Below are 113,198 nucleotides of genomic sequence, written 5' to 3' on the forward strand. Positions count from 1 at the left end.
GGCGGGCCGATCAGGCGGGCCGATCAGGCGGGCCGATCAGGCGGGCCGATCAGGCGGGCCGATCAGGCGGGCCGATCAGGCGGGCCGATCAGGCGGGCCGATCAGGCGGGGCGGCTTGAGCCCGACAGCAGCGAGCGGGTGGCCTCCCAGCCTTCGAAGGCCGGGTCCAGCGCGGCGAGGTCGGCCGGGCCACGCTGGCGTCGCCAGCCGGCCGTGACGGCGACGTCCCCTGGCTGGGGGGCGCCGACCCGGGCGTCGGCCGGCATTGCGGTGTCAAAGTCGAGCGGGGGCAACCACTGCGGCACGGGCAGCCGTACGGCCACTCCGAGCAGACCCGGGCCGCCGCCCTCGGCCGGGGCGACGGCGACCGACCGGGTAGTGAGCGGGCGCAACAGCTTGCCGACGGTCAGCGCGGGCAGGTCGGGCACGTCACCCGCGAGCACTGCCGCCTGGTCGTAGCCGTCCAGCGTGGCAAACACCGCGTTCGGCGTCGGCTCGGGTACCTCGTGGACCGCGGTGCCGGGCCAGACCAGCGCGTCCGCCAGCGGACGGTCTGCCGGGGTCACGGCGACGGCCACATCCACCTCGTTGAGGGTCGCGACCAGGTCGATGACATCCTCGGCGAGCGCCGCCCGCCACTCCGCCAGGTCGATCCCCGGCGGCGACCACCGCACCGGCCCGAACATGACCACCACCACCCGCCCCGCCATGACCCGACCCTAACGCCCCGACCCACCGCCTCACTCACCCCACCGACGCCCACCCCGCCGAGCCCAACGCGCGCCGAGCCCGCCTCGCCGAGCCCAACGACTCGGCCCGCCGCACCGCGCCGGCCCAGACGGGCCTAGACGGCCGATGGGCCCGGTGATCGACTCCACACCGGTGAAGTCGGGGCATCCCGACGCCAGGACACCCCAACATCGGCGAACCGGAGTCGATCAAGCCGGGCAGGCACGCAAGCCGGGCAGGCACGCAAGCCGGGCAGGCACGCAAGCCGGGCAGGCACGCAAGCCGGGCAGGCACGCAAGCCGGGCAGGGCCCTAGGCGCGTCAGGCCGGGCAAGGTCACCGGCTGGGCTGAGCCCAGGGGCGGGTCAGGTGGGGACGGGGGCGCAGGATGCGGCGGCGACGCCCTCCAGGTAGCCGCGCGCACGCTCCGACTTGGGGTACCGGCCGACGAGCCCCCAGAAACGGGCGTTGTGGCTGGGCACGATGAGGTGGGTCAACTCGTGCAGCAGCACGTAGTCGATCACCCAGTCGGGCATGTCCTGGACGCGATGCGAGATGCGAATGCTGCGGTCGGCGGGGGTGCAGGAGCCCCAGCGGCCGTTCTGGTTGGTGACCCATCGGACGCTGGCCGGCACGGCCTTCTCGCCGTAACCGCCCAGGTAGAGGTCGATCAGCCGGTTGGCCCGGGCGACGAGTTCGTCGTCGGAGCGGGCCAGTCGACCCTCGCGGGCGGCGAGCCGTGCCAACATGCGGTCGACCCACTCGCTCTCCTCGGCCCGGGAGAACTGGTCCGGGATGAGGACGACCACCCGCTCACCGTCACGGTACGCAGACACCGTGCGTCGCCGACGCTGGCTGCGCCGTACCTCGACGACCGGCTTACGCGTCCCCGCCATCACTGGGCCGCGCAGCCTCGGCTACGTGTCACGAGGGAAAGCTAATGCGTACTGACCAGGGGTCCGCAAGAGTCAACCGCGCGACACGCGCCCAAAAAATGGTGATTGGTCGCCCGGCGTCCCGAAAATTTCTTGACCGGACCACCGCCGAGGTGCCATCACGCCGTCTCGTCACCCACCGTGTACGCCGGCGGCGGCATCGCGCGGTCCGCCCCTCCACCGTAGGTGATCACCGCGCTCGACGCTGCCGCGGGGGCACCCGCAGGGGTGGCTGTGAGGGTTTGGTCGGCGTGTCCCCGCCAAACTGACTTATCCGACCTAATTCGCCATGCACACTCTCGACGTCGACTTGCTCACAGTGACGATGCACAGCTGACATGGAACTGCCCAGACCTGGGTAGGGTCCGCGAACCAGCGGTCACGAAGGTGGCCGTGGAGTAAGCCCCAGCGCCGGCGCCCCGTGAGGTCCGCCGCCGGGCATTCCGCCGGAACCGTATTGACCGGCGGACGAGACGAGGAGGGCACCGTGGCCGACCAGGCCCAGACCTACAACGGTTACTGCGTGAAGTGCAAGGAGAAGCGGGACTTCGAGGGGCACGTGGAGGTCTCGAAGACCGGCATGAACATGGCCAAGGGCAAGTGTCCGGTATGCGGCACAACAGTGAACCGGATTCTCGGCAAGGCGAAGGTCTGACCCGTACGGATCTGCGGGGGCGGGACGGCGGAGTGGCCGTCCCGCCCCCGTTGCCGTTCCGCCCGTAGGTGACTCTGTCGGGTGGCCGACAGCACGCGCAGTGGCCTGTGGATAACCCCGCAGATCCTGTGGACAAGGCTGGATACGGCCTTGGACGCCTGTGGACAACGATCGACCGAGCGCACGGATGCGGTCACGATTCGTCACCATGAGTCGTACGCCGCTGCCTCGCCCCACCCTGCTGCCCGGCCTGAGCCGGCTCTGGCGGGATCGGCACACCCTGCAGATCGGCCTTGGCCCCGGGCTCGCCGTACTGGTGGAGCTGACCAATCCGCGCACCGCTCACCTGCTCGATCTGCTGGACGGCACCCGCAGCGAGCGGGACGTACTGACCGAGGCCGGCGCCGCCCAGGTCGCCGCCGACGACGCTCGTACGCTGCTGGACGCCCTGCGCGCGGCGGGCCTGCTGGTGCCGGCGCACACCCTGCTCCCCCGCGACCTCGCCGGGCCGGTCCGGGCCCGGCTCGCCGCCGAGGCCGGAGCGTTGGCGCTGGCGGCAGCCCGGTTACCCGGCACCCCGGCGCAGGTCCTGCGCCGTCGGCGGGCGGCCCGGGTGCTGCTCACCGGCGGCGGTGCCCTCGGCGGGCCGCTGGCGCTGGCGCTGGCCCAGGCCGGCGTCGGCCAGGTGATCCCGCACCTCAGCGGCCCGGTACGACCGATCGACCTGATCGGGACGGGCATTCCCGCTGCCGAGTTGGGCCGGCCACTGGCCCCGGCGATCCGGGCGGCGGTCGACCGTGTCGCGCCGGGCACCGGCACCCACCCGGTCCGGGCCGCCCGGACGGATCTGGTGATCCAGTTCGGCGCGGACCGTCCGCCCGCGCTGCTCGCCGCCGGTCTCGCCCAGCGCCGCCAGCCGCACCTCATGGTGACCGTCCGCGAGGGCGTACCGGTGATCGGGCCGCTGGTCCGTCCGCCCGCCGGGCCGTGTCTGCGCTGCGTCGAGCTGCACCGGGCCGACCGCGACCCGGCCTGGCCAGGGCTCGCCGCTCAACTGGCCGCGGCGCGGCCGGTGACCGCCGGCGCGACCGGCACACTGTTCGCGGCGATCGGATACGCGGTGGCGGAGGCCCTGGCCCACCTCGACGGCGGGCAGCCCGAGACGCTGGGGGGCGCCGTGGAGATTTCCGGCGCGGGCCGGTTCCGGCGGCGGGGCTGGCCGCCGCACCCGGCGTGCGAGTGTTCGCGGCGCCGGGCGTACGCACCAGCCCGGCCGCACGGCAGCATCGGACCCCTCCGGTCGGTAACAATGGCGAAGTGACCGACATCCCGCGCCGGGCCGTGTCCCGGACCGCCAAGCTCGCCGCTCTGCCGCTCGGCTTCGCCGGTCGGACCGTCCTCGGCATGGGTAAGCGCGTCACCGGGCTCGCCTCCGACGTCATCTCGGCGGAGATCCAGCAGCGCACCGCCGAGCAGTTGTTCAGCGTGTTGGGGCAGCTCAAGGGCGGGGCGATGAAGTTCGGCCAGGCGTTGTCGGTCTTCGAGGCGGCCCTGCCGGAGGAGATCGCCGCCCCCTACCGACAGGCGCTGACCAAGCTTCAGGAGGCCGCGCCGCCGTTGCCCGCCGCGAGCGTGCACAAGGTGCTGGCCGAGCAGCTCGGTCCGGACTGGCGCGACCGGTTCGTCGAGTTCAACGACACCCCGGCCGCCGCGGCGAGCATCGGTCAGGTGCACCGGGCACGGTGGCGGGAGCCGGGGTACGGCCCGTCCGGCGAGCCGAACAGCCGCGACGTGGCGGTCAAGATCCAGTATCCGGGTGCCGGCGACGCGCTGCTCGGCGACCTCAAGCAGCTCTCCCGCCTCGGCGGAATGTTCCGGGCGATTCAGCCCGGCCTCGACGTCAAGCCGCTCCTCGTCGAGCTGCGCGAGCGGATCACCGAGGAGTTGGACTACGAACTGGAGGCCGAGTCGCAGCGGGCCTTCGCCGCCGCGTACGCCGACGACGAGGAGATCTACATCCCGGGCGTCGTCTCCGCGTCGCCCCGGGTGCTGGTCACCGAGTGGGTGACGGGCACACCGCTCGCCGACATCATCCGGGACGGCAGCGAGGAGCAGCGGGACGAGGCCGGCCGACTGATGGCCACGCTGCACCTGTCCGCACCCCAGCGGGCTGGTCTGCTGCACGCCGACCCGCACCCCGGCAACTTCCGGCTCCTGCCCGACGGACGGCTCGGGGTGATCGACTTCGGCGCGGTGGCCCGAATGCCGGAGGGCACACCGGAGCCGATCGGCTTCATCGCCGGTCGGGCGTTGCGCGGGGACGCGGACGGCGTGGTGGCGGGGCTGCGGGACGAGGGGTTCATCGGGGCCACCGACGAGATCGACGCCGAGGGGGTCCTCGACTTCCTCCGCCCGATGCTGGAGCCCATCGCCGCCGACGGGTTCCGGTTCACCCGGGCCTGGCTACGCGCCGAGGCGGCCCGGCTGGCCAGCCCCCGATCCCCCACGTACCAGTTGAGCCGGAAGCTCAACCTGCCACCGTCGTACCTGCTCATTCACCGGGTGACGCTCGGGTCGATCGGGGTGCTCTGCCAGTTGGAGGCCAAGGCCCCGTACCGGAGCATCCTGGAACGCTGGCTGCCCGGCTTCGCGCCGGTCGCCTGAGGACGTAAGGGAAGGGCGGGTGCCGGTCGGCACCCGCCCTTCTGCGTGGGGTGGTACTAGAGAACGCCCAGGTCGCGCGCCGACTGGCGACGGCTGTTCATGGCGACGGTACGGGCGGATCGGGTTGCCTCAGTGCTCGTGGTGGTACGACCGGCCTGAGGCCGGCGCATTCGAGCCCTGGTCAGCGCTTCGTGGAGTAGTTGCATCTCGTAGGCGCCACTCGGAACGTTCAACATCGTCTTCTCACTCACTGCCGGTGTGACACCGGCGTCGTTGGAACGGGTCGGGAACATGTCAGGCTGCCAGCCGGACCGCGCCTCGCACCTCGGACAGCCCACTGGCCGCCAGGCGAGCCTCGGCCTCGACCCGGAGCGCGGCGTCACGAGCGACGTCCTCCTTACGCGGACGGCCACGGGGCCGCTTGCGCGGGACGACCGCGCCACGCTCGAAGATCTCGCCGCCCCAGACGCCCCACGGCTCCGCTCGCTCCACCGCCCCGGCCAGGCACTCGACGCGCAGCGGGCAGTCCCCGCAGAGCGACTTGGCCAGCTCGAGCTCGGCAGGCGAGTCGGAGAACCACAGGTCGGGGTCGAACTTCCGGCAGGGCAGGTTCGCCTCCAACTCGACGCTCACGTCGATGGGGGCCAACGCCAGACTCATCTCCCGGTCACCTCTCTCTCACTTCGATCTCGTGGATCGCATTCCGACGTACTTACGGCGGGGCAAAAAACTGAGGCCGCGGATCCCGGTAATCGGGTTCCGCGGCCTCGAGGTGAGCCGGTGTCTGAGATTCAGACCGGTCTACCTCGAGGTGGAACGCCGCGGACATCCGTACGCTTCTTGGCGCCATCGATGCCCATGCCCGTGAAGCCACTGGTCCCCTGGACTCCGGCATTCGGCGCAACGGTCAGATTCAGCTCGGTCTGAACCTGGTGCACCTGCGAAGCCCACGGTCGGGTAGCCACAAGAGCCACCCGGACAGTCGACAGCGGAGCGCAGACAGACGGCATCGCCGTCAGACGCTCATAGGTGAAGATCTTCACGGGTGCCACCTCCCTCACGTTCCTCGGATCGACTGGACCAACCCCCGTGAGCAGCCGGAATGGCGCCGCTCGCGTGGTGTGTCCTGAGGTTATTCCTCGCCTGGGCGCGAGGGCAAACGAATTTACGACGAGATTTCGAAAGTTTTCTCCGGGCAGACGTCGTCCACCCCCGCGCCCCCCACGAGCGCCAGCACCGACTCACCGTAGAGGCCGAGTTTGCGGGGGCCGATGCCGGCGATCGCGATCAACTCCTCCGGCCGGCCGGGTCGCCGCTCCGCCAACGCGGTCAACGTGGCGTCGGTGAACACCACGTACGCCGGGACCTTCTGCGCGCCGGCCACCCGCTGCCGCCACTCGCGCAGGCGTTCGTGCAGCTCGTCGTCGATGTCGGACGGGCAGGTGGGGCAGCGGCCGAGTTTGCGGTCCGGGCCGGCGAGCAGGGTGGCGCCGCAGATCCGGCAGGAGACGATCTGCGTCCGACGCCGCTCGGGTCGCCGGGCCCCGCCCGTCGAGGCGCCGGCCCGCTCGGTGCCGCCGGAGCGGTCCAACTGGGGCAGGAACCGCGAGGGCCGCCGGGCCCGTCCGCCCGGCGACCGAGCGGCGGCGTACGACAGCCAGAGCCACTGCCGGGCCCGGGTGATCCCGACGTACAGCAGCCGGCGTTCCTCCTCCACCTGCTCGACGGTTTTGGCGTACGTGGTGGGCAGCGTGCCCTCGGCGAGGCCGACCAGGAACACCGCGTCCCACTCCAGCCCCTTGGCCGAGTGCAGGGACGCCAGCGTGACCCCGTCCACCGTCGGCACGTGCTGCTGGGCGGCCCGACGGGCCAACTCCTCGGTGAAGTCGGTGAGGGTGACCGGACGCTCCACCGACGCGGCCTCGCCGATCGGCACCAGCTCGGGCGTGGCCGCGTACTCCTCGGCGAGCTGGACCAGCGCGGCCAGCGCCTCCCAACGTTCCCGGGCGGCGCCGCCGGCCGGGGGCGCGTCCGGCGCCCAGCCCACGGCGGTGAGCGCCTCGACGACGGCGGTCGGCAGCGGGGTCTCCCCCGGGATGGACCGGGTGGCCGAGCGCAGGGCGACCATCGCCTGACGGACCTCGACGCGCTCGAAGAAGCGCTCGGCACCCTGCACCACGTACGGCACGGCGGCCTCGGTCAGCGCCTTCTCGTACGCCTCGGACTGCGCGTTGGTCCGGAACAGGATGGCGATCTCCTTCGCCGGGGTGCCGGAGTCGATCAGCGCCCGACAGCGCGCGGCCACCGCGTTCGCCTCGGCCGGCTCGTCGGTGAAGATCCGCAGGTCGGGTTCCGGGCCCGGAGGGCGCTGTCCGGTCAACTCCAGTCGCAGCCGCGCCTCGGTCCCGCGAGCCTGGGAGATCACGGCGTTGGCGAGCCCGACGACCTGCGGGGTGGAGCGGTAGTCCCGGACCAGCCGGACCACCGTGGCGTTGCGGTGCCGGCGGGGAAAATCGACCAGGTACGCCGAGGTCGCCCCGGTGAACGAGTAGATCGTCTGGCTGGCGTCGCCGACCACGGTCAGGTCGTTGCGGCCGGCCAACCAGGCGTCCAACAACCGCTGCTGGAGTGGGTTGACGTCCTGGTACTCGTCGACCACGAAGTGCCGGTACTGGCTGCGGATCTGCTCGCCGACGTCCGGATGCTCCTCGATGCCCCACACCGCGGCCCGCAGCATGTCCTCGAAGTCGATCACGCCGTTGGAGCGCTTGAGCTGCTCGTACGCGGTGAACACATCGGCGACCTTCGCCGGCTCGTGCGGCGTGTCCCGCAGCGCGCGGGCCGCCGCGACGACGTACTCCCCCGGCTCGACCAGCGACGACTTGGCCCACTCGATCTCGCCGGCCAGGTCCCGCGCAGCGGCCCGGTCGGCACGCAGACCGACCCGCGCGGCGGCGAGGGTGACCAGCCGCACCTTGCTGTCCAGCAGCTCGGGCATGGCGCGGCCGGCCAGCAGGCGGGGCGCGAAATAGCGCACCTGACGCAGCGCGGCCGCGTGGAATGTCCGTGCCTGGACGCCCTGGGCCCCGAGCAGCGTGAGACGGTGACGCATCTCGGCGGCCGCACGGGCGGTGAACGTGACGGCGAGCACGTGCCGGGGGGAGATCTCGCCGGAGAGCGCCCGGTGGGCGATCCGGGAGGTGATCGCACGGGTCTTGCCGGTGCCGGCTCCGGCCAGGATGCACACCGGGCCCGCCGGCGCGGTCACCGCGGAGCGCTGCTCCGGGTCCAGCCCGGCGAGTACGCCTTCCGACGCTGAGTGAACCCCCACAACCAGGAATCATCTCAGCTCCCCCGGGTGTTGTAGCGGACAGCCTCGGCTTGATCGGCAAGCCGGCGGCCAGAGCGGTTGGAGGATCCGATCATGCTGACGATGTATTCCACTCCCTGGTGCGGCTACTGCCACCGGCTGAAGTCGCAGCTCGACCGGGAAGGCATCGGGTATGAGGTGGTCGACATCGAGCAGGACCCGAAGGCCGCGGACTTCGTGATGAGCGTCAACGGCGGCAACCAGACGGTGCCGACGCTGCGTTTCGATGACGGCAGCGCCCTGACCAACCCGTCGATCGCGCAGGTCAAGCAGCACCTGGCGACGTTGGGCGCCTGACTGCAGGCGTAACGACCTCGACGAACGGCCACCCCCGCGGGTGGCCGTTCGTCGTGTCCGGCCTCCCGTCAACGCCGGAACGGCCGCCGGGTGGACACGGTCACCGAGCTGTCGATGCCGGCGTCGAGTGGGCGGCGTGGCCCCGGAAGGGTCGGCGGTGTGGTCTTCGCGCCGCCGGACGGCGCGCTGAGGTGTCGGCCCCGCCACAGGTAGCCGCCGGCAGCCAGCGTCGCCACCCCGACCAGCACGAACAGGGCACGGTAGTCCAGGACGCCGACCAGCAGGGCGCCCGCGCCGATGGAGAGCGCCTGCGGCCCGCTGACCAGCGCCTGGGTGGCCGCTGCCACCCGTCCGACCAGGGCGGGCGGCGTGCGCCGCTGGATCAGCGTTTGCAGACCCACCATCGTCAGCGGCAGCGAGACGCCGGCCAGCAGCACCGCCCCGAACCCGAGCGGCAGGTCGGGGTACGCGAGCGCGAGCGCCGCCGGAGCGAAGAACGCCACCCCGGCGGCCAGGGTGGCGACCTCGCCGAGTCGCCGGACCAGGACCGGTGAGCAGATCCCGCCGCACAGTCCGCCGACGCCCTGCACCATCACCAGCACGCCCACGAACGCGGCGTCCCGGCCCAACCCCTGGTCGACGTACGCGAAGATCAGCGACTCGCTGAAGCCCATCACCAGCGACCCGAGCCCGTAGCCGACGAGGGCCCGGCGCAGCGCCGGCTCACCGGTCAGGTGTCGCAGGCCGGCGCCCAGCTCGGCGGGCCACCGCAGCCGTACGGTGGGCGGCGGCTGTGCCGGGCTCGGCACCGCGGTCACCACCACGGCGGCGGTCATGAAGCCGACCATCCCGATGCCGGCCAGCGCCCACCCGCCGAGCGCCGCGTAGAGCGCCGCGCCGGCCAGGGGGCCGACCAACCGCAACCCCTGGCGTACGGTCTGCAGCACGCCGTTCGCCTCGGCCAGCAGCTCCACGGGCACCAGTTGCCGGATCAGCCCGCTGAGCGCCGCGCCGAGCGTGATGGAGGACAGGCCGTACAGGGCGGCGACCAGGTAGACGCGCCACACGTCGCCCGCGTCGCGGACGGTGAACAGCGGTACGAGCAGCACCGCGGTGACCGCGTTCGCGGCCACGAAGAAGGGTCGGCGTGGGTACCTGTCGACGAACCACCCGACCAGCGGTGCCATCGTCATCGGGGCGACAACGGCGAAGATGATGCCGCCGGCCAGCCCGTCGGAGCCCGTCAGGTCCTTGACCCAGATGGCGAGCGCGAGTAGCAGGATCGACTCGGCGGTCATGCTGGCCAGTAGGCCGCCGAACAGGAGACGGAAGTCGGGTCGGCGCAGGACGGTGCGCATGGGTCCCTCCGGCAAGGTGGCGTGCCCGGCTGGGCGCGGTCGACGAGGCTGGGACCGCGGGTCCGTCATCGTCCGGCGTACCCGTGGTCCATTTTTGGCAAGACACGCCCCCGCCGGAACCTCCGACACCGGTCGCGCCGTCCATACTGACCGTGGGGGGCGAATTTCATACAGTTACCGTCGCGTCTGCGGCGGACGACGGGAAAGAGGACACTGTGCCTCCTGCCGCACCCAGCCCAATCATGCGCCGCCGGCGGTTGGGCATCGAACTGCGCAGTCTGCGTGAGATCGCAGGCCTCACCGGCGACCAGGTCATCGAGCGGATCGGCTGGGCGTCCGCGTCCAAACTGTCCCGCCTGGAGAACGGCCGCAGTAGACCGGACCCGCAGGACGTCAGCGTCCTGCTGGACCTGTACGGCGCCGACGCCGCCGCGCGCGAGGAGTTGCTCGGGATCGCCGGTGAGGCCGGCGACATGCGCGGCTGGTTGAAGAACTTCCCGGTGATGACGCAGCAGCAGCGGAGCTGGGCCGAGTTGGAGGCCGGCTGCGCGGAGATCTCCGAGTACAACCCGGTGCTGGTGCCGGGCCTGCTGCAGACCGCCGGATACGCGCGGGTCCGACTCCAGTCGGCCCGTCGGGTGAGCGAGCGGGCCGGCGAGCCGGAGCCGGCCGACGAGTTGGAGACCGAGGTCAAGGCGCGGCTGGCCCGTCAGACGCTGCTGACGCGCGAGCCGCACGCGCCGACCTACACGGCCGTGCTGGAGGAGGCCGCCCTCGGCCGTCGGTCCGGGCCGCCCGAGGTACTGCAGGAGCAGTTGCACCAACTCTGCGAACTTGCTCTGCTACCGAACGTGACGCTGCACGTGCTTCCGCGGGACACTCAGGTGGGCGATTGGTACCTTCCGCCGACCGCCTTCTCCCTCTATCGGTTCGCCGATCCGCTCGATCCGGAGACATTGGCCATCGAAGGGGGGTTCGTCGACGTCATGTCGACCGAGTCAATCACGCTAAATCGCTATAAAGTAGTGTTCGAGTGGCTATGCACGGCGGCACTAGACGCTTCGGACACCCTCTCCTGGCTGATCGAGGCGACGGGACGGCCGACCGGGGCGGCACCCGTATCCACAGTGGCGTTCGGGCCGGCAACGGCGCCGACCCAACGTCGCCGTGATTCGGGACGACTGACGGACCGGTGATCCACGGGGGACCCTCCGTCGGGGCGTGCGGCACCACTCGTCCCATCGGAGCGGTTCACATCAGGAGCAGAACCATGAACGACATCCACCACACGCCGTCCGTCTCCGCCAGCTCCCTGGCGGACGCCCCGTGGCGTACCAGCACACGTAGCCAGACCTCCAACTGCGTGGAGGTCGCGCCGCTGGGCACCGGCCCGTCGGCGGTCGCGCTGCGCGACAGCAAGGACCGGGGCGGCCCGGTGCTGCTGTTCAACCGGGCCGGTTGGCTCGGCTTCATCGCTGGAGCGAAGACGGGCCAGTTCGATCTGAACTGATCCTCCAATGTGGGGCGGGGCCGTCGGCACAGTGCCGGCGGCCCCGTCGTCGTATCCGCCGACGCCCCCGCTGACCAGGCATCCGCCGATCGGACGAGGCTCAAAACCAATAGGCGCGTTTCACTTGCTGGGATGAACACGGGGCGTAACATGACCCACGAGAAACGTGGAACTTCCACACACCGGCTCATCCGTCGCGGTTCATCCGGAGACCCACATGCGGTTCCTGATCGTTCGCACCGACATCCGCACCGTCGCCGACGGTGACATCGCCGCCGCCTGGGCGGACGGCCACCGCCTCCGTGACGAGACCACCACGCCCGAGCCGCGCCGGCAGACCGTGCACGCCGAGGACCGGGACGCCGCGCTGGTGCTGGCCCGGGCCCTGTCCACCGTCGGCGCGGTACGGGCCGGCAAGCAACGGGTCAAGGTCCTGCCGCTCAACGAGCCGCAGCCCGCCTTCCGGCGCAGACCCGGCCGCACCGGCACCTGACCCACCAGACGTCCACCGTGGTCGGCTCGGCTCCCCCGCCGCGTCATACCGCTCCCACCGACCACGGCGGCCCGTGTTCCCGGCCCGTGACCGTCGCGGCAACGGCGGCCACGGGCCGGGACCGTGCTCACCGGGCGGCGTCCACCCACCCGTCCAACCAGCGGTGGATGAGGAACAACGCGATCGACGACGGCGGCGGCAGGATCAGCTGGGCCCCGTCCCCCACGTCCACGGCCCGCCCCGCGCACGCCGCCCCGATCTCATCCCGGGTGAACCACCGGGCGTACGCGATCTCGGACGGGTCGACCCGCACCGGGTCGGACGGGTCGGCGGTGGCCAGGAAGCCCAACATCAGCGAGCCCGGGAACGGCCAGGCCTGGCTGCCGACGTACCCGATCCGCTCGACCGCGACGCCCACCTCCTCGCGGACCTCGCGCAGTACCGCGGCCTCCGCCGACTCCCCCGGCTCGACGTAACCGGCCAGGCAGGAGTAGCGCCGGCCGCCCGGGGTGCCCGGCCAGCCGGCGTTGTTGCCGAGCAGGCAGCGGCCTTCGGGGCCGTCGACGCCGTCGTGCACCAGCACGATCATCGCCGGATCGGTACGCGGCCAGATCCGCCCGCCGTTGCGATCCACCCGCGACCAACCGGCCTCGTCCATGACGGTGGGCGCGCCGGTCGCCGACGAGTAGCCGTGCCGGGTGTGCCAGTTCAGCAGCGCGAGCGCGGTCGTGAAGAGGCCGGCCTCCCGGTCACCCAGCAGGTGGCCCACCTCCCGCAGGTTGACCGCGCGGGTGCCCGGCAGCGCCGGCAACGGGGCGTCGACCGCGAACACCGGCACCCCGTCCGGTTCGACACCGAGGAACATCGCCGTCGACTCCGCGCCGGCCGGCGCGTCGGCCGCGCCGAACAGCACCAGCGTCGGAGGCGACACGTCGGTACGCGCGAGCGTCCGCCCGTCGTTGGTCGAATCGAGCAGCAGCACCCTGCCGCGCAGCCACGCCTCGGTCAACCACTGCGCGTCACCCCGGCGGTGCGCGGCCCGATCCAGCGTCGAGCGCGCCAGCGGTGGCGCGCCCTCGCCGCTCACGGCTGCACCGGCTCGGTGTGCACGGGCGTCAGCGCGGTCAGCCCCGGGGTGATCCGCTCGGCGTCGCCGAGCACGACGACCACCGCCCGAGCGGGCGCGAGGTAGTGGGCGGCGACCCGGGCGACGTCGTCGACGGTCGCCTTCGCGAGGCGGGACGCGTACTCGGCCAGGAAGTCCAGGCGCAGGCCATTGCCGGCGTACGCGCTGGTCAGCGCCGCCAGACCGGCCTGGGTGGACATTCCGAGCTGGAGCGTGCCCAGGGCGTACTGGCGGGCCTGCTCCAATTCCTCGGGCTTCGGCGGCAGCGAGGCCAGCCGACCCAGCTCGTACGTGGTCTCCAGCAGCGCCGGGCCGGTGACCTCGGTGGCCACCTCAGCGCCCGCGACCAGCACCGATCCGGCCACCGAGTGCTCGATCACCGAGTGCGGGCCGTACGTGTAGCCCTTGTCCTCGCGGATGTTCTCCACCCAGCGGGACGAGAAGTAGCCACCGAAGATCAGGTTGGCCAGTTGCAGCGGGGCGTGGTCAGGGTCGGTACGCGGCACGGCCGGCAGCGCGACACGCAGCGAGGACTGCACCGAGCCGGGCCGGTCGACCAGCAGCAGCGGCCCCGGCGTCAGCGGCGGGGTGGCCGGCAGGGTGGCCGTACGCCCGGCCCCGGCCCAACTGGACAGCGCCCGCTCGGCCGCGTCCAGGGCCTTCTCCGGCTGCACGTCGCCGACCACCACCAGCTGCGCCCCGGCGGGGTGCACCCGCTCGGTGTGCAGGCTGCGCAGCGCCGCCGGTCGTACGGCACGGAGCTGGCCCGGCTCCGGGGTCTGCGTGGCGTACGGATGCCGCCCGTAGATCCGCTTCAGGAGCGCCTCGCGGGCCAGGTGCGACGGCTGGCTCTGCGCGACCTGGATCCGGTCGATGAGCCGGTCCCGCTCGGCGGCCACCTCGTCGTTCGGGTAGCTGGCGCCGGTCAGCACCTCGGCCAGCAACTCCAGCATCCGGTCCAGGCCGGTGACCAGCCCCGCGCCGGAGATCATCAGCCGGTCGGGGTCGACTCCCGCGGATAGGCCGCCGCCCACCTTCTGCAGCTCGGCGGCGAGCTGCACGCTGGTCATCGACTCGGTGCCGGAGAGCATGGTCTGGGAGAGCATCGCCCCGCGCGCGAGGTGGGCGCGGCCGAACGGCACCCAGAGCCGGAGTTCGACCAGGGGCACGGCGGGCCGGCGTACCGCGATGACGGTGAGCCCGTTGCCCAGCGTCCGCTCGGCCGCCTTGGGCACCTTCAGCTTGCGGGTGGGCCCGAGCGGGGGGAGCGTACGCGGCCCGACGGTGGCGGTGGTCGTGGTCGTCATCGGGTGCCTCCGGGGATGACCTCGACCGTCGCGCGGCGTTCCGGGCGCAGGGTGGCCGCGGCGGCCCGGACCTGTTCCTCGGTGACGTCGCCGACCAGTCGGGGCAGGTCGTTGAGCAGGCCCGGCTCGCCGCGTTGCTGCTCCAGGACGGCCATCCGCAGCGCCCGGCCGAGCACCGCGTCGGTGTCGCGCAGCAGGTGGGTGGCCATCCGCGCCTGGGTGCGGGCCAGCTCGCCGTCGGTCAGCCCGTCGGTGGCCAGCCGGTCCAGCTCCTCGTCGATGGTGCGCAGCACCTTGTCCACGTCGCCGCCGGGCGGCAGGTGCGCCTGCAACAGCAGCGCCGTCGGGTCGCGCACGTCGAACGGGTCGCCCATGAAGCCGAGGTAGCCACCCAGGCTGGTCACCGTGCGGTCGCGCTGCACCAGGCGTTCGACCAGGCGGGACGCTTCGCCGTCGGTGAGCACCTCGGCCAGCACCACGTACGGCAGGTAGGCGGCGAAGTCGCCGACCGGGTCGGGCACCCGCCACGCGCCGGCCACCGCCGGCAACGGCGCCAAAGCGTCGGTGTACGAGCTGCGCCGCTCGGCGGTCAGGTCGGGCTCGGTGAAGTCGGGTCGTCGTGGCGCGGGACGGGCCGGCACGTCCCCGAAGTGCCGGGTCACCAGCTCGGTCGCCTCGGCCACGTCGATGTCACCGCTGACGGCCAGGACCGCGTTGCCGCTGGCGTAGTAGCGACGGAAAAAGTCGGCGGCGTCGGCGACGGTGGCCGACTCCAGGTCGTCGAAGGAGCCGTAGCCGTCGTGCGCGTTCGCAAAGGTGTCGAACATGACCGGCGGCAGGGTCAGCCAGGGAAAACCACCGTACGGCCGGCTGAGCACGTTGACCCGGATCTCCTCCTTTACGACGTCGACCTGGTTGCGCAGGTTCTCCTCGGTCAGTCGGGGCGCCCGCATCCGGTCCGCTTCGAGGAACAGGGCGCGTTCCAGGGCGTTGCTGGGCAGCGTCTCGAAGTAGTCGGTGTAGTCCAGGTGGGTGGAGCCGTTGAACGTGCCGCCGGCGCCCTGCACGTGCCGGAAGTGAGCCAGCTTCTCCAGGTTCTCCGAGCCCTGGAACATCAGATGCTCGAAGAGGTGGGCGAAGCCGGTACGCCCCTGGGGCTCGGAGCGGATGCCGACGTCGTAGACCACCGCCACCCCGATCACCGGGGCGCTGCGATCGGGGGTCAGGACCACCCGCAGGCCGTTGTCGAGGGTGAACCGCTCGACCGGATACTTCGTCGCTGGAATTCTGGATCTCCGCGCCGCCACGGGATCGACCCTAGCGCGTCGGCACCCCCGCCACCGGCGACCTTCGCGCAGCCGCTGCCACCGGCTTGAGAGGTCGACCACTTACCACAGCAAGACAGTAGGAAATGCCGACATAACTGAGACGCCCCTTCCCGGCATGTGGATGCCTCTTGACGCTGCTCGCAGCCTGGCCCAGTCTTCCTACCAACTAAGTAGGAATACTGCGGATTGGATGGACGATGAGACGCCTCCCCCTGCGCCGGTTGGTCACCCTGGCCACCCTCACCGCTCTCGGCGCGGCGACCCTGGGCAGCACCGCCGCGTGCGGCGACGACAGCGAGGGCGCGGGGGGCGGCTCCGGCCCGGTGACCCTGCGGCTCGGCTACTTCCCCAACATCACCCACGCGCCGGCCGTCGTCGGCGTGGAGAAGGGCATCTTCGCCGAGAAGCTCGGCGCCGACGTCAAGCTGGAGCCGAAGACCTTCAACGCCGGCCCGGCCGCCATCGAGGCCGTCTTCTCCGGTGCGCTGGACGCGACCTACATCGGCCCGAACCCCACCGTCAACGCGTTCTCCAAGTCCAAGGGTGAGGCGGTTCGGGTCGTCTCGGGCGCGGCCTCCGGAGGCGTGGCGCTGGTGGTCAAGCCCGGCATCAACGGCCCGCAGGACCTCAAGGGCAAGAAGGTCGCCACCCCGCAGCTCGGCAACACCCAGGACGTGGCTGTCCGCTACTGGCTCAAGCAGCAGGGGCTGACCACCACCAAGGAGGGCGGCGGCGACGTGAAGATCGTGCCGCAGGAGAACGCCCAGACGGTGGAGACGTTCACCAGCGGCGCGATCGACGCCGCCTGGGTGCCCGAGCCGTTCGTGTCCCGGCTGGTCAACGCCGGCGGCAAGGTGCTCGTCGACGAGCGGGACCTGTGGCCGGACAAGAAGTTCGTCATCACCAACCTGCTGGTCAGCACGAAGTTCCTCAAGGCGCACCCGGACGTCGTGCAGAAGCTGGTCGACGGCCAGGTCGCCGCTAACGAGTTCGTCAACAGCAAGCCGGACGAGGCCCAGCAGGCCATCTCCGACGCGATCGGCAAGATCACCGGCAAGCCGCTGGACCTCAAGCTGATCAAGCAGGCATGGCCGACGTTGGAGTTCACCAACGACCCGATCGCCACCTCGCTCAAGGCCGGGCTCGACCACGCCGTCGAGGTCAAGCTCACCGAGCCGGTCGACCTCAAGGGCCTGTACGACCTGACGTACCTCAACAAGTCGCTCAAGGCCGCCGGCAAGCCCGAGGTCACCCAGCCATGACGTCGACCACGACGACGCCGCAGAGCGCGACCACCGCGGTCGCGCTCTCCGGGGTAACCAAGGTGTACGGGCGCGGGGCGAACGCCGTACTGGCCCTGGACGGGGTCTCCCTCGACGTCGCGCCGGGCGAGTTCGTCTGCCTGGTCGGCGCGTCCGGCTGCGGCAAGAGCACCCTGCTCAACCTGGTCGCCGGCCTGGACCGGCCGAGCGGCGGCACGATCGGCATCGCCGGAGACGCCAGCCCGGGGCTGATGTTCCAGGAGCCGGCGCTGTTCCCGTGGCTGACCGTCGAGGCCAACGTGGAGGTGCCGCTGAAGCTGCGGGGCCTCTCCCGTGCCGAACGCCGCGACCGGGTCGCCGAGCTGCTGCGCACGGTGCACCTGGCCGAGTTCGGCCGCAAACGCCCGCACGAACTGTCCGGCGGGATGCGCCAGCGGGTCGCGCTGGCCCGCACCCTGGCCCTGGACACGCCGGTGCTGCTGATGGACGAGCCGTTCGGCGCGCTGGACGCCATGACCCGCGACATCCTGCACGACGAGTTGGAACGCATCTGGTCAGAGCGCCGACTCTCGGTCCTGTTCGTCACGCACAACGTGCGCGAGGCCGCCCGGCTGGCCGACCGCATCATCCTGCTCTCCAGCCGCCCCGGCCGGATCATCTACTCCACCGAGGTGGACATCCCACGGCCACGACGGATCGACTCCCCCGAGGTCGCCGCCATCGCCGCCGAGGTCACCGAACGACTCCGTACGGAGGTGGGCCGCCATGGCCAGTGACACCCTCACCAGCTCGGCGCGTAGCGACGCGGAGATCACCGGACTGGACGCGCTGGAGATCGCCGGCCGGGAGAAGGAGGTCTCCCGGGGCACCCGGCTCTGGGCGGCCACCTGGCCCAAGCTCGCCGCGCTGGCGATCGCCATCCTGGCCTGGCAGGTGGTGGTCTGGTCGGGCTGGAAGCCGCCGTACTCCCTGCCCGGCCCGTTGGTCGTGGGCCGTGAGCTGATCACCCAGGCCCAGGGCCCGCAGCTCTGGGAGGGCCTGCTCACGACGCTGCGCCGAGCGGCCGTCGGGTACGTCTTCTCGGTCGCGGTCGGCCTGCTCCTGGGCCTCGCGGTGGCCCGGTCCACGGTGCTGCGCGCCGCCATCGGCTCGATGATCACCGCGTTGCAGACCATGCCGTCGATCGCCTGGTTCCCGCTGGCCATCCTGCTGTTCGAGCTGAGCGAGAAGGCCATCTTCTTCGTGGTGGTACTCGGCGCGGCGCCGTCCATCGCCAACGGCGTGATCTCCGGAGTGGACTACGTCCCACCGCTGCTCCTGCGCGCCGGACGCAACCTGGGGGCCCGTGGGCTCAACCTCTACCGGTACGTGATCGCGCCGGCCGCGCTGCCGGCGATCGTCGCGGGCCTCAAACAGGGCTGGGCGTTCTCCTGGCGGAGTCTGATGGCCGGTGAGCTGATCGTGGTCGGCATCTCGCAGACTTCGCTCGGCGCGCAGCTCACCTACTCCCGGGAGCTGTCCGACGCGCCGTGGCTGCTCTCCACGATGATCGTCATCCTGGTGCTCGGCCTGGTCGTCGACGCCGCGTTCGGCGCGGCGGACAAGGCGATCCGACGTCGCTGGGGCGTGCTCGACCAGGCGGGCAACTGAGCGGTGTACGTCTCCGCGCGCAGCGACTACGCGCTCCGGGCGATGCTCGCCGTCGCCGCCGCCGCGCCGGGCGGCGACGGTGTCGGCGAGCTGGTGAAGGCGGGCAGCCTGGCCGAGGTGCAGGAGATCCCGCTCAGCTTCCTCCAGGGCATCCTGCTCGACCTGCGCCGCGCCGGCCTGCTGCACAGCCATCGCGGCACCGATGGTGGGTACGCGCTGACCAGGCCGGCCACCGCGATCACGGTCGGGGACGTGCTGCGCGCGGTGGGTGGGTCGCTGACCACAGTGCGCGGCCTACCGGCCGAGCGGGCTGGCTACCACGGGGTGGCCGCCGGGCTCACCGACGTCTGGCTGGCGGTGCACGGGGCGATCGCCACCGTCGTCGACAGCACCACCCTGGCCGACCTGCTGCTGGCCCACAACCAAACCCCAACCGCCCCCTGACCCTGCCCTGCGCGCACTGCCCCGCGATCTTGCACTTTCTGCGGCGACAAAGGGGGCGTATCACGGCAGATCGACGACCGAAACTGCAAGATCGACGCGCTGGCGGACCCGTGCACGTAGGCGGTGTGGTCGGGCCGGTGCCCCGCCGGCCCGACCACACCTCGTACCGATCCTGACCGGGCCTGCCCCTCCGCCGGCGCCGGTCGGCCGGTCGCTGCTCAGCCCCGGTGCTCGACCGTCGGGCCGGGGCCCGGGTCGCCGGGACTGCGCAGCTCCACCAGACCGGCGGGAGCGTTGCCCGCCGTGGTGGCATGCCAGGGGCCGAAGGCCGCGACCATGGCGAGGAGCAACCCGGCGAGCCCGACCGCGACCACCAGGATCAGTTCACGCAGCGCTCCCGAGCCGGCTGCACCCACCATTGCCGCTCCTCCCCCGTGCCGGGCCCCCGCCCAGTTCCCCCGCTGGTCAGCTTCGACCACCCGGGAGCAGGGCACAGTCGGCCAGCCGACCCAACGGAGGCTGATTACCGATTCAACCGAACGGTCAGATGGCGGGCAGCGGCACGGAACGAACCGACCCGCCCAGCCGAAGCGGGACGGGTCGGTGTCGTGCGGAAAGGATCAGACCGTACGCGGGCGGCGCGGGCGGCGGGACCGGCCCGACGCGCGGTGCGCGGAGCGGGGCGCGCCGTCCGTGGCTGCCGAGCCACCTGCGGCCCGTCCCCGGTTAGCCGCCACCGGCGGCGCGGCGATGGTGACCGGCACACCGGAGGGCTCACGCGCCCCGGTGACCCGGGCCAGCGCCTCGTCACCCGAGCGCACCTGGACCGACTGCGGCCGGATGCCGGCAGTGGCCATCAGCCGGGACACGTCGCGGCGCTGCTCCGGCAGGACCAGCGTCACCACCGAGCCGGACTCGCCGGCGCGCGCCGTCCGCCCGCCCCGGTGCAGGTAGTCCTTCGCCTCGGTCGGCGGGTCCACGTTGACGACCATGTCGAGGCCGTCCACGTGGATGCCGCGCGCCGCCACATCCGTGGCGACCAGGGCGGTCACCTGGCCGTTGCGGAACTGCTCCAGGATGCGGGTGCGCTGCGGCTGGGACTTGCCGCCGTGCAGCGCGGCGGCGCGTACACCCTTGGAGAGCAACTGGCGCGCGAGCCGGTCGGCGCGGTGCTTGGTGCCCATGAACAGGATGGTGCGGCCCTCACGAGCGGCGATCCGGGTCAACGCGTCGGGCTTGTCGAGCGCGTCGACGTGCAGCACGTGGTGGGTCATCGCGGTGACCGTGGCGGTACCCGGGTCGACCGAGTGGGTGACCGGACTGCTGAGGAAGCGGCGGACCAGCCGGTCCACGCCGCCGTCCAGGGTGGCGGAGAAGAGCATCCGCTGACCCTGCGGGGCGACCTGCTCCAGGAGCTTGGTCACCTGCGGCAGGAAGCCCATGTCGGCCATCTGGTCGGCCTCGTCCAGCACGGTGATCTCGACCTGGTCGAGCCGGGCGTCGCCGCGGTTGATCAGGTCGTGCAGACGACCGGGGGTCGCCACGACCACCTCGGCGCCGGCGCGCAGCGCGTCGGCCTGGCGCTGCAACGACAGTCCGCCGACGACGGTGGCGCAGCGCAGACCGACGGCGCGGGCGTACGGGGCCAGCGCGGTGGTCACCTGCTGGGCCAGCTCACGGGTCGGCACCAGCACCAGGGCCAGCGGGCGACCCGGCCGGGCCTTACGGCCGGCGGTACGCGAGAGCAGGGGAAGCCCGAAGGCGAGCGTCTTACCGGAGCCGGTACGACCCCGGCCGAGCACGTCCCGACCGGCGAGCGAGTCGGGCAGCGTGGCCGACTGGATCGGGAACGGCTCGGTGATGCCCTGCGCGGTCAGGGCGCTCAACAGCGCCGGCGCCAGACCGGTATGGGCAAAAGACGGAATAACTGTGGTCACGCAGAAGCCTTCCTCGACGCGGCACGTGTCGAGGGAGGGCGCCGAACTCGGCGCTGTCACCGGCGAAACAAGGCCGCCAGGACTCACAAGCACGAACCGATTAGGGTACGGGCCGGCCCGCCGCCGAGCCGCCGCCCGCGTTACGCGGGTCGACGGCGGGGCGGGCCGGTCCCGTCACCGTCACACCCGGAGGGCGCGACGGGTACTACGAACCGATCCGAAGATCAGAGCGGACGGATGTTCTCCGCCTGCGGGCCCTTCTGGCCCTGGGTCACCTCGAACTCGACCCGCTGGTTCTCGTCCAGGCTCCGGTAGCCGGAGGACTGGATCGCCGAGAAGTGGGCGAAGACGTCAGCGCCGCCGCCGTCCGGGGTGATGAAGCCGAAGCCCTTGTCAGCGTTGAACCACTTCACGGTGCCAATAGCCATGTGTTTCGTCTCCTTGACGGAACGTCGGACGCGCACTTGTTGCGCGCCCGAAGAGGAGCGCTCCGCGCGGGGATGCGCGAATCGCCTGTCGCTTCTGGTCGCCCCGCCCGGAGAACTCCGGACACAACAAAGAGCGCCTGGGGCCACAATCCCGCCAGGCGCACACAGAGTCTCTGGTAACCAAAACTGCAACCCGGTCAACCTACCACGGATTTCCCCGTCGTGGTCAAACTTGGCCGGAATCCACGGGCAAGTGAGCGATCATGGCGGTGAGCCCGGTCACGTCCAGCAAGTCGGTCGGACGGACGGTCGCCCCGTCCCGCACATAGTGGAACGCCGCGCCCACCCGCTCGACGTCGACACCGGCCAGCTCGGCCCAGGCCAGCCGGTACACGGCCAACTGGACCGCCGCCACATCCGCCGCCGGGCCGGTGGGACGCGCGCCGGTCTTCCAGTCGACCACGTCGAACCGCCCGCCCGGGCGGGCAAAGACCGCGTCCATCCGCCCCCGGACCACCACACCCGCGATCACCGTGGCGAACGGCACCTCCACCTCGACCGGCACCCGGTCAGCCCACTCGCTGGCCAGGAAGCGCTCCTGAAGCTCGACCAGGGCCTCGTCCGGCGCGGCGTCCGCATCCGCCGCGCCGGGCAGCTCGTCCACGTCGAGCAACCGGTCGGCGCCGAAACGCTGCTCCAGCCACGCGTGGAAGGCGGTGCCCCGGCGGGCATACGGATTCGGCTCGGTGGGCACCGGGCGGCGCAGCGTACGGGCCAGCGCCGCCGGGTCACGCCGCAACGCCACCAACTGGGTGACGCTGAGCTGTCCCGGCAGGGCCACCTCGACCGCGCCGGAGAGCCGGGTCAGCTCGGCCCGCTCGGCCAGCAGCAGGTCCGCCTCCTGCCGCCAGCGCGCCACCTCCGGGTCTGCTGTCTCGGCCGTCTCGGCGTTCGACCCGGTCGACGGCAGCGCACCGGCGAGCGCCGGCCCGACCGGCCCCGGCAGCGCCGACGCCGGACCGTCGGTCATCAGCCGGCGGACCAGTCCGGCCGCCTCGGCCAACGCCGGCCGGCGGCCACCCAGCGGGTCGGCCGGCCACTCCGCGCGGAGCACCACCTCGGCCGTCGGGTTCGTGGCGTCCGGGGTGGGCTCCGGCGTCCACGTGTCGACCAGGTGCCCGGTGCCGCCGTCCAGGCAGGCGTCGTACACCTCGCGCAGGAAGATCGACGGACCTCGCGGTCGCTTCGTGCCCTCGCCCCACCAGTACCCGGAGCACAGCAGCAGCCGGCGCGGCCGGGTGACCGCGACGTACGTCAGCCGGCGCTCCTCCCGCTCGTCGTGGGCCCGCCAGGCATCGGTGAAGTCGGCCACCGCCCGGGCCACGGCACGCTGGTCGGCAGCCTCGTCGAGCGCCAGCTCGGGCAGCCCGTCGGCGTCCCCCCGCAGCGGGAACGGCAGCACGCCCAGGCCGCCCAGCCAGTGGTCGGAGTTGCGGACCGGGCCGGGCCACGAGCCACGGCACAGACCGGCCACCGCCACCACGTCCCACTCCAGGCCCTTGGCGGCGTGTGCGGTGACCACCTGCACCGCGCCCTCCACGACCTCGACCTCGCCCGGGGCGAGGCCGCGCTCCTCGTCCTCGGCGGCGGCCAGGTAGGACAGGAAGCCGGAGAGCGTCGCGCCGGGCGTCTCACCGCTGAAGCGGGCCGCCACGTCGGCCAGGGCGTCCAGATGGCCCCGCGCCAGGCCGGCGTCGCCCGCGCCGTCGCGGCCGGCCCGCACCGCGACCTCCACGTCCAGGCCGATGGTCCGCTCGATGTCCGCGATCAGATCCGGCAGCGCCTGGTCCAGGCGGTAACGCAGCAACGCCAGCTCGGTGCCGTACGCCCGCAGCCGCGCGAACCCCTCCGCCGAGTACGCCTGCGCCGGCCCGAGATCGGCCAACGCCTCCACCAGGGTCGCCTCGTCCAGCAGGTCGGGGCTGATGTCCGAGTCCTCGTCGGCGGCCACCTGCCGGCGGGCGTTCGCGATGCCCCGCGCCCGTCGGTGCAGCGCCACCAGGTCCCGCGGCCCGATCCGCCACCGGGCGCCGGTGAGCAACCGCAGCAGGGCGGCACCGTCGGTCGGGTCGGCCAGCACCCGCAGCGTGCACACCACGTCCCGGACCTCGGGAGTGTCCAGCAGGCCACCCAGCCCGACCACCTCGACCGGGAGGCCACGCTCGCGCAACGCCGACTCGATCGCCGGGATCTGGCTGCGGACGCGGACCAGCACGGCCGTCGTCGGACGCTGCGCCACCGGGATGTGCTCCGGTGCCGCACCGGGCATCCGGGCGGCGCCACGCCACGCGGCGAGCACACTGTCGGCGATCCACGCGGCCTCGTCGGCATACGTGTGCAGCAGCGCGCAGTGCACCGTGCCACCGGCCGCCCCACCGGGGCTGCGGTGCGGAATCGGGTCCCGGACGGTCAGCGCGGAACGCAGCTCCGGAACCCGCGCGCCGGCCGCACGCAACGGCGTGGACAGCGCGTTCGCCACCCGCAGGATCTCCGGGCGGTTGCGCCAACTGGTGGTCAGCCCCAACGCCCGCGCCGGCTCGCCGTCGGACCGCGCGAACTCGGCCGGAAACCGGTCGAGGGTGCCGGCGCTGGCTCCCCGCCAGCCGTAGATGGACTGGCACGGATCGCCCACCGCGGTCACCGGGTGACCGCCACCGAACAGCGCGTTGAGCAGCACCACCTGCGCGTGGCTGGTGTCCTGGTACTCGTCGAGCAGCACCACCCGGAAGCGGTCCCGCTCGATCTCGCCGACCGCCGGGTGATCCCGCGCCACCCGGGCCGCCCGGGCGAGCTGGTCGGCGAAGTCCATCGCCTCGAAGTCCAGCTTGCGCCGGGCGTACGCCCGCACCAGCGGCAGCAGGCGCAGCCGGGTCTGTTGCAGGGTGAGCGCCTTGCGTACGTCGGCGTAGACCCGGCCCGGTCGCGACTGCACCTCGGCGAAGAACCGGCCGGTCCAGGCGGCCAGCTCGTCCGGGGCGACCAGGTGCTCGTCCAACTCCCCGGCGAGCGCCAGCACCGCGTCGGTGATGGTGCTCGGCATCCGGTCCACCTCGGACATGTCGCCGTCGTAGTTGCGCACCAGCAGGTCGACCAACTGCCAGCGGGACGCCTCGGTGAGCAGCCGGGTCGACGGCTCGTAGCCGGCCCGCAGACCGTGCTCGGTGACGATCCGCCCGGCGTACGAGTGGTACGTGGAGACGGTGGGCTCACCGGCGAGCGGATCGTCGAGCGGGTCGCGCTCCTGCCGGCCGACCCGCCGGATCAGTTGGTCGAGCCGGGTACGGACCCGGTGCGCCAGCTCACCGGCCGCCTTGCGGGTGAAGGTCAGTCCCAGGATCTGCTCCGGGCGCACGTACGAGTTGGCCACCAGCCAGACCACCCGCGCGGCCATCGTCTCGGTCTTGCCGGACCCGGCGCCCGCGACCACCAGCAGCGGCTCCACCGGGGCGGCGATGATCGCGGCCTGTTCCCGGGTGGGCGCCGGCAGCCGCAGCAACTTGGCCAGCTCCACCGGCGTGTACCGGGGGCCGGAGTCCGCGAGCCGGGGCGTCGGCGCGGGACCCGCGCCGAACAGGGTGGGCTGGCTCATGAATTCTCCGGGGGACGGACGGTCGGCGGCTCGACCACCTGCCGTCCCTGCCCGGAGACCGGACAGCTGGTCCGCACCGGGCAGACCCGGCACTTCGAGTTGGCGACCGCCGCGAACGTGGCGGCTGCCATCGTATCGGCGGTCCGCCGGACCAGCGCCGTCGCCCAGCCGGCCGCCGGTCCCTCCCCCGCCGCGGGCTGGTTCTGCTCCCGGGCGTCCTTGGCGGAGGTACCGAGCTGCACCAGCGCCGCGCCACCGGACTCGTCGCCGAACTCGGCGAACGCCCCCGCCTCCACCGCAGCCTGGTACGCCCCGAGCTGCGGGTGCTCGGCCAAGTCGCTGCCGGTGACCGCGGTCGACTTGCCGGTCTTGAGGTCGATCACCACCAGCCGGCCGGCCTCGTCGACCTCAAGCCGGTCGACCCGCCCGGTCAGGTCGACCGGGCGCTGCGGATCGTCCAGCCGCACCGCGAACTCGTGTTCGATGGCGAGCAGCCGACGCGGATTGGTGGCCAGCCAACGCAGCAGCTTGTCGACCATCGCCTCGGCGCGCTCCCGCTCGGGGCCGGCCATCCACCGCGCGGCCAGCTCGATCGCGTCGAACCGGGCGGCCACGTAGTCGAGCAGGGCGCCCCGGTCGGCGCTCGCGTCCTCGGCGAGCATCGCGGCGGCGTGCACCAGGTTGCCGACGCCCTGCGCGGTGCTGGTCGGGCCGCTGCCGCCGTGCCGTTCGAGCAGCCAGCGCAGGCTGCACCGCAGCGCGCTCTCCATCGCCGAGGGCGTGACCCGCACCGGGTCCCCGTCGTCGACCAACGGCCGGTCGTCGGAGAGCGCCCGCAGCCCCCACCAGTCGTCGGGGTGCGCGCCGGGCACTCCGGCGGCGGCGAGCCGCGCCAACTCGGTCGCCGCGGCGCGCCGCCGGGCCGCCGACGCGGCCGGGTCGATGACGGCGGTACGCAGCTCGGCGACCAGCGCCGGCAGGGTGAGCGCCCGTGGCGGCCGGGTGACCGGCAGCGCACCGGGCTGGTCCGGCTCGTCGTCTTCGTCGCTCACGGCAGCGCCGTCGCCGGCCGGGCCGGTTCGCGGGCCGGGCGGGCTCGGCGGCACGGTCGGCGGGTCGGGCGGGCCCGGCCTGTCCGGTGGCGGGCCCGGCGGACTCGGCGGTGCGATCGGGCCCAGCTCGTGCAGGAACCGGCTGGGCTGCTCCTCGTGGTCGTCGCCGCCGACCGCCGCCGACGCCACCGCGCTGACCAGCAGGCGGTGTCGGGCCCGGCTGATGGCGACGTGGAACAGCCGGCGCTCCTCGTCGAGCAGCGCCGAGGTCTGACCCACGACGTTGGCGGCGCGGGCGCCGCCGACGGACCGGCCGGCCAGGACGTCGACCAGCCGTTCCGACCCGAGCAGGCTGCCACGCAGGCGCAGGTCCGGCCAGATGCCCTCCTGCACGCCGGCGATCGCCACCAGGTCCCACTCCAGGCCCTTCGCGGCGTGCGCGGTGAGCAGTCGTACCGCCGCGCCCCGGTCGGCGGTCGGCGCGATGGTGTCCGCCGGCAGGTCCTGGGCGAGCACGTGGTCGAGGAAGACCTCGGTGCGCGCGCCCGGTAGCCGGTCGGTGAAGCGGGCCGCCGCGTCGAAGAGCACGAGCACGGCGTCCAGGTCGCGGTCGGCCGCCTCGGCCCGCCGACGCCGGGCCAGGTCGCCCTCGCCGGCCACCGGCCGCCCCTGGGCGATCGCGCCGGCCCAGCGTTCGGCCAGGCCGCTGGCGTCCCACACCTCCCAGAGGACGGTCTCGGCGGTGGCGCCCGGTTGGGCGGCGGCGTCCCGGGCGGTGGCGAGCAGCCCGGCCACCGCCTGGGCCGGCTCCGCCCACCGCCGGTCGATGGTGGCCAGCTCCGTCGGGTCACGCAACGCCTCGACGATCAGCTCGCCGGACGGGCGGCGGTCGCCCCCGGCCAACGCCAGGGCGCGCAGCCCCTGCCGCAGCCGTCGTTCGGCCAGCGGGTCAGCGCCGCCGACCGGCGAGTGCAGCAGCGCGACCGCGGCCTCCTCGTCGAGCCGGTCCGGTTCGAGGGCGCACCGCAGCAGCAGCAACAGCGGCGCCACCGCGGGTTGCAGGTGCAGCGGAAGGTCCTCGCCGTGCACCACGGTCGGGACGCCGGCGGCGTGCAGCGCGCGTCGCAGGGTCGGCAGTTGCAGGGCGGTGGACCGCACCAGCACTGCCATCCGCGACCACGGCACGCCGTCCAGCAGGTGGGCCGAGCGCAGCATGTGGGCCAGCCAGGCGGCCTCGCTGGTCGCCGACCGGAAGGTGTGCACCTCGACCACGCCGGCCGGGGCGTCCGGCAGCGGACGCAGCCGGCGGTGCGCCGTCGGACCACGGAGACGGCGGCCCAGCCGGGCCACCGCGTCGAGCAGAACCGGCCCGGCCCGGTACGACGTGCTCAGCAGCACCTGCGCGGCCGGCGCTCCGGAGGCAGTCCGGAAACGGTGCCGGAAGGTGGACACTCCGGCCGGGTCGGCGCCCCGGAAGGCGTACGTGGAGGAGTCGGGGTCGGCGAAGGCCACGAGCGGCTTGCCACCGCCGGCGATGACCGAGAGCAGTTCGAGTTGGGCGGGGTCGGTGTCGGCCAGCTCGTCGACGTACACGTGGGCGAGGCGGTGGCGCTCGGCGGCCAGCAACTCCTCGTCGCCGCGCAGCAGACCGGTGGCGGCCCGGACCAGTTCGGCGGGGTCGTACGCGATCGAACCCCGGTTGCTGACGTCGCGCAGCGCGAGAACCTCGACGTACTCCCGCAGGAAGCGCGCGGCGGCCGGCCAGTCGGCGCGGCCGAGCTTCTCGCCCAGCCGGGCCAGGTCGCCCGGACCCACACCGCGTTCGGCGGCGCGCATGAGCAGGTCACGCAGTTGACCGGCGAAGGCCCGGGTGCGCAGTGCCGGCCGCAGGTCGGTGGGCCAGCCGACCGGGTCGTCCTCGGGCGCCTCGCCCACCACGTCGAGCAGCTCACGGATGATCAGATCCTGCTCGGGGCCGGTCAGCAGGCGGGGTGACGGCTCGCCGCGCTCGGCGGCGGCGCGACGCAGCAGCCCGAAGGCGTACGCCGGGAAGGTACGCACCAGCGGCTCCCGCAGCACCCGGTAGCCGTCCTGCGCGACCCGGGCCTCGATGCGCTGGCGCAGTGCGGTGGCGCCGCGGCGGCCGAAGGTCAGCACGAGGATCCGTTCGGGGTCGACGCCCTCGGCGATCCGGGCGGCGACCGCCTCGACGAGGGTGCTGGTCTTGCCGGTGCCGGGGCCACCGACGACAAGCATCGGCCCGTCGGTGTGCCCGACGATCTCGGCCTGGACGGGATCGGCGTGCCAGCGCGGGCCCGCCGACCGGGTCGGGTCGGCCGCGACGGCGAGGACGCCACCGTCACCCGGCGCGTCCCCGTCCCCCAGCGCCGGCCCCCCGGGCCGCCGCACCAACCGGTACGACTGCATCACCAAATCCCATCACCCCCCTACGACAGCAACCCCATCCCACGCCGCCACGCCGATCGTGAAGGTGAAGGCACGACACGCCGACGGCCCTGCCGCCACCCTCACGACCGACGAGGTGGCCCGGAGTCAGGGTAGGTGGGACTCCAGCGCCTTCAGGGCCTCGGGGACCGTGGTGACCACGGTCAGCAGGTCGAGGCCGGCCGGTTTGAGGAAGTGCTGGTCGGTGATGGTGTGCAGCCAGTCCAGCAGGGGGCGGTAGAAGCCGTCCGCGTCGATCAGCACCATCGGCTTGGCGTGCAGCGCCAGGGTGGCGGTGGTCCAGACCTCGAACAGCTCGTCCAGCGTGCCGAGGCCGCCGGGCAGGGCGAGGAACGCGTCCGACCTGTCGATCATCAGGGTCTTGCGATCGGCCATCGAGTCGGTGACCAGCAGTTCGTCCGAGGCCAGGTCGGCGACCTCCAGGTCGACGAGCGCCTGCGGGATGACACCCACCGTGCGTCCACCGGCGGACCGGGCGCCGTCGACCACCGCGCCCATCATGCCGACGCAGCCACCGCCGCTGACCAGGGTGTGCCCGCGCCGGGCCAGCTCCGCACCGGTCTCGGTGGCGAGGTCGAGCCAGCGTTGGTCGAGGGTACGGGAGGAGGCGCAGAAGACACAGACGGCCGCCATCAGTTCTCCCGGGGCCGGTCGGCGGCCTGCTCGGCGGCGGCCTGCTGGTCGGCGCCGGTACGCGCCACGGCCTCGTCGCGGACCGCGTCCTGCTCGACTGAGAGCGCCGCCTCGGCCTCGACGATGTGGCGGACGGCGGCGTTGACGTCGTCGGTGAGGCAGATCAGGTCCAGGTCCACCGGGCCGATCTTGCCGCTGGCGGCCATCGTGTCGCGCAGCCAGTCGAGCAGCCCCTGCCAGTAGGCCACCCCCATCAGCACGACCGGGAACCGGGTGACCTTGCCGGTCTGCACCAGGGTCAGCGCCTCGAAGAGCTCGTCCATGGTGCCGAACCCACCGGGCAGCACCACGAACGCCTGGGCGTACTTGACGAACATGGTCTTGCGGGCGAAGAAGTAGCGGAAGTCGATGGCCAGGTCGACCCAGTCGTTGATGCCCTGCTCGAACGGAAGCTCGATGCCGAGCCCGACGGAGAGCCCGCCGGCCTCGGTGGCGCCCCGGTTGGCGGCCTCCATCACGCCCGGCCCGCCGCCGGTGATCACCGCGTAGCCCGCGCGGGCCAGCGCGCCGCCCACCTCCTCGGCCAGCCGGCACTCGGCGGTGTCCGGACCGCTGCGCGCCGAGCCGAACACGCTGACGGCCGGCGGCAGGTCGGCGAGGGTGTCGAAGCCCTCGACGAACTCGGAGAGGATCCGCAGCGCCCGCCAGGCGTCCCTGGTCTTCCAGTCCTCGCGCCCGCGCGAGTCCAGCAGCCGCTGGTCGGCGGTGCTGCTCGGGATCGCCCCCCGGCGCAGCGTGACGGCGCCCCGGTGCCGCTCCCGCCCCGGGCTGCGGCCGGCCTCCCGCCCGTTGTTCTGGCTCATGCAGCAACCGTAGTGGAGCCGCACACCTCGGGGGCGCGGGCTACCGACGCCGGGAAATAGTTCGCGATCAAGGGCAACTATTTGGCTTCCCCGTACGTCTTACTATTCACATACCGGGTATGCCCCGGCGCGCGCCTTCGGGGGAGGAGACAGCGTGATCAGCAACAGCGAGATGATCCGGATCCGTCGACAGATGCAGCGACGGATCCACGATGTGGTGGCCGAGCGCCGCCGCACCCGCGATCTCGACCCCGCCCTGTCGCCCGCCGCCGCCACCACCACGGGATCCGGAGCCGATCAAGAGGTTCGCGCCGCCGACAACGGGCCAGGCTGACGCGAACCTCTTGATCGCCGGAAACGGGGCCGACCGGCCCGACCTGAGCGATTCCGACCGGGTCAGGCCGGCGCGAGCCAGCGGTGCAGCGTCGCCGCGCCGTCCCGGATCTTGCTGATCTCGACGTGCTCGTCCGGGTGGTGGGCGAGGTTCGGATCGCCCGGGCCGAAGTTCAGCGCGGGAATCCCCATGGCCGCGAACCGGGCCACGTCCGTCCAACCCAGCTTGCCGATCGGGGCGGCGCCGACCGCCGCCAGGAACTCCTTCGCCGGGGCGGCGCTGAGCCCGGGCGGGGCGCCCGCGATCGAGTCGGTGACCCGCACCTCGAAACCGGCGAACACCTCACGCAGGTGTGCCTCCGCCTCGGCCGGGGTCCGGTCGGGGGCGAAGCGGTAGTTGACCTCGACCTCGCACAGGTCCGGGATGACGTTGCCGGCCACCCCACCGTTGATGCGTACCGCGTTCATGCCCTCGCGGTAGTCGCAGCCGTCGATGGTGACCCGTCGTGCCTCGTACGTCTGGAGGCGGCGCAGCACCTCCCCGGCGCCGTGGATGGCGTTGACCCCGTGCCAGGAGCGCGCCGAGTGGGCGCGTACGCCGGTGGTGGTGACCACTGAGCGCATGGTGCCCTGGCAGCCCGCCTCGACGATGCCGTACGTCGGCTCCAGCAGCACCGCGAAGTCCGCCTCCAGCCACTCCGGGAACGCCTGGGCGACCAGGTTCAACCCGTTGTAGCGGGACTCGATCTCCTCGGCCTCGTAGAAGAAGTACGTCACGTCGTAGCGCGGCTCGGGCAGCGTCACCGCCAGGTGCAGCGCGTAGGCGGTGCCGGACTTCATGTCGGAGGTTCCGCAGCCGTACATCAGGTCGCCGCGCATGGTCGACGGGAAGTTGTTGTTCAGCGGCACCGTGTCGAGGTGCCCGGCCAGCACGACGCGCTGCGAGCGGCCCAGGTCGGTACGGGCCATCACCGTGTTGCCGTGCCGGTGCGTGGACAGGTGCGGTACGCCCCGCAGCACCTCCTCGACGCAGTCGGCGATCGCCTTCTCGTTGAGGGACACGGACTCTATGTCGACCAGTACGCGGGTCAGCTGCACCGGATCGGCGAGGACCTCGGGGGTCAGCGGGTTCTCCATGGTTCGCACGGTACCTTCAGGTCTGTCAGCGCGAGGAGCGAGCCGAGGCCGGCGTGGCCGCGACCGAGAGGGTTAACAGTGACGTCCGCAGATTCCGCTTGGGGCATCGGCCTGGCCACCGTCACCGCCGACGGGCAGGTGCTCGACACCTGGTACCCGACCGGCAAGCTGGGCCTGGGTGAGCTGCCGCTGATCGCCGGCGAGGACAAGTCGGACGTGCTGGACCTGCCGCCGGGTGCGTTGGGCGACCGGCCGCTGCCCGGTCTGCGTACCGTGCAGGTGGTCACCGTGATCGGCTCGCTGGACGACCCCATCAAGGACGCGTCCGACGCGTACCTCCGGTTGCACCTGCTCTCCCACCGCCTGGTGCGGCCCAACCAGCTCAACCTCGACGGCGTCTTCGGCAAGCTGGCGAACGTGGCCTGGACGTCCGCCGGGCCGTGCCCCCCGGAGCGGGTGGACGAGCTGCGGGTGATCGAGCGGGCCGCGGGCCGCCACCTGTCGGTGTACGGGGTGGACAAGTTCCCCCGGATGACCGACTACGTGGTGCCCTCGGGTGTGCGGATCGCCGACGCCGACCGGGTGCGCCTCGGCGCCCACCTGGCCGCCGGCACGACGGTGATGCACGAGGGCTTCGTCAACTTCAACGCCGGCACGGTGGGCACCTCGATGGTGGAGGGGCGGATCGTGCAGGGGGTGCTGGTCGGCGACGGCTCCGACATCGGCGGTGGCGCCTCGATCATGGGCACCCTCTCCGGCGGCGGCACCGAGAAGGTGAGCATCGGCGAGCGGAGTCTGATCGGCGCGAACGCGGGCGTGGGTATCTCCCTCGGCGACGACTGCGTGGTCGAGGCCGGCTGCTACATCACCGCCGCCTCCAAGATCACGCTGCCGGACGGCCGGGTGGTCAAGGGCCGGGAGCTGTCCGGCGTCGACGGCCTGCTGTTCTGGCGCAACTCGGTGACGGGCGCGCTGGAGGCCCGCCCGCGCACCGGCCGCGGCATCGAGTTGAACGCCGCCCTGCACGCCAACGACTGACGTACCCGCCGGGTCCGCGGCGCTCGGCCGCGGACCCGACGGGGGTACGCCTCAGCGCAACCGGTAGGCCTGGATGATCCGCTGCGTCACCGTGTTACCGGCGGCGTCCCGGGCGGTGGCCCGCAGCGACACGTGGCCCTTGCCGGCCGGATGCCGCAACAGTGCCGACCAACCATCGGCCGAGGTACGGACCAGCTTCGCCTTGTCCCAGGTCTTCCCGCCGTCGTACGAGACGTCGACGGTGAGCCCCTCCACCGGGGAGGCCGGAGCGCCCGGCTGGCGCTGCACCCGCACCGGTACGACGAAGCTCCGCCCGGCCGGAGCGCTGCCGTCGACGCGCAGCGGCGGCGCGAAGCGCACCGCCATCAGCGGCAGGCGGGCCGGCGTGTCACCGGCGACGTGCCGGGACCGGAAGGTCCAGCTCGATTCCACCTCGGTGCTCAGGTCGGTGAAGCTCCGCTTCGATGACGTGACGAGCCGGTAGTCCGCCGCGGCCGGCGGCACGGTGAACTCCCCGTAGCCGGCGTACTCGCTCTCGCCGACCAGCTTGCCGTCGCGCCAGAGCTTGGTGTGCTCGCTGTCGTTCAACGAGCCGCCCGGGTGACCGGCCGCGTCGCTGAAGATCGGCAGGTCGACCGCGATGGTGTCGCCGGCCCGGGTGAGGCTCTGGTACGGCCAGCGCGGGTTCGGGAAGGACGGCCCGAACGGCGCCTGGTTCCAGATCTCCTGGACCGTCCGCCCGGCCCGGTACGCGGTGGGGACGGAAAGGAGCACGGCCTGCGGGTTCAGCCAGCCGTCCTCGCCCCGGGTGCCGAAGTAGATGTCCGACTCCCACTGCACGCCCCGGGTGTTGTAGTACTCGACCCGCTGACCGGGCACGCTCGTGGGCAGGACCAGCGTGGAGCCACCGACGTTGTACTCCAACACGGGGTACACGGAGCGCTCAGCGTCCATGCCCGCGTAGGCACCGAGGAACCGGTGCACGACGGCGGCCAAGTCGCTCCGGCGGTAGTCACGGACGAACCCGGTGGGCATCCGACCGGGGATCGCTTCGGCCAGCGCGTACAGGTATGGGCTGTCGGGCGTGCCCGGCTTGATCCACTGGCTGCTGACGGTGGAGACGAACTGGTCGGCGGAGACCGTCTTGCCGAGCTGACCGCTGGTCAGACCGGTGAAGGTGTCCGCCCAGAGTCCGATCCCGTACCCACTGCCGTCGGCAGCCGTGAAGTTGCCGCTGACGTCGATCAGTTCCGGGGCGGCGTTACGGTCCGGAATGGTGGTCCGGACCGGTTTGGCCCGGCGGGCATCCACGACGATCCGGGTGTCCCGCTCGATCGTCAACACGGGCTGCATCAACAACGACATCCCGCGTTGCTCGTCCTCCGGCCCCGGCTCGAAGACCAGGCCGCTGAGGCCGTAGTGCCCCTTGGGCACCCGCACGGTGGCCACCCCATCGGAACTGAAGAGGTCCCAGGCGCCGAAGGTGTCCATCCCGACCAGCGTGCTCCAGTGGTCGGCGGTACGCGCGCCCGCGCGGTTCAGGTGTTCCACGGTCAGCGTGTAGCTCTCCACCTCCCGGTTCACGGCCAGCGGCGTCACGGCGACGGCCGACCCCGCGCGGGCCACGATCCGGCCGGTCCAGTAGCCGTCGGCGTCGCCGATCCGGGTGTCCGTGGTGACGGTCGTGGCGGCCGTGCCACCCGCCGGTACGGTGAGCTGGCTGGCGCCCAACTGGAAGAGACCGGCCGGCAGCGCTCGACCCCCCGGGCCGGCGCCCTCGACGCTCAGATCCACGGTGACCGGGGCCGGACCGTCATTACGCCAGGTCACCGTCCGGGTGACCGGGGTGTCGTCGTTGTGCGGCCAGAGCGTACGCCCGAACGAGACGCTCACCGGGTCGGTGGTGATCTGCTGGGTGATCGCGTGGGCGACGTCGACGCGCCCGGCGCCCTGCTGGTAGGCGGTCTGCTCCGGGTGCGGCTTGGCGGCGGCCATCAGGGTGGCCTTGAGCCGGTCGGCCCGCCATCCCGGGTGCTGCTGGGCCAGCAACGCGGCCGACCCGGCGACGTGCGGGGTGGCCATCGAGGTGCCGGAGAGCGTGACGTACCGGTCCCCCACCGGATCACCGATGACGCCGTTGGCGGACTTCGCGGCGACGATGTCGACGCCGGGTGCGGTGATGTCGGGCTTCAGCGCGTCGTCACCGACCCGGGGACCCCGGCTGGAGAACTCAGCCAACTCGTCGTCGCGATCCACCGCGCCCACGGCGAGCCCGGCGTCGGCGCTGGCCGGGGAGCCGACCGAGCCGTCCGAGCCGTCGTTCCCCGCGGCGAGGACGAACAGCGTGCCGGTCTGCGCGGTCAGGGTCTGCACCGCCTCTTCGAGCGGGTCGACCTCCGGCGTGTCCCAGCCGCCGAGGCTCATGTTGATGACGGCGGCCTTCTTCTCCACGGCGGCCCACTGCATGCCGGCGAGGATCGCCGAGTCGGGGCAGCCCTGGTCCTCACAGACCTTGCCGTCCAGCAGCGTCGCGTCCGGTGCCACACCCCGGTAGCGGCCGTCGGAGGCCGCGCCGGAACCGGCGATGGTCGAGGCCACGTGCGTGCCGTGGCCGACGGTGTCCCGGGCGTCGGCGACCTCGGTGAAGTTGCGCGCCTCGGCCACCTTGCCGGCCAGGTCCGGATGGGTCGCGTCGACGCCGGTGTCCAGCACGGCCACGGACACGCCCTTGCCGGTGAACCCGGCCGACCAGGCGGCGGGCGCCCCGATCTGCGGCACGCTGTGGTCGAGGGCCACCCGTCGACGGCCGTCCAACCAGATCCGCTCGACGCCCCCCGCCGCGCCGAGCCGAGCCGCGCTGGAGCCGGTGCTGACCGCCGCCCAGACCGCGCCGAGGGAGGACTTGTCGCTGGTGAGGGCGGCGCCGTCGATCGCCGGTAGGTCGCGGACCACCCGGGTGCCGGGCAGCGTGGCCGGCGCTCGCCGGGCGGCGTCCGTCGAGCCGTACGACACCAGCAGCGGCAGCGTCTTGCGGTGGGTGTCGTCGTAACCCGCCTCGATCAGCCCGGTGACGTCGAAGAGTCGCCGGTCCACCCGACCCGAGCGCAGCAACGGCAGCGCGTCCGTCGGCAGCACCGAGAGGCGTCCTCTCTCGCGCTGGACCAGGAACTGCACAGCTGCACGGCCGGGGCCGGGCTGGGCCGAGGCGCCGGATGCGGTGACGGTGACGCGGTCACCGGTGATCAGCGTGACGGTGGTCGAGCGCTCGGGGCTGGTTCCGAGCGCAGTGGACTGTCGGTCGGCGCCGCCCGGTGCGGCGGGCGCGGCGGTCGCGGCTGAGGCGGGAGCCGGCGCGGCGAGCGCCAGCACCGACACGAGGCCGAGAGCGGCCAATCTTCTTCCCTGGTGCAACGTTTCCTCCTGGTCGTGCGTCCTGATTGATAGGAGTCGCATTGACAACCCAGAATTGCATACCGAGTATGCAAAAAGAAGTCGAAAATACGACGAACCTGCCACGGGACACCGCGCCCCGCCGGCATCATCGACCGGGTGACCTCCATGAAGGACCGGATGCTGGCGGGTGAGCCCTACCTGGCCGACGACCCCGAACTCGTCGCCGACCTGGACCGGGCCGCCCGCCTGATGGAACGCTTCAACACCAGCTCAGCGGCCGACCCGGCGGCCCGGCTCGCGGCGCTGCGCGACCTGCTCGGCGACCTGGGCGACGACACCTGGGTCCGGCCGCCGTTCTACTGCGACTACGGCTGGAACATCCGGATCGGGCCGCGCAGCTTCGTCAACTACCACGCGGTCTTCCTCGACGTCGCCCCGATCACCCTCGGCGCGGACGTCCAGGTCGGACCGAACGTGCAACTGCTCACCCCGACCCACCCGGTGCAGCCCGGCCCACGCCGCGACAAGTGGGAGGCCGCGAAGCCGATCACCATCGGCGACAACGCCTGGCTCGGCGGCGGCGCGATCGTCCTGGCCGGGGTCGCGGTCGGCGCGAACACCGTGGTCGGCGCGGGCGCCGTGGTCACCCGGGACCTGCCCGCCAACGTCGTCGCCGTCGGCAACCCGGCCCGACCGGTCCGCGACCTCGACTAGGGCGTGTGTCGAAGTCCTGGGTCGAGCCGAGGCGGAGTCCAGGCGGCGGTCCGGCAAGGCGGAGATGGGCTCGGATACCGGTGTTGTATCCGGGTCCATCTCCAACGCCGCCGGCCGTCGGCTGGGCCCGCCGCAGGCCGGCCAAGGGCTTCGACACACGCCCTAGTCCCGCAGGCGGACCACCAGGTCGGCGTGCACGGCCGTCGGGGTGATGAGAGCCGCGTTGGCCTCGTCGCTGCCCAGCGCCCAGGTCCGGGCCTCCTCCGGCGAACGCCCGTACGCCTCGTGCCGGGCGGTCAACCGGCCCTGGCGCAGCTCGGCGTCCAGGTCGAGGAACCACACCTCGTGCAGCAACGTCCGGACCTCCTGCCACGGAAAGTCCGGCACCAGCAGATAGTTGCCCTCGGTCACCACGAGGCGAACCGACGGCGGCACCTCGATGGCCCCGGCCACCGGCTCCTCCACCTCTCGGCGGAACTCCGGCGCGTACACCGAGGTCGGCTCCAGCCGGCGCAACCGGCGCAGCAGCGAGACGTACCCGTTGGCGTCGAAGGTGTCGATCGCGCCCTTGCGGTCGGCGCGGCCCAACCGTTCCAGCTGCGTCTGCGCCAGGTGGAAGCCGTCCATGGGCACCAGCCGCGCGCTCGCCCCGACCTCGGCGACGATCCGCTCCGCCAGGGTGGACTTTCCCGCACCGGGCGCCCCGGTGATGCCGAGCAGTTGCCGCGGGCCGGCGTCGGCCAGTGACCGTGCCCGCGCCACCATCTCGTCGATGGCCAGCACCCGGGCCGGCGGCATCAGTCGAGCACCGGTTCGCTGATCGTGAACCGCGCCTGCACCGCCGCCTGCACGGTCTGCGGTTGCGGGTCCAACTCCAGCTCGGGAACACCACCGCCGGCACCGCCTCCGACGTCGAACGCCGCGCGGGCGAACATCGGCCGGTCGGCCGGACCGGAGTCGGCCAGCTCGATGAGCGCGGTGACCCGGGCGCCCAACGCCTCGGCGTACTCCCGGGCACGCAGCAACGCGTCGCCGATCGCGGCGTGTCGCGCCTCGCGGTACGCCGGACTGTCCGGGCGCAGCTCCCACCAGGGGCCGGACACCTGGACCTGATCCTGGTCGGCGAGCCGGAGCATCAGCTCACCGAGCGCGGTGAAGTCGGTGACCGTCACGTTGGTGGTGACGCTGCCGAGCCAGCCCACCACACGCTCACCCGAGCGCTTGGTCTGCGGCCGGACCCACAGGTCGCCGGTCTCCCGTCGGGCCACCGCCGGCTCGGAGCCGTCCAGCAGCACCCGGACGGCGGCTGCCCCCTCGGCCAGCTGGGTGAGCGTCGCCTCCCGGTCCCGGCCGCGGGCCGTCACGGTCACCGCGAACCGGGCCAGTTCGGGCTGCACCTCCCGGGTCGCCTCGCCGCGCACCTGCACCACCGGGCCGTCCGTCGCCATGCCTGTCAGCTTAGGGCCTGTTTCATGAGGGCGGTCGAGCCGAGGCGGAGTCCGGGCGGCGATCCGGCAAGGCGCGGTGACGTCCGGATACCGGTGTTGTATCCGGACGTCACCGCAACGCCGCCGGGTGCCGTCCGGGCCCGCCGCAGGCCGGCCAGTCCTGATGAAACAGGCCCTAATCAGCCAGCGGCAGCAGTGCCGGGTAGGAGACGACGTCCGGACCGACCCGGCAGCCGGTCAGATGGCCGCCGGCAACACCCAGTTCGCGCAGCCAGGCCACCTCGACGGTGTGGTCGCCGTCGGCCGGGAACTCCCGGTCCGCCGCGGCGAACCGCCGGTTCCGCAGCGCCGACCGCGCCGCGCCGGCCTGCGCGTACCGGGCGGTCAACCCCGTCGCGTCGGCGGACCGCAACGCGTCCGCCAGCTCATCCAGGAGTACGCGCACCTCGGCCAACTCGTCCAGCACCCGCGCCCGGTTGCCGAGCAGCATGTTGGCCGTCCGCTCGGCCGGCGTCCCGGCGACCCGGGTGCCATCGGAGAAGCTGCCCGCGGCCAGCGCCAACACCGCGTCACGCAGCGGCGACCGCTGCGTCGCACCGGCCAACGCGCCGGCCAGCAGGTGTGGAACGTGCGAGGCGAGCGCGGCCACCGAGTCGTGCGCGGCCGGGGACATCGGCACCACCCGGGCGCCGAACAACTCCACCAGGAGCCCGGCGAGCCAGCGGAAGGCGAGCGTCGCCGCGCCCGGCGCCGGGCAGAGCACCCAGGCGGCCCCGGCGAGCAGCGTCGAAGAGGCCGCCGCCAGGCCGGCGGACTCCGCGCCCGCCATCGGATGCCCGGGTACGAAACGCTCGGTGAGCCCGAGCCGGTCGGCAGCCTCGGCCACCTCGACCTTGGTGCTGCCCACGTCGGTGAGCACACAACCCGGCGCGGTCAGCTCGGCCACCTGCGCCAACGTCCGGGCAAGGGTGGGCAGCGGACCGCAGAGGAAGACCAGATCCCGACCGGCGACGGCCTCCTCGACGGCGTCCGGTGCCGACACACCGCACGACCGCATGCTCTCCCGGGTGGCCGGATCGGGATCCCAGCCCGCCACGTCGAGGCCCGCGTCGCGCAGCCGCAACAGCACCGAACCGCCGATCAGACCGGTGCCGACGACCGCCACCCGCGTCCGGGCGTACGCCCCGCCGGCCGCGGGTTTCCGGTCGTCCACCTCCGGGCCTGACCCGGCGGCCTCGCGGCGCTGGTCGCCCGTCTCGCGGCGCTGGTCGCCCGTCTCGCGGCGCTGGTCACTCGGTGGCGTGGCGGTACCGGCGTCCGGCGTCGGGACGGTCCTGCCGTCGGTCATCGCCGGACGCCCCGGTCAGGCCCGCAGCCGACCGGCGACCGCGGCGACGTGCTCGTCGGACTCGGTGAAAGCCACCCGCACGTACCGCTGGGCGGCGGGGCCGTAGAACGCGCCGGCCGCGACCAGGATGCCGCGCCGGGCCAGCCAGTCGACGGTCTGCCAGCAGTCCTCGTCGCGGGTGAGCCAGAGGTAGAGGCCCGCCTCCGAGTGCTCGATCGTGAAACCGGCCTCGGTGAACGCGGCGCTCAGCACCTCGCGCCGGGCACGGTAGCGCTCCCGCTGCTCGACGGCGTGCCCCTCGTCCTGCAGGGCGGCCACCATCGCGGCCTGCACCGGCGCGGGCACGATCATTCCAGCGTGCTTACGGACCTTCAGCAGCTCGGCGACGAGGGCCGGATCGCCGGCCACGAACCCGGCTCGGTAACCGGCGAGGTTGGACCGCTTGGAGAGCGAGTGCACGGCCAGCACACCGGTGTGGTCGCCACCGCAGACCTGCGGAGACAGCACCGAGACCGGCTCGGCCGACCAGCCCAGCGGCAGGTAACACTCGTCGCTGGCGACCACCGCGCCACGCTCCCGGGCCCAGTCGACGACCTTGCGCAGGTGCGCGGCGGGCAGTACCCGGCCGGTCGGGTTACCGGGCGAGTTGATCCAGACCAACCGGACCCGCGAGGTCGGCCCGACCGAGGTGAGCGAGTCGGCGCGGACCACGGTGGCGCCGGCCAGCCGGGCACCGTCCTCGTACGTCGGGTAGGCGATCGACGGCACGACGACCACGTCGCCCGGGCCGATGCCGAGCAGGGTGGGCAGCCAGGCGACCAGCTCCTTGGAGCCGATGGTCGGCAGCACACCGAGACCGTCGACGCCCGCGCCACAGGCCCTGGCCACCCACGCGGCGATCGCGTCGCGGAGCGCCGGGGTGCCGGCGGTCAGCGGGTAGCCCGGCGCGTCGGACGCGTCAGCCAGCGCCTGACGGATCACCGCCGGGACCGGATCGACCGGCGTACCCATGGAGAGGTTGATCAGGCCCTCCGGATGCGCCGCGGCCAGGGTGGCCGCGGCGTCCAGGGTGTCCCAGGTGAACTCGGGTAGCCGTGCCGAGACCGGCGCGGGCCGGTTCAGTGGCCCTCGCCGCGCGGCGGCTGCGCGGCGACGAAGGTCGCGTCCTTCTCCACCTTGCCAATCTTCGAGGCGCCTCCGGGCGAGCCCAGGTCCTCGAAGAACTCGTAGTTCGCGCCGGTGTAGTCCTTCCACTGCTCCGGGACGTCGTCCTCGTAGAAGATCGCCTCCACCGGGCAGACGGGCTCACAGGCACCACAGTCGACGCACTCGTCGGGGTGGATGTAGAGCATCCGGTTGCCCTCGTAAATGCAGTCGACCGGGCATTCCTCGATGCATGCCTTGTCGAGCACATCCACGCACGGCTCGGCGATGATGTAGGTCACCGGTCTTCTCCTCCGCAAGACGCGCCGCGATCTCCCGCGACGGTAAGAGCCTAGTATCTCGCCGGGGAGGGGGTCGATCGTGCTCCGACAGCAGGATGTGGGACATCGGATCGTAGTCCGGCGGATTGTGGGGATTCGCGAAGGCCGCCCGCTGTTCAGCGACGCCCTCGGCGAGCTGGTCGAGCTGAGCGAGACTCATCTCACCCTCGCCACGGCGCAAGGTCCGCTGCGCGTGCCGGTGGCGCAGGTGCACCGGGCGAAGCGGGTACCGCCGACCCGCCGGCCGACGGCCGCGGCGGTGGTGGCGCTGGAACGGGCCGCCAACGAGGCGTGGCCCGCCCCGACCCGAGGCCGACTCGGTGACTGGCTGCTGCGCTCGGCCGAGGGCTGGACCGGCCGGGCCAACTCGGCCCTGCCCATCGGCGATCCCGACCGGCCGTTGCCGGCGGCCGTGGACGCGGTCGAGCGCTGGTACGCCGAACGGGGTCAGCCCGCGATGATCAACACGCCGCTGCCGCTCGCCGCGCCGGTCGGCGCCGAGCTGGACGAGCGCGGTTGGACCACCCGCCCACCGACCCTCGTCCAGACCACGCCCCTGCCCCTCGACGCCCTCGCGCTCGGTGGGCCGGGCGCCGCGGTCGTCGAGGTGGTGACCGCGCCGAGCGAGGACTGGCTCGCCATCGCGGCCGGCCGCAAGGGCGGCCTACCGGATGCCGCCCGGCACGTGCTCACCGCCGTGGACCAGGTCCGCTTCGCCCACGGGTACGTCGACGGCGCGCTGGCGGCCATCGGCCGGGCAACGGTGACCGGCCAGGGCCGATGGCTGGGCCTCAGCCTGATCGAGGTGGTGCCGGCCGCCCGCCGGCAGGGGCTGGCCCGCCACGTGATCGGCGCGCTGGCCGCCTGGGGCGGATCGGCGGGCGCGACCCACGCGTTCCTCCAGGTGGAGCAGCGCAACACGCCAGCCATCGCCCTCTACCGAACGCTGGGCTTCACCACCCACCACACCTACCTGACGCGCGTCGCCCCGAGCTGACCCCCACTCGTCGATCTTGCACTTTCTGCGGCGACATAAAGGGCATCTGCCCTCATATCGACGACCGAAAGTGCAAGATCGACGCGAGGTTCTGGCTGGCGCGAGGCGCGAGGGCGTCAGCGGCGGACTACCCGGCGGGGCTTGGCGGCCTTGACCTCGGCGTACCGCTTGAGCTGCTGCGAGCGGTGGTCGAGACCGAGGGCGGTCGCCACCAGGTAGCCGCCCAGCGCGCCGAGGCCGGTGGCGAGCAGGTAGAGCCAGATCTGGGCGAAGAACGTCCCCGCGCCACCGGCGAACGGGCTGTGGCCGACGAGCAGCGGCCCGACCAACACGGTCAGGGCCATGGCGATCAACACCACGACCGTCACGTCGCCCGCCCAGACGGCCAGCGGCCGGGCGCGTCCCCAGCGAAAGGCGACCACGGCCAGGGTCAACCCGATCACCACGAACATCACCAGTGTGACCCGGTCGGCCGCAGCGTCGTCGCCGTCGAAACCGAATCGGGTGATCAGCCGGGCAACCACGTTGACCGCGAACAACGCTCCCGCGAGCACCCCGACATCACGCCACCGTCTGTCCATCGCACGACCTCCTGCCGTACGCCCCTCGTCGCGGGGCCGCTTCCCTGGCAGGAATATCTACCACTCGTAGCTGTGTGACGTCACCAGCCGCCGAGGGTGGACGGCGGGGCGAGGACCTGCCGGAAGCCCATCACGGCGAACGTCATCGCGCCGGCCACGATCATCGCCAGGCCGACCCAGTTGTCGCCGGCCAGCAGCAGGTCGCCCTCGGTGGTGCGGATGGCCGCCACCGCCATCAGGGCGAACCACGGCACCGCCGGCAGCGCCACCGCCCAGCGACGGCCGACCGTCTCGTGCGCGAACCAGCTCAGCAGGATGTTCGCGCCGACGGCGAGCAGCGCCGAGAAGCCGATGAGCTGCCCGCCGACCCGGACGGTGGCGAGTAGCAGCTCCAACACCCCGGTCACCACACCGGCCACCACCACGACGATCGCGCCGGCCACCCGTAGGCCCAGGTCCAGCAGACGCGGCGGCGGCCCCGCCGGCGGCGGGGCGTCCTCATCGTTCACGACCGACATCGGCGCGGCGGGCAACGTCACCGGAGACCGGCCGCCGCGACCGGGGAGCGGTCCGCGTCGGCCACGTCCGGCAGCCCGGCGAAGAGGTCTTCCTCCCAGCCGTACGGGCCGAAACCCGGCCCCTTCGCGCCGACGGCGAGGGTGAAGAACTCCACACCCATGAACTCGCCGCCGAAGTTGCCCGCGATCGAGTAGAGCCACGAGGTGGCCGGGATCTGGGTGCCGTGTGCCCGCATCGCCGCCTCCTTGGCCGCGTGCTGGTCGGTGCCGTCGATCCGGGCGGCGATCTGCTCGTCCGGAGTGCCGAAGGGCAGCTCGGCCAGGTCCTGGATGCCGGCGAACGGATTGTCCGAAGATTCGGCGAAGTGCGACATGCCGGCCTCCAGCACGCTGAGCGGCATGGCCGTCCAGTAGACCTTGGCCGGGGCGCAGCCCTCGAGAGCGGCCAGCTCGACGGCGCGCATCGCCACCCGGTGTGCCTGGATGTGGTCGGGGTGGCCGTAGAAGCCGTTCGGGTCGTAGGTGACCAGCACCTGCGGACGTACCTCTCGCATGATCTCCACCAGGTGCCCGGCGGCCTCGTCGAGGTCGGCCTGCCAGAAGGCCCGGGGGTGCTCGTTCGTCGCGAGGCCCATCATCCCCGAGTCGCGGTAACGACCGGCGCCGCCCAGGAAACGGTGGTCGGCGACGCCGAGCGCCGCGCAGGCGGCCGCCAGCTCCGCGATCCGGTACCCGCCGAGCTGGTCGGCCTCGGCGGCGGCGAGCTGCGCGAGCGCCGGTACGTGGATCTCGCCCTCCTCGCCGAGCGTGCAGGTCACCAACGTGACGTGCGCGCCGGCGGCGGCGTAGTGGGCCATGGTCGAGCCGGTGCCGATCGACTCGTCGTCAGGGTGCGCGTGGACCAGCAGCAGGCGGCGGTCGGGCAGCGTCGTCACGACGGTCACTCTAACCGGCGGTACGGTCCGGGAGTCGTTGGACGCGTCCGCCCAGGTCGGCCACATCACGCCCGGCGCGGCTCTACGATTTGGCCTGTGGACTTTCCGGAGCTGGCCGCCCGTACCCGCCGGTTCAGCCACGGCGCGCCCCGGGCTGTCTCCGTGGCCGCGGACGGCTCCCGGGTGATCTTCCTGCGCTCGGCCGGTCCGGAGGATCCGGCGGACGCGCTCTGGCTGCTGGACGTGGCGACCGGCGAGGAACAGCTCGTGGCCGACCCGGCGGCCCTGCTGGGCGACGACGGCGACGTCCGGGCGCTCACCCCCGGCGAGCGGGCGCTGCGGGAACGGCTCCGGCTCAGCGCCGCCGGCATCGGCTCGTACGCGTTGGACGCCGTCGGCCGGGTGGCCGTGTTCGCGCTGGCCGGCCGCCTGTTCCGGGCGGATCTGGTGCACGGCGACGTGGTGGAGGTGGCCACCGTCGGTCCGGTGCTGGACCCTCGACCCGATCCGACCGGCGAGCGCCTGGCCTACGTGACCGACGCGGCCGAGGGGGTACGCCGGGGTGAGCTGCGGGTGATCGACGCCGACGGCGCCGACACGCTGCTGGCCGGCGAGGACGCGGGCGTGAGCTGGGGGTTGGCCGAGCACATCGCGGCCGAGGAGTTCGGCCGGTACCGGGGCTACTGGTGGGCCCCGGACGGGCGCATGGTGCTTGCCGCCCGCGTGGACGAGTCCCGGCTGGACCGCTGGCACCTGCACGACCCGGCCGAGCCAGGCAGTCCGCCGACCGCCGTCGCGTACCCCCGGGCCGGCGGCCCCAACGCCGAAGTGAGCCTGCACCTGCTGGACCTCGACGACGGCTGGGTCGACGTGCACTGGGACCGGGAGACCTACCCGTACCTGACCGGGGTGAGCTGGGGTGAGGGCAGTCCGCTGATCACCGTGCTGCGCCGCTCGCAGCAGCACGGGCTGGTCCTCGCGGTGGATCCGCGTACCGGTGAGACGCAGGTCCACGCCGAGCTGGCCGACCCGCGCTGGGTGGAGCCGATCGCCGGTACCCCGGCGCACCTGCCCGACGGCCGGGTGCTGGTCGGGGGCGAGTTGGCCCACGACGGGTACGACGCGCGGTGCCTGTTCGCCGACGGCACGCTGCTCACCCCACCCTCGCTGTACGTGCGGCGGGTCGTCGGTCGACTGCCGGCCGTCAGCGGTCCCGCCGACCTGCTGGTGGAGGCGAGCGACGGCGAGCCCAGCGAGCGGCACCTGTTCCGGGTCCGTACGACGATCGGCGGCGGGGTGGACGCCCGGCGTATCACCACCGACTCGGGCTGGCACACCGCTGCTGTCGGCGGGGACGTGCTGGTGGTCGGGACGGCGTCGCTGGACCACGCCGGGGTGCGCTGGACCGTGTCGCGCGGCGGCCAGGAGCTGACCGAGCTGCGGTCGTTGGCCGCCGAGCCGCCGTACTCGCCGCTGCCGCTGCTGGAACGGGTGACCGACCGGCGGTTGCCGGCGGCGGTGCTCTACCCGGACAACCACGTGACCGGCCGGCGGCTACCGGTGCTGCTCGACATCTACGGCGGCCCGGGGCACCAGGAGGTGGTGGCGGCGCGGGCCGCGTGGTTGGAGCGGCAGTGGTGGGCCGACGCCGGGTTCGCCGTGGTCACGATCGACAACCGGGGTACGCCGGGAGTGGCCCCCTCGTTCGAGAAGGCGATCCACCGACGGTTGGCCGACGTGATCCTGACCGACCAGATCGACGCGCTGACCGCGCTCGCCGGCAAGCACCCGGACCTGGACCTCGGTCGGGTGGCCATCCGCGGCTGGTCGTTCGGCGGGTGGCTGGCCGGGTTGGCGGTGCTGCGTCACCCGGAGCTGTTCAAGTGCGGCATCGCCGGCGCCCCGGTGACCGACTGGGCGTTGTACGACACCGCGTACACCGAGCGGTATCTCGGCCTGCCGGAGGACGGCATGGACGTGTACGCGCACCACTCGCTCATCGAGTTGGCCGCCGAGCCGGTCACCGGCCCGGACCAGGCCCGCCCGTTGCTGCTGGTGCACGGTCTGGTCGACGACAACGTGGTGGCCGCGCACACGCTGCGACTGTCGGCGGCGCTGCTGTCCACCGGCCGGCCGCACGCCGTGCTGCCGCTGACCGGCGCCACCCACATGGCCGCGAACGGCACCGCCGAGCGGCTGCTCCCGCTGGAACTGGAATTCCTGCGTACGCATCTGCGCTGAGCGGCATTCCGCACATCGAGCCCACGGCCGCATGCCATGCTGATCGAAGGCGGGACCCGACGGCGCAATTTCCGGGGTGATACCGCGTTTCGCTATCCCGAAAGGAATCCAGGATGGTTGGCATCGCCCAGAAACCCTCGGTCGCCGCCGTCCAGGAGGGCGAATTTCCCGTCACGCACTTCCGAACCGCGACCGTGAACGGGATCGACATCTTCTACCGCGAGGCCGGGCCGGCCGACGGTCCCGCGGTCCTGCTGCTACACGGCTTTCCCACGGCGTCCTCGCAGTTCCGCCACCTGATTCCCCTGCTCGCGGACCGGTACCGGGTGATCGCGCCGGACCTCCCGGGTTTCGGCCACAGCGCCAGCCCGGACCGGTCGACGTTCGACTACACGTTCGCCAACTTCGCCGACCTGATGCACGGCCTGATCGACCAGCTCGGCGTGGACCGTTACGCGCTCTACTGTTTCGACTACGGAGCGCCGACCGGATACCGGCTGGCCCTCAAAGGGCCCGAGCGGATCAGCGCGCTCATCGTGCAGAACGGCAACGCGTACGAGGAGGGCCTGAGCGAATTCTGGAATCCGATCAAGGCCTACTGGGCGGAGAAGACCGACGAACGCCGACAGGCGATCGCGTTCATCCTCAGTTCCGACGCGGTGCGGTCGCAGTACACCCAGGGGGTGCGGGACCTCAGCCGGCTCGACCCCGACCGGTGGATCCACGACGAGACGCAGCTCGCCCGCCCCGGGAACGCGGACATCCAACTCGACCTGTTCTACGACTACGGCAGCAACGTCGCGCTGTACCCCGAGTTCCAGGCCTTCTTCCGCGACCACCAGCCACCGACGCTGGTGATCTGGGGCAAGAACGACATCGTCTTCCCGCCCGATGGCGCCCACCCCTATCAGCGTGACCTGCCGTCGGCCGAGTTCCACCTGATCGACACCGGCCACTTCCTGCTGGAGGACAAGCTCGACGTCGCCGCGCCGATGATCCACGACTTCCTCGACCGCTCGATCGGTCGCTCCTGACCCGCAGTGGTGACGACGCCGCAGGGCCCCTTTTAGACAGCGCTGTCTAAAAGGGGCCCTGCCCGCTCAGCAGTGGATCCGCGCGGGTGGTGGCGCGGACTGCGGTCAGCCCTTGGGGCTGGGGCCGAAACGGTTCGCACCCGGCGTGCTGTCCTGCACGAAGAACACGATCAGGACGATGGCGCCGATGAGCGGGATCAGGGCGATCAGCAGCCACCACCCCGTCTTGTCGGTGTCGTGCAGGCGTCGTACCGCGACGGCCAGCGTCGGCAGCAGCAGCGCCAGGGAGACGACGAGGCCGATGAAGCCGCTCGACGAACCGTCCACGAAGTTCAGTCCCAGCGCGCTGTCCAGGACGGAGGTGACAATGCTGACAAGGACAGTGAACAGGGCGAACCACCAGTACTCGGACCGGCGGGCCCGACCCGCGAAGCCGACGTACTGACTGAGAACCGATTTGATCGCGGCATTGAAGGACACAGCTATCTCCCGTTGGGTGAGGGGCTTGCAAGCTCAACGCGGAGGCAGCCAAGCAGATCGATCTGGCGGGGGCAACGGCCGAGCGGCCGGATAGCGGTAGCTACAGCGCCTGACTGTCGGCGGTATCGGCGGCTACAGGCTCCCCGACTCCGGCCAGTGGGACCAGTGTGTGTTCGGGTGCGCTCTCGGCGCGTAGAGCGTGCGATCGCCGGTCGCCAGGACATCGGCGATCTGGCGGAACGTCTCGGACTGGCTCGGACGTGAGCCACCGGCCAGGTCAGGGTGGTGCCATTCGTCCAGCCGCAGAACCTCGGGCAGGTCGACGGGGACTCGGCGTCGCAGTTCCCGTTCGTCCGCCAGGAGAAGCTCGCGGTGACGCGGAACAAGCCGACGCAGTACGTCGATGAGATCCTCACCTGATTCGGCGGCAACGGCGATGTCCTGACCGCGAAGCACCAAGGGCCCTCCCCGGTAGGTCTCCGGCTCCTCCGAATCCTCTATCTCGTCCCAGTTGTCGACCCGATCGAGAAAGTCGCCGTTGTCGGTGCCAGGTTCGCCGCTGGTCAGGCAGTTGCCGAACACGAAGAGCACGTCGGTGAGGTTGCCGGCCCGTGGCGAGTAGCCGATCGTCTCGACGATGAGAGCCCATCGCCCCGCGTCCCGATATCCGTGCAGCCGAGCGTCGACGGCGTAGGAGTAGCCATTGTCGAGGTCCGGAAACCGGAACTCTTCGGCTGCGGCGTCGAGCTGTTCGAGGATGTCGGTCGAGCGCACAGCCGAGCACTGTAGTGCCTAACGCGGTGACCGTGGAACAGACCGATCCCGCCGGCTACTACCGCGGAGCCCGTTACCACGGCGCCATCCAGCTTCTGGTGGAACCGACGGGCAGGCGGATGGCCGGAAAATGGGTCGGATTCGGCAAGGACATGGACGTCAACACCGGCCCATGGGAACTGACCTTTCGCGATGCCTCCACCTCGAAGGCGACGCTCGACCGGTACAACACGTCACCCGAATAGGGCTGCCCTCTTGTGGTCAGGCGCGAGGCTTGGCGAGCGCTCTGCTGAACAGGGCGAGGTAGCTGTCGTGGGCCAGGCACAGTCCGCCGAGCTCGTCTTCGGTGAACCAGCCGATGGCGTCGTGTTCGTCGGGCGCGGCGTTGACCGGGGACCCCTGCCACGCCTCGACCAGCCAGATCTGCATGTCGAACGTGTCGGTGTGCACCTCGTGCATCGGAGACGCCGAGGGTGCCGTGATGTCGATGCCCACCTCCTCCCGAAGCTCCCGGGCGAGCGCCTCGCCCGGTAGTTCCCCGGGCTCGACATGCCCGCCGGGCATGTCCCAGACGTCGGGGTACCACCGACGCCGCGGAGAGCGGTGACACAGCAGCACCCGGTTCCCGTCGCGCAACAGGCCGGCGACGATGCGTGCCTTGGCAGAGCTGTCCACGGTGTTCGACACGGCCATATCGTGCCGCCTGTCGCGGCTCAGCGATGCCCCGCGCCCCGCGCCCCACCCCGCCCCGCGCCGCCCCGCCCCGCCCCGCCCCGCGCCGCGCCGCGCCGCGCCAAGATCCTCACAACATCCCCGATGTTGCTGCCTCAGGGTCTCCGCAGGCAGCAACATCAGGGTTGTTGCTGCTTCAGAGGCTCGGCACACAGCAACATCAGGGTTGTTGCTGCCTCAGGGGCTCGGCTGGCACCACCGTCGGCGTCGTTGCTGGGGCGATCAGGGGAGATCGCGCCGACTCGGCGGCCAGCGGTCGGCGCGCCAGTCGTTCCAGGTCGCGAAACCGGCCGGTGGGTCGTCGACAGGTTCGGAGCCGTCGAGTTCGCCTGGCGTCGGGATGTCCATGCGGGCGGCCCAGTCGGCGAGTTCCTCGTCGGACATCGGCCATGTCGTGTGGGGCGCGTCCGCCTGGCGCTGATCCAGCCGCACACGCTGCTCGGCCGGGGTGAGTTCGAAGTAGCGCAGCTCCACCCGCGCGCCGAGGTCGGCCGCGGCCTGCCGCAGGGCGGAACGCTCGTCCCGACTCCAGAGGCCGAAGTCGATCACCACATTGGTGCCGAGTTCGAGGGCGCGCAGCCCGATCTCGATGAGTCGTCCCTCGATCACGTCCGAGGCCGCAGGCGGATTCTCGACCCCGTAGAGGGCCTTCACCCACTCGTCCTTGGTCAGCCGAAGCGCCTTCTGCTCGACCTCGATCCGGCGCGCGGCAGTGGTCTTTCCGGTACACGGGAGCCCCACCGTCAGGAACAGTGTCGGTCGCGTCAGCACGGATGCCATCCGCTCAGCATGCCCGGATCTGCCAGGTTGGCAGCGGGCATCGTCGTTGTGCACGATGACGTCGGCGTGCTGCTGTTCAAGCTCCACCTGCTCGCTCATACCCGAGTCCCCCGGCCGGGCCATCGCCGACTGTCGACCTCAGGCCAGGTTCGCACAAGTCCGCCGGAGAGCCGAGCACAATTCAGTCGAGCCAGCAGATCACCGCGTCGCCGTCACTGGCGGCCGCGGCGAAGAAGGTCTGGACGCCGGGCAGATAGTGGGCCACCCACGCCAGTTCGCCGGGCTCTTCCCAGGTGTGTGGGTAGACCTCGGCCAACTTCAACTCCTGGGGGTCGACACCCCCGATCAGGTTCTCCTGGGTGAGCGCGGCCAGGTGCGAGGCCGCGACCGTCACCTGCGACGGGGTGAGGTAGGAGGGCGGCCCGTAGCCCCAGTCGTCTTCGAGGTTTTCCAGGAAGTCGAACATCTCGTCGCTGTCGGGTTCGACGTCCGGCAACTCCACAAAGCTCTCCGCGCCGAGGACCAGCGGAACCTCGAAGCCGAGCCGGTCGAGGAGGAAGTCGAGCCCGTGCCACGCCCTGTCGGTGCCGGCCCAGCGTCCGGAGTTGTCGTCCCGCGCGCTCATGGCGTGCTCGTAGGCCCAGCCGAGGTCCCCCTTGGCCCGCTCCAATTCGTCTGGCGAGACGCGCAACCAGTTGCCGTTCATGCTCACGCCGCCAAACCTAGATCCCGGCTACGACAGGACTCGCGCCGGCTCACCTCGGGTTCAGGAAAGTGGGCTGTCGGGGCGGCCGGAACACCCCGATTTTCTGGAAATCGAGTCGATCAAGGGGCCGAGACGGCAAAGGGCCCCTCCCCACAACCTCTGCCGCGAAGGGCTCGTCACGAATGGCGAGATCGGTTACGGTCTCTGCAACAAACGCATGTGACGACGCGGGGGCCACCCTGACCGTTGAACCGGCGCCTGCCGAGCCGGCCGTCACATCACGGGAGGACAACGTGTCGGATTATCCGAAGATGATCGTCCCGGTCGACCACATTGAGCCGGTGCCTCGCCGGATCCGGGCCTTCCTCGGCGGCGAGCAGGTACTCGAAACCACGCGGGCGTTGTACGTGTGGGAATGGCCGTTCTTCCCGCAGTACTACATCCCCGTCGACGACGTGGATCGCAACCTGTTGATCGAGGGCCAGCACACCGAGGCGTCCCGGCGCGGGACCGCGCGGCTGCTCGGGCTGCAGGTTGGCGAGACGATCCGTCCTTCGTGCGGGCGGTTGTACGGAGATGACGCGCTGGCCGGGTTGGCGAACACGATCCGGTTCGACTGGGCAGCCATGGATGCCTGGTTCGAGGAGGACGAAGAGGTCTTCGTGCACCCCCGGAACCCGTTCTCGCGGGTGGACGCGGTGCGTTCCACCCGCAGCGTCAGGGTGGAACTGGAAGGGGTCGTCCTGGCCGAGTCGACATCGCCCGTGATGGTCTTCGAAACCGGTCTACCGCCCCGCTATTACCTCAACCGGACCGATGTGAACTTCACACACCTCGTGGCGTCGGCGACGAGGACCGCCTGCCCGTACAAGGGCCAGACCAGCGACTACTGGTCCGTCCGTCTCGATGACCAGACCCACCCGGACCTGGCCTGGTCGTACGACTTCCCGACCGCCGCACTCCTGCCGATCGCCGGCCTGATCGCCTTCTACAACGAAAAGGTCGATCTCTTCGTCGACGGCGAGCGACTGAGCCGGCCGGCAACGCCCTTCCACTGAACCAACCGCACGCCCTGGCACCGCGTCGAACCGGATTCCCGGTGTACGGATGCCCAGCACGCTCGATCCGGTACACGGGAGCCCCACCGTCAGGAACAGTGTCGGTCGCGTCAGCACGGCTCCCAACCGGTCAGCGTGCCCGGGTCTCCCAGACCGGCTTCTGCGGCTCGTCATTGTGCACGAGAAAGTCGACGTGATCGGTCGGGCGCACGGTGTCGAAGTAGAGCTGTTGGGCGGGGATGTAACGCTCCCGCCAGCGCCGTTCGACCTCCGCCCGGGATGACACCCGCCGCTCACGGATCACGGCACGGTCCACCGTCGTCTCGATCGCCGTGGAGACGAGAATGCGCAGCTCCCACCGATCGATCAGCTCCGGGCGCATGAGGAAGACGCCGTCGAACACCAGCACGGCGTCGGCGGGGGCCGTCCTGCTCGGCGGGGACAGCACGGTATCCGTTGCGCGGTCGTACACCGCGGGTTGGAAGCCCCGATCGCCGCCCGGTCCGAGGGCATCGAGCAGAACCCGGTTCAGCGCCGCCCAGTCGTGGGTGTCGAAGTAGCAGCCTTCGGCCGAGTACTCGCCGCGCGGATAGCGTCGCGCCCGCGGAAAGAGGAAGTCGTCGACCGTCGCGCGGATGACCTGGCGGCCCTGACTCCGCAGGACGGCGGCGAGTTCGTCGGCGAGGGTGGTCTTGCCGGTGGCTGGTGGACCGTCGACGGCAACCCGTACCGGGTGTGCGACATCAACGGACCCGACCGCCTCGGCGAGACGGCCGAGCAGCTCCACCCGGCGCGGCCCCGGCCGTACCCCACTCACCGCAACTCGCAATCTCGGATCTGCAGCCACAGCCTCACGTCAGTCGTCCTCGATGCGCCCGGTGGTGGGATCGACCATGGCCAGGAAATCCCGGATGTTCTTCCGGTGCTCCTCCAGCGACAGGTCCGGAGCCGAACCCACGCCGAATCCGTAGCCGGGCCTCGGCCCGCTGAGCCACGTGTAGTGGGTGCCGTTGCACTCGTTCGGGCGGAGAGCGAACAACTCTCCGTCGACGTCAACCGTGAGTGACGCGGCGTCGGCGGCATCTTCAGGATCGGGGTACAGGCTGGGCACAGCCTCCGGATCGGCGTTGCCGTCATTCGGGTAGATGGGCTTCACATAGCCATCATCGCGCGGAAAGGACCATCCTGGCGGCCCAGCCGCAACTCCTGCTGCCGCACCGACCAACCCGCGACCACGCCGACCCACGACGCCGGCGGTTGCCGTCATGCCCGCACCAGGACGTCCGTCGACCCGCCGACGGCGGTGCGCGAGTGGGAATTGCCATTCCTACGCGGCACAGCCGCGCCGCCAGCCGTCACTGCGGGAACAGGTCCGCAGATTGCGACCGGACGGTGACCCGATCAGCGGAAACGGAGAGGCCCCCTCCCGACGGCATTGTCGGTAGGGGGCCCTCCTACGACGAGCTACGGCTTGACGTACGCGTTGACGAACGCCGGGTAGCCGAACACGCTGGAGACGAAGACGCCGCCGGCCTTGGAGCCGTGCACGTGGTACGCCACGTCGACGTACATCGGCACCACCGGCGCGTGCTCCTTCATGATCCGCTCGTCCAGCTTGGCCCACTCCGGGCCCTGCTCGGACGGGGCGAGCGCCAGGATCCGGTCCATCTCGGCGTTGATCGTCGGGTCGTTGAAGTAGGACTGGTTGCTGTTGCCCTCGGCCTTGATGCTGCGGCCGTCGTACAGCACCGGCAGGATCGCCGCGCCGCTCGGCCAGTCCGCCGCCCAGTTACCGATGTACAGGTCCCACGGGTTGTCCTTCTTCTTGATCTCGTCGAGCTTCGCGTCGTCGGAGATGTTCCGCAACGTGATCTTGAAGCCGGCGCGCTCCAGGTTGGCCTTGAGCTGGGCGCCCTGCTGCTGCTCGGTCGAGTTGTCGGCGACACCGAGGACCAGCTCCGGAGTCTGCCCGCCGAGCAGCTCCTTGGCCTTGGCGACGTCGCCGTTGGGGCCCGCCGGGTACGCCTCGTACGCCTTGTAGCCGATCGTGGCCGGCGGCATCAGCGTGGTCAGCGGGGCGGCGACGTTCTGGCCGCCGAGCGCCTTGACCATGCCCTCCCGGTCGATGGCGTAGTTGAGCGCCTGCCGGATCTTGAGGTCCTTGACCCGCTGGTTGTTGATGACGAGCTGGTTGGCGCTCGGCGTCGGCGAGAGGATGCTGCGCGACTTCAGCGTGGCGTCCCCGGCCACCTTGGCGACCAGCGAGGCGGGTACGGCGTTGAAGGCGAGCGCGCTCTGGTCGGTGCCGTTGTCGGCGATGACCCGGTTGTTGGCGGCGTCCGCGGTCGGGCCGAAGCTCCAGACGAACTGGTCCGGGTACTGGTGCCGGACCGGGTCGGTGTTCGGGTCCCAGTTGGTGTTGCGGTCGAGCGTGATCTGGACGCCGACCTGGTTCTTGGCGACCTTGTAGGGGCCGGACGAGAACGGCTGCTTGTCCAGGTCGATGCCGGTGTCCTTGTCCGGGGGCAGCGGCGCGGTGGTCGGCAGCGACACGGCGAACGGCAGGTCACAGCGCGGCTTGGCGAACTCGAACCGCAGCGTCTTCGCGTCCGGCGTGGTGAGGCCGGGCGGCAGGGACGTCTTGTTCTTCTTGAAGTCCCACTTGGTGTCGAACTGCGGGGTGTCGGCCAGCCACTCCTGGATATAGGTCGGGCCGCCGGAGAGGTCGGGGTCGAAGGAGCGGGCGATGCCGTACGCGATCTCCTTGGACGTGATCGGCCGGCCGTCCTCGAACTTCACCCCGTCCTTGATGGTGAATTCCCAGACCTTGCAGTCGTTGTTGACGTTCTTGCCCGGCGTCTCGGCGAGGTCACCGACGAGGACCAGGCCGCCCTTGCCGTCGTCCTTCCAGGTGGTCAGGTAGCGGGCGAAGAGCGGGTTGGTCATGAGGCCGGCGAACGAGTACGTCCGCTGCGGGTCGAGGTGGGAGATCGGCGACTCCCGGATGATGGTGAAGGTGCCGCCCTTCGCGGCGCCGCTCACCTCGGCCGCCGGCCCCTGCGAGTCCTTGGGGTCGGTCGCGATGACCCCGGTCTGCTGCCGGTTGTTGTCCACCGTGGTGCCCTCGCCCGTGTTCTTCGAGCACGCACCCAACGTCACAACCAGAGCGATCGCGCCGCCTGCGGCAACCGCCACGCGTGGTCGCATGAAGTACCTCCTTCACCCATGTGTCGTGCGGTTCCGTCGGGGCGGGAACCGCCGACGTCCCGAGGATCGTAAGGAAGAAAACCTACAAGTTGTGTAACAGTTGTCGATAAATTCCGCCAGCAGCCACGCGCGGCACGGCGCACGGCTCAGCGCAGCCGCACCCGTGGGTCGATGGCCGCGTACAGCAGGTCCACCAGCACGTTCGCCAGCACCACGAAGACGGCGGCGATCAGCACGGTGGCCATGATGGTGGGCAGGTCACCCGAGCGCACGGCGTCCACCGCCGTACGCCCCAACCCCTGGATGCCGAACGTCGTCTCGGTGATCACCGTGCCGCCCAGCGCCCCGCCCACGTCCAGCCCCGCGATGGTCACCACCGGGGTGATCGCCGCGCGCAGCGCGTGTCGCCCGTACACCGTGGGTTTGGCCAGACCCTTGGCCCGCGCGGTCCGGACGAAGTCCTCGGACAGCGTCTCCAGCATCTGCGCCCGCGACAGCCGGGCGTAGATCGCCGAGAACAGGAACGCCAACGACACCCAGGCGAGCACCAGCCCACTGGCCCACTTCACCGGATTGTCGAACAGGGACGTGTAGCTGGGCACCGGCAGCCACCGCAGGTTGTAGACGAACACCAGCAGCAGCACCGCGCCCACGAAGTAGAGCTGCAACGACGCGCCGGTGAGCGAGAAGCCGATGGCCGCCCGGTCCAGCCAGGTACCCCGACGCAGCGCCGAGACCATGCCCAGCCCCACCCCGAGCAGCAGCCAGAGGATCGCCGCCGGGATGACGATGCTCAGCGTCACCGGCAGCACCCGGGCGATGGTGTCCGAGACGGCCTCGTTGGTGACGTACGACCAGCCCAGGCAGGGCGCGTCGCACCGGCCACCCTGGGCGCTGCCCAGGTCCCGACCGGTGACGATGCCCTTCATGTAGCCCGCGTACTGGCTGATCAGCGGGTCGTTGAGGCCCAGGTCGTCGCGGACCCGTTCCAGCCGCTCCGGGTTGCAGTTCTTGGAGCAGATGCTGCTCACGGGATCACGTGGCAGGGCGAAGAACATCAGGAACGTCAGCACGCTCACCGCGAACAGGGTGAGCACGGCGGAGAACACGCGCTTGAGCAGGAATCGCGTCATGGCGAACCCCCTACCGGGACGACTTCGGGTCGAGCGCGTCCCGCAACGCGTCGCCGAAGAGGTTGAAGGCGAACACCAGCGCGAAGATCGTGATGCCCGGGAAGAACACGTACGCCGGGTCGGTCTGGAGGAAGTCCAGACTCCGGTAGATCATCCGGCCGAAGCTCGGCGTCTCGTCGCTGAGACCGACGCCGATGAACGACAACGCCGCCTCGCTGGTGATGAACTGCGGCACCGCCAGGGAGAACGACACCAGGATCGGCGCCCAGATGTTCGGCAGAAGCTGTCGGAAGATGATGTGCCCCAACCCGGCGCCACTGGCCTTGGCGGCCTCCACGAACTCCCGCTCCCGCAGCGCGATCACCTGCCCGCGCACCAGGCGGGCCGTGCCGGTCCAGCCGAAGATCGCGAAGACGGCGATCAGCACCCCCACCCCGAACGCGGACGACACCTGCCCCCGCTCGCCGTAGAAGCGCAGCGTGATCGTGGGGGTGAGCGCCAACGCGATGATCAGGAACGGCATGGCCAGCGTCAGGTCGGTGATCCAGTTGATCACCGCGTCCAGCCAGCCGCCGAGGTAGCCGGCCAGCGCGCCGAGCGCGATGCCGATCGCGGCCGTGATCAGGGCCGCGGCGAACGCGATGAACAGTGACGTGCGCAGCCCGTAGATCAACCGGATGAAGATGTCCCGGCCCAGCCCCGGTTCCAGGCCGAACCAGTGCTCCCCGGTGACCCCGCCGACGTAACCGAGCGGCATGCCGAAGCCGTCCAGCAGGCTCTGGAACTGCTCGCGCGGCCCGACGCCGTAGACCATCTCGATCAGCGGGGCGGACAACCCCAACAGCATGAAGAACACCAGGAGTACGCCGCTGACCACAGCCGTACGGTCGCGGCGCAGCCGCATCCAGGCGAGCTGGCCGGGTGAGCGCCCGACGACACCCTTCGTCGCCGGCCCGCTCGCCTCCGAGCCGGCCTCGATCTCGGCCAGCGCCACACCCTCCACCGGGGACAGGCTCACGACGACACCTCCTCGACGATCGCGTCTGTCGTCCCGGCCCCGACAGCCGCCCCACTCTCCGGGCCGGTGCCGCCTGCTTCCCCTTCGGGGCCGGTGCTGCCTGCTTCCCCTTCGGGGAAGTGGCACGCGGTGGCCTGCCGGCCTCCGTCGCGCGGCGTCAGCGCGGGCTGCTCGGTGGCGCAGACGTCCTGCGCCTTCCAGCAGCGGGTACGGAACCGACAGCCCGACGGCGGGTCGAGCGGTGTGGGCACGTCACCGGTCAGCCGGATCCGGCCCGCCGGGCCGAGCTGCGTGACGTCCGGGATCGCCGAGAGCAGCGCCCGGGTGTACGGATGCTGCGGGCGCTCGTAGATGTCGTCCCGGTCGCCGATCTCCACGATCCGGCCCAGGTACATGACCGCGACCCGCTGACAGAAGTGCCGGACCACGGCCAGGTCGTGCGCGATGAACACGAACGCCAGCCCGAGTTCTCGTTGCAGGTCGCGCAGCAGGTTGACGACCTGCGCCTGGATCGAGACGTCCAGCGCGCTCACCGGCTCGTCCGCGACGATCAGCTTCGGCCGCAGCGCCAACGCGCGGGCGATCCCGATGCGCTGGCGCTGCCCGCCGGAGAACTCGTGCGGGTACCGGTTGTAGTGCTCCGGGTTCAGCCCGACCAGCTCCAGCAGCTCCTGCACCCGCGCCTTGATTCCGCCGGGCGGCTTGATGCCGTTGACCTGCAACGGCATCGCCACGATCCGGCCCACCGTGTGCCGGGGGTTCAACGACGCGTACGGGTCCTGGAAGATGATCTGGAGTTCCTGCCGCAGCGGGCGCAGCTCGCGCCGGCCGGCGTGGGTGATGTCCCGCCCGGCGAACTCGATGCTGCCACTCGTCGGCTCCAGCAGCCGCACCAGCATCCGGCCGGTGGTCGTCTTGCCGCAGCCCGACTCCCCCACCAGGCCGAGCGTCTCGCCAGGGCGCACGTCGAAGTCGAGCCCGTCGACCGCCCGCACGGTGCCGGTGGCGCGCAGTCCCTGCCGTACCGGAAAGTGCTTGGTCAGCCCACGGACCCGCAGCAGTGGTTCGTCGCTCATCGGGCCACCCCCACGGATGCCACGTTCTCGGCGTAGATCGCCGCACGCTCCTCGGCGCTCAGGTGGCAGGCGACCAGGTGGCCGTCGCCGCCCGCCGGCCGCAACTCGGGCACCTCGACACGGGACCGGTCGCCGACCCGGTCGTCGTACCGGCAGCGCGGGTGGAAGGCGCACCCGGACGGCAGGTTGATGAGGCTCGGCGGATTGCCGGGGATCGGCACCAGGTCCGCGTCCGCGTCGCCGTGCAGCGACGGCACGCTGGAGAGCAACCCCCAGGTGTACGGATGCTGCGGCGAGCGGAGCACCTGCTCCACGCTGCCGCGCTCCACGGCCCGCCCGCCGTACATGACCAGCACCTCGTCGGCGACCTGGCCGACCACACCGAGGTCGTGGGTGATCAGGATGATCGCGGAGTGGAACTCGGCCTGGAGGTCGGCGAGCAGGTCGAGGATCTGCGCCTGCACCGTGACGTCCAGCGCGGTGGTCGGCTCGTCGGCGATCAGCAACGCCGGGTCGTTGACCAGCGCCATGGCGATCATCGCCCGCTGGCGCATGCCGCCGGAGAACTCGTGCGGGTACGCATCGAAGCGGCGGGCGGGCTGCGGGATGCCGACCCGGTCCAGCATGTCCACCGCCCGCTGGCGGGCCGCCCGCCGACTGACCTTCGGGTGGTGCACCCGGTACGCCTCGGCGATCTGCCGGCCGACGGTGTAGTACGGGTGCAGCGCGGACAGCGGATCCTGGAAGATCATCGCCATCTCCTGGCCGCGCAGTCGGCGTACCTCCTCCTCGGGCAGACCGACGAGCTGCCGGCCGCCGACGGAGATCTCTCCGGTGATCGTGGCCCGCTTGGGGTCGTGCAGACCGAGGATGGCCAGCGACGTGACGCTCTTTCCGGAGCCGGACTCACCGACGATGCCGAGCGTGCGGCCCCGCTCGACGGCGAAAGACACCCCGTCGACCGCGCGCACGACGCCGTCCGAGGTGTCGAAGCGGACCCGCAGGTCACTCACCCGCAGGTAGGGATCCGAGCTGTCCACGGCACCTCCCTCAGTGACGAAGAGAACTTACAACAATGTCCAGAGGGTGAAAATAAGCTACAAGTTCGGCACGTGTCAGCGGGCCCGAGCGTAACGACTCCGCATCAGCCCCGCACGCCCGTCACCTACGGCGTTCATGGCCTCGGACGCACGTCAGGTGCGACCATGGGGCGAGCGACCAGCAGAGGATGCACCCGGCACGAGGTGGAGGTGACGATGACCGCGGCGGTGTTCAACCACGAAGGCCCGTGGACCGAAGAGGATTACCTCGCCCTCGGCGAGACGCAGCAACGCGTCGAACTTTTCGACGGGAGCCTCCACGTGACCCCAGCCCCCACCCCCCGACACCAGCGCATCTCCCGCAGGCTCGGCAACATCCTCGAAGCAGCCACCGGGCCCGCCGGCCTCGAATTGCTGGAGGCGGTCAACGTCCGACTCCGGCCCGGTCGGATCCCGATCCCCGACCTCGTGATCACCGGTCCGATCGACTTCGACGAACTCAACGTCGAAGCGGGTGACGTGCGGCTGGTATGCGAGATCATCTCACCGAGCAATGCATCCACCGACAAGGTGTTGAAGATGCACTACTACGCCGCCGCCGGGATCGGGTGGTATCTGTTGGTGGAACAGGAAACCGGCGCGCTGCGCCTCTACCGTCGCCAAGGCGGCCACTACGTCGAAGTAGGGGCCGCGAAGCGCGGCGAGGTTCTGGAACTGACCGAGCCGGTCAAGGCCACCATCCGGCCGGAAGAACTTCTTCCCTGACGGGCGTCGGTCCGCTGCCCTAGGGTCGTCGCATGACCGAGTTCGACGCGGCCACCGCCGCCGTCCAGGCCGCTCTCGACGCGGGCGCCCGGTACGCCGACGCGCGGGTGATGCACCGCCGCTACGAGTCGATGACCGCACGCAACGGCGACGTGGAGGAGCTGACCCAGGACGAGAGCATCGGGCTCGGCGTCCGGGCGCTGGTCGGCGCCAGCTGGGGCTTTCACGCCGTACCCGATCTGTCGGACGCCGCCGCCCGCGACGCCGGCCGGCGCGCGACCCGGACCGCGATGGCCAGTGCCCGGGTGCCCGGCCCCGCGGTCGACCTGGTCGCGGTCGAGGCCGTGACGGCGAGCTGGTCCTCGGACTGCCGGATCGACCCGCTCGCGGTTCCGCTGTCCGACAAGGGCGACCTGCTCGTCGGCGCGACCCGCACCATGGCCGAGCACGGCGCGGACCTGGCCGAGGGGCTCTACCAGATCTGGGACACCGCCAAGTGGTTCGTCTCCAGCGAGGGTCACCGCATCGACCAGCGCATCCGCGAGTGCGGCGGCGGTATCTCGGCCACCTCGATCGGCGACGGCGAGACGCAGCGGCGGTCCTGGCCCAGTTACCGGGGGCAGTACGGCACCACCGGCTGGGAGCTGGTCGAATCGCTCGACCTGGCCGCGCACGCCGCGCAGATCGCCGAGGAGTCACGGGCGCTGCTCACCGCGCCACCCTGCCCGGCCGGCGAGACGGATCTGATCCTCGGCAGCGAGCAACTGGCCCTGCAGATCCACGAGTCGGTGGGCCACGCCATCGAACTGGACCGGATCCTCGGCTGGGAGGCCGCGTTCGCCGGCACGTCCTGGCTGGACCTGGCCCAGCTCGGCTCGCTGCGCTACGGCTCCGAGCTGATGAACATCACCATCGACCCGACGATCCCCGGCGCGCTGGGCAGCTTCGGTTTCGACGACGAGGGCTCCCCCGCCGTCAAGCGGGACGCGGTACGCGACGGCCGGTGGGTGGGGGTGCTCGCGGGTCGCGACTCCGCGGCTGTGGCCGGTCTCGGCTACGGCGGCAGCGTACGCGCCGACGGGTGGGCCCGGCTGCCGATGGTGCGAATGACCAACGTGGGCCTGGAACCCGGTCCGCACACCCTGGAGGAGATCATCGCGGCCACCGACGACGGCGTGCTGATGGACCTCAACCGCTCGTGGTCGATCGACGACAAGCGGCTCAACTTCCAGTTCGGTTGCGAGATCGGGTGGGAGATCAAGAACGGTCGGCGGGGGCGGATGCTGCGCAATCCGACGTACACCGGGATCGGCCCGCTGTTCTGGCGTTCGATGGACATGCTCTCCGGCGAGACGGTGCCCTGGGGGACCCCCAACTGCGGCAAGGGCCAGCCGGGCCAGATCGGGCACACCGGCCACCCGGCCGCGCCGGCCCGCTTCCGCAACGTCCGGGTGGGGGTGTCCGCGTGAGCGCGAGGAGTGAGCCGGTTTTGCGAGCCCCGCAGTCGCGAACGAAAGGCGGCCCAGCATGAACGAGTTGGAGCTGGCGGGGCAGGTCGTCGAGTTGGTCCGGCGGCTCGGTGGCCCGGACGTGCAGGCCGAGGTGGTGGCGACGCGGGCGGATCTGGCGCTCACCCGCTTCGCCAACTCGGCCATCCACCAGAACGTCTCCGAGTCGACGGTCGGCGTCCGGCTGCGGGTGCACCTCGACGGACGCACCGTCGCCGGCAGCGGGAGCATCGTCACCCCTGACGGGCTGCACGCGCTTGTCGAGCGGACCCTGGCCGCGACCCGCCTGGGTCCGCTCGACCCGGGATGGCCCGGCCTGGTGCCGCCCACGCCCGCGCCGGCCGCGCCGCCCGTCGACGAGGCGACCGCCCACGCCGAGCCGGACCAGCGGGCCGACCGGGTGGCCGCGTTCGTGGCCGCCGCCGGGCCGCTCACCACGGCGGGGTACTGCCGTACCGCGCACCGCTCGTCGGCGTTCGCGAACTCGGCGGGGCACAGCGCGGACGGCCGGTCGGCGGAGGCGGCGATGGACGGCATCGCCCGCCGCGACGGCGCGGACGGCGTCGCGCGGCACAGCGCGGACCGACTGTCTGACCTCGACGGGGCCGAGTTGGGCGCGCAGGCGGCCGCGAAGGCACAGGCGGCAGCGGATCCGGTCGAGTTGCCGCCGGGGCGCTACGAGGTGGTGTTCGAACCGGCCGCCGTGGCGGACCTGTTGCAGAACCTGTCCTGGTACGGCTTCAACGGCAAGCGGTACGCCGAGCGGCAGTCCTTCGCCGAGCCGGGGGCGGCCCAATTCGACCCGCTGGTGACCCTGGTGGACGATCCGCTCGGCGCGTCCGGCCTGCCGTTCGACGCCGAGGGCACCGGCCGGCGGGCGGTGACCCTGGTCGAGGCGGGCACCACGCGGGCCGTCGCACACGACCGGCGGACCGCCGCCGACGCGGGCGCGGAGTCCACCGGACACGCGATCGCGGGCGGCGCCACCTGGGGCCCGATGGCCCGCAACCTCCGACTCTCGCCTGCGGCGGCCGGCCCGGCCAGCGCGGTGGGCCGGAACACCACGGGCACGGCCGCCAGCGCGGTGGTCGACGCGGACACGGCCGCGCTGGTCGCCGGAGTACGACGGGGGCTGCTGGTCAGCGACCTCTGGTACACCCGTGTGCTCGACCCGAAGAGCCTGGTCGTCACCGGGTTGACCCGCAACGGGGTGTGGCTGATCGAGGACGGCGCGGTCGTCCGGGCGGTCCGCGACCTGCGGTTCACCGAGTCGTACCCCCGGGCGCTCGGGCCGGGCGCGGTGCTCGGGCTGGGTTCTCGGACGGTGCGCCAACCGGACCGGGTGGACGGTGCCTGGTGGGCGGCGCCCTCGGTGCGGCTGGCGTCCTGGCACTTCACCGGAGGCGCGTCGGGCTGAGGAGCGCGACGGTCCGCGCGCCTCGGCGTTTTACCAGGCCAGACACACGGGACACTCCCTTGCGCGGACGGCCCGCAAAGATCGGCGTAACGTGTGTCACTTAGCTGCGTCGGTCGATCCGGCGTGGTCGTTGGTGTGCGCATGACGTGGCAGCGGGTGCGGGTTCGCCGGTCCGCGTGCCGACCGGAGACAGCAGCCCGCCCGTACGGGCCCGTCGAGGAGACGACTCGAATGACTTCAACGGCAACGAGGCCGCGGGGGGCGCGGGCGCGCGCCGCCATCACGGCGAAGACGTTGCGTACCGACCGATGGTGGTTCGCCCCGCTGATCACGGTGATCGGGCTCGGCGCCTGGGTGGCGTACGCGACGGTCCGGGTGTTCATGCACGACCACTACTGGGTCGATGCCTACCACTACCTGACCCCGTTCTACTCCCCGTGCGTGACCGACAGTTGTGTCGAGCAGGCCTCGCACTTCGGCCGATTCCTGCCCGGCTGGTGGATCATCCCGGACGCCGCGCTGACCCTGCCGTTCCTGCTGCTGTTCCGGCTCACCTGCTACTACTACCGCAAGGCGTACTACCGGTCCTTCTGGCTGTCGCCGCCGGCCTGCGCCGTACCGGACGGTCACAAGGAGTACGGCGGGGAGACCCGTTTCCCGCTGCTCGGCCAGAACCTGCACCGCTACTTCTTCTACGCCGCCGCGATCATCTCGCTGATCAACACGTGGGACGCGATCCTCGCGTTCCACTCACCCAAGGGCTTCGGCTTCGGACTGGGCAACCTCGTCCTGCTGCTCAACGTGGTGATGCTCTGGGCGTACACGATCTCCTGCCACTCCTGCCGGCACATCATCGGCGGCCGGCTCAAGCACTTCTCCAAGCACCCGGTGCGCTACCGCGCGTGGACCGTCGTCTCGGCGTTGAACGTCCGGCACATGCAGCTCGCCTGGATCACCCTCGGCACCCTCGCGCTGACCGACTTCTACGTGCTGGCGCTGTCGGCCGGCTGGTTCAACGACCTGCGGTTCATCAACTAAAGGGCCCCTGACATGACCACTACCACTCGTATCGAACGACACCACTACGACGTCGTCGTCATCGGGGCCGGCGGCGCCGGTCTGCGCGCGGCCATCGAGGCCCGCCTCGCCGGCAAGAAGACGGCGATCATCTCGAAGTCGCTGTTCGGCAAGGCGCACACGGTGATGGCCGAGGGCGGCGCCGCCGCCGCGATGGGCAACGTGAACAGCCGTGACAACTGGCAGGTGCACTTCCGCGACACCATGCGCGGCGGCAAGTTCCTCAACAACTTCCGGATGGCCGAGCTGCACGCGAAGGAGTCGCCGCAGCGGATCTGGGAGCTGGAGACGTACGGCGCGCTCTTCGACCGTACGAAGGACGGCAAGATCTCCCAGCGCAACTTCGGTGGGCACGAGTACCCCCGGCTGGCGCACGTGGGCGACCGGACCGGTCTGGAGCTGATCCGCACCCTCCAGCAGAAGATCGTCTCGCTGCAACAGGAGGACAAGCGCGAGTTCGGCTCGTACGACGCCCGGATCAGGGTCTTCTCCGAGACGACCATCACCGAGTTGGTGCTCGACGGCGACCGGGTAGCGGGCGCGTTCGGCTACTACCGCGAGTCCGGCGAGTTCATCCTCTTCGAGGCGCCGGCGGTGGTGCTGGCCACCGGCGGTGTCGGACGCTCCTACAAGGTCACCTCGAACTCCTGGGAGTACACCGGGGACGGCCACGCGCTGGCGTTGCGCGCCGGGGCGACGCTGATCAACATGGAGTTCCTCCAGTTCCACCCGACCGGCATGGTCTGGCCGCCCTCGGTGAAGGGCATCCTGGTCACCGAGTCGGTCCGTGGCGACGGTGGTGTCCTCAAGAACTCCGAGGGCAAGCGGTTCATGTTCGACTACGTCCCCGACGTCTTCCGCAAGCAGTACGCGGAGACCGAGGAGGAGGCGGACCGCTGGTACACCGACCCGGACAACAACCGGCGTCCACCGGAGCTGCTGCCCCGCGACGAGGTGGCCCGCGCGATCAACAGCGAGGTCAAGGCCGGTCGGGGCTCCCCCGCCGGCGGGGTCTTCCTGGACATCGCGAGCCGGCGCTCCGCCGACGAGATCCGCCGACGGCTGCCCTCGATGTACCACCAGTTCAAGGAGCTGGCCGACGTCGACATCACGGCCGAACCGATGGAGGTCGGGCCGACCTGCCACTACGTGATGGGCGGCGTCGAGGTGGACCCGGATTCGGGTGCCGCCTTCGGCCACGTACGCGGTCTGTTCGCCGCCGGTGAGGTCTCCGGCGGCATGCACGGCTCCAACCGCCTCGGCGGCAACTCCCTGTCCGACCTGCTGGTGTTCGGCAAGCGGGCGGGCGGGCACGCGGCCAGCTACGCCGACGGGCTGTCCGCCCGGCCGAAGGTGGCCGTGGACGCCGTCGAGGCGGCCGTGGAGACCGCCCTCGCCCCGTTGCAGCGGGACACCGGCGAGAGCCCGTACACCCTTCAGCAGGACCTCCAGGCGGTCATGGGGGATCTGGTCGGCATCATCCGGCGCGAGGGCGAGCTGGCCGACGCGCTGGTGCGACTGGCCGAGCTGCGCGAGCGGGTCGCCAAGGTGAGCGCGGCCGGCGGCCGGCGCTACAACCCGGGGTGGCACCTGGCCCTGGACCTGCGCAACATGCTGGTGGTCTCGGAGTGCACCGCGAAGGCGGCGCTGGAGCGGCAGGAGTCGCGCGGCGGGCACACCCGCGAGGACTATCCGGCGATGGAGCCGAAGTGGCGGCAGGTGAACCTCGTCTGCTCCCTGGACGGCGACACCGTGCAGCTGACCCGTAAGCCGCTGCCGACGATGCGGCCGGAGCTGATCGGCCTCTTCGACCGGGCCGAGCTGGCCAAGTACCTCACCGACGAGGAGCTCACCGACTTCGACGCTCTCGTCGCCGACGCTGGAGAGGCGGACAACCGATGAGCGCGAAGCGTCAGTTCCGGATCTGGCGGGGCGACGAGACCGGCGGCGACCTGCAGGACTACATGGTCGAGGTGAACGAGGGCGAGGTCGTCCTCGACGTCATCCACCGCCTGCAGGCCACCGACGCGCCCGACCTGGCCTGCCGGTGGAACTGCAAGGCCGGCAAGTGCGGCTCCTGCTCCATGGAGATCAACGGCAAGCCGCGACTGGGCTGCATGACCCGGATGTCGACCTTCGGCGACGACGAGACGGTCACGGTCACCCCGCTGCGGACCTTCCCGGTCATCCGGGATCTGGTCACCGACGTCTCGTTCAACTACGAGAAGGCGCGGGAGACCCCGGCGTTCGCCCCGCCGGCGGACGTCGCCCCGGGCGACTACCGGATGCAGCAGGTCGACGTCGAGCGCTCGCAGGAGTTCCGCAAGTGCATCGAGTGCTTCCTGTGCCAGACGGTCTGCCACGTGATCCGTGACCACGAGGAGAACAAGCAGGCGTTCTCCGGTCCGCGGTACTTCATCCGGGCGGCCGAGCTGGACATGCACCCGCTGGACGCCCGGACCGACCGCAAGGAGTACGCACAAGCCGAACAGGGCCTCGGTTTCTGCAACATCACCAAGTGCTGCACCGAGGTCTGCCCCGAGCACATCAAGATCACCGACAACGGGATCATCCCCATGAAGGAACGCGTCGTCGACCGCAGGTACGATCCCCTTGTGTGGCTTGGTAGCAAGATCTTCCGTCGGGGCGAGACGCCCCAGACCAGCGTGACCACCGCCCGTCAGGGCTCGGCGACGTCGTCGGGTGCGACCCGGGGCGGGTTGCACTCGCACGCGGGTGGCTCGCACGACCAGCGGGCCGAGGCGCAGGCGCAGGCCGGCGTCAACTGGGACCGGGAGGTGCCCCACCCGACCGCTCCGGCGGTCGACGACCGGGGCCGGCTGCCGCTGACCGAGCTCACCTTCGACCGGCCCGCCGCGCCGTCGCCCTTCGGCGACGACGTGACCTTCCCGCTGCCTCCGGAGCACCTCAACTTCGCGCACCCGGACCAGGACGACAAGCACTAGCAGGACCACCGGATACGGGGGCTGTCGGCATCGCCGACAGCCCCCGCCCCATTCCCCCACCCTGCCAACCAACCCCGCCCCCGCCCTTGCCCCGGTTGATCATGAAGTTATTGCCCCGACACGCCGGCGGGAAGGGCAATAACTTCATGATCAACGGGGTGGGGCGGGGGTTAGGGGGTTTTCAGGTGGGGGTGTAGGGCGGCCACGATGGGGGCGTCGGCGGGGAGCCAGGTGACCGAGTCCAGTTCGTCAATGGTCAACCAGCGCAGCGCCTGGTGCTCCAGTGCCTGCGGTTCGTCACCGTGGAGCAGGCGGGCGGCGTACACCTTGAGCACCGACCGGCCGTGGGCCATCCGGACGTTGCGGCCGACCCGGGCGCCGACCTCGACGCGTACGGCCAACTCCTCGGCGCACTCCCGGATCAGCGCGTCGGTCTCGGCCTCACCGGGCTCAACCTTCCCACCAGGGAACTCCCACATGCCGGCCACCTCCGGCGGGGCGGAGCGCGCACAGGCGAGCACCCGTCCGTCCCGGATGATCGCCGCTCCCACGATCACCTTCAGGTCCCGTCGCTGGGCCTGCCCGCCACCATTAGCCCGTTCGGTCTGCACGGGCGTCCAGGGTGCCAGATCAATCGGCGGTTTGGGTACCGACACCGTCCGCTAGGCCAATAGAACACGGAAGTGTGGGCGTGGACACCCCTACCGAGCGACGACAGACTAGAAGGCACCGACAAGACACGGGATGGCGACGATTTGGCCACAAGCCGGCAACGGCGCTTGGGGGGTGCGGTAATGCGCGTGCTGTTCAGCAGCCGAGCCAAACACGACTACCTTTCCGACGCGTTGACCTTGCTATCTGGTTGGACGCGGGACGGTGAGCAGATCCGGCGCACGCTGGTGATCGACGATACCCAACACGCGGCCCTGACTGAACGGGTCAAGGTTGTGGCGGACGCCCTGCATCTACGTCCCGAGATAAGCCGCCGGTCCGACAGCACCCTGATCCGGGTCGGGCACGGCAACGGTGACCCCCTGACCGAGGGTGAGGTCCTGCTGGCCGCCCGTATCGAGGACGCCTACCGGGCGGTCACCGAGTCCTGACGAGCCGGCGCGGTGGCGCCGGTTTCCTAACCTGGATCGCATGGCGAACATCGCGTACGACCGCAAGGAGCAGGTCCAGCAGATCGAAAGTGGGCTGCTCGACGGCGAGCAGATCATCGCCGTCTACGACGCCGTCGGCACCGGCACCGGGTTCATCGGGCTGACCGACCGGCGCGTGATCATCCAGGACCGCTCCTTCGTCGGTAAGCGGTATGCGATCACCAGCATCCCGTACTCGAAGATCACCAGCGTGAGCGTGGTCAGCAACAAGTCCTGGGGTGGGTCGTTCTTCTCCACCGGCGCGATCGCGATCCACGTCGGCACGCACACCTACGAGGTGGAGTTCCGCGGCGCGCAGAAGAGCCACCACGTGCACAACGTGATCCTGCACCACATCTCCTGACGATCCTTCGACCAGGAGCCCGGCGGGCGTAAATGCCTTGCCGGGCTCCCGGCGTCTCTGGTGTCCTCGGTGCACAGCCGCCCGAAGGGAGCAGTGCCATGCCCAACACGACGAAGTCCCCCCGACCGAACGTCATCCGACTTGAGGAAACGAGGCTTCGTGAGCAGAACTGCTCCGCAGAGGACACCCGTCACTGAGCACAACCCCGGAGGCCGCTGATGTCGGTCTTCGACGATCCGGGCCTCTTCGGCCGGCTGTGGGCTGCCGGATACGACAGCCCCGGCAACCCCGACCCGGCGCCCGCCGTGGACTTCCTGGCCGATCTGGCCGACGGCGGTCCGGTCCTGGAACTGGCGATCGGCACCGGCCGGGTCGCACTGCCACTGGCCGAGCGCGGCCTCACCGTGCACGGCATCGAGGCGTCCGACGAGATGCTGGCGCTGATGCGGGCCAAGCCCGGTGGCGACCAGATCCCGACGGTCGTCGGTGACATGGCGGACGTGGGCGTAGAGGGCCCGTTCCGCCTGGCGTACCTGGTCTTCAACACGCTGTTCAACCTGGTGGACGCCGAGCGGCAGGCGGACCTGTTCCGCAACGTCGCCCGGGTGCTGTCGCCGGGCGGGGCGTTCGTCATCGAGACGTTCGTCCCCGACCCGAGCGGTTTCGACGCGGACGAGCAGTTACAGGTCCGCGAGGTGACCGAGGACTCCGTGACGATCCGGGTGCACCGGTACGACCGGCCAGCGCAGCGGTTCATCCGGCAGACCATCACCTTCGACGGCAACGGTGTGCACCTGAAGCCGTTCGCGATGCGATACGCCTGGCCGCACCAGATCGACGAGATGGCCCGGCAGGCGGGCCTTGCGCTCACCGAGCGGTACGCCGACTGGCACCGGCAGCCGTTCACGGCGGAGAGTCCGTCACACATCTCGGTCTACCGGGCGCGGTAGCGGTCGGTCGACTCGGGTCCCCCGTGGACGTCCACGGGGGACCCGAGTCGATCCCGCCGAGCGCCTTGCGCGCTGGGCTGATTCTGCTGGCAGCAGTACCTGCTGGCGGATGGCGTCGATGCCCGGTCGACTGCTCTCATGCCCCGTTTTCCGCGTACCTCGCCGTACTGGCCGGTGGTCAGTCATCCCCTGCTGCGGCGCGTACTACCCGGGTTGGCCGTGTCCGCTCTCGGCGACGGCATGGCGGTGGTCGCGGTGCCCTGGCTGGCCAGGCAGCTCGCACCAACCGGTCAGCACGGTCTCTGGATCGCGGTCGCGGTGGCCGCGTACACCCTTCCCAGCGCTGTCGGAACGCTGGCGTTCGGTCGGCTGCTGCGCGGGCGCGGCGGCGCCCGGCTCGCCGGGTGGGACGCGATCCTGCGGGCTGCCGCGCTCGCCGCGATCCCGATCGCGTATCTGACCGGCACGCTGACGATCGGGTTGTACGCCGTCCTGCTCGCCGCCTCCGCCCTCCTGCACTCGTGGGGTTCGGCCGGACGGTTCACCCTGATCGCCGAGTTGCTGCCGCAGCGACACCATCTGCCGGCGAACGCGGTCCTCACCACCATCTCCGGCTTCGCCACCGTCGTCGGCCCACCGCTGGCCGGCATCCTGATCGGCTGGGTGGGGCCGGTGTGGGTCATCGCCGCCGACGCCGCCACGTTCGCGGTGCTGGCGCTCACCTATCGGCTCGCGCTGCCCGCCACCGGAACAATCCGTCGGTACGAGCACAGCGCCCCGCGCACCGCAGGTTTCGCGTTCATCCGCCGTCAGCCCACGCTGCTGGGCCTGCTGGTGCTGAGCGTCGCATTCTTCTTCCTGTTCGGCCCGGTGTACGTCGCGATGCCGTTGCACGTCACCGACGACCTGCGAGGTTCCGCGACGCTGCTCGGCGCGTACTACACCGCTTTCGGCATCGGTGGCCTCCTCGGCGGTGTGGTCGCCGGCCACCTCCGGCACTGGCCGCTGCGCGCGACGATCATCGGGATCGTCATCGGGTTCGGCGTCGCCATGCTGCCACTCGGCGTGGGGGCGCCCGTCGGATTGTCCCTGCCGGCCTTCGCGCTGGCGGGCCTGATCTGGGCGCCGTACATGTCCATGTCGATGGCGCTATACCAGCGCAGCGCGTCGACCGGGCAACTCCCCGCCGTACTTGCCGCGAACAGCGCCGTGCTTGTTCTCGCGGTGCCTCTGGGCACCATGCTCGGCGGCCCGCTGGTCGGCGCCATCGGTCCCCGCCCGACGCTGCTCCTCAGCAGTACTGCGATTCTGGCGCTCGGGCTGGCCGCGGCAGGGTTCGCCATGCTGCGGCAGAGTACGCCGAGTCCCGTCAGAGTGCCCCGCCGGTCCAGCTCGCGGCCCTGGCGCTCACAAGGCGAGCGCGAGGCCGAGACCGACCAGCACTGACACGGCGGCGCCGGATCGAGAAACCCGTGCAGCCCTGACGGAGGCCGTCGGCGACCGTCAGAGTCGGCGGGCGCGAAGGACACCGGTCAGCATCGGCAGGGTGAAGTCGCCCTCGGCGGTCTCGGCCATTCCGCCCAGGAACTCGCGGATCCGGTCGAGCGTGGCCGTCCGCTCCGGTTCCGGCATGACCAGCAACCCGGCCCGGGTCGCGAGCGTCGCGACCAGGGAGTCGGCGCTCCGGCGCTGCCCGTGGGGAAACTCGGCCTGCTCGGGCGTACCGAATCGGTCGGCAGTTCCGTTGCCCGGCCTGAGCAGGCCTGCCGTCGCCGCGCGCCAACTGCTTAAGGTGTCACGCGGGCCGATGGCCGCGCTCCCGCTGACCCGTTCGAGGGCTGCCACCCAGTCCACCCGGTCGTCCATCACGTTCCACAGACCGGCCAGGATGCCGCCGGGCGTCAGGACCCGGGCGATCTCCGGCCCCGCGACGGTCATGTCGAACCAGTGCAGGGCGTTGCCGGCCAGCACCGCGTCGACGGACGCGTCCGGCAGGGGGATCGCCTCCGCGCTACCGGGGAGGGCCCGTACGGTCGGCAACGCCCGGCCCAGCTCGGTGAGCATCGCCGGGTCGGGCTCCACCGCCACGACGTCGACACCGAGCGCGATCAGCGTGGCGGACAGCTTGCCGGTGCCGGCGCCGAGATCGAGGACTCGCGAGCCGGGCGCGACCTCGAGCGCCCACCGCGCCGCGGCCTGCGCGTAGTCCGGGCGATGCCGGGCGTACGCGGACGCCGCCGTACCGAACGACGAGCTGAGCACCATCGATTTCACGTCCTTCGATTGTCGGTGTCCGCATCATCCCTCGGATCCTGGATGTCGGGGTGTCCCGATCGACCGGACACCCCGACATCCAAGACGCCGGAGGCGCAGATCTGCCGTGGTCAGCAGCAGTGTGAGCCGACTCCGCTGGCCACCGGTTCGGTGTCGGTGGCCTTGGTGAGCGTGTCGGCGTCGGCCTTGACGGTGTAGACCTCCCAGCGCTCGGCACCGGGGCCGCGGACCCAGACCTTGTCCTGCAGCGCGTAGCAGCATTCGGTGTCGTTCTCCTCCAGCGTGATCAGGCCGGAGTCGGTGAGGCGCCTGGTGGCGGCGGTGACGTCGTCGGTGCTGAACACCTCGACACCCAGGTGATCCAGCGCGGTGGGCTGGTCGGCCTCGCCCTCGATGAGGACGAGCTTCAGCGGCGGGTTCTCGACGGCGAAGTTGGCGTAGCCGGGCCGACGCTTGGCCGGGTCGACGCCGAACAGCTTCGAGTAGAACGCGATCGAGCCGTCGAGGTCGGACACGCGCAGAGCGAGCTGAACACGGGACATGGGAATCCTCCTGCTGGGGCGAACTGCTGTCTAGACGGATTTCGAAGCAACCCCACCGTTGCAGCCTGATTCGATGTCTGTCAAGGTAGATGAGTGCCGAAACAGAATTTGCCGGTCGTGGACCTGCAAGCGGTAGCCTGCTGTGCGCCGCTGGCGGCCCGCCCGATGGACGCCGAACAGGCGGCGGTGGTCGCGCCGATGTTCAAGGCCCTCGGTGACCCGGTCCGACTGCGATTGATGTCGATGATCGCGTCGGTGCCGGAGATCTGCGTGTGCGACCTGACCCCGGCGTTCGACCTGTCCGGGCCGACCATCTCCCACCACCTCAAGGTGCTGCGGGAAGCCGGCCTCGTCGACTCCGAACGTCGCGGCACCTGGGTGTGGTACAGGGTGGAGCCCGAGGCGTTCCGTCAGCTCGGCGTACTGCTCGATCTGCCGACCACTCCTGCCACCGCGTGAGCCGCAACCTCACCCGCCGGGCCTCGGCCGAGTTCGCCGGCACCGCACTCCTCGTCGCCGCCGTCGTCGGGTCCGGGATCGCCGCGGCTCGCCTCTCCCCCGGTGACGTCGGGCTCCAACTACTGGAGAACGCGATCGCCACCGCGTTCGCGCTGGGCGCGCTGATCCTCGTGTTCGGGCCGGTGTCCGGCGCGCACCTCAACCCCGTCGTGTCCGCCGTCGACTGGTGGCTCGGCCGCCGCGCCGGCACCGGCCTGACCGTCCCCGACCTCGTCGCCTACACCGCCGCGCAGGTCACCGGCGCGGTCGCCGGATCCGTGCTGGCGAACCTGATGTTCGACCTGCCGGCGGTCACCTGGTCACACACCGAGCGCACCGGCGCGAACCTGTGGCTCGCCGAGATCGTCGCCACCGCCGGCCTGGTCGTCCTGGTCTTCGCCCTCGCCCGCAGCGGCCGGACCGCCACCGCGCCCGCCGCCGTCGGCGCCTACATCGGGGCGGCCTACTGGTTCACCTCGTCCACGTCGTTCGCGAACCCCGCCGTCACCATCGGCCGGGCCTTCACCGACACCTTCGCCGGAATCGCCCCCACCTCGGTGCCCGGCTTCGTGGCCGCCCAGCTCGTCGGCGGCCTGGTCGGCGTCGCCGCGCTCGCCGCCTGGTACCCCCACGCCGGAGACGTCGCTGGCGACGTCCTCGTACCCCACCTCACCGAGGAGACAGAAGCCCGATGAGCGACAAGCCCAGCGTCCTGTTCGTGTGCGTGCACAACGCCGGCCGCTCACAGATGGCCGCCGGCTGGCTCCGCCACCTCGCCGGGGACACCGTCGAGGTCCGCAGCGCCGGCAGCGAACCCGCCGAGACGATCAACCCGGTCGCCGTCGACGCCATGCGCGAGGTCGGCATCGACATCACCGACCAGACCCCGGTCCGACTCACCTGGGACGCCGCCGAAGCCAGCGACGTCATCGTCACCATGGGCTGCGGCGACGCCTGCCCCGTCTTCCCCGGCAAACGCTACGAAGACTGGAAACTCACCGACCCGGCCGGGCAATCCATCGACGTCGTCCGCGAGGTCCGCGACGACATCAAGGGTCGCGTCGACGCCCTGCTACGAGAGCTACGCCCCTGACGCCGCCACCGCGCAGGGAAGGCCCGACAGCTACATTGTCGCCACCAACACTGCCGATCATGGGGGCGTCTTGGCCAGGAACGACGATGGTGCGGGCCGCGGCAGGAACGCGCTCAGGAACCTGTTCGCGATCGGCGGTCTCAGCGGGATCGCTCTGATCGCCATCGTGGCGCTCATCGTGCTCCTCTGTTGCGCCCCCTGCCTCTGGTACCGGTCCCTGTCGCCAGACCTGCCCTTCAACTGAGGAATCCTCGGATCCGCTTCTCAGGCGGTGTCTTGACCGTCGGCGAGCGCTCGTAGCGGCGTCAGCGCCTCGCGTCCTTCACCGTCGTTGCCCCTCGCCGACCCTCGTATCGGGGCACCTCACGGGCACGCGACTGGTAAGACCGGGGCCACAGGTGCTGCTTACGCAGGGCAGCGAGGGTGTGACCGTCGATGTATCTTCGGCGGCATGGGTGGAGGCCGGAAGCCTGGTAGCCGTAGTAGGCGACGGCAGGTCAGCGAGGATGAGCGCGCTGCGGCGGTGGAGGCTTACAAGGAGTCGGTCGCCCGGTTGCAGCACACCGCCTATCGGAACATGCGGCAGGTCGTCGCCTACGCGACGATCTTTGTCGCGGTCATGGCCACGTGGATGGTGTTCATCGGCCAGCCCACGCCGGCTACTTTCCCGTGGTACGCGATCGCGATCCTCAGCGGCGCATTGGGCCTGTCTACCTACGTCATCAGTGAACCGCGTCCGCGGCTCTACGTGCTCGCCGCCGCTGTCGTCTTCGCTGTTGTGGGCGTGACCGGCGTCTTCGTTACGGACTAGGCGCTAACTATGACGTTGTCCGTCGAGCCGGAAGCTTTGGTCAGCTTCGCCCGCCAGGTCGATCGTGGTGCCGCCGATGTGTGGGAGGTGCGCAGCTACCTCAACCGCCATGCCGACGTGGCCACGGGAGGCGAGCATCTGAAGATCGCCAAAGCCGCACATGAGCAAGCGGTCGAGGTCATAGACAGCACTCTCAAGCGACTCGCCTGCCTTCTGGAGAACTCCGCCCCCGAGCTGCGGGCTGCCGCTGGCTACTACCGCGCAACTGACCTGGCCAACGCCGACCGCCTTGAGCTCACCCTGCCGCCAGCGGGCGACCGGTGCATCACTGCCCTTGAACTGGAATTGGCGAACAACCCCTGCGCTCCCGCAAACTTCGTCGACGTGCGCGACGTGCGCGGCCACCTTGACACGCCGGGCGACCCGGACAAGCCCCCGAACGCGCTGGGTTGGATGGACTACGTCAGCCCGTCGAACTGGCTCAACGAAGTGTTCAACAACATCTTCGGCTTCGACCCCATCGGTAGGCTCCAAAGCCAGGTCTCCGGGGACTGGGAAGCCCTGGCCAAGATGGGCCCGGTTGTCGACAACATCGGGGCCGCCCTGCATGACCTCGCCTACAACCTCCAGTCCGGTACCACGACCCTGCGTCCCTTGTGGCAGGGCGTCGCAGGCGACGGAGCTTTCCGCTACTTCACGACCACTGCCAACGCCACCGCTGACCTCCGCACTCCCCTGTCCGCAATCAGCAAGGCGTACCGGGGCATGGCCGACGCCGTCTGGTCCGCCGGGGAAGCCCTCGGCGGCATTGTCAAAAGTTTCATCGACGGCGCCATCATCATTGGCGTCAGCGCTGCCGCCGGCACCGCCACCGCAGCAAGCGGGGTCGGCGCGATCGTCGGTTACGGCGTCGCGGCCGCAGAAGTCGCCGACATGTTCCGACTCTGGGGCGAAGCAACCAAACTCTCCCAGCAGATCGCCGCCGCCGTCCTCACGTTCCGCGCCATACTCAGCCGCGAACTCAGCGACCTCGACGCCGTCGCCCTCCCCGCGCTCCCCGACGGCGGCCGCTATGACCACCCCCTCGCAGGCGTGAAGGCATAAGACTTCGTGGACAACCTAGACGACATCGGCAGCGGCGACGAGAAACAAGCCCATGCCCTCCGCCGCATCCTCGACCACCTGGCGCGCAGTGAGAATCCCCTACTCAGCGAGATGGCCACCGCCGTCCAATCCGGTCAACTCACCCTGCGCCAAGCAGCCACGAGCCCGGCCTACAGCGCTGAGCTAACAACACCCTTCCAGACCTTCTGGAACGCCTATCAGAAGATGACCCCGGAAGAGCGTGAAGATCTCGCCTCTAGTTACTTGCCGCCCGAGTGACGCTCCATCTCGATCCGCCTATGGATATCAACCCCGACCCCTTGACCCCCAGGCAACCAACACACCCTTGCCACCTGCCGAACGTGCACATCGCGTTGGCCGAGTGCCGCCAGCTCGACGTGACGCCCGGCGCGGGCGAGCAGGTCCATGTGCCACAGGTGTGCGTTATGGCGCTCGTAGTCGGTGCTGTAGCACTACGCGGCAGCACCGACTACCGCGATTGCCTGGTGAGCGCCGAAACGCGCTTTCATCAGCGACCGGAAGCCCAGGTTGTTGCCGATGATCTTCCGGAGGTTGCTGTAGACGCCGGCGGGGTCCTTCAGCCGAGTGAGGCGAGGGCCCGATGCAGGCGGCCGTGCGGTACTGATTTGTCTATTCTATCGAGAGCGGGTCGTGGTCTACTCGGGCACGGGAATCCGTGCCCGAGTAGACGTCACCACATCGTCAGCTGGTCACCGGCGGTCGGACTTGTCAACCGCCTCTGGCGCTGGTCAGGCGCGCACGAACTGCCACTGTTGGTTGGTCCCGTTGTTGGCGGTCCACTGTACGACCTGCGCGCCGTCACTGGTCGCTGCGGCGTAGACGTCGGCTGCCAGGCCGCTGGCCTGGTTGACGATGGTGTAGTAGCCGTCGCCGGTAGGCCGCAGGTACCACGACTGGTTGGTGCCGCCGTTGGCCGACCACTGTTGCAGTTGCAGGCCCGTCGTGGTGCTGCCGGCGTTGACGTCGAGCATCTTTCCGGAGGCGGTGTAGCGCAGGGTGTACGCGTCCTGGGTGGTGCTGATCGTCCAGGTGGGGGTGCCGCTCTGCTGGACCGCCTTGGCGCCGTCGGCGGTGGAGTTGCCGGCGATGGCGAGGGGCTTGCCGCTGTTGCGGTTGACGATGCGGTAGGTGCCTGCTGCCGGCCCGGTTCCACCGCTTCCGCCGAGGTTGAGGTATTCGGCGGAGTCGGTGAAGACGGTGCTGCCGGACTTGGCGGTCGACAGTTGCAGGTACACGCGGCTGCCGGTGGCGGGGGCGGTGAAGGACACCGGTTGGGTGACCCGCGAGCCGAGTGGGACGGTCAGGGTGCTGTTGCCGGACGCGACGACCGTACCGGTCGGGCTGTCGAGCCGGGCGGTCCAGGTGAAGCCCACCGAGGTGTTGGTGAGGTCGTCGTTGAACACGGTGATGTTGCGGGTCACCGTGGCGTTGCGGGCGTAGCTGGGCACCGCCTGCGCCAGCGGGAAGCTGCCGTTCGAGTCCGAATTGCCGGAGGCGGACCAGTACGGGAGGTCGATCGCGGCCACCGGGTTGAACGCCGCCTGCACACGCTGGATCTGCGCGTTGCTCCACGGGTCGGGCAGGTTGTCCGCGCCGTAGACCGGGCGAGTGTTCTCCTCCGTGGTGAAGTCGGTGGTTCGCACGCCGGGTACGACGCTGGCCCAGGCGGAGAGCAGCGTGTACGGGCGTAGGTCGCTGGCGTCCTTGCCGCGCTTGGCGGCAGTCGCGGTGGCGAACCATGTGAAGCCCTGCTTGGTGCTGCAGGCGGGCCAGATGTACTCGCCTTCGCCGTCCGGGCGCCCGGTGTGGCGATTCAGGGCCTCGCCGTAGCGGCCGACGCCGTCCAGGTAGTGCGCGAAGATGGTGAAGTTGGGGTAGGTCATGGCCGGGTACCGGCTGGGCGAGTCCGCGCCAATGCCGGCGTCGATGCTGATCGGCCGGGTGCCGTCGTTGCCGTTCATCGCCGCGTACAGGTCCTGTTGGAACTGCTGCGAGTCGTTGCTGTTGGAGCTGGGCTCGTTGATCTGACTCCAGCGGATGATCGCCGGATGGTTGCGGTCGCGCAGGGTCAGCGCACGAGCGTGGGCCACCATGTTGGTGCGTCCGGACACGAAGTCCTGGGAACCACTGCGGATGGCCGTCTCGTCGATGACCATCAGGCCCATCTCGTCGGCCACGTCGAGCATGTACGGGCTGGCCGGTTCCATGTGCATGCGTACCACGTTGTAGTTGAGACGCTGGTAGTTGTCCACCGCCTGCGGCCAGCCGCCGTTGCCAGACGACGGCGGCAGGAAGCCGGGCAGGGTGTCGTACGCGTCGCCCTTCCCGCCGTTGTTGACCCGGTCGTAGTCGGCGCCCTGCAGGCTGTCGCCGCGGAAGTTCACCCGCACGCCGTTGAGGTAGTAGTACTCGCTGTTCTGCGTGCTCTCCCGGAACCCGAAGCGGTACGTGGCGTCACTGGTGCGGCCGTCGTCAGCGGTGGCGTGGATCGCCAGGCGGTGCAGTTGGGCCCGGTACCCGGACCGGTACGGCACGTTGGGCCACCAGTACGAGGTGACGCCGAGGTCCCACGCCACGGGGCCCACCGTGACCTTCGCCGTCGAACGGGCCGCCACCGTCACGCTCTGCTGCGGCAACTGTGGGTAGCTGAAAGAGCCCGCGCCGTCGGACGTGATCGACCCGCCCAGGGTGACCGTTCTGGTCGCGGCCGAGGAGTTGGTCACCGACACGTCGTAGCTGAGGGTGCGGTTCGCCACCGAGGTACGGACGAACGCGTCGCTGACGTACACCGCCGGGTACACCCGCAGGGACGCGGACCGGTAGATGCCCTGCGGTACCGCCTCGGACCAGTCGGCCGCGATCGGGACCAGGTACTTGCCGTCGGACGACCGCAACGCACCGCGGCCCTTCACCTGCACGCTGATCGTGTGGGTGGTGCCCGGTGCGGCGTAGCTACTGATGTCGAAGTTCGACGGGGTGAACGCCGTCGTCTTGGTCGCCACCACCCGGCCGTCGACCGACAGTGTCGCCTGGTGGTTGACGGCGCCGAACTCGATCCAGGTCGACTGCGGCTGCCCCGAGTCCGGCACGGTGATGCTGCGCGAGTACACCGCCTCGTTCACGTCGGTGAAGCCCTGCTTGTACCAGCCGCCACCGGGCACCGCGATCGACGTCGTTCCCCGACCCGCGGGCGTGAAGCTCCACGTCCCGCTCAGATCGACCGAGGCGATCGCAGCGCTACCGGCCGCCACACCGTCAACTCCGGCGGCCGCGACACTCTGCGTCGCGACCGGCACGGCCAGGGCCGACCCGGGAGTCGCCAGGGTCAGGCCACCCAGCGTCAGGGGCAGGGCGAGCGCCACGGCCGCGGCCAGCCCTCTGGCCAACGCCGACAATCGGCCACCCCAGCGGACGTTCGTACGATGCACGGCAACCTCCTGTGACTCACCCAGCAGCCTTACAACTCCGGGTCAAGGCTTCGCTGCTGGCAGTAGTCGAATCGATTCGACGGTCCGCCAGGGGCGTCGGTCACCCGGGAGGGTGAACACGGCCGACACGTAGATGTGATTAACCGGCAACATGGGCACTGAGTCAAGGATTTGGACTCATCTATCTTGTGCCGAAGCCTGTAATTCCATCAATGCCGACAAAAGCCGCAGCAAAGATAGGATGAAAGGCCGGTCGGCACCACCGTCGACGCCGGGGTCACCGGCTTCACACTGCACGACCTACGCCACTAGACAGCCACCTGTGGCCGACGGTCGAGGATCGGACCCGCGAAGCGACGGCCGCTCTGATGACCGAAACGCTGGGTCTCGCCGAACGGCCTGCGGACTCCCTGCGGACCAAGGAGGCGTGACGTAGCCCGTGAACTGCGCGAACGCGGCCCACCTAGACGTTGAAGCGGAACTCCACGACGTCGCCGTCCTGCATGACGTACTCCTTGCCCTCGATGCGGACCCTGCCCGCCGCCTTGGCCGCCGCCATCGAGCCGGCCTCGACCAGGTCGCCGTAGGAGACCACCTCGGCCTTGATGAAGCCGCGCTGGAAGTCGCTGTGGATGACACCCGCAGCCTCCGGCGCGGTCGCGCCGACCGGGACGGTCCAGGCCCGGGCCTCCTTGGGGCCGGCCGTGAGGTACGTCTGGAGCCCGAGCGTACGGAAGCCGACGCGGACGAGCTGGTTGAGGCCGGGCTCGTTCTGGCCGATCGACTCCAGCAGCTCGCGAGCCTCCTCCTCGGGCAGGTCCACCAGCTCGGATTCGATCTTGGCGTCCATGAAGACAGCCTCGGCGGGGGCGACCAGGGCCCGCAGCTCGTCGAGGAACGCCTCGTTGGCGAGTTCGGCCTCGTCGACGTTGAAGACGTACAGGAACGGCTTGGTGGTGAGCAGGTGCAGCTCGCGAAGGTGCTCCAGCTCGATCTTCGCGGCGGCGGCCCCGGAGTAGAGGGTGGTGCCGCCGTCCAGCACCTCGATGGCCTGCTTCGCGGCGGCGACCGCGGCGGCCCGGTCCTTGCGGAGCTTGGCCTCCTTCTCCAACCGGGGCAGCGCCTTGTCCAGGGTCTGCAGGTCGGCGAGGATCAGCTCGGTGTTGATCGTCTCGATGTCGTCGGCCGGGGAGACCTTGCCGTCGACGTGCACCACGTTCGGGTCGGAGAAGGCCCGGACCACCTGGCAGATCGCCGAGGCGTCCCGGATGTTGGCCAGGAACGCGTTGCCCCGCCCCTGCCCCTTCGACGCGCCGCGCACGAGGCCGGCGATGTCGACGAACGACACCGGAGCCGGCAGCACCTTCTGCGAGGAGAAGATCTCGGCGAGCTTGCCCAGCCGCTCGTCGGGCAGCCCGACCACGCCGACGTTGGGCTCGATGGTGGCGAACGGGTAGTTCGCCGCCAGCACGTCGTTCTTGGTCAACGCGTTGAAAAGCGTGCTCTTGCCGACGTTGGGCAGGCCGACGATGCCGATGGTGAGACTCACGACGAGCCAGCTTACGCCGGTGCCGAGCGGACCGGTCCACGCGGCTCCGAATCCACCGCGCCGGACGCGGCCCTGGTCGCCCCTCAGCGCGTCTGCCAAGGTGGCAGACGTGCCGACGTTGCGGTTCCTCATCATGGTCGACGGCCCGCTGACGGCGGCGGAGCTGCTCGACCTGATCCGCGCCCGGCTGCCCGACGCGAAGCCCTACCGCCGGGACTCGGTCGACGCCCGGGCCAACCTGCTGGAGATCAACACCAACGAGGGCGCCGACCCGCAGCTCGCCGCCACCGACGAGGACGGCTATCTCTATTTCCAGTGGCGGGTGGAGGTGACGCCGATGGACCCGTCGGTCGACGAGGCGCAGCAGATCGCCCTGGCCCGGGAGCTGCTGCGGGCGATCGAGGGGCAGCAGGTGCGGGCGACCGTGTGCGCCGCGTTCGAGGATCGGGTCTGACCCGCGCTCACCGGAGCAGGCGGGGCGCGATGACCTCTTCCCGCACACTGCCGTCCGCGCGACGACTCACCTCGTACGCCGAGACGCCCTCGCGGTCGGCGACCGCCTCGACCAGGCGGGTCCCCCGGTAGACCAGGCCGACACCGTCGTCGGTGCAGTGACTGGTCGGCAACGTCCCGTCGCCGACCAGCTCGTGCATCAGCGGCCGGCGCTCACTCTCGCTGTCGTAGTGCACGCCATTGCCGTACGGCAGCCAACCCAACGCCTCCGTGTAGCCCCGCAGACGGGGTCCGAAGCTGTCGGTGGCGCCGCCCACGTGCCAGCAGATCGAGCCGGCCGAGACGCCGGCCAACACCACGCCGGCCTGCCAGCACTCGTGCAGGATCTCGTCCAGCCCGTGCACCCGCCAGACCGCGACGAGATTGGCGACGCTGCCGCCGCCCACCCAGATCGCATCCTGGGCGAGCAGGTGGGCTCGGACGTCGTCGACGTTCGGCATCGGGAACAGCGCCAGGTGCGACAGACGGAACCGCGTGTCGGCGAACGCACCGTAGACAGCGGTGAACGAGGTCGGCTGGTCACCGACGGCCTGCCCGAGGTAGCAGATCCGTGGCTGCGGACCGGCCTCGGCCAACTCGGCGGCCAGCTCGAAGATCGGGCCGGGACGCAGGTCGGACGGCCCCCGGTCACCACGGAAGAAGCCCATGCTGGTGGCGAGGATGGTGGGTTCGCTGGCGGGCATGAGCGATCCTTCCGTCGGTGTGCTCTGCCCTCCATCCTGCCGTAGTCGATCATTGTCCAGGGGCTGTCAGCATTCGGGCGCGTCGACCTGCCCGACCTCCGTCGATCTTCCGACACGGCGTCGGCCCAACCCGCTCAGCCGGCGGGCCGTCGGCCCAACCCGCTCAGCCGGCGCGGCGTTGCCGGGGAATGAGAGCGGGCCGCGCGTTGGCCGGGTCGGCGGTGCCGCTCGACGCGGCCGACGGAGTCGCCTGCGGATCGGGCCGGCGTCTCGCCGCCGCACCTCCGGCGGGAGGCTCGATCTCGGCGGGCAGGTCGTCGCACGGCGGCTCGGACGCGGGCAGTTGCGCGCACGCGGCGCGGGGCAGGGTGAACCGGTCCGCTGCCGCCGGCCCTGCGGAATTCGACTCGCGCAGCATCCAGCGCACCTCGTCCGCCGTCCAGCCGAGGCTGGGCCGGGCCGCGATCTCCGCGATCAGCCGCCGGCCGACGGTCGTGTCGTCGTCGTAGAAACGCATGCACCGGTGATGCGTCCACATGCCGAGCGCCCGCAGGCCGGCCTCGTCGAGCGACCGGACCAGCCGGCCGCAGGCGGTGTCGGCGAACGGCTCCGCCTGGTCGGCGGACCGGTCCCGTTCGATGGCACCGACGGCGGCCGGCGCGACGGCCCGCATCCGGCGGTAGAAGGACTGCACCACGGCGCGGGGCAACGGCGGAATCGAGCCGTGTGTAGACGCCGCCACCCAACCCGCAACGCTCGCCATCGCCGCCCCCCTTCTTGAGTTGGTGGCGAGACGTTACCCGGGACGACCGACACTCCCGGGCGGAAATCCCCCACCCCCACCTCTCCGCCTCGGTGATCAAGAAGTTCGCGTCACGGGGTACGGCGTGTCGTGACGCGAACCTCTTGATCACCGGGAAAAGCGGGGGTGGGTGCGGGGGTGGGTGATGGTCGGGTCTGATTTCCGCCAGCCGACGGCTTGAGCAGCGGGGCATCATCGGTGGCGTGGAGATGGACTTCGAACGGTGCTACCGGGCGGTGGACAGTCGCGACCAGAGGTTCGACGGCTGGTTCTACACCGGCGTGACGTCGACCGGGATCTACTGCCGGCCATCCTGCCCGGCGATCACGCCGAAGCGGCAGAACGTCCGGTTCTTCCCGTCGGCCGCTGCCGCCCAGGGCGCCGGGCTGCGCGCCTGCCGCCGCTGCCGGCCGGACGCCGCGCCCGGCTCGCCGCAGTGGGACGTCCGCGCCGACGTGGTGGGCCGGGCGATGCGGCTGATCGCCGACGGGGTGGTCGACCGGGACGGCGTACCGGGGCTGGCCGCGCGGCTGGGCTACACCGAACGGCACCTGCACCGGATGCTGCGCGCCGAGATGGGGGCCGGGCCGCTCGCGCTGGCCCGGGCCCAGCGTGCGCAGACCGCGCGGATCCTCATCGAGACGACCGGGCTGGGGATGGCCGAGATCGCGTTCGCCGCCGGCTTCGGCAGCGTGCGGCAGTTCAACGACACGGTCCGCGAGGTGTACGCGAGCGCCCCCTCGGAGCTGCGGACCGCTCGCGGCCGACACCTGGCGGCAATCGGGGCGGGGACGATCACGCTCCGGCTGGCGTACCGTCCGCCGCTGCACGCCCACGCGCTGCTGGACTTCCTCGCGCTGCGCGCGCTGCCAGGTGTCGAGGAGGTACGCGACGGGACGTACCGCCGGGGGTTGCGGTTGCCACACGGCCCCGGCCAGGCGGCCCTGACCCCGGCGGACGGGCACGTGGCGGCGACGCTGCGCCTGGCCGACCTGCGCGACCTCGCGCCGGCGGTGGCCCGCTGCCGGCGTCTGCTCGACCTCGACGCGGACCCGGAGGCGGTCGACGCCACGCTGGCGGCCGACCCGGCCCTGGCCCCGGCGGTGACGGCCGAGCCCGGGATCCGCGTCCCCCGCGCGGTCGACGGTTTCGAAATGGCCGTACGCGCGATAGTGGGCCAACAGGTCTCGGTGCGCTCCGCCCGCACCACCCTGACCCGCCTGCTGGCCACCCGCGTCGATCATGAAGTTGTTGCCACCGACGACGGCGTGTCGCGACAACAACTTCATGATCAACGGGGTGACCTGCGGGGGTTCCTCACGCCGGAGGAGGTTTTGGGGATCTCCGACGGGGAGTTCGGGATGCCGGGGCGGCGGCGGGACGCCATTCGCGGGCTGGCCCGCGCATTGGTGGACGGGTCCGTGGACCTGGCGCCCGGGGGTGACCGTCAGGAGACCAGGCGGCGGCTGCTCGCGCTGCCCGGGATCGGGCCGTGGACCGCCGACTACCTCGCCATACGCGCCCTCGGCGACCCCGACGTCCTCCTCGACAGCGACCTCGCGATCCGCCGCGGCGCGACGGCGCTCGGCCTACCCCACACGACCCTCGACGCGCACGCCGAACGGTGGCGCCCCTGGCGGTCCTACGCCACGATCAGACTCTGGAGAGCCGCATGAGCATCGACAGCACCGTCCTGACCACCCCGACCGGTCCGCTGAGCATCCTCGCCGACCGCGACGGTCAGGTCCTGGCGGCCGGCTTCACCCCCGACCCGGAGGCGCTGCCGCCCCTGATCCACCCGAGTCTGCGAGCGCCGGTACGACCACGCGCCGATCTCGGGCCGACCACCGTGGCCGTTCGGTCCTACCTGGACGGGGATCTCACCGCCATCGACTCGGTGCCGGTACGGCAGCACACCGGCGGCGAGTTCATGGCGTACGCCTGGCAGGTGCTGCGGGACGTGCCGCCGGGCGCGCCGGTCACCTACACGGGGTACGCGGCGCTGGCCGGGCGGCCACCCGCGGTGCGGGCCGCGGCCGCCGCCTGCGCGCGTAACGCCGCGGCGCTCTTCGTGCCCTGCCACCGGGTGCTGCGTACCGACGGGAGCCTCGGTGGCTACCGCTGGGGGCTGGACGTGAAGAAGTGGCTTCTCGGTCATGAGCGGCGGTTGACGGCAAGCTGACAACTACACGGGCACCCAATGACGCTACCGTCGGGTAGTGCCTGTGGAGAGCGACGGCGACCGGGCCGCCCCGGTCGCCGCGGGCCGCCACCCCGTGCACAACCTCTGGCGGCTGCGCCGCTACCTGCGCCCGTACGCCACCGAGTTCGCCTGGTTGCTGGTCGCCGGGCTCGCCGGCACGGCCGCCGGGATCGCCGTACCCCTGGTGGTGCAGCGCGTGGTGGACGGGCCGGTGGCCCGCCACGAGCCCGCGGGCCTGCTCCAACTCGGTGCTCTGGCGCTGCTGCTCGGCGTGGTCGAGGCGGTGCTCATCTTCATCCGTCGGTGGGTGCAGTCGTCCTCGGCGGTGGGCATGGAGGCGGCACTGCGCGCCGACGTCTACGCGCACCTGCAACGGCTGCCGGCCAGTTTCCACGACCGTTGGCAGTCCGGCCAACTGCTCTCCCGGATCACCAGCGACCTGTCGGTGATCCGCCGGTTCCTGTCCTTCGGTGTCTTCTTCCTGGTGCTCAACCTGACCACCTACGTGGTGGTGGTGCTGCTGCTGATCCACCTGCACGCGGCGCTCGGGTTGCTGGTCGCGGCCAGCGCCGTGCCACTGCTGCTGATCACCCGCCGGTTCGGTCGGCACTACCACACCGCGTCCCGGCGGATGCAGGACCAGCAGGGCGACGTGGCGACGCTGGTCGAGGAGACCGCGCAGGGCCTGCGCACCATGAAGGCGTACGGGCGAGGGCCCGAGCTGGCCGCCCGCTTCGCCGACGGGGCCCGGGCGCTGCACGACACCGGCGTGGGCAAGGGCCGGCTGCTGGCGAACACGGCGGCGCTGCTCGACCTGGTGCCCAACCTGACGCTGGGCGTGGTGCTGGTCGCCGGTGCCGCCGCCGCCGCGCGGGGAGTGCTCACGATCGGGGAGCTGGTGGCGTTCGCCAGCCTCCAACTGATGCTCATCTGGCCGGTGCAGTCGCTGGGCTGGATCATCGCCAACGGGCAGGAGGCCGCCACCGCCGCCGACCGGGTCCAGGAGGTGCTGGACACTCCACCGCAGATCGTGGACGCTCCCGACGCGCTCACGCTCAGCCGCGACGCGGTCCAGGGTCGGCTCCGCTTCGAACGGGTCGCCTTCCGCTACCCGGGCGCGGCCACCGGCGTCCTCGACGAGATCGACCTGACCATCGAGCCCGGCGAGACGCTGGCCCTGGTCGGTGCCACCGGCTGCGGCAAGAGCACCCTGCTCTCGCTGGTGCCCCGACTGCACGAGGTGACCGGCGGCCGGATCACCCTCGACGGGCACGACCTGCGCGACCTGCGGCTGGCCTCGCTGCGCCGGCTGGTCGGGGTGGCGTTCGAGGAGCCCACCCTCTTCTCCATGTCGGTGTGGGAGAACCTCACCCTGGGCCGCCCGGACGCCGGCGACGACGAGGTCCGCGCGGCCCTCGCGCTGGCACAGGCCGATTTCGCGTACGACCTGCCGTGGGGCCTGGCCACCCGCGTGGGTGAGCAGGGGTTGTCCCTCTCCGGGGGCCAGCGGCAGCGGTTGGCCCTGGCGCGGGCGGTGCTCGGTCGCCCGGCGCTGCTGGTGCTCGACGACCCGCTGTCCGCCCTTGACGTGCACACCGAAGCGCTGGTGGAGGCGGCGCTACGGCAGGTGCTGCGGGCCAGCACCGCCCTGCTGGTGGTGCACCGACCATCGACGATCGCGCTGGCCGACCGCGTCGCCCTGCTCGACGGTGGACGGATCGCCGCGATCGGCCGGCACTCGGAACTGCTCGCCACCGTGCCCGCCTACCGGGCGCTGCTCGCCGCCGAGCCACCACCCGCGCAACCGGCTCACCCCGGAGCCGCCGAGCCACCACCCGCGCAACCGGCCGCCGCCGTCCACCCAGCCGGAACCGGGCCCGGGGGTGTCGGGCCGCCGGGGCCCGGCGCGTCCACCTCGGACGGCTGGGGCCTGGTGCGCTCGTGACAACCCCGGAGCAGGCCGATCCGTCTCCCGAGGGGGAGCCGGAGCTGGCCCGCTGGCGGGGGACGGCCACCGACCCGGAGGCCGACCGGAGTCGGGCCGAGGAGGACACCCCGGAGGCCGTCGCCCGGCTGCGCCGGCACAGCCGGGCCCTGCTGGCCGACCTGCTGCGCCCGCATCGGGGACGACTCGCCGCCGCCGTCGGTCTGCTGCTCGCGCAGAACGCCGCCGCGATGGCCGGCCCGTACCTGGTCATGATCGGCATCGATCGCGCCATCGCCCCGCTGCGCGCCGGGAACGCCACCCCGCTGGTCGCCGTGGCCGGGGCGTTCGCCGCCGCCGCCGTGACGGAGTACGCGGCCCGCCGAGGCTTCCTGACCCTCTCCGCCCGCATCGGCCAGGCCGTCCTGCTGGACCTGCGACAGCGGGTGTTCGGGCACTTCCTACGACTGTCGGTGGGCTTTCACGAGCGGTACACCTCGGGTCGAATGGTGTCCCGCCTCACCAGCGACCTGGACAGCATCGCCGAGTTGGTCGACGGGGGAATCGACAGCCTGGTGCTCGCCGCGCTGTCGATCCTGTCGGTGGCCGCCATCCTGCTCTGGCTGGACCTGCCACTGGCCGCGGTGACGCTGCTCGCGTTCCCGTTCCTGTTCTGGCTCTCCCGCTGGTTCGCCCGGGCTTCGGCCACCGCCTACCGGCGGACGAGGGAGGCCGTCGCGCTGGTCATCGTGCACTTCGTCGAGTCGATGCGGGGCATCCGGGCGGTGCAGACGTTCCGTCGGGAGCCGCGCAACCAGCGGATCTTCGTGACGCTCGGGGACGACTACCGGCGGGCGAGCCTGCACGCGTTCCGGCTGATCGCCACGTACTCGCCGGCGATCAAGTTGATCGGCAACCTCACGGTCGCGGTCGTGCTCTGTTACGGCGGGTGGCGGGTGCTCGGCGGGCGGACCGAGGTCGGCGTGCTCGCCGCGTTCCTGCTCTACCTGCGACGCTTCTTCGAGCCGATGCAGGAGCTGAGCCAGTTCTACAACTCGTTGCAGTCGGCGACGGCGGCGCTCGAGAAGCTGGCCGGGGTGCTCGACGAACGGCCCGGCGTCGCCGAGCCGGCCCGGCCGGTGCCGCTGCCGCGCGGCCCCGGTCACGGCGAGCTGACCTTCCGGGGCGTCTCGTTCGGCTACCGCGCGAACACCCCCATCCTCGCCGGACTGGACCTGCGGGTGCCGGCCGGGCAGACGGTCGCGCTGATCGGGCCGACCGGCGCGGGCAAGTCGACCATCGCCAAGCTCGTGGCCCGGTTCCACGACCCGGACGCCGGCACGGTCCTGCTGGACGGCATCGACCTGCGCGCGGTGTGCGACGCCGACCTGCGCCGCGCCGTGGTGCTCGTGACGCAGGAGAACCACCTGTTCAGCGGCACGGTGGCGGAGAACATCCGGTTCGGCCGTCCGGGCGCCGACGACGCCGAGGTGCGGGCCGCCGCCCAGGCGATCGGCGCGCACGAGTTCATCGCCGCGTTGCCCGACGGGTACGCCACCCAGGTGCACCGGCGCGGCGGGCGGCTCTCCGCCGGCCAGCGACAACTGGTCGCGTTCGCCCGGGCGTTCCTCGCCGACCCGACCGTGCTGATCCTCGACGAGGCGACGTCGTCGCTGGACGTGCCGACGGAACGGCTGGTGCAACGCGCGCTCGGCACCATCCTGCGGGACCGGACCGCGCTGGTGATCGCACACCGCCTCTCCACAGTGGAGACGGCCGACCGGGTGCTCGTCGTCGACGGCGGGAAGGTCGTCGAGGACGGCCCGCCGGCCGTGCTGGTCGGGTCCGGCGGCCGGTACGCGGCCCTGCACCGGCAGTGGCGCGACTCGCTCGGGTAGGACCGGCGATACGCAACTGCGTGGCTCGGCACCCGGCTGATGCCTACGATCGGCAGATGACCGATACGGCGAGGACCGCCCGCGCCGGCGTTCCCGAGCGTCCCAGTCTGGACGGGCTCGAGGAGCGTTGGGCGCAGCGTTGGCAGGAGGAGGGCACGTACGCGTTCGACCGTTCCCGGGAGCGGAAAGACGTGTACTCCATCGACACCCCGCCGCCGACCGTATCGGGCGAGTTGCACATGGGGCACGTCTTCTCGTACACGCACACCGACACCGTCGCCCGCTACCAGCGGATGCGGGGCAAGGCGGTCTTCTACCCGATCGGCTGGGACGACAACGGGCTGCCCACCGAACGTCGCGTGCAGAACGTGTACGGGGTGCGCTGCGACCCGGCGTTGGCGTACGACCCGGTGTGGCGGCCGCCGGCCACCCCGGTCGACGACGCCGCCCGACGCGACCCGACGCCGATCTCGCGGCGCAACTTCATCGAGCTGTGCGAGCGGCTGACGGTCGCCGACGAGCAGGTCTTCGAGGCCCTCTGGCGGCGGCTCGGGCTCTCGGTGGACTGGTCCCTGACGTACACGACGATCGGCCGGATGGCCCGCGCCACCAGCCAGCGGGCGTTCGTGCGCAACCTGCGCCGGGGTGAGGCGTACCAGGCGGAGGCGCCGACGCTGTGGGACGTCGGCTTCGCCACCGCGGTGGCCCAGGCCGAGCTGGAGGACCGGGAACGTCCCGGCGCGTACCACCGGCTGCGGTTCGCCGGGCCCGGCGGGCGCGAGGTGCTCATCGACACCACCCGGCCGGAGCTCCTGCCGGCCTGCGTCGCGCTGGTCTGCCACCCCGACGACGAGCGGTACGCCGACCTGGTGGGCGCGACCGTGCGCAGCCCGCTGTTCGACGTCGAGGTGCCGGTGCGCGCCCACCCGCTCGCCGATCCCGCGAAGGGCACCGGCATCGCCATGGTCTGCACGTTCGGCGACCTCGCCGATGTGACCTGGTGGCGTGAGCTACAGCTGGACACCCGGGTGGTGATCGGCCGGGACGGCCGTCTGCTGCCGGAGCCGCCGGCCGGGGTGCCCGCGGCGCCGTACGCGGGGCTGGCCGGGCAGACCGTCAACGGCGCCCGCCGGGAGATCGTCGGGATGCTGGCCGACGCGGGTGACCTGATCGGAGAGCCGCGTCCGGTGACCCACCCGGTGAAGTTCTACGAGCGTGGCGACCGGCCACTGGAGATCGTCTCCACGCGCCAGTGGTACCTGCGCAACGGCGGACGGGACGCCGAACTGCGGGCGACGCTGCTGGCCCGGGGCGCGGAGCTGCACTGGGTGCCGGCGCACATGAAACACCGCTACGACAACTGGGTGGGCGGCCTGACCGGCGACTGGCTGGTGAGCCGGCAGCGCTTCTTCGGAGTGCCGGTGCCGGTGTGGTACCGGCTCGACGACACTGGCGAGCCGGACTGGTCCCACCCTCTCACGCCGGACGAGTCGACGCTGCCGGTCGACCCGTCCAGTGACCCGGCGCCCGGTTTCGACGAGTCGCAGCGCGGGCGGCCGGGCGGCTTCATCGGCGACCCGGACGTGCTGGACACCTGGGCGACCTCGTCGTTGACGCCGCAGATCGTCGGCGGCTGGGAGACCGACCCGGAGCTGTTCGCGCAGGTCTTCCCGATGGACCTGCGCCCGCAGGGGCAGGAGATCATCCGAACCTGGCTCTTCGACAGCGTGGTCCGTTCGCACTTCGAGCACGGGGTGCTGCCCTGGCGGGACACCGTGCTGTCGGGCTGGATCCTCGACCCGGACCACAAGAAGATGGCCAAGTCCAAGGGGAACGTGGTCACCCCGCTCGCGCTGCTGGAGCAGCACGGTTCCGACGCGGTGCGCTACTGGGCGGCCAGCGGCAAGCCCGGCATGGACCTGGCCTTCGACCCGGCGCAGATCAAGGTCGGCCGCCGGCTGGCCACCAAACTGCTCAACGCGTCGAAGTTCGCGCTCGGCCTGGGCGCCGCGGACGCGCTGCGCGCCGCCACGACGACCCCGCTCGACCGCGCCATGCTCGCCGAACTGGGCACGGTGGTGAGCGCCGCGAGCACGGCCTTCGACGGGTACGACCACACGGCCGCCCTCCAGGTGACCGAGGCGTTCTTCTGGCGGTTCTGCGACGACTACATCGAGTTGGTCAAGGAACGGGCGTACGGCACCGGAGCGGCGGCCGACTCGGCGCGGGCGGCGCTGGCCTCGGCGCTGTCGGTGCAGTTGCGGCTGTTCGCGCCCGTGCTGCCGTACGTCACCGAGGAGATCTGGTCGTGGTGGCGGTACGGGTCGGTGCACCGCGCGCCCTGGCCCACCACCTACGAGGTGGCCCGCGCGATCGAGGGGACGGGCGAGCCCGCGCTGCTGCGGCTGGCCGGGGACGCGTTGGGCCAGGTGCGGCGGGCCAAGTCGGAGCGGAAACTGTCGATGAAGGCGGAGGTGCCGCTGGCCGAGGCGCTCGGCCCGGCGGCGATGCTGGAGCAGCTCACCCTGGTGGCCGACGACCTGCGGGCGGCGGGCCGGATCGGCAAGCTCGACCTGCTGCCGGACCGCACCCCGGACCTCGTCATCGCCTGCGCCTTCTGACCGGGTCCGCCGCCGCCCCCCCCCCGGGGGCGGCGGCGGACCGGCCGTCACCAGCCGCGCAGGAAGCGCAGGCCGAGCAGGAAGGCCACCACGGAGGGCCCGACCAGCAGGGTGATCGCCTGGAGCCGGTACGGCATCCGGTGCCGGGCCAGCTCAGCCGCGTTGCCCAGCACGATGACCCCGGCGAGCATCATGAACGCGCCCCACCAACCCGTCTCCAGGTGGATCACCCGGGCGTGGAGCAGTTGCAGGGTCACACCGACCAGCGCGCCGGTCAGCGCGAGCAGCGCCACCGCGCGGTGCAGACCACGGGCCAGCGGGTGGCCCGCATGCCAGCCGTACGTGCCGGCCACCGCCAGGCAGGGCAGCACCACCAGCAGTGGCCAGCCCTCACCCATCGCGCCGAACATCAGCAGCGCGCCCACCACGAACGCCAGTGCCCCGACGCAGGCGACGACGTAACCCGCGAAGGCGCGACCACCGCCGCGGGCCAGCAGCGGGCCGCCGCTGGCCGCGATCAGCGCGGCCGGGATCAGGATGAAGCCGGCCCACCAGTGGAACCGGCCGCTGCCCTGGGCGGCCGTCGCGACCGTCGCGGACGCGAGGCCGGCAGCGGCGAGGCTGATCAGCCACGCCCGGCTACGGCGGGAGTACGGGTCAGCCAAGGGTCTGCGCTCCGCTTCGACAGTCACGTCCACCAGCCTCGTGGGTGGGGCCCGCCCGGTCCATCCGGCCAGCCCTACCCGTGGCCGGAGGGCTGGCCGGACTCCGCACGCCTCAGCTCGTCTCGCCGGCCACGCTGAACGAGCGCAGGCGGTCGATCGCCAGCACGGTGAAGCCGACGCTCACCAGCGCGGTCATCACGCCGGCCACCGGCACCGACACGCTGGTCTCCAGCAGCCCGCTGGGGGCGAGCCGGTCGGCGAGCGCGATCACGTACTGCTGGATGGAGAGCACCTTCGTGCCGCTGACGAAGTTGCCCAGCAGCCCCTCCCAGATCAGCACGTAGACGAGGCCGAGCAGCACCGGACGCCGGGTGATGAGGCTGAGCGCGAGGAACAGCGCCGAGTACGCGAGCGCGCCGAACGCGGACGCGGCGGCGAGCGCCAGTCCGAGGCGTACCGAATCGGCAAGCACGCCCGCGACGTAGAGCGGCACCGCGACGGTGGCCGCGGTGACCCCGGTGGCGACCGCGAGCTTCGGCAGCACGATCTGCCAGCGCGGCAGCGGCTTGGTGAGGATGTGCACGACCGTGCCGTCGTCGATCTCGGCGCCCAGCACGCCCGTGCCGATGATCAGGGCCACCACCGGCAGCACCACCGCCAGGCCGAGGCCGACCAGCACCGGCGGGCCCCACTCGCCCGGGTCCACGCCCAGGGACCGGCAGAGGACGGCCAGGCCGAGCAGCACCAGCGGCAGGGGCAGCAGCAGGAGGAACCGCCGCCGGCCGAACAGCCCACGCGCGGTGATCCAGGTAATCGTGGACATGTTCTCAGGCCTCCACCAGGTAGGAGAAGACGCTCTCCAGGGACTCGTCCGACGGCACCAACTGACGCACCCGGATGCCCTGGCGCAGGGCGATCCGGGGCAGCGCCCGGGTGAAGGCGCCGTAGTCGCCGGCGCGCACGGTCAGGCCGGCGCGGTCCAGCTCGACGCCGCTCACCGACGGCTCGGCGATCAGTGCGACGGCCAGCGCCCGGTCGTCGGTGGAGCGCACCGCGAAGACGTGCGGCCGGTTGGTCATGAGCCGGCGGATGGTCCGGAAGTCGCCGGAGGCGGCCAGCCGGCCCGCCACCATCACCTGCACCGTGCCGGAGACCTGTTCGACCTCTTCCAGGATGTGCGAGCTGAACAGGATCGTCCGGCCGGAGTCGCCGAGGGAGTGCAGCAGATCCATCATGTGCAGCCGCTGACGCGGGTCCATCCCGTTGAACGGCTCGTCGAGCAGCAGCACCTGCGGGTCGTGCACCAGCGCCGCGGCCACCCGCGCGCGCTGTCGCATGCCCTTGGAGTACGTGCCGATCCGGCGGTCCTGCGCCGACTCCAACTCCACCAGGTCGATGGCGCGTCGGGCGGCCGCCGCCGGGTCGGCCAGTCGGTGCAGCTTGGCGCTGGCGAGCACGAACTCGTACGCGGTGAGGAAGCTCTGCACCGCCTCCCGCTCGCTGACCAGGCCCAGCCGGCGGTAGACGGCGGGATTCCGCCAGGTCGGCTCGTCGTCGAGGGTCACCGTGCCGCGCGACGGGGCGAGGAATCCGGCCATCATGTGCAGCAGCGTGGTCTTGCCGGCGCCGTTCGGGCCGAGCAGACCGGTCACCCCGGGGCCGAGGATCATGCTGATGTCGTTGACGGCCACCACGTTGCCGTACCACCGGGACACCCCGGTCAGGCTCAGGGTGCTGCTCATCAGGAGGCGACCTTCCGGTAGCGGGCCAGCAGGAGGGTGGTCGCCCCGGCGACCAGCAGCACCGCCACCAGGGCGTAGACCGGGCCGAATCGGCCGATCATCATCTCGCCCGGATCGCCCTCGACCAGCAGGTCACCCAGCGACCAGATGCCGACCCCCTGCACGAGGGTGGAGGGCGAGGCCATGCCGGCCAGTTCGTTGGCCGTGTTCGACGGCAGGATGCTCAGCACGCCCACGATCGGGGTGGTCATCAGGAAGACGGCGACCACCCCACCGGCGGCGAACGCGCGCTTGCCGGTCAGCGACGCGACGAGCAGCCCCACCGAGGCGAAGACCACCGCCCACAGCCCGGCGTAGAGCAGACCGGGGAGCAGGTCGAGCAGCTCGTTCCAGACGCCCTTCAGGCCGTCCTTGGTGGTGAACGCGGCACCCAGGAACATGATCAGTTGCGGTCCACCGAGCAGCAGCCAGAGGCCGGTGACGAGCGCCAGCAGCTTGGCGATCGCGTAGTCGGCGCGCGGCAGTGGGCGGGAGAAGTAGAGCGGCAGCACACCACTGCGCAGGTCGCGGGAGACCAGCTCCGGGGCGGCCACCGCGACGAAGAACAGGACCAGCCAGCTCATCGCGTCGGCGAACTGGGCGTACGTGGCGACCGGCTCACCGAGTTGGCTGCGCACGGCGGCCAGGGCCACCGCGACCAGGGTGACGATGCCGATCACCAACCACGGAAAGATCTTGGCCTTGGCGCTGCGACCGAGCCCGAAGATGGTGCGCAGCCCGTGCAGGTAGAGCGCGCCGAAGACGTGCCGGCGGCCCAGGCGGGGGCCTTCGTAGCGCTGGTAGCCGATGTCGTGGATGACACCGGCCGGCGCGGACCGGACGGCGGATGACGGCTCAGGCATGGGTGAGCTCCCTCGTGGCGAAGAGTTCGGCCACCCGGTGCCGGCGCTGGTCCAGCCGGTGCAGCGGCAGGTCCAGTTCGGCGACCGCGCCGAGGATCAGGTCGTAGGTGCTGTCGTCGGCGAGCGGTACGAGCAGCAGCCGGCCGTCGCGCGCCACCGGCAGGTCGAGCGCGGTGAGTCGGGCCGCCAGCTCCTCGGTGCCCTCGCTGACCTCGACGGCCAGCACGTCGGTGGCCGAGGTCATGGCGGAGATGTGGTCGGCGCGCAGCAGCCGGCCACCGTCGATGGCGATCAGCGTGTCGCAGATCCGCTCCACCTCGCCCAGCAGGTGCGAGCACACCAGCACGGAGATGCCGAACTCGGTGCCGATCCGGTGCACCAACGCCAGCATGGCGTCCCGCCCGGCCGGGTCCAGACCGTTGGTCGGCTCGTCCAGCAACAGCAGGTCGGGGTCGTGCACCAGCGCCTGGGCCAGTTTGACCCGCTGCTTCATGCCGGTGGAGTAGCCGCCCACCGGCCGGTAGCGCTCCTCGTAGAGCCCGACGTGACGCAACGCCTCGGAGGCGCGCTCGCGGGCCACCGTGCGCGGCAGGCCACTGATCCGCCCGAGGTGGGTGACCAACTCGGCGGCGGACAGGTCGGGTGGGAGGCAGTCGTGCTCGGGCATGTAGCCGACGCGGGCGCGGACCGCCGCCGGTTCGGTGGTCGGGTCGATGCCGAGCACCGAGACCTGCCCGCTCGTCGGAGCGATCAGGCCGAGCAGAATCTTGATCAAGGTGGATTTGCCGGCGCCGTTCGCCCCCACCAGGCCGATGATCCCGGGCTCGACGGCGACGGTGAGGTCGGTGAGCGCGGTGACCCGACCTCCGTACGTCTTGGTGAGCGACTGGGTCGCGATCAGTGTCACCAGGCCAGCGTAGGGAGTCGATGCCCCAGGTCGACACCGGCGCGCCCCCGGCGCTCCCCTGATCCTCGCGGCGCCGTACCCCTAGGGTCTGTTTCGTGCGGGCGGTCGGGCCGAGGCGAACGTTTGCGCCGGTCCCGCGCTCACCCAGACCCCGCCGCCGGAAAGTCCGCTCCGGGGTGGCACGATTCACTTCCCGTTCACCGGGCAGTGTTCCGGGGGATATTCGACCGCCGACGCGGGAAGGATCGTGATGGTCGAGGTTGGCGTCCCCAAGGTCAGTGTCGTGGTGCCCGCGTACAACTGCGGCCCGCACATCGAGAAGCTGGTGGCCTCGCTGCTGAGCCAGTCGCTACCAGCCGACGAGTTCGAGGCGATCTTCGTCGACGACGGGTCCACCGATGGCACGGGCGCGCGGCTGGACCGGCTGGCCGCCAAGCACCCGCACATCCAGGTGGTGCACATCGAGAACTCCGGCTGGCCGTCGCGCCCGCGCAACATCGGGATCGAGCGGGCCCGAGGCGAGTACGTGTTCTTCGCCGACGACGACGACTGGTTCGCCGACCAGGCGCTGGAACGGCTCTACGACTGCGCGAAGAAGTACGACGCGGACCTGGTGATCGGGAAGATGGCCGGGCACGGGCGCGGTGTGCCCCGGGAGCTGTTCCGCAAGAACCGCTTCGACGCCACCCTGGAGAACGCGCCGCTGATCGACAGCCTGACCTGCCACAAGCTGTTCCGCCGCGCCTTCCTCGACGAGCACAAGCTGCGGTTCCCGGAGGGCGGTAAGCGGCGGCTCGAGGACCATTCGCTCGTCGTACGCGCCTACTTCGCGTCCCGCCGCACCTGCGTGCTGTCCGACTACACCTGCTACCACCACACCCAGCGGCCCGATGCCAAGAACGTCACCGCGGCCCGGCTGGAGCCGGCGAGCTACTTCGCGAGCGTGCGCGACGCGCTCGACGTCGTCACCGCCCACACCGAGCCGGGGCCGCTGCGCGACCGGTTGCACCGGCGGTGGCTGCGCAACGAAATGCTCAACCGGCTGCGCGGCAAGCGGCTCCTGGACGCTCCCGAGGACTGGGTGGAGCAGGTCGCCGCCGAGGCCCAGAAGATCATCCAGGAGCGGTTCGCCCCCGGGGTCGCGGCTGGCCTGCCGCCGCTGCAACGAGCCGTGGCGTACCTGGTCGAGCGGGGGCGGGTCGCGGACCTGCGGCGGCTGGCCAAGTGGGAGTCGGGCATCGCCGGGAGAGCCAGGATCGACGCCCTGGAGCCGGACGAGCACGCCGTCACCGTGGGCGTGGCCGCCGAGCTGCGCTCCGCGGACCAGCCGATCGGCTTCCGCTCCGACGGCGAACGCGACGTGCTGGTGCTCCCGGTGGACGAGATCCCCTCCGACGTGCTCGACTCCACCGCGCAGGTCCGCAAGGCTCGACTGGACGTGGTCGCCCGCCGCCGGGAGACCGGTGACGAGATCTTCCTGCCGGTGAAGTTCCAGGTCGAGCGGGTCGCCACGCCCGGCGGCGCCGACACCGTCCATCTGGTGCACCGCGCCACCACCACGATCGACTTCCGAGCCCTCAACGGCGGTCGTACGCGGGGTAGCTGGCTCCTCAAGGCACGGATCACCAACGCCGGATGGACCGAGGACGCGCGGCTGCCGCTGCTCTTCATCTGCCCGGCCGACGGCGCGACGCCGAGGATCCGGGACGAGCGGAAGGCTTGGAACTGGCTGCGGTCGGCGGTGGGGCGCCGGGTCCGTCGCTGACCCGACCGCTCAGGTCGTGGAGTGGCGGCCTCGACCGATCGGCGGTCGGCTGCGAAACTGTGTGCCGTCAGCGAGTGGGGGGTGTGGATGAGCAACGGCTGGGTGCTGCCCGACGAGGTGCTCCGGGACGCGCCGGCGTACACGCCGCGTCCCGGTGAGCTCGCGGATCTGGAGCTGCTGCTGACCGGCGCGTACGCCCCCCTGACCGGCTTCATGACCCGTGCCGACCTGGTGTCGGTGAGTCGACGCGGCCGGCTGGCCGACGGCACACCGTGGCAGGTGCCGGTGACCCTGCAGGTGCCGGCCGCGCTGGCACAGGGCTTCGATCCGCGTGATGAGGCCCGCCGGGCGCTGGTGCTGACCGACGCCGAGGGCGCGCCGGCCGCCGCCCTTCAGGTGACGGACGTCTGGCCGGTGCGCGACGGCGTCGCGGGCCTGGGTGGCCCGCTCCGGCGGCTCGGCGACGGCGCCCAGGGCCCGTTTCAGCGGTTGCGACGCAGCCCCGAGGAGGTTCGGGCGCTACTTCCCCCGGGCCGCGTGCTCGGAGTCATCGCCGACCGTCCGCTGCACCGGCCACAGCTGGCCCAGATCGCGCACGCTGCCCGTACCCTGGCCGCCCACCTGCTGGTGATGATCCCGGTCGGCGAGGGCGGTGTCGGTGGGCTCGCACCGGAGGCGCTGGTGCGTACGATCTTCGCCGCCCGCGACCGGATGCCCCCGGCCACCCTGGTTGCCGTGCCGCTGTCGCACCGCCGCGACGAGATCAGCGACGCGCTGCTGCGGGCCCGTGTCTCCGCCGCGTACGGGGTCACCCACCTGCTCTCCACCGGGGAGATGCTCTCCGGGGCGGGCCTGCGGGTGTTGGTGCCGCGCGAGCTGGCGTACGACAACCGGGACGGGCAGTGGCGCTGGCGGGAGGACATTCCGCCACGTAACCGGCGTCTCGCGCTCACCCAGGAGGAGATCGAGGACCTGCTCGACCGCGGCTTCCCCCTGCCCGAGTGGCACACCCCTCCGGCGGTGGCGAAGGAGTTGGCCCGGGCTCGGCCGCCGCGCCGGCACCGGGGGCTCGTGGTGTTCCTGACCGGCCTCTCCGGCTCCGGCAAGTCCACCGTCGCCCGAGGGCTGGCGGACGCGTTGCGGGAGAACGGCGACCGGTCGGTGACCCTCCTCGACGGCGACGTGGTACGCCGCGAACTCTCCGCCGGGTTGAGCTTCAGCAAGACCGACCGGGATCTCAACGTCCGTCGGATCGGGTGGGTGGCGGCCGAGATCGCCCGGCACCACGGCATGGGCATCTGTTGCCCGATCGCCCCGTACGCGGCGGCCCGTGCGACGGCACGGGAGATGGCCCTGGCCGCCGGGGCGGGATTCGTGCTGGTGCACGTCGCGACACCGCTCGAGGTGTGCGAGCAACGGGACCGCAAGGGCCTGTACGCGCGGGCCCGCGCCGGTCTGCTGACCGGGATGACCGGCATCGACGACCCGTACGAGGAGCCGACGGACGCGGACCTGGTGCTGGACACCTCCCGCGTGAGCATCGCGGAGGCGGTGCAGGCCGTACTGGATCACCTGACCGAGACCGGCTGGGTGGAGTTGAAGATCCAGTCAGCCTGACCGTTCGCCCCGCCCCCTTTCCTTCCGCCGGTTCCGGGCACGCGCTAGTGTTCATCTTTGTTGGAACACGTTCGACCGCGTGAGAGTACGTGGACCCTGGGAGGCACGGCGGATGCTCGCACGGCAGCGGCAGTCGGCCATCCTCGATCGGGTCCGTGCCACCGGCGGTGTCCGGGTGAGCGACCTGGCGACCGAGTTCGGCGTCTCCGACATGACCATCCGGCGCGATCTGGAGGCGCTGCACGAGCGCGGCCTGCTGGCCAAGGTGCACGGCGGAGCGACCGCGGCCGGCACCAGCTCGACCGACGAGCCGGGCTTCCACGCCAAGTCCGTCCGGCAACTACCGGAGAAGGCCGCCATCGCGGACCGGGCCGCGGCGCTGGTCCGGCCCGGCGCGGCGGTCGCCCTCTCCGCCGGCACCACCACCGCCGAACTGGCCCGCCGGCTGGTGGAGGTTCCCGGCCTGACCGTGGTGACCAACTCACTGCCGGTAGCCGAGATCCTGCACGCCGGCGGTCGGTCCGACCAGACGGTGGTGCTCACCGGCGGCGTCCGGACGCCGTCGGACGCGCTGGTCGGACCGCTCGCGGTCGGGGCCGTCCGCCGGCTGCACCTCGATCTGCTCTTCCTCGGCGTCCACGGCATCACCGAGCGGGCCGGCTTCACCACCCCGAACCTGATGGAAGCCGAGATCGACCGGGCGCTGGTCGCCGCGGCGGACCAGCTGGTGGTGCTCGCCGACCACACGAAGTGGGGCACGGTCGGCATCTCCTCGATCGTCGAGCTGGCGGCAGCCCATGTACTGGTCAGCGACGAGGCGTTGCCTCCGACCGCGCGACGGGTACTCGGCGAACAGGTGGGCCAACTGATCATGGTTAAGGCGACGAGGGCGGGCCGCGCGACGCGCACGCCGACGAGTGAGGGGACGGCGCCGTGAAGCGCACCGCGATCAACCTGGCCGACGGCCGGGAACTGATCTACTTCGACGAGAACGACGACGCCGTCCGCGACCAGCCGGACCGCCGTGACCTGCCGCCGCCGCCACCCGCGTCGCAACTGCGCTACGACCCGCTGACCGACGAGTGGGTGGCGGTGGCCGTGCACCGGCAGACCCGTACGTTCCTGCCGCCCGCGAACGAGTGCCCGCTCGACCCGTCCGAGGGCGACCGGCTGACCGAGATCCCCGCACCGGACTACGACGTCGTGGTCTTCGAGAACCGGTTCCCCTCGTTGAGCGGCCGGGTCGCCGACGAGCCCGGCGAGATCACCCCGTTCACACCGGTCCGACCGGGCCAGGGGCGGTGTGAGGTGGTCTGCTTCACCTCCGACCACAACGCCTCCTTCGCCAGCCTCCCGCCGCGCCGCGTCCGCACCGTGCTGGACGCGCTCGCCGACCGGACCGAGGTGCTCGGCGAACTGCCCGGGGTGGAGCAGATCTTCTGCTTCGAGAACCGGGGTGTCGAGATCGGCGTCACGCTGCACCACCCGCACGGGCAGATCTACGCGTACCCCTTCGTGACGCCGCGCACCCGGGCGTTGCTGGCCGCGGCCCGCCGGCACGCCGAGCGCACCGGCGGAGGCAACCTGTACGCGGACGTGCTGGCCGCCGAACGCGCGGCCGGCGACCGCGTCGTCACCGAGAACGAGCACTGGACGGCGTTCGTGCCGGCGGCGGCCCGCTGGCCGTTCGAGGTGCACGTCGCACCACGGCGCGTGGTGCCGGACATCCCGGCCCTCGACGACGGCGAGCGGGACGCCTTCGGGCCGCTCTACCTGGATCTGCTGCGCCGCTTCGACGGGCTGTTCGACATGCCGATGCCCTACATCGCGGCATGGCACCAGGCGCCGGTGCGCATCGACCGCGAACTGGGCCACCTGCACCTTCAGCTGTTCAGCATCCGGCGGGCCAAGGACAAGCTGAAGTACCTGGCCGGTTCCGAGTCGGGGATGGGCGTCTTCATCAACGACATCTCCCCCGAACGCGCCGCCGAACTACTACGCGCCGCCTGAAGGAAGGGCACCTTATTAACGCCTCGTGTATAGGAGGGGGCCCTTCCTAACACCTGCCAGCGCGCCGGCCGCCTGCTGGAGAACAGGGCGCGGGGGGCCCGGGACAGGGCCCCCCGCAGGGAAGGGACGGCTGGCTGTGCGCGACACAGCCGGGAAGGCTGGCAGATCGGCACGCAGACCGCGGTCGACCTCGGTCAACCTTCTGGACGCGACTGGCATCTCGTCCACCCTGGTCAACGAGACGTGCCGGGCCGGGGTGACGCCGCACGCGTGTCACCCGCCGGACACAGCGGAGCCCGCCGGCGGGTGCCGACGGGCTCCGGTGCTGGTGCTGTCGAATCAGGCGGAGAGCCGGCGGGCCAAGTTCTCGTCGAGCGCGTTCATGAACTCGTCGGTGGTCAGCCACGGGGCGTCGCGCGAGATGAGCAGCGCGAGGTCCTTGGTCATCTGGCCGCCTTCGACGGTGTCGATGATGACCTGCTCCAGGGTGTTGGCGAACTCGGTGACCGCCGGGGTGCCGTCCAGCTTGCCCCGGTGGGCCAGGCCCCGGGTCCAGGCGTAGATCGACGCGATCGGGTTGGTCGAGGTCTTCTCGCCCTTCTGGTACTGCCGGTAGTGCCGGGTGACCGTGCCGTGCGCCGCCTCGGCCTCGACGGTACGACCGTCCGGGGAGAGCAGCACCGAGGTCATCAGGCCCAGCGAGCCGAAGCCCTGCGCGACAGTGTCGGACTGCACGTCACCGTCGTAGTTCTTGCAGGCCCACACGTACCCGCCCTCCCACTTGAGCGCGGCGGCGACCATGTCGTCGATGAGCCGGTGCTCGTAGGTCAGTCCGGCGGCGTCGAACTCCGCCTTGAACTCGGACTCGAACACCTCGGCGAAGATGTCCTTGAACCGGCCGTCGTACGCCTTGAGGATGGTGTTCTTGGTCGACATGTAGACCGGGTAGTTGCGGTCCAGGCCGTACCGGAAGGAGGCGCGGGCGAAGTCCCGGATCGACTCGTCGTAGTTGTACATGCCCATGGCGATGCCGCCGCCGGGGAAGTTGGCGACCTCCATCTCCATCGGCGTGCCGCCGTCGGCCGGCGTGTAGGTGATGGTCACCGTGCCCGGGCCGGGGACGACGAAGTCGGTGGCCTTGTACTGGTCACCGTGGGCGTGCCGGCCGATGATGATCGGCTTGGTCCAGCCGGGGACCAGCCGCGGCACGTTGGACATGATGATCGGCTCACGGAAGACGACGCCGCCGAGGATGTTGCGGATGGTGCCGTTGGGCGACCGCCACATCTTCTTCAGGCCGAACTCCTCGACCCGGGCCTCGTCCGGGGTGATGGTGGCGCACTTGACGCCGACGCCGTGCTCCTTGATGGCGTTGGCGGCGTCAATGGTGACCTGGTCGTCGGTCTCGTCGCGGTACTGGATCGACAGGTCGTAGTAGTGCAGGTCGACGTCGAGGTAGGGCAGGATCAGCTGCTCGCGGATCTGCTTCCAGATGATCCGGGTCATCTCGTCGCCGTCGAGCTCCACGACCGGGTTGTTTACCTTGATCTTCGCCATCGGCCGGCGCTCCTCTCGGGGGACACGTGCTCAAGCAGTACGAGCGTACTGCAATTGGGCCGGCAGCCCCCAGCCGGCCTCGGCCGACCGGTGAAACCGGGGCTGCACGGCACAGCAGTTCCCTGACACGATCGCGCGATGCCACTGAGCCGCACTCTCGGGTCTATCACGATCACCGCGCTCACCGACGGAGAGGGCGCGTTCTTCCAGCCCCGCGACGAGGTATTTCCGCACGCCACGGCCGCACACTGGGCGGAGGCCGACCGCCGCGACCCTGGTTCGGTCACCGCAGACGGGCAGTGGTGGCTGCCGTTCCGCAGCTTCGCGATCCGCTCCGGCGACGGACCGGTGACCCTGGTCGACGCCGGAATCGGCCCGACCGACGCGCCCGCCGCGAGCTGGGCGCCGGTGCCCGGCCGGCTACCCGCCGAACTGGCCGCCGCCGGCATCGACCCCACCGACGTCGACACGGTCGTACTGACCCACCTGCACAGCGACCACATCGGCTGGGCGGTCACCGGCACACCCGGCCGGCCGTACTTCCCGAACGCGAGCTACCTGCTGCAGCGCGCCGAGGTGGACGCGGCCCGGACGCTCAACCCGGGCCTGCCGGCCGGCCTGATCGCGCCGTTGCGCGCCGCCGGCCAGCTCCGGGTGGTCGACGGCGAGACAGACCTCACCCCGGGGGTACGACTGCTGTCCACCCCCGGACACACCCCCGGCCACCAGTCGGTGCTCGTGACGGTGGCCGACGAGCGCCTGCTGATCACCGGCGACCTCCTGGTCCACACGGTGCAACTGGTCGACCCCACCCTGGCGTACGCCCACGAGGAAGACCCCGACGAAGCCCGCCGTTCCCGGGAAACCACCCTGACCACGGCAAACCCCACCCTGCTGGCCACCCCCCACCTAACCACCCCCTTCACCCCCCACCCCTAACCCCGCCCAGCCAGCCCCCCGCACCCCGACCCCGCCCGCCCCGCCCCCGCCTGCCCGGCCCACCCGGCCCTCCGGCCCGATCTCCGCCTACCCGGCCGGCGACTGCCCGGCCCACTCTCCGCCTGCCCGGCCCGCCCTCCTACCCGCCCGGCGACTGCCCGGCCCGCCCCCGTCGATCACGAAATCATTGCCTTCCCACTCGGCGTGTCCGGGCAATAACTCCATGATCGACGCGTGGATCGAGGTACGGACCCGGCGGCACCCCCGTGATCAAGAGGTTTGCGTCAGGAATCGGGGTTTTGGTGACGCGAACCTCTTGATCACCGGGTTAGGTGGGCGCAGGCCGGGATGTGGCGCGGGCGGCCGGGTGGGGGTGGCGCGGGGGTGGGAGGGAGTGCGAGAAGGGCGCGCCGGCTTGGCCGGCGCGCCCTTCGTCGTGCTGCTGGTGGATCACATGCTGGAGATGTCGCCCTGCTTCGCGCGGACGGCCTCGGCCGCCTCGAGGAGGCTCGCGCGCTCGTCGGCGTCCAGGTCGGTCTCGACGACCCGACGGACACCCTCGGCGCCGATTTCGGCCTCGACGCCCAGGTAGACGCCGGAGATGCCGTACTCGCCGTCGACCCAGGCGCAGACCGGCATGACGTCGCCGGAGTCCTCGGCCACGGCCTTCGCCATGCGGGCCGCGGCGGCGGACGGGGCGTAGTACGCCGAACCCGTCTTGAGCAGCGCGACGACCTCGGCCCCACCGTTGCGGGTCTTGACGACCAGCTCCTCGATCTGCTCGGCCGGCATCGCGTCGCGCAGCGGCTTGCCGTTGACGGTGCTCTGCGACGGCACCGGCACCATGGTGTCGCCGTGCGAGCCGAGGGTGAGGGTGCGTACGGACGCCACGGGCACGTTCAACGCCTCGGCGACGAAGTTGCTGAACCGCGCGGTGTCGAGCATGCCGGCCTGGCCGAGGACCCGGTTCTTGGGGAACTGGGTGGCGATCTGCGCCAGGGCGGTCATCTCGTCCAGCGGGTTGGAGACGACGATGACAACGGCGCTCGGGGCGTACTTGGCGACGTTCTCGGCGACCTGGCGGACGATCTTGGCGTTGGTCTCCAGGAGGTCCATTCGGCTCATGCCCGGCTTGCGGGGCAGACCGGCGGTGATGACGACGACGTCAGAGCCCTCGATGGCCTCGTAGCCCTCACCGTTCGGGCCGGTGGTCACGCCGACGACCTTGGTCTCGAAGCCCTCGATGGCCCGCGACTGGTTGAGGTCGAGCGCGAGGCCCGCGGGCTTGCCCTCCACGATGTCGGTGATCACTACGGTGTCGAAGACGTCGTACTCGGCCAGGCGCTGTGCGGTGGTGGAGCCGTAGAAACCAGCCCCGACGACAGTGACCTTCTTACCCATGGTCGTCCCACTCCCTGATACCAGTCGGTTTTCCGGACCGTATCAGCCATCCTGGCACCGATCGGGCCAGGGGCGGAGGGTTACCGCCTTGTCGGGTTAGGAAGGGCCCCTTTACATGCACCAGGCGCTAATAAGGTGCCCTTCCTTACACCTCAGCCGCGTTCGGCGCGCTCCACCACGTTGGTCAGCAACATGGCGCGGGTCATCGGGCCGACACCGCCGGGCATCGGGACGAGCGCGCCGGCCGTCTCGGCCACCTCCGGGTCGACATCCCCGGTGTAGCGGCCCTTGCCGTCCGGGCCGATAACCCGCGTGATGCCGACGTCCACGACCACCGCGCCGGGGTTGATCATGTCGGCGGTCAGCAGTCCGGGTACGCCGGCCGCGACGATGACGATGTCGGCGGCGCGGGTGTGCGAGGCGAGGTCGAGGGTGCCGGTGTGGCAGAGGGTCACGGTGGCGTTCTCGCTACGACGGGTGAGCAGCAGGCCGAGCGGGCGGCCGACGGTGTTGCCCCGGCCGACCACGGCCACGGTGGCGCCCCGTAGCGCCACGTCGTGGCGGCGGAGCAGCTCGACGATGCCACGCGGGGTGCAAGGCAGCGGACCGTCGTAGCCGAGGACCAGGCGACCCAGGTTGACCGGGTGCAGGCCGTCGGCGTCCTTGTCCGGGTCGATCAGCTCCAGCACCCGCTGGGTGTCCAGGTGGGCGGGCAGCGGCAGTTGGACGATGTAGCCGTGGCACGCCGGGTCGGCGTTCAGCTCGGCGATTACGTCGTCGACCTGCTGCTGGGTGGCGTCGGCCGGCAGCTCCCGGCGGATCGAGGCGATGCCCACCTCGGCGCAGTCGCGGTGCTTGCCGTTGACGTACGCCTGGCTTCCCGGGTCGGCCCCGACCAGGACCGTGCCCAGCCCGGGGATGATGCCGCGCTCCGCGAGCGCCTTCACCCGTGTCCGCAGCTCGTCCTTGATCTCCGCTGCGGTCGCCTTGCCGTCCAGAACCGTCGCCGTCACGACCAGATCGTCTCATGTCCGGCACCCGCCGTTCCCGGGACCTCGCTCCGGCCGACCGCCGAGGCCCCGATCACACACCCATCGGTAACGAAGAGTCACGTGCCGTTCATCACTATCAGTGACTGCCTGTGGAACTGGTCACCGTCGAAACGGGCGGCGGCGGTGCGCGTGGGCGACACCGGACGACTCGCCACGGAGCGCCGAATCCGTTTCACCAGAGCACGGAAGATCTCCGCTTCACCGGCGAATTCCCAGTTCATGGCCGCCTGTCCGGTCTGGGGTAGCACGCGCTAGGTCCGCACGCAAGCAGGTACGACTGGAACCGTTACCCGCCCGCGACCCAGCCGTTGTCGACAGGCGGTAAGCCGACCTACCGTTACCGCCTGTTGCGCAGCGTAAACCCAGCGTCGGGCATGACTGCGCAGCGTGAGGAGATGAGGAGGCTCAATGCGAGTTCGTAGACTCGCTGCCTGGACCGCCCTCCCGCTCGCGGTGACGCTGGGCCTCGCGGCCTGCGGCAGCGGCGGAGACGGCGGATCCGGTGGCAACGGCAGTTCGGCCGTCAGCATCCAGATCGGCGAGCCGAAGCACCTGGTTCCCACCAACACCACGGAGACGTCCGGCTCTCAGGTCATCGCCGGCCTGTTCAGCCCGCTCGTCGACTATGACGCCCAGAACAAGCCGTACGAGGTGGCTGCCCAGTCGATCACCTCGTCCGACAACAAGGTCTGGACGATCAAGCTCAAGGACGGCTACACCTTCCACAACGGTGAGAAGGTCACGTCCCAGAACTACATCAACGCGTGGAACTACGGCGCGTACGCCCCCAACGGCCAGGACACCAACCCCTTCTTCGAGAAGATCGCTGGTTACGCCGACCTGCAGGGCAAGGAGCCGAAGGCCAAGGAGATGTCCGGCCTGAAGAAGGTCGACGACCTCACCTTCACCGTGACGCTCTCCGACCCGTACATCGACTTCCGCACGACGCTGGGCTACAACGCGTTCTTCCCGATGCCGGACGCCGCGTTCTCGGCGCCGGGCGTGCTCAAGGACTCCTACGAGCAGGCTCCGATCGGGCAGGGCCCCTTCAAGATGAAGGGCACCTGGCAGCACGATAGCAAGATCGAGGTCGAGCGGTACGACGCGTTCCCGGGCGAGAAGCCCAAGGTCAAGAACGTGGAGTTCCGGATCTACCAGCAGCTCACCGCGGCGTACGCGGACGTCCTGGCGGACAACCTGGACGTGCTGCCGACGATCCCGACCGAGAGCCTGAGCACCGCGCCGACCGACCTGGGCGACCGGTACCAGACCAGCCCGATGTCGTCGTTCCAGTTCCTGGCGTTCCCGACGTTCGACAAGGACTACAGCAACCCGGACGTCCGCAAGGCCATCTCGATGGCGATCGACCGTGACGAGATCACCAAGTCGGTCTTCAAGGGCTCGCAGACGTCGGCGCGCTCCTTCGTCTCGCCGGTCCTGCCGGGCTACCGCGAGAACACCACCGGCACGGCGGGCGAGTTCAACCCGACCGAGGCCAAGAAGCTCTACCAGGCCGCCGGCGGTCCCGCGAAGATCGTCATCTCGTACAACGGCGACGGCGGTCACAAGGACTGGGTCGACGCCACGGTCAACCAGCTCAAGGCCAACCTGGGTGTGGACGCGGTCGGCGTGGCCGAGCCGAAGTTCGCCGACCTGCTGACCAAGGTCGAGAAGAAGACGCCGGTGGGTGCCTTCCGGATGGGTTGGGTCATGGACTACCCGACCATGGAGGACTACCTCGGCCCGCTGTACAGCACGAACGGCTCGTCGAACTACTACGGCTACAGCAACAAGGATTTCGACAGGCTGGTCAAGGAGGGTGCCGCCGCCAAGACGCAGGACGAGGCGATCGCCAAGTACCAGCAGGCGGAGGACATCCTGGCCAAGGACATGCCGGTGATCCCGCTGCGCTTCGGCCAGAACGTGTTCGGCTACTCGTCCAAGGTCAAGAACGTGCAGATGGACCTGTTCCAGCGGGTCAACCTCGTCAAGATCGAAGCAGCCAACTGAGCTGAGCAGGGTGCGGGCCACCCGGGCGACGAAGCCCGGGTGGCCCGGTCTGCACCACCGGGGCCGGGCCGCAGCAGCGGACCCGGCGTCGGTGGCGCCGGCTCCCCCGGGCCGGACGGCACGTTCCGGATATTTCGGGTACGACCAGAGATGCCGTCCTGCGACCCTTTCGCACATTTCCGGAGAGACTGCTAAGCATGTTCCGCTACATCCTGCGGCGCCTACTGCAGATGGTCCTCGCCTTCTTCGGGACCACCCTGATCGTCTACGCGCTGACATTCGCCGGGCAGGGCGACCCGATCCAGGCGCTCGCCGGCGAACGGCCGGTGACGCCAGCGCAACGGGCCTACCTGACCGAGAAGTACCACCTCGACGCCACCGGCGTCGGCGGGTTCTTCTACCGCTACTTCGACTACGTCAAGAACCTGCTCCAGGGCAACCTGGGCGAGTCACTCACCGGTCGGAACATCGGTGACATCCTCCAGTCGGCCTGGCCGGTCACCGTGCGGCTCGCGCTCATCGCACTCGCCGTGGCGATCATCTTCGGCGTCACCGCCGGGGTGCTCGCCGGCATCCGCCGGGCCAGCATCTTCGACAACTCGACGCTCGTGCTGACCCTCCTGGTGCTCGGCATCCCGACGATCGTGCTGGCGCCCCTGGCGCAGTACCTGCTGGGCGTCAAGTGGCAGCTCTTCCCGCCCACCGCCGGCTCCGACCCGACCTTCTACGCGCTGCTGCTGCCGGGCATCGTGCTCGGCTCGCTCTCGCTGGCCACCGCCCTGCGACTCACCCGGGCCTCGGTGGCGGAGAACCTGCGCGCGGACTACGTCCGGACCGCTCGGTCCAAGGGCCTGGTCAAGCGGCGCATCGTCGTCGTCCACGTGCTGCGCAACTCACTGATCCCGGTGGTCACCTTCCTCGGTGTGGAACTGGGCAACCTGATGAGCGGCGCGATCATCACCGAGGGCGTCTTCAACATCCCCGGCGTCGGCTTCAACCTCTTCCGCGGCATCCGCACCGAGGACGGCCCCCTGGTGGTGGGCATCGTCAGCGTGCTGGTCGTGGTCTACCTGGTCTCGAACCTGGTGGTGGACGTCCTGTACGCCGTACTCGACCCGAGGATCCGCTATGAGTGAGCGCAGCGAGGTGCCGGCATGAGTGACTTTGAGACTGTCGCGGCCAGCGAGAACCAGGCCGCGCGGCGGGGCCCTTCGGGCGAACCGGGCGCACCCAACCAGGTGGGCGTTCCGCAGAAGCCCCGCAGCCTGGCCGGAGACGCCTGGCGGGACCTGCGCCGCAACCCGATCTTCTGGATCTCGCTGGCACTGGTCACCATCTTCACCCTGATGGCACTGCTCCCCGGGGTGTTCACCACGAACAATCCGAACGACTGCCTGCTCTCCCGACAGCACGCCGGGCCGTCCGGCGGAGCTATCTTCGGGTACGACTTCCAGGGCTGCGACACGTACTCCCGGGCGGTCTACGGCACCCGGGCCTCGCTGCTGGTCGGTGCGCTCGCCACCCTCGGCACCGGGATCATCGCGCTCGTGGTCGGCATGCTCGCCGGTTACTTCGGCCGCTGGGTCGACGCGGTGCTCTCCCGGGTGATCGACGTGGTGCTCGGTATCCCGCTGCTGCTGGCCGCGATCGTGCTGCTCAAGCGGGTGTCCAGCGACAGCCAGTGGGCCCGGATCGGCGCTGTCGTCTTCGTGCTGGCGCTCCTCGGATGGACCACCGCCGCCCGCGTGGTCCGTTCCTCGGTGATCACCGCCAAGGAACAGGACTACGTCGCGGCGGCCCGGATGCTCGGCGCCGGCAACAGCCGGATCATGTGGCGGCACATCCTGCCGAACTCGCTGGCTCCGGCCATCGTGGTGCTGACGATCGCGCTCGGCTCGTTCATCGCCGCCGAGGCGACGCTGTCCTTCCTCGGCATCGGCCTCAAGGCGCCGACCATCTCGTGGGGCCAGGACATCGACACCGGCCGGATCCACATGCGCGAGGCGGCCACCCCGCTCCTCGTTCCGTCGGCCTTCCTCGCGCTCACCGTCCTGGCGTTCATCATGCTCGGCGACGCGATCCGTGACGCCTTCGACCCGAAGCTGCGGTGATTCACTCATGACCGTCGAACCCACGCCCGCCTCCGCCACGCCCGAGGGCGGTCACCTGCTGGAGTTGCGGGACCTGCACGTCGAGTTCCGCACCAACGAGGGTGTGGCCCGGGTGATCAACGGCGTGTCGTACCACCTGGACGCCGGGGAGACCCTCGCCGTGCTCGGTGAGTCCGGCTCCGGCAAGTCGGTCACCGCCCAAGCGATCATGGGCATCCTGGACTCGCCGCCCGCGTTCGTCCGCTCCGGCCAGATCCTCTATCAGGGTCAGGACCTGCTCACCCGCTCCGAGGAGCAGCGTCGGCAGGTACGCGGCAAAGAGATCGCGATGATCTTCCAGGACGCGCTGTCCGCCCTCAACCCGGTGTTCCCCGTCGGCTGGCAGATCGGTGAGACGTTGCGCCAGCGCGCCGGGATGTCCCGGGGTGACGCCCGTCGTCGCGCGATCGAGCTGATGGACCTGGTCAAGATCCCCGGGGCCGCCAAGCGGGTCGGTGACTACCCGCACCAGTTCTCCGGCGGCATGCGGCAGCGCGTCATGATCGCGATGGCGTTGGCGCTGGACCCGAAGGTGCTCATCGCCGACGAGCCGACCACCGCGCTCGACGTCACCGTGCAGGCCCAGATCATGGACCTGCTCGCCGACCTGCGCCGGGACCTCAACATGGCGATGATCCTGATCACCCACGACCTGGGCGTGGTCGCCGGCGTCGCGGACCGGATCGCGGTCATGTACGCGGGCCGGATCGTCGAGCACGCCGACGTCCGCTCGCTCTACAAGGCGCCGGCCCACCCGTACACCAAGGGGTTGTTGGAATCGATCCCCCGCCTGGACGTCCGCGGCCAGGAACTGGCGACGATCAAGGGGTTGCCCCCGAACCTGATGCGCATCCCCTCCGGATGCCCCTTCCACCCCCGGTGCCCGTACGCGCAGCAGGTCTGCGTGGACGTGGTGCCGCACGACCTGGTCCTCGGCGACGGCCGAACCAGCGCTTGCCACTTCGCGCAGGAGGTCCGTGATGACAGCGCCCGCTAGCTCCGCCAAGGTCCGGGGCGAGACGATCCTCTCCGTCGACAACCTGGTGAAGCACTTCCCGATCAGTCAGGGTGTGCTGTTCCAACGGCAGATCGGCGCGGTCAAGGCCGTCGACGGCGTGAGCTTCGAGCTGCGCCGGGGCGAGACGCTGGGCGTGGTCGGCGAGTCCGGGTGCGGCAAGTCCACCCTCGCCCGACTGCTCATGCGGCTGGAGACGCCCACCTCCGGAAGCGCCACCCTGGAGGGCAGGGACCTGTTCAAGGCCTCCGGGTCCGAACTGCGCCGGCTACGCCGGAACATGCAGATGGTCATGCAGGACCCGTACACGTCGTTGAACCCGCGGATGACGGTCGGCGACATCATCGGCGAGCCGTTCGAGATCCACCCGGACGCCGCGCCCAAGGGCAGCAAGGCCAAGCGGGTCCAGGAGCTGCTCGACCTGGTGGGGCTGAACCCGGAGCACATCAACCGGTACCCGCACCAGTTCTCCGGCGGTCAGCGGCAGCGCATCGGCATCGCCCGGGCGCTCGCGCTGCGGCCCGAGGTGATCGTCTGCGACGAGCCCGTCTCGGCGCTGGACGTCTCCATCCAGGCCCAGGTGATCAACCTGCTGGAGCAGCTCCAGGACGAGTTCGGGCTCTCGTACATCTTCATCGCCCACGACCTGTCCGTGGTGCGGCACATCGCCGACCGGGTCGCCGTCATGTACCTCGGGCGGATCGTCGAGATCGGCACCGAGGACGAGATCTACGAGCGGCCGACCCACCCGTACACCCAGGCCCTGCTCTCGGCCGTGCCGGTGCCGGACCCGGAGGTACGCGACCAGCGCAGCATGATCCGGCTGGTCGGCGACGTGCCGAGCCCGGCCGACCCGCCGAGCGGCTGCCACTTCCGGACCCGCTGCTGGAAGGCCCAGGAGATCTGCGCGATCGAGGACCCGCAGACCGTCCCGAGAGCGGCAGACCCCCACCCGTCCGCCTGCCACTTCGCCGAACTCCGCTCCCCCACCACAGCCTGACCCGCCCCCACCCCCACCCCCGCCCGCCCCCGCCCTTCCGCCCGCCCTCGTCGATCATGAAGTTGCGGTGGGCGAACCCTCCGCCGGCGCCCCTTTTGCGGGGCACCACAACTCCATGATCGACGCGGGCAGGGCAGGGCAGGGCGGGGCGGGGCGGGGTGGGGCGGGGCGGGGTGGGGCGGGGTGGGGTGGGTCAGTGGAAGAAGTGGCGGGTCTTCGTCAGGTACATCGTTACGTTGGCCTTCTTCGCCGCTTCGATTACCTCTTCGTCGCGGATGGAGCCGCCGGGCTGGACGATGGCGCGGACGCCCGCGTCGATGAGGATCTGCGGGCCGTCGGCGAACGGGAAGAACGCGTCCGAGGCGGCCACCGAGCCACGGGCCCGGTCGGCGCCGGCGCGGCTGACCGCGAGCTGCGCCGAGTCGACGCGGTTGACCTGACCCATGCCCACCCCGACGGTCGCGCCGTCCTTGGCGAGCAGGATCGCGTTGCTCTTCACCGCGCGGACCGCCCGCCAGGCGAACGCCAGGTCGCGCAGCAGCTCCTCGTCGGCGGGCTCACCGGTCGCCAACTGCCAGCTCGCCGGGTCGTCGCCGGGGGCGTCCACCCGGTCGGCGGCCTGGGTCAACACGCCGCCAGTCACCGACCGCCACTCGACGGCAGCCGGAGTCCACGCGGGCGCGCGCAGCAGCCGGATGTTCTTCTTGCCCTGCAACACCTCGACCGCGCCCTCGTCGAAGCCGGGGGCGACCACCACCTCGGTGAAGATGTCCGCGACCTGCCGGGCCATCTCGACCGAGACCGGCCGGTTGACGGCGATGACACCGCCGAACGCCGACACCGGGTCGCAGGCGTGCGCCCGGCGGTGCGCCTCGGCCACGTCCACGCCCACCGCGATGCCGCACGGGTTGGCGTGCTTGATGATCGCCACG

104 protein-coding genes and 2 pseudogenes (1 of these 106 cut by a window edge) are annotated in these 113,198 nt (G+C 71.1%); 51 read left to right on the forward strand and 55 right to left on the reverse strand.

The window, feature by feature from the left end; translation table 11 throughout:
* Positions 1–101 precede the first annotated feature (101 nt).
* On the reverse strand, positions 102–710 hold the full coding sequence (locus ACIBTX_RS19405; protein ID WP_357125952.1) for a hypothetical protein: 609 nt from the start codon (positions 708–710) through the stop codon (positions 102–104).
* A gap of 383 nt (positions 711–1,093) precedes the next feature.
* On the reverse strand, positions 1,094–1,624 hold the full coding sequence (locus ACIBTX_RS19410) for a M48 family metallopeptidase (protein ID WP_357125955.1): 531 nt from the start codon (positions 1,622–1,624) through the stop codon (positions 1,094–1,096).
* Positions 1,625–2,150: 526 nt separating this feature from the next.
* Here ACIBTX_RS19410 and ACIBTX_RS19415 point away from each other — a divergent pair.
* The 3 genes from ACIBTX_RS19415 to ACIBTX_RS19425 all read left to right on the forward strand — a co-directional run bounded on the left by ACIBTX_RS19415 (position 2,151) and on the right by ACIBTX_RS19425 (position 4,982).
* On the forward strand, positions 2,151–2,318 hold the full coding sequence (locus tag ACIBTX_RS19415) for a DUF5679 domain-containing protein (RefSeq protein WP_007464795.1): 168 nt from the start codon (positions 2,151–2,153) through the stop codon (positions 2,316–2,318).
* A 208-nt stretch (positions 2,319–2,526) separates the two neighbouring features.
* Positions 2,527–3,639 (forward strand): hypothetical protein, encoded by a 1,113-nt coding sequence (locus ACIBTX_RS19420; protein WP_357125958.1) that lies wholly within the window; start codon positions 2,527–2,529, stop codon positions 3,637–3,639.
* Positions 3,636–4,982 (forward strand): AarF/ABC1/UbiB kinase family protein, encoded by a 1,347-nt coding sequence (locus ACIBTX_RS19425; protein WP_357125961.1) that lies wholly within the window; start codon positions 3,636–3,638, stop codon positions 4,980–4,982. Before ACIBTX_RS19420 ends, ACIBTX_RS19425 begins: the two co-directional genes overlap by 4 nt.
* A gap of 294 nt (positions 4,983–5,276) precedes the next feature.
* On the opposite strand, the gene ACIBTX_RS19430 is transcribed toward ACIBTX_RS19425, so the two are convergent.
* The 3 genes from ACIBTX_RS19430 to ACIBTX_RS19440 form a co-directional block, all read right to left on the reverse strand.
* Entirely contained in the window at positions 5,277–5,642 is a 366-nt protein-coding gene (locus ACIBTX_RS19430) for a WhiB family transcriptional regulator (RefSeq protein ID WP_355050569.1), read from the reverse strand.
* A gap of 131 nt (positions 5,643–5,773) precedes the next feature.
* Positions 5,774–6,025: a hypothetical protein gene (locus tag ACIBTX_RS19435; RefSeq protein ID WP_357125966.1), complete on the reverse strand. Its 252-nt coding sequence runs from the start codon at positions 6,023–6,025 to the stop codon at positions 5,774–5,776.
* A gap of 122 nt (positions 6,026–6,147) precedes the next feature.
* Positions 6,148–8,313, reverse strand: coding sequence for an ATP-dependent DNA helicase UvrD2 (locus ACIBTX_RS19440; protein WP_396832817.1), 2,166 nt, complete (start codon positions 8,311–8,313; stop codon positions 6,148–6,150).
* 93 nt (positions 8,314–8,406) lie between these two features.
* Between ACIBTX_RS19440 and ACIBTX_RS19445 the strand changes: the two genes are divergently transcribed.
* Complete coding sequence (locus ACIBTX_RS19445; protein WP_357125972.1) at positions 8,407–8,649, forward strand: mycoredoxin; 243 nt, start codon at positions 8,407–8,409, stop codon at positions 8,647–8,649.
* A 68-nt stretch (positions 8,650–8,717) separates the two neighbouring features.
* Here ACIBTX_RS19445 and ACIBTX_RS19450 read toward each other — a convergent pair whose 3' ends face one another.
* Positions 8,718–10,076 (reverse strand): MFS transporter, encoded by a 1,359-nt coding sequence (locus ACIBTX_RS19450; RefSeq protein WP_357125975.1) that lies wholly within the window; start codon positions 10,074–10,076, stop codon positions 8,718–8,720.
* A 146-nt stretch (positions 10,077–10,222) separates the two neighbouring features.
* Between ACIBTX_RS19450 and ACIBTX_RS19455 the strand changes: the two genes are divergently transcribed.
* The 3 genes from ACIBTX_RS19455 (at position 10,223) to ACIBTX_RS19465 (ending at position 12,010) form a co-directional block, all read left to right on the forward strand.
* Positions 10,223–11,203, forward strand: a complete 981-nt coding sequence (locus ACIBTX_RS19455; protein ID WP_357125978.1) for a helix-turn-helix transcriptional regulator — start codon at positions 10,223–10,225, stop codon at positions 11,201–11,203.
* Between the two features lie 74 nt (positions 11,204–11,277).
* Positions 11,278–11,517 carry a DUF397 domain-containing protein gene (locus ACIBTX_RS19460; protein WP_357125981.1) on the forward strand — a complete coding sequence of 80 codons (240 nt, stop codon included), beginning with the start codon at positions 11,278–11,280 and terminating at the stop codon, positions 11,515–11,517.
* 217 nt (positions 11,518–11,734) lie between these two features.
* Positions 11,735–12,010, forward strand: coding sequence for a hypothetical protein (locus tag ACIBTX_RS19465; protein ID WP_355050778.1), 276 nt, complete (start codon positions 11,735–11,737; stop codon positions 12,008–12,010).
* A 127-nt stretch (positions 12,011–12,137) separates the two neighbouring features.
* Here the strand turns inward: ACIBTX_RS19465 and nudC are convergent, their stop codons facing one another.
* Genes nudC through ACIBTX_RS19480 form a run of 3 tightly spaced genes read right to left on the reverse strand, consistent with a single transcriptional unit; the run spans position 12,138 to position 15,750 of the window.
* Positions 12,138–13,097: an NAD(+) diphosphatase gene (gene nudC / locus ACIBTX_RS19470; RefSeq protein ID WP_357125985.1), complete on the reverse strand. Its 960-nt coding sequence runs from the start codon at positions 13,095–13,097 to the stop codon at positions 12,138–12,140.
* Entirely contained in the window at positions 13,094–14,443 is a 1,350-nt protein-coding gene (locus ACIBTX_RS19475) for a pitrilysin family protein (RefSeq protein ID WP_357125989.1), read from the reverse strand. The genes nudC and ACIBTX_RS19475 overlap by 4 nt, the downstream gene beginning before the upstream one ends.
* The gene (locus tag ACIBTX_RS19480; RefSeq protein WP_357125991.1) at positions 14,440–15,750 is read right to left on the reverse strand and encodes a pitrilysin family protein; all 1,311 of its coding nucleotides are present in this window, start codon (positions 15,748–15,750) and stop codon (positions 14,440–14,442) included. Before ACIBTX_RS19480 ends, ACIBTX_RS19475 begins: the two co-directional genes overlap by 4 nt.
* 218 nt (positions 15,751–15,968) lie before the next feature.
* On the opposite strand from ACIBTX_RS19480, the gene ACIBTX_RS19485 reads away from it, so the two are divergent.
* Genes ACIBTX_RS19485 through ACIBTX_RS19500 form a run of 4 tightly spaced genes read left to right on the forward strand, consistent with a single transcriptional unit; the run spans position 15,969 to position 19,127 of the window.
* Positions 15,969–17,033, forward strand: a complete 1,065-nt coding sequence (locus ACIBTX_RS19485; RefSeq protein WP_357125994.1) for an ABC transporter substrate-binding protein — start codon at positions 15,969–15,971, stop codon at positions 17,031–17,033.
* Positions 17,030–17,809, forward strand: a complete 780-nt coding sequence (locus ACIBTX_RS19490; protein WP_357125997.1) for an ABC transporter ATP-binding protein — start codon at positions 17,030–17,032, stop codon at positions 17,807–17,809. The genes ACIBTX_RS19485 and ACIBTX_RS19490 overlap by 4 nt, the downstream gene beginning before the upstream one ends.
* Positions 17,799–18,683, forward strand: coding sequence for an ABC transporter permease (locus ACIBTX_RS19495; protein ID WP_357126000.1), 885 nt, complete (start codon positions 17,799–17,801; stop codon positions 18,681–18,683). Before ACIBTX_RS19490 ends, ACIBTX_RS19495 begins: the two co-directional genes overlap by 11 nt.
* Positions 18,684–18,686: 3 nt before the next feature.
* Entirely contained in the window at positions 18,687–19,127 is a 441-nt protein-coding gene (locus ACIBTX_RS19500; protein ID WP_357175362.1) for an Rrf2 family transcriptional regulator, read from the forward strand.
* 218 nt (positions 19,128–19,345) lie between these two features.
* On the opposite strand, the gene ACIBTX_RS19505 is transcribed toward ACIBTX_RS19500, so the two are convergent.
* From ACIBTX_RS19505 to ACIBTX_RS19535, 7 genes are all read right to left on the reverse strand, one after another.
* On the reverse strand, positions 19,346–19,546 hold the full coding sequence (locus ACIBTX_RS19505; RefSeq protein WP_357175365.1) for a hypothetical protein: 201 nt from the start codon (positions 19,544–19,546) through the stop codon (positions 19,346–19,348).
* 201 nt (positions 19,547–19,747) lie between these two features.
* Complete coding sequence (locus tag ACIBTX_RS19510) at positions 19,748–21,064, reverse strand: DEAD/DEAH box helicase (protein WP_355050584.1); 1,317 nt, start codon at positions 21,062–21,064, stop codon at positions 19,748–19,750.
* 224 nt (positions 21,065–21,288) lie between these two features.
* On the reverse strand, positions 21,289–21,492 hold the full coding sequence (locus ACIBTX_RS19515) for a cold-shock protein (RefSeq protein ID WP_007464836.1): 204 nt from the start codon (positions 21,490–21,492) through the stop codon (positions 21,289–21,291).
* Between the two features lie 226 nt (positions 21,493–21,718).
* A complete protein-coding gene (locus ACIBTX_RS19520) occupies positions 21,719–25,141 on the reverse strand; it encodes an ATP-dependent DNA helicase (RefSeq protein WP_357175368.1) in 3,423 nt (1,140 codons plus the stop codon).
* A complete protein-coding gene (locus ACIBTX_RS19525; RefSeq protein WP_396832818.1) occupies positions 25,138–28,620 on the reverse strand; it encodes an ATP-dependent helicase in 3,483 nt (1,160 codons plus the stop codon). Before ACIBTX_RS19525 ends, ACIBTX_RS19520 begins: the two co-directional genes overlap by 4 nt.
* 126 nt (positions 28,621–28,746) lie before the next feature.
* Entirely contained in the window at positions 28,747–29,292 is a 546-nt protein-coding gene (locus ACIBTX_RS19530; protein ID WP_357175374.1) for a TIGR00730 family Rossman fold protein, read from the reverse strand.
* Entirely contained in the window at positions 29,292–30,155 is an 864-nt protein-coding gene (locus ACIBTX_RS19535; RefSeq protein ID WP_357126017.1) for a TIGR00730 family Rossman fold protein, read from the reverse strand. The genes ACIBTX_RS19530 and ACIBTX_RS19535 overlap by 1 nt, the downstream gene beginning before the upstream one ends.
* Before the next feature lie 154 nt (positions 30,156–30,309).
* Between ACIBTX_RS19535 and ACIBTX_RS19540 the strand changes: the two genes are divergently transcribed.
* The gene (locus ACIBTX_RS19540; RefSeq protein ID WP_357126020.1) at positions 30,310–30,489 is read left to right on the forward strand and encodes a hypothetical protein; all 180 of its coding nucleotides are present in this window, start codon (positions 30,310–30,312) and stop codon (positions 30,487–30,489) included.
* 62 nt (positions 30,490–30,551) lie between these two features.
* Here ACIBTX_RS19540 and dapE read toward each other — a convergent pair whose 3' ends face one another.
* A complete protein-coding gene (gene dapE, locus ACIBTX_RS19545) occupies positions 30,552–31,625 on the reverse strand; it encodes a succinyl-diaminopimelate desuccinylase (RefSeq protein ID WP_357126023.1) in 1,074 nt (357 codons plus the stop codon).
* Positions 31,626–31,703: 78 nt separating this feature from the next.
* On the opposite strand from dapE, the gene dapD reads away from it, so the two are divergent.
* On the forward strand, positions 31,704–32,663 hold the full coding sequence (dapD, locus tag ACIBTX_RS19550) for a 2,3,4,5-tetrahydropyridine-2,6-dicarboxylate N-succinyltransferase (RefSeq protein WP_355050590.1): 960 nt from the start codon (positions 31,704–31,706) through the stop codon (positions 32,661–32,663).
* A 51-nt stretch (positions 32,664–32,714) separates the two neighbouring features.
* Here dapD and ACIBTX_RS19555 read toward each other — a convergent pair whose 3' ends face one another.
* Positions 32,715–36,116, reverse strand: coding sequence for a S8 family serine peptidase (locus tag ACIBTX_RS19555; RefSeq protein ID WP_357175378.1), 3,402 nt, complete (start codon positions 36,114–36,116; stop codon positions 32,715–32,717).
* A 96-nt stretch (positions 36,117–36,212) separates the two neighbouring features.
* On the opposite strand from ACIBTX_RS19555, the gene ACIBTX_RS19560 reads away from it, so the two are divergent.
* Complete coding sequence (locus tag ACIBTX_RS19560) at positions 36,213–36,770, forward strand: sugar O-acetyltransferase (RefSeq protein WP_357175381.1); 558 nt, start codon at positions 36,213–36,215, stop codon at positions 36,768–36,770.
* A gap of 162 nt (positions 36,771–36,932) precedes the next feature.
* On the opposite strand, the gene ACIBTX_RS19565 is transcribed toward ACIBTX_RS19560, so the two are convergent.
* The 5 genes from ACIBTX_RS19565 to fdxA all read right to left on the reverse strand — a co-directional run bounded on the left by ACIBTX_RS19565 (position 36,933) and on the right by fdxA (position 41,011).
* Positions 36,933–37,568, reverse strand: coding sequence for a nucleoside/nucleotide kinase family protein (locus ACIBTX_RS19565; RefSeq protein ID WP_357175384.1), 636 nt, complete (start codon positions 37,566–37,568; stop codon positions 36,933–36,935).
* On the reverse strand, positions 37,568–38,218 hold the full coding sequence (locus ACIBTX_RS19570; protein ID WP_357175387.1) for an SIMPL domain-containing protein: 651 nt from the start codon (positions 38,216–38,218) through the stop codon (positions 37,568–37,570). Before ACIBTX_RS19570 ends, ACIBTX_RS19565 begins: the two co-directional genes overlap by 1 nt.
* A gap of 175 nt (positions 38,219–38,393) precedes the next feature.
* The gene (locus ACIBTX_RS19575) at positions 38,394–39,566 is read right to left on the reverse strand and encodes a prephenate dehydrogenase/arogenate dehydrogenase family protein (RefSeq protein WP_357175390.1); all 1,173 of its coding nucleotides are present in this window, start codon (positions 39,564–39,566) and stop codon (positions 38,394–38,396) included.
* 15 nt (positions 39,567–39,581) lie between these two features.
* Positions 39,582–40,688, reverse strand: coding sequence for a succinyldiaminopimelate transaminase (gene dapC, locus ACIBTX_RS19580; protein ID WP_357175446.1), 1,107 nt, complete (start codon positions 40,686–40,688; stop codon positions 39,582–39,584).
* Positions 40,685–41,011, reverse strand: a complete 327-nt coding sequence (gene fdxA, locus ACIBTX_RS19585) for a ferredoxin (protein ID WP_007464872.1) — start codon at positions 41,009–41,011, stop codon at positions 40,685–40,687. Before fdxA ends, dapC begins: the two co-directional genes overlap by 4 nt.
* A 79-nt stretch (positions 41,012–41,090) precedes the next feature.
* Between fdxA and ACIBTX_RS19590 the strand changes: the two genes are divergently transcribed.
* A complete protein-coding gene (locus ACIBTX_RS19590) occupies positions 41,091–42,047 on the forward strand; it encodes a GNAT family N-acetyltransferase (protein ID WP_357126046.1) in 957 nt (318 codons plus the stop codon).
* 116 nt (positions 42,048–42,163) lie between these two features.
* Here the strand turns inward: ACIBTX_RS19590 and ACIBTX_RS19595 are convergent, their stop codons facing one another.
* From ACIBTX_RS19595 to mshB, 3 genes are all read right to left on the reverse strand, one after another.
* Positions 42,164–42,628 (reverse strand): hypothetical protein, encoded by a 465-nt coding sequence (locus ACIBTX_RS19595; RefSeq protein WP_357175393.1) that lies wholly within the window; start codon positions 42,626–42,628, stop codon positions 42,164–42,166.
* Between the two features lie 80 nt (positions 42,629–42,708).
* Positions 42,709–43,146, reverse strand: a complete 438-nt coding sequence (locus ACIBTX_RS19600; protein ID WP_357126051.1) for a hypothetical protein — start codon at positions 43,144–43,146, stop codon at positions 42,709–42,711.
* Between the two features lie 17 nt (positions 43,147–43,163).
* Positions 43,164–44,090 (reverse strand): N-acetyl-1-D-myo-inositol-2-amino-2-deoxy-alpha-D-glucopyranoside deacetylase, encoded by a 927-nt coding sequence (mshB, locus tag ACIBTX_RS19605; protein WP_357175399.1) that lies wholly within the window; start codon positions 44,088–44,090, stop codon positions 43,164–43,166.
* Between the two features lie 87 nt (positions 44,091–44,177).
* Here mshB and ACIBTX_RS19610 point away from each other — a divergent pair, with 87 nt between their 5' ends.
* Together ACIBTX_RS19610 and ACIBTX_RS19615 are read left to right on the forward strand one after the other, a co-directional pair.
* Positions 44,178–46,322, forward strand: coding sequence for a prolyl oligopeptidase family serine peptidase (locus ACIBTX_RS19610; protein ID WP_357126057.1), 2,145 nt, complete (start codon positions 44,178–44,180; stop codon positions 46,320–46,322).
* 113 nt (positions 46,323–46,435) lie between these two features.
* Positions 46,436–47,356, forward strand: a complete 921-nt coding sequence (locus tag ACIBTX_RS19615; RefSeq protein ID WP_357126060.1) for an alpha/beta hydrolase — start codon at positions 46,436–46,438, stop codon at positions 47,354–47,356.
* Positions 47,357–47,461: 105 nt separating this feature from the next.
* Here the strand turns inward: ACIBTX_RS19615 and ACIBTX_RS19620 are convergent, their stop codons facing one another.
* Together ACIBTX_RS19620 and ACIBTX_RS19625 are read right to left on the reverse strand one after the other, a co-directional pair.
* Positions 47,462–47,836, reverse strand: a complete 375-nt coding sequence (locus ACIBTX_RS19620) for a DUF805 domain-containing protein (RefSeq protein ID WP_357126063.1) — start codon at positions 47,834–47,836, stop codon at positions 47,462–47,464.
* 132 nt (positions 47,837–47,968) lie between these two features.
* Positions 47,969–48,610, reverse strand: a complete 642-nt coding sequence (locus ACIBTX_RS19625; RefSeq protein ID WP_357126066.1) for a DUF7003 family protein — start codon at positions 48,608–48,610, stop codon at positions 47,969–47,971.
* Between ACIBTX_RS19625 and ACIBTX_RS19630 the strand changes: the two are divergent.
* Positions 48,577–48,855, forward strand: a pseudogene (locus ACIBTX_RS19630) (XRE family transcriptional regulator); the annotation flags it as partial. The gene ACIBTX_RS19625 and the pseudogene ACIBTX_RS19630 sit on opposite strands and share 34 nt — an antisense overlap.
* Before the next feature lie 16 nt (positions 48,856–48,871).
* Here the strand turns inward: ACIBTX_RS19630 and ACIBTX_RS19635 are convergent.
* The 3 genes from ACIBTX_RS19635 to ACIBTX_RS19645 form a co-directional block, all read right to left on the reverse strand.
* On the reverse strand, positions 48,872–49,297 hold the full coding sequence (locus ACIBTX_RS19635; RefSeq protein ID WP_357126069.1) for an NUDIX hydrolase: 426 nt from the start codon (positions 49,295–49,297) through the stop codon (positions 48,872–48,874).
* 267 nt (positions 49,298–49,564) lie between these two features.
* A complete protein-coding gene (locus tag ACIBTX_RS19640) occupies positions 49,565–50,221 on the reverse strand; it encodes an ATP-binding protein (RefSeq protein WP_357392361.1) in 657 nt (218 codons plus the stop codon).
* A gap of 82 nt (positions 50,222–50,303) precedes the next feature.
* Entirely contained in the window at positions 50,304–50,828 is a 525-nt protein-coding gene (locus ACIBTX_RS19645; RefSeq protein WP_357392370.1) for a YfbM family protein, read from the reverse strand.
* A gap of 293 nt (positions 50,829–51,121) precedes the next feature.
* On the opposite strand from ACIBTX_RS19645, the gene ACIBTX_RS19650 reads away from it, so the two are divergent.
* A complete protein-coding gene (locus tag ACIBTX_RS19650) occupies positions 51,122–51,886 on the forward strand; it encodes a DUF427 domain-containing protein (RefSeq protein ID WP_357126075.1) in 765 nt (254 codons plus the stop codon).
* Positions 51,887–52,016: 130 nt separating this feature from the next.
* On the opposite strand, the gene ACIBTX_RS19655 is transcribed toward ACIBTX_RS19650, so the two are convergent.
* From ACIBTX_RS19655 to ACIBTX_RS19685, 7 genes are all read right to left on the reverse strand, one after another.
* Positions 52,017–52,703: a uridylate kinase gene (locus ACIBTX_RS19655; RefSeq protein WP_396832819.1), complete on the reverse strand. Its 687-nt coding sequence runs from the start codon at positions 52,701–52,703 to the stop codon at positions 52,017–52,019.
* Positions 52,704–52,742: 39 nt separating this feature from the next.
* The gene (locus ACIBTX_RS19660; protein WP_357175417.1) at positions 52,743–53,042 is read right to left on the reverse strand and encodes a hypothetical protein; all 300 of its coding nucleotides are present in this window, start codon (positions 53,040–53,042) and stop codon (positions 52,743–52,745) included.
* Positions 53,043–53,350: 308 nt separating this feature from the next.
* Positions 53,351–55,093: an ABC transporter substrate-binding protein gene (locus ACIBTX_RS19665; protein ID WP_357392360.1), complete on the reverse strand. Its 1,743-nt coding sequence runs from the start codon at positions 55,091–55,093 to the stop codon at positions 53,351–53,353.
* A 146-nt stretch (positions 55,094–55,239) separates the two neighbouring features.
* Positions 55,240–56,226: an ABC transporter permease gene (locus tag ACIBTX_RS19670; protein ID WP_357126087.1), complete on the reverse strand. Its 987-nt coding sequence runs from the start codon at positions 56,224–56,226 to the stop codon at positions 55,240–55,242.
* Between the two features lie 10 nt (positions 56,227–56,236).
* Positions 56,237–57,244 carry an ABC transporter permease gene (locus ACIBTX_RS19675; RefSeq protein WP_357126090.1) on the reverse strand — a complete coding sequence of 336 codons (1,008 nt, stop codon included), beginning with the start codon at positions 57,242–57,244 and terminating at the stop codon, positions 56,237–56,239.
* Complete coding sequence (locus ACIBTX_RS19680) at positions 57,241–58,320, reverse strand: ABC transporter ATP-binding protein (RefSeq protein ID WP_396832820.1); 1,080 nt, start codon at positions 58,318–58,320, stop codon at positions 57,241–57,243. The genes ACIBTX_RS19675 and ACIBTX_RS19680 overlap by 4 nt, the downstream gene beginning before the upstream one ends.
* The gene (locus tag ACIBTX_RS19685; protein ID WP_396832821.1) at positions 58,317–59,360 is read right to left on the reverse strand and encodes an ABC transporter ATP-binding protein; all 1,044 of its coding nucleotides are present in this window, start codon (positions 59,358–59,360) and stop codon (positions 58,317–58,319) included. Before ACIBTX_RS19685 ends, ACIBTX_RS19680 begins: the two co-directional genes overlap by 4 nt.
* A gap of 216 nt (positions 59,361–59,576) precedes the next feature.
* On the opposite strand from ACIBTX_RS19685, the gene ACIBTX_RS19690 reads away from it, so the two are divergent.
* From ACIBTX_RS19690 to ACIBTX_RS19715, 6 genes are all read left to right on the forward strand, one after another.
* Positions 59,577–60,125, forward strand: coding sequence for a Uma2 family endonuclease (locus ACIBTX_RS19690; protein ID WP_357126100.1), 549 nt, complete (start codon positions 59,577–59,579; stop codon positions 60,123–60,125).
* 32 nt (positions 60,126–60,157) lie between these two features.
* Complete coding sequence (locus ACIBTX_RS19695; RefSeq protein WP_357126103.1) at positions 60,158–61,594, forward strand: TldD/PmbA family protein; 1,437 nt, start codon at positions 60,158–60,160, stop codon at positions 61,592–61,594.
* Between the two features lie 58 nt (positions 61,595–61,652).
* On the forward strand, positions 61,653–63,050 hold the full coding sequence (locus ACIBTX_RS19700) for a TldD/PmbA family protein (RefSeq protein WP_396832822.1): 1,398 nt from the start codon (positions 61,653–61,655) through the stop codon (positions 63,048–63,050).
* A 231-nt stretch (positions 63,051–63,281) separates the two neighbouring features.
* Positions 63,282–64,088 carry a hypothetical protein gene (locus ACIBTX_RS19705; RefSeq protein WP_396832823.1) on the forward strand — a complete coding sequence of 269 codons (807 nt, stop codon included), beginning with the start codon at positions 63,282–63,284 and terminating at the stop codon, positions 64,086–64,088.
* A 12-nt stretch (positions 64,089–64,100) separates the two neighbouring features.
* Positions 64,101–66,029 (forward strand): fumarate reductase/succinate dehydrogenase flavoprotein subunit, encoded by a 1,929-nt coding sequence (locus ACIBTX_RS19710; protein WP_357126112.1) that lies wholly within the window; start codon positions 64,101–64,103, stop codon positions 66,027–66,029.
* Positions 66,026–67,093, forward strand: coding sequence for a succinate dehydrogenase/fumarate reductase iron-sulfur subunit (locus ACIBTX_RS19715; protein ID WP_357126115.1), 1,068 nt, complete (start codon positions 66,026–66,028; stop codon positions 67,091–67,093). The genes ACIBTX_RS19710 and ACIBTX_RS19715 overlap by 4 nt, the downstream gene beginning before the upstream one ends.
* 170 nt (positions 67,094–67,263) lie before the next feature.
* On the opposite strand, the gene ACIBTX_RS19720 is transcribed toward ACIBTX_RS19715, so the two are convergent.
* Positions 67,264–67,704, reverse strand: a complete 441-nt coding sequence (locus ACIBTX_RS19720; protein ID WP_357126118.1) for a (deoxy)nucleoside triphosphate pyrophosphohydrolase — start codon at positions 67,702–67,704, stop codon at positions 67,264–67,266.
* 183 nt (positions 67,705–67,887) lie between these two features.
* On the opposite strand from ACIBTX_RS19720, the gene ACIBTX_RS19725 reads away from it, so the two are divergent.
* The 4 genes from ACIBTX_RS19725 to ACIBTX_RS19740 all read left to right on the forward strand — a co-directional run bounded on the left by ACIBTX_RS19725 (position 67,888) and on the right by ACIBTX_RS19740 (position 70,995).
* Positions 67,888–68,196 (forward strand): 4a-hydroxytetrahydrobiopterin dehydratase, encoded by a 309-nt coding sequence (locus ACIBTX_RS19725; RefSeq protein ID WP_357126121.1) that lies wholly within the window; start codon positions 67,888–67,890, stop codon positions 68,194–68,196.
* A gap of 40 nt (positions 68,197–68,236) precedes the next feature.
* Positions 68,237–68,599, forward strand: coding sequence for a PH domain-containing protein (locus ACIBTX_RS19730; protein WP_355050625.1), 363 nt, complete (start codon positions 68,237–68,239; stop codon positions 68,597–68,599).
* A 218-nt stretch (positions 68,600–68,817) separates the two neighbouring features.
* Positions 68,818–69,549 (forward strand): class I SAM-dependent methyltransferase, encoded by a 732-nt coding sequence (locus ACIBTX_RS19735; RefSeq protein WP_357126126.1) that lies wholly within the window; start codon positions 68,818–68,820, stop codon positions 69,547–69,549.
* A 138-nt stretch (positions 69,550–69,687) separates the two neighbouring features.
* Positions 69,688–70,995, forward strand: a complete 1,308-nt coding sequence (locus ACIBTX_RS19740) for an MFS transporter (RefSeq protein ID WP_357126129.1) — start codon at positions 69,688–69,690, stop codon at positions 70,993–70,995.
* A 57-nt stretch (positions 70,996–71,052) separates the two neighbouring features.
* Here the strand turns inward: ACIBTX_RS19740 and ACIBTX_RS19745 are convergent, their stop codons facing one another.
* The gene (locus ACIBTX_RS19745) at positions 71,053–71,814 is read right to left on the reverse strand and encodes a class I SAM-dependent methyltransferase (protein ID WP_357126568.1); all 762 of its coding nucleotides are present in this window, start codon (positions 71,812–71,814) and stop codon (positions 71,053–71,055) included.
* 119 nt (positions 71,815–71,933) lie between these two features.
* Complete coding sequence (locus ACIBTX_RS19750; RefSeq protein ID WP_357126132.1) at positions 71,934–72,365, reverse strand: ArsI/CadI family heavy metal resistance metalloenzyme; 432 nt, start codon at positions 72,363–72,365, stop codon at positions 71,934–71,936.
* A 93-nt stretch (positions 72,366–72,458) separates the two neighbouring features.
* Here ACIBTX_RS19750 and ACIBTX_RS19755 point away from each other — a divergent pair, with 93 nt between their 5' ends.
* The 6 genes from ACIBTX_RS19755 to ACIBTX_RS19780 all read left to right on the forward strand — a co-directional run bounded on the left by ACIBTX_RS19755 (position 72,459) and on the right by ACIBTX_RS19780 (position 76,150).
* Positions 72,459–72,824: an ArsR/SmtB family transcription factor gene (locus ACIBTX_RS19755; protein ID WP_396832824.1), complete on the forward strand. Its 366-nt coding sequence runs from the start codon at positions 72,459–72,461 to the stop codon at positions 72,822–72,824.
* Positions 72,821–73,558, forward strand: a complete 738-nt coding sequence (locus ACIBTX_RS19760) for an aquaporin (RefSeq protein ID WP_396832825.1) — start codon at positions 72,821–72,823, stop codon at positions 73,556–73,558. Before ACIBTX_RS19755 ends, ACIBTX_RS19760 begins: the two co-directional genes overlap by 4 nt.
* The gene (locus ACIBTX_RS19765; RefSeq protein ID WP_357126138.1) at positions 73,555–73,956 is read left to right on the forward strand and encodes an arsenate reductase ArsC; all 402 of its coding nucleotides are present in this window, start codon (positions 73,555–73,557) and stop codon (positions 73,954–73,956) included. The genes ACIBTX_RS19760 and ACIBTX_RS19765 overlap by 4 nt, the downstream gene beginning before the upstream one ends.
* Before the next feature lie 523 nt (positions 73,957–74,479).
* A complete protein-coding gene (locus ACIBTX_RS19770) occupies positions 74,480–74,767 on the forward strand; it encodes a hypothetical protein (RefSeq protein ID WP_357392354.1) in 288 nt (95 codons plus the stop codon).
* Positions 74,768–74,776: 9 nt separating this feature from the next.
* A complete protein-coding gene (locus ACIBTX_RS19775; RefSeq protein WP_357392353.1) occupies positions 74,777–75,871 on the forward strand; it encodes a hypothetical protein in 1,095 nt (364 codons plus the stop codon).
* 6 nt (positions 75,872–75,877) lie between these two features.
* Complete coding sequence (locus ACIBTX_RS19780) at positions 75,878–76,150, forward strand: hypothetical protein (RefSeq protein ID WP_357126149.1); 273 nt, start codon at positions 75,878–75,880, stop codon at positions 76,148–76,150.
* Between the two features lie 491 nt (positions 76,151–76,641).
* On the opposite strand, the gene ACIBTX_RS19785 is transcribed toward ACIBTX_RS19780, so the two are convergent.
* Both ACIBTX_RS19785 and ychF read right to left on the reverse strand, forming a co-directional pair.
* Positions 76,642–79,341: an RICIN domain-containing protein gene (locus ACIBTX_RS19785; protein WP_396832826.1), complete on the reverse strand. Its 2,700-nt coding sequence runs from the start codon at positions 79,339–79,341 to the stop codon at positions 76,642–76,644.
* A 463-nt stretch (positions 79,342–79,804) separates the two neighbouring features.
* Complete coding sequence (gene ychF / locus ACIBTX_RS19790) at positions 79,805–80,890, reverse strand: redox-regulated ATPase YchF (protein WP_357126155.1); 1,086 nt, start codon at positions 80,888–80,890, stop codon at positions 79,805–79,807.
* A 109-nt stretch (positions 80,891–80,999) separates the two neighbouring features.
* Here ychF and ACIBTX_RS19795 point away from each other — a divergent pair, with 109 nt between their 5' ends.
* The gene (locus ACIBTX_RS19795) at positions 81,000–81,344 is read left to right on the forward strand and encodes a hypothetical protein (RefSeq protein WP_396832827.1); all 345 of its coding nucleotides are present in this window, start codon (positions 81,000–81,002) and stop codon (positions 81,342–81,344) included.
* A gap of 7 nt (positions 81,345–81,351) precedes the next feature.
* Here ACIBTX_RS19795 and ACIBTX_RS19800 read toward each other — a convergent pair whose 3' ends face one another.
* Together ACIBTX_RS19800 and ACIBTX_RS19805 are read right to left on the reverse strand one after the other, a co-directional pair.
* On the reverse strand, positions 81,352–82,086 hold the full coding sequence (locus ACIBTX_RS19800; protein WP_357126161.1) for a peptidase E: 735 nt from the start codon (positions 82,084–82,086) through the stop codon (positions 81,352–81,354).
* Between the two features lie 250 nt (positions 82,087–82,336).
* Positions 82,337–82,849: pseudogene (locus ACIBTX_RS19805) on the reverse strand (hypothetical protein); the annotation flags it as partial.
* A 242-nt stretch (positions 82,850–83,091) separates the two neighbouring features.
* On the opposite strand from ACIBTX_RS19805, the gene ACIBTX_RS19810 reads away from it, so the two are divergent.
* The 5 genes from ACIBTX_RS19810 to valS are packed head-to-tail and all read left to right on the forward strand — an operon-like array spanning position 83,092 to position 91,534.
* The gene (locus tag ACIBTX_RS19810) at positions 83,092–84,564 is read left to right on the forward strand and encodes a DNA-3-methyladenine glycosylase 2 family protein (RefSeq protein WP_396832828.1); all 1,473 of its coding nucleotides are present in this window, start codon (positions 83,092–83,094) and stop codon (positions 84,562–84,564) included.
* Positions 84,561–85,070 carry a methylated-DNA--[protein]-cysteine S-methyltransferase gene (locus ACIBTX_RS19815; RefSeq protein ID WP_357126167.1) on the forward strand — a complete coding sequence of 170 codons (510 nt, stop codon included), beginning with the start codon at positions 84,561–84,563 and terminating at the stop codon, positions 85,068–85,070. The genes ACIBTX_RS19810 and ACIBTX_RS19815 overlap by 4 nt, the downstream gene beginning before the upstream one ends.
* 37 nt (positions 85,071–85,107) lie before the next feature.
* A complete protein-coding gene (locus ACIBTX_RS19820) occupies positions 85,108–87,036 on the forward strand; it encodes an ABC transporter ATP-binding protein (protein ID WP_357174492.1) in 1,929 nt (642 codons plus the stop codon).
* Complete coding sequence (locus tag ACIBTX_RS19825) at positions 87,033–88,913, forward strand: ABC transporter ATP-binding protein (RefSeq protein WP_357126173.1); 1,881 nt, start codon at positions 87,033–87,035, stop codon at positions 88,911–88,913. The genes ACIBTX_RS19820 and ACIBTX_RS19825 overlap by 4 nt, the downstream gene beginning before the upstream one ends.
* 56 nt (positions 88,914–88,969) lie before the next feature.
* Positions 88,970–91,534, forward strand: coding sequence for a valine--tRNA ligase (gene valS, locus ACIBTX_RS19830; RefSeq protein ID WP_396832829.1), 2,565 nt, complete (start codon positions 88,970–88,972; stop codon positions 91,532–91,534).
* 47 nt (positions 91,535–91,581) lie between these two features.
* Here the strand turns inward: valS and ACIBTX_RS19835 are convergent, their stop codons facing one another.
* The 5 genes from ACIBTX_RS19835 to ACIBTX_RS19855 all read right to left on the reverse strand — a co-directional run bounded on the left by ACIBTX_RS19835 (position 91,582) and on the right by ACIBTX_RS19855 (position 95,750).
* On the reverse strand, positions 91,582–92,226 hold the full coding sequence (locus tag ACIBTX_RS19835; RefSeq protein WP_357126179.1) for a hypothetical protein: 645 nt from the start codon (positions 92,224–92,226) through the stop codon (positions 91,582–91,584).
* A gap of 85 nt (positions 92,227–92,311) precedes the next feature.
* A complete protein-coding gene (locus ACIBTX_RS19840; protein WP_357126182.1) occupies positions 92,312–93,022 on the reverse strand; it encodes an ABC transporter permease subunit in 711 nt (236 codons plus the stop codon).
* Positions 93,023–93,026: 4 nt separating this feature from the next.
* Positions 93,027–93,941, reverse strand: coding sequence for an ABC transporter ATP-binding protein (locus ACIBTX_RS19845; protein ID WP_357126185.1), 915 nt, complete (start codon positions 93,939–93,941; stop codon positions 93,027–93,029).
* A complete protein-coding gene (locus tag ACIBTX_RS19850; protein ID WP_357126188.1) occupies positions 93,941–94,843 on the reverse strand; it encodes an ABC transporter permease in 903 nt (300 codons plus the stop codon). The genes ACIBTX_RS19845 and ACIBTX_RS19850 overlap by 1 nt, the downstream gene beginning before the upstream one ends.
* Complete coding sequence (locus ACIBTX_RS19855) at positions 94,836–95,750, reverse strand: ABC transporter ATP-binding protein (RefSeq protein ID WP_357126191.1); 915 nt, start codon at positions 95,748–95,750, stop codon at positions 94,836–94,838. Before ACIBTX_RS19855 ends, ACIBTX_RS19850 begins: the two co-directional genes overlap by 8 nt.
* Before the next feature lie 250 nt (positions 95,751–96,000).
* Between ACIBTX_RS19855 and ACIBTX_RS19860 the strand changes: the two genes are divergently transcribed.
* From ACIBTX_RS19860 to galT, 4 genes are all read left to right on the forward strand, one after another.
* A complete protein-coding gene (locus ACIBTX_RS19860; protein ID WP_357174482.1) occupies positions 96,001–97,515 on the forward strand; it encodes a glycosyltransferase in 1,515 nt (504 codons plus the stop codon).
* Between the two features lie 87 nt (positions 97,516–97,602).
* Complete coding sequence (gene cysC, locus ACIBTX_RS19865; RefSeq protein ID WP_357126197.1) at positions 97,603–99,132, forward strand: adenylyl-sulfate kinase; 1,530 nt, start codon at positions 97,603–97,605, stop codon at positions 99,130–99,132.
* A gap of 112 nt (positions 99,133–99,244) precedes the next feature.
* On the forward strand, positions 99,245–100,069 hold the full coding sequence (locus ACIBTX_RS19870) for a DeoR/GlpR family DNA-binding transcription regulator (RefSeq protein ID WP_357126574.1): 825 nt from the start codon (positions 99,245–99,247) through the stop codon (positions 100,067–100,069).
* A complete protein-coding gene (galT, locus tag ACIBTX_RS19875; protein ID WP_357174479.1) occupies positions 100,066–101,142 on the forward strand; it encodes a galactose-1-phosphate uridylyltransferase in 1,077 nt (358 codons plus the stop codon). Before ACIBTX_RS19870 ends, galT begins: the two co-directional genes overlap by 4 nt.
* A gap of 339 nt (positions 101,143–101,481) precedes the next feature.
* Here the strand turns inward: galT and ACIBTX_RS19880 are convergent, their stop codons facing one another.
* Positions 101,482–102,699 (reverse strand): NADP-dependent isocitrate dehydrogenase, encoded by a 1,218-nt coding sequence (locus ACIBTX_RS19880; RefSeq protein WP_355050649.1) that lies wholly within the window; start codon positions 102,697–102,699, stop codon positions 101,482–101,484.
* Positions 102,700–102,837: 138 nt separating this feature from the next.
* Between ACIBTX_RS19880 and ACIBTX_RS19885 the strand changes: the two genes are divergently transcribed.
* Positions 102,838–103,638 (forward strand): MBL fold metallo-hydrolase, encoded by an 801-nt coding sequence (locus tag ACIBTX_RS19885; protein ID WP_357126207.1) that lies wholly within the window; start codon positions 102,838–102,840, stop codon positions 103,636–103,638.
* 450 nt (positions 103,639–104,088) lie between these two features.
* Here the strand turns inward: ACIBTX_RS19885 and ACIBTX_RS19890 are convergent, their stop codons facing one another.
* The 3 genes from ACIBTX_RS19890 to ACIBTX_RS19900 form a co-directional block, all read right to left on the reverse strand.
* Positions 104,089–105,039, reverse strand: a complete 951-nt coding sequence (locus ACIBTX_RS19890; RefSeq protein WP_357126210.1) for a malate dehydrogenase — start codon at positions 105,037–105,039, stop codon at positions 104,089–104,091.
* Between the two features lie 152 nt (positions 105,040–105,191).
* Positions 105,192–106,052 (reverse strand): bifunctional methylenetetrahydrofolate dehydrogenase/methenyltetrahydrofolate cyclohydrolase, encoded by an 861-nt coding sequence (locus tag ACIBTX_RS19895; protein ID WP_357126212.1) that lies wholly within the window; start codon positions 106,050–106,052, stop codon positions 105,192–105,194.
* Positions 106,053–106,147: 95 nt separating this feature from the next.
* The gene (locus ACIBTX_RS19900) at positions 106,148–106,312 is read right to left on the reverse strand and encodes a hypothetical protein (RefSeq protein ID WP_357126215.1); all 165 of its coding nucleotides are present in this window, start codon (positions 106,310–106,312) and stop codon (positions 106,148–106,150) included.
* 187 nt (positions 106,313–106,499) lie between these two features.
* Here ACIBTX_RS19900 and ACIBTX_RS19905 point away from each other — a divergent pair, with 187 nt between their 5' ends.
* The 5 genes from ACIBTX_RS19905 (at position 106,500) to ACIBTX_RS19925 (ending at position 112,266) form a co-directional block, all read left to right on the forward strand.
* Positions 106,500–108,101 (forward strand): ABC transporter substrate-binding protein, encoded by a 1,602-nt coding sequence (locus ACIBTX_RS19905; RefSeq protein ID WP_357126218.1) that lies wholly within the window; start codon positions 106,500–106,502, stop codon positions 108,099–108,101.
* Positions 108,102–108,298: 197 nt separating this feature from the next.
* Positions 108,299–109,237, forward strand: coding sequence for an ABC transporter permease (locus ACIBTX_RS19910; protein WP_355050654.1), 939 nt, complete (start codon positions 108,299–108,301; stop codon positions 109,235–109,237).
* Positions 109,238–109,255: 18 nt separating this feature from the next.
* Entirely contained in the window at positions 109,256–110,212 is a 957-nt protein-coding gene (locus ACIBTX_RS19915; RefSeq protein WP_357174473.1) for an ABC transporter permease, read from the forward strand.
* A gap of 7 nt (positions 110,213–110,219) precedes the next feature.
* Complete coding sequence (locus tag ACIBTX_RS19920; protein ID WP_357126224.1) at positions 110,220–111,248, forward strand: ABC transporter ATP-binding protein; 1,029 nt, start codon at positions 110,220–110,222, stop codon at positions 111,246–111,248.
* Positions 111,232–112,266, forward strand: a complete 1,035-nt coding sequence (locus ACIBTX_RS19925; protein ID WP_357126227.1) for a dipeptide ABC transporter ATP-binding protein — start codon at positions 111,232–111,234, stop codon at positions 112,264–112,266. Before ACIBTX_RS19920 ends, ACIBTX_RS19925 begins: the two co-directional genes overlap by 17 nt.
* 193 nt (positions 112,267–112,459) lie before the next feature.
* On the opposite strand, the gene purH is transcribed toward ACIBTX_RS19925, so the two are convergent.
* Positions 112,460–113,198: the 3' portion of a bifunctional phosphoribosylaminoimidazolecarboxamide formyltransferase/IMP cyclohydrolase gene (purH, locus tag ACIBTX_RS19930; protein ID WP_357126230.1), read on the reverse strand. 833 nt of this gene lie beyond the right edge of the window; the window shows 739 of its 1,572 coding nt (coding positions 834–1,572); its start codon lies off the right edge, out of view; its stop codon occupies positions 112,460–112,462.

Origin of the sequence: Micromonospora sp. NPDC049359, from assembly GCF_044466585.1 — a bacterium.
GTDB lineage: Bacteria > Actinomycetota > Actinomycetes > Mycobacteriales > Micromonosporaceae > Micromonospora.

Excerpts from the sequence above, each read along its gene's own strand:
- ACIBTX_RS19690 (WP_357126100.1), top strand. The coding sequence starts at position 59,577 with ATGACCGCGGCGGTGTTCAACCACGAAGGCCCGTGGACCGAAGAGGAT.
- ACIBTX_RS19845 (WP_357126185.1), bottom strand. The coding sequence starts at position 93,941 with ATGAGCAGCACCCTGAGCCTGACCGGGGTGTCCCGGTGGTACGGCAAC.
- ACIBTX_RS19730 (WP_355050625.1), top strand. The coding sequence starts at position 68,237 with ATGGCGAACATCGCGTACGACCGCAAGGAGCAGGTCCAGCAGATCGAA.
- ACIBTX_RS19460 (WP_357125981.1), top strand. The coding sequence starts at position 11,278 with ATGAACGACATCCACCACACGCCGTCCGTCTCCGCCAGCTCCCTGGCG.
- ACIBTX_RS19815 (WP_357126167.1), top strand. The coding sequence starts at position 84,561 with ATGAGCATCGACAGCACCGTCCTGACCACCCCGACCGGTCCGCTGAGC.
- ACIBTX_RS19775 (WP_357392353.1), top strand. The coding sequence starts at position 74,777 with ATGACGTTGTCCGTCGAGCCGGAAGCTTTGGTCAGCTTCGCCCGCCAG.
- ACIBTX_RS19860 (WP_357174482.1), top strand. The coding sequence starts at position 96,001 with ATGGTCGAGGTTGGCGTCCCCAAGGTCAGTGTCGTGGTGCCCGCGTAC.
- ACIBTX_RS19850 (WP_357126188.1), bottom strand. The coding sequence starts at position 94,843 with ATGCCTGAGCCGTCATCCGCCGTCCGGTCCGCGCCGGCCGGTGTCATC.
- ACIBTX_RS19530 (WP_357175374.1), bottom strand. The coding sequence starts at position 29,292 with ATGGCGGCCGTCTGTGTCTTCTGCGCCTCCTCCCGTACCCTCGACCAA.
- ACIBTX_RS19880 (WP_355050649.1), bottom strand. The coding sequence starts at position 102,699 with ATGGCGAAGATCAAGGTAAACAACCCGGTCGTGGAGCTCGACGGCGAC.
- ACIBTX_RS19735 (WP_357126126.1), top strand. The coding sequence starts at position 68,818 with ATGTCGGTCTTCGACGATCCGGGCCTCTTCGGCCGGCTGTGGGCTGCC.
- ACIBTX_RS19615 (WP_357126060.1), top strand. The coding sequence starts at position 46,436 with ATGGTTGGCATCGCCCAGAAACCCTCGGTCGCCGCCGTCCAGGAGGGC.
- ACIBTX_RS19555 (WP_357175378.1), bottom strand. The coding sequence starts at position 36,116 with ATGCGACTCCTATCAATCAGGACGCACGACCAGGAGGAAACGTTGCAC.
- ACIBTX_RS19465 (WP_355050778.1), top strand. The coding sequence starts at position 11,735 with ATGCGGTTCCTGATCGTTCGCACCGACATCCGCACCGTCGCCGACGGT.
- ACIBTX_RS19495 (WP_357126000.1), top strand. The coding sequence starts at position 17,799 with ATGGCCAGTGACACCCTCACCAGCTCGGCGCGTAGCGACGCGGAGATC.
- ACIBTX_RS19490 (WP_357125997.1), top strand. The coding sequence starts at position 17,030 with ATGACGTCGACCACGACGACGCCGCAGAGCGCGACCACCGCGGTCGCG.
- ACIBTX_RS19575 (WP_357175390.1), bottom strand. The coding sequence starts at position 39,566 with ATGACCGACGGCAGGACCGTCCCGACGCCGGACGCCGGTACCGCCACG.
- ACIBTX_RS19750 (WP_357126132.1), bottom strand. The coding sequence starts at position 72,365 with ATGTCCCGTGTTCAGCTCGCTCTGCGCGTGTCCGACCTCGACGGCTCG.
- ACIBTX_RS19520 (WP_357175368.1), bottom strand. The coding sequence starts at position 25,141 with ATGAGCCAGCCCACCCTGTTCGGCGCGGGTCCCGCGCCGACGCCCCGG.
- ACIBTX_RS19900 (WP_357126215.1), bottom strand. The coding sequence starts at position 106,312 with ATGAACTGGGAATTCGCCGGTGAAGCGGAGATCTTCCGTGCTCTGGTG.
- ACIBTX_RS19445 (WP_357125972.1), top strand. The coding sequence starts at position 8,407 with ATGCTGACGATGTATTCCACTCCCTGGTGCGGCTACTGCCACCGGCTG.
- ACIBTX_RS19705 (WP_396832823.1), top strand. The coding sequence starts at position 63,282 with ATGACTTCAACGGCAACGAGGCCGCGGGGGGCGCGGGCGCGCGCCGCC.
- ACIBTX_RS19405 (WP_357125952.1), bottom strand. The coding sequence starts at position 710 with ATGGCGGGGCGGGTGGTGGTGGTCATGTTCGGGCCGGTGCGGTGGTCG.
- ACIBTX_RS19745 (WP_357126568.1), bottom strand. The coding sequence starts at position 71,814 with ATGGTGCTCAGCTCGTCGTTCGGTACGGCGGCGTCCGCGTACGCCCGG.
- ACIBTX_RS19680 (WP_396832820.1), bottom strand. The coding sequence starts at position 58,320 with ATGAGCGACGAACCACTGCTGCGGGTCCGTGGGCTGACCAAGCACTTT.
- ACIBTX_RS19905 (WP_357126218.1), top strand. The coding sequence starts at position 106,500 with ATGCGAGTTCGTAGACTCGCTGCCTGGACCGCCCTCCCGCTCGCGGTG.
- ACIBTX_RS19665 (WP_357392360.1), bottom strand. The coding sequence starts at position 55,093 with ATGCGACCACGCGTGGCGGTTGCCGCAGGCGGCGCGATCGCTCTGGTT.
- ACIBTX_RS19535 (WP_357126017.1), bottom strand. The coding sequence starts at position 30,155 with ATGAGCCAGAACAACGGGCGGGAGGCCGGCCGCAGCCCGGGGCGGGAG.
- ACIBTX_RS19595 (WP_357175393.1), bottom strand. The coding sequence starts at position 42,628 with ATGGACAGACGGTGGCGTGATGTCGGGGTGCTCGCGGGAGCGTTGTTC.
- ACIBTX_RS19890 (WP_357126210.1), bottom strand. The coding sequence starts at position 105,039 with ATGGGTAAGAAGGTCACTGTCGTCGGGGCTGGTTTCTACGGCTCCACC.
- ACIBTX_RS19700 (WP_396832822.1), top strand. The coding sequence starts at position 61,653 with ATGAACGAGTTGGAGCTGGCGGGGCAGGTCGTCGAGTTGGTCCGGCGG.
- ACIBTX_RS19800 (WP_357126161.1), bottom strand. The coding sequence starts at position 82,086 with ATGCCCGCCAGCGAACCCACCATCCTCGCCACCAGCATGGGCTTCTTC.
- cysC (WP_357126197.1), top strand. The coding sequence starts at position 97,603 with ATGAGCAACGGCTGGGTGCTGCCCGACGAGGTGCTCCGGGACGCGCCG.
- ACIBTX_RS19725 (WP_357126121.1), top strand. The coding sequence starts at position 67,888 with ATGCGCGTGCTGTTCAGCAGCCGAGCCAAACACGACTACCTTTCCGAC.
- ACIBTX_RS19765 (WP_357126138.1), top strand. The coding sequence starts at position 73,555 with ATGAGCGACAAGCCCAGCGTCCTGTTCGTGTGCGTGCACAACGCCGGC.
- ACIBTX_RS19475 (WP_357125989.1), bottom strand. The coding sequence starts at position 14,443 with ATGACGACCACGACCACCGCCACCGTCGGGCCGCGTACGCTCCCCCCG.
- ACIBTX_RS19885 (WP_357126207.1), top strand. The coding sequence starts at position 102,838 with ATGCCACTGAGCCGCACTCTCGGGTCTATCACGATCACCGCGCTCACC.
- ACIBTX_RS19695 (WP_357126103.1), top strand. The coding sequence starts at position 60,158 with ATGACCGAGTTCGACGCGGCCACCGCCGCCGTCCAGGCCGCTCTCGAC.
- ACIBTX_RS19925 (WP_357126227.1), top strand. The coding sequence starts at position 111,232 with ATGACAGCGCCCGCTAGCTCCGCCAAGGTCCGGGGCGAGACGATCCTC.
- ACIBTX_RS19505 (WP_357175365.1), bottom strand. The coding sequence starts at position 19,546 with ATGGTGGGTGCAGCCGGCTCGGGAGCGCTGCGTGAACTGATCCTGGTG.
- ACIBTX_RS19645 (WP_357392370.1), bottom strand. The coding sequence starts at position 50,828 with ATGAACGGCAACTGGTTGCGCGTCTCGCCAGACGAATTGGAGCGGGCC.
- ACIBTX_RS19840 (WP_357126182.1), bottom strand. The coding sequence starts at position 93,022 with ATGTCCACGATTACCTGGATCACCGCGCGTGGGCTGTTCGGCCGGCGG.
- dapE (WP_357126023.1), bottom strand. The coding sequence starts at position 31,625 with ATGGAGAACCCGCTGACCCCCGAGGTCCTCGCCGATCCGGTGCAGCTG.
- ACIBTX_RS19910 (WP_355050654.1), top strand. The coding sequence starts at position 108,299 with ATGTTCCGCTACATCCTGCGGCGCCTACTGCAGATGGTCCTCGCCTTC.
- ACIBTX_RS19565 (WP_357175384.1), bottom strand. The coding sequence starts at position 37,568 with ATGCCGCCGGCCCGGGTGCTGGCCATCGACGAGATGGTGGCGCGGGCA.
- ACIBTX_RS19640 (WP_357392361.1), bottom strand. The coding sequence starts at position 50,221 with ATGAGCGAGCAGGTGGAGCTTGAACAGCAGCACGCCGACGTCATCGTG.
- ACIBTX_RS19430 (WP_355050569.1), bottom strand. The coding sequence starts at position 5,642 with ATGAGTCTGGCGTTGGCCCCCATCGACGTGAGCGTCGAGTTGGAGGCG.
- ACIBTX_RS19570 (WP_357175387.1), bottom strand. The coding sequence starts at position 38,218 with ATGGCGACGGACGGCCCGGTGGTGCAGGTGCGCGGCGAGGCGACCCGG.
- ACIBTX_RS19410 (WP_357125955.1), bottom strand. The coding sequence starts at position 1,624 with ATGGCGGGGACGCGTAAGCCGGTCGTCGAGGTACGGCGCAGCCAGCGT.
- ACIBTX_RS19485 (WP_357125994.1), top strand. The coding sequence starts at position 15,969 with ATGAGACGCCTCCCCCTGCGCCGGTTGGTCACCCTGGCCACCCTCACC.
- ACIBTX_RS19515 (WP_007464836.1), bottom strand. The coding sequence starts at position 21,492 with ATGGCTATTGGCACCGTGAAGTGGTTCAACGCTGACAAGGGCTTCGGC.
- ACIBTX_RS19920 (WP_357126224.1), top strand. The coding sequence starts at position 110,220 with ATGACCGTCGAACCCACGCCCGCCTCCGCCACGCCCGAGGGCGGTCAC.
- ACIBTX_RS19740 (WP_357126129.1), top strand. The coding sequence starts at position 69,688 with ATGCCCCGTTTTCCGCGTACCTCGCCGTACTGGCCGGTGGTCAGTCAT.
- ACIBTX_RS19670 (WP_357126087.1), bottom strand. The coding sequence starts at position 56,226 with ATGACGCGATTCCTGCTCAAGCGCGTGTTCTCCGCCGTGCTCACCCTG.
- ACIBTX_RS19450 (WP_357125975.1), bottom strand. The coding sequence starts at position 10,076 with ATGACGGACCCGCGGTCCCAGCCTCGTCGACCGCGCCCAGCCGGGCAC.
- ACIBTX_RS19525 (WP_396832818.1), bottom strand. The coding sequence starts at position 28,620 with ATGCAGTCGTACCGGTTGGTGCGGCGGCCCGGGGGGCCGGCGCTGGGG.
- valS (WP_396832829.1), top strand. The coding sequence starts at position 88,970 with ATGACCGATACGGCGAGGACCGCCCGCGCCGGCGTTCCCGAGCGTCCC.
- ACIBTX_RS19420 (WP_357125958.1), top strand. The coding sequence starts at position 2,527 with ATGAGTCGTACGCCGCTGCCTCGCCCCACCCTGCTGCCCGGCCTGAGC.
- ACIBTX_RS19715 (WP_357126115.1), top strand. The coding sequence starts at position 66,026 with ATGAGCGCGAAGCGTCAGTTCCGGATCTGGCGGGGCGACGAGACCGGC.
- ACIBTX_RS19600 (WP_357126051.1), bottom strand. The coding sequence starts at position 43,146 with ATGTCGGTCGTGAACGATGAGGACGCCCCGCCGCCGGCGGGGCCGCCG.
- ACIBTX_RS19710 (WP_357126112.1), top strand. The coding sequence starts at position 64,101 with ATGACCACTACCACTCGTATCGAACGACACCACTACGACGTCGTCGTC.
- ACIBTX_RS19915 (WP_357174473.1), top strand. The coding sequence starts at position 109,256 with ATGAGTGACTTTGAGACTGTCGCGGCCAGCGAGAACCAGGCCGCGCGG.
- ACIBTX_RS19870 (WP_357126574.1), top strand. The coding sequence starts at position 99,245 with ATGCTCGCACGGCAGCGGCAGTCGGCCATCCTCGATCGGGTCCGTGCC.